General features: G+C 45.4%; 84 protein-coding genes and 1 riboswitch (1 of these 85 cut by a window edge). Of the genes, 48 read left to right on the top strand and 36 right to left on the bottom strand.

Annotated features, from left to right (window positions below; genetic code table 11):
* Nucleotides 1-483 precede the first annotated feature (483 nt).
* Entirely contained in the window at nucleotides 484-1,017 is a 534-nt protein-coding gene (locus ORJ01_RS07605) for a gamma carbonic anhydrase family protein (RefSeq protein WP_306177505.1), read from the top strand.
* Here ORJ01_RS07605 and ORJ01_RS07600 read toward each other — a convergent pair.
* Together ORJ01_RS07600 and aroE are read right to left on the bottom strand one after the other, a co-directional pair.
* A complete protein-coding gene (locus ORJ01_RS07600; protein ID WP_229588393.1) occupies nucleotides 1,014-1,250 on the bottom strand; it encodes a DUF1488 family protein in 237 nt (78 codons plus the stop codon). The genes ORJ01_RS07605 and ORJ01_RS07600 overlap by 4 nt on opposite strands.
* On the bottom strand, nucleotides 1,247-2,062 hold the full coding sequence (gene aroE / locus ORJ01_RS07595; protein WP_306177504.1) for a shikimate dehydrogenase: 816 nt from the start codon (nucleotides 2,060-2,062) through the stop codon (nucleotides 1,247-1,249). Before aroE ends, ORJ01_RS07600 begins: the two co-directional genes overlap by 4 nt.
* A 28-nt stretch (nucleotides 2,063-2,090) precedes the next feature.
* Here aroE and ORJ01_RS07590 point away from each other — a divergent pair, with 28 nt between their 5' ends.
* Nucleotides 2,091-2,513 carry a group II truncated hemoglobin gene (locus tag ORJ01_RS07590; RefSeq protein WP_306177503.1) on the top strand — a complete coding sequence of 141 codons (423 nt, stop codon included), beginning with the start codon at nucleotides 2,091-2,093 and terminating at the stop codon, nucleotides 2,511-2,513.
* Here ORJ01_RS07590 and hemF read toward each other — a convergent pair.
* Together hemF and ORJ01_RS07580 are read right to left on the bottom strand one after the other, a co-directional pair.
* Nucleotides 2,510-3,442: an oxygen-dependent coproporphyrinogen oxidase gene (gene hemF, locus ORJ01_RS07585; RefSeq protein WP_306177502.1), complete on the bottom strand. Its 933-nt coding sequence runs from the start codon at nucleotides 3,440-3,442 to the stop codon at nucleotides 2,510-2,512. The genes ORJ01_RS07590 and hemF overlap by 4 nt on opposite strands.
* 1 nt (nucleotide 3,443) lies before the next feature.
* Complete coding sequence (locus ORJ01_RS07580; RefSeq protein ID WP_306177501.1) at nucleotides 3,444-3,998, bottom strand: Sua5/YciO/YrdC/YwlC family protein; 555 nt, start codon at nucleotides 3,996-3,998, stop codon at nucleotides 3,444-3,446.
* 121 nt (nucleotides 3,999-4,119) lie between these two features.
* Between ORJ01_RS07580 and purE the strand changes: the two genes are divergently transcribed.
* Together purE and ORJ01_RS07570 are read left to right on the top strand one after the other, a co-directional pair.
* Nucleotides 4,120-4,611: a 5-(carboxyamino)imidazole ribonucleotide mutase gene (gene purE / locus ORJ01_RS07575; protein ID WP_226750704.1), complete on the top strand. Its 492-nt coding sequence runs from the start codon at nucleotides 4,120-4,122 to the stop codon at nucleotides 4,609-4,611.
* Nucleotides 4,608-5,738 (top strand): 5-(carboxyamino)imidazole ribonucleotide synthase, encoded by a 1,131-nt coding sequence (locus ORJ01_RS07570; RefSeq protein ID WP_306177500.1) that lies wholly within the window; start codon nucleotides 4,608-4,610, stop codon nucleotides 5,736-5,738. Before purE ends, ORJ01_RS07570 begins: the two co-directional genes overlap by 4 nt.
* Here ORJ01_RS07570 and ORJ01_RS07565 read toward each other — a convergent pair.
* The 4 genes from ORJ01_RS07565 to ORJ01_RS07550 all read right to left on the bottom strand — a co-directional run bounded on the left by ORJ01_RS07565 (nucleotide 5,735) and on the right by ORJ01_RS07550 (nucleotide 9,045).
* Nucleotides 5,735-6,289, bottom strand: coding sequence for a type I DNA topoisomerase (locus ORJ01_RS07565; RefSeq protein WP_306177499.1), 555 nt, complete (start codon nucleotides 6,287-6,289; stop codon nucleotides 5,735-5,737). The genes ORJ01_RS07570 and ORJ01_RS07565 overlap by 4 nt on opposite strands.
* A 61-nt stretch (nucleotides 6,290-6,350) precedes the next feature.
* The gene (locus ORJ01_RS07560; protein WP_306177498.1) at nucleotides 6,351-6,824 is read right to left on the bottom strand and encodes a DUF494 family protein; all 474 of its coding nucleotides are present in this window, start codon (nucleotides 6,822-6,824) and stop codon (nucleotides 6,351-6,353) included.
* A gap of 2 nt (nucleotides 6,825-6,826) precedes the next feature.
* Nucleotides 6,827-7,912 (bottom strand): DNA-processing protein DprA, encoded by a 1,086-nt coding sequence (gene dprA, locus ORJ01_RS07555; protein ID WP_306177497.1) that lies wholly within the window; start codon nucleotides 7,910-7,912, stop codon nucleotides 6,827-6,829.
* A gap of 26 nt (nucleotides 7,913-7,938) precedes the next feature.
* Nucleotides 7,939-9,045, bottom strand: a complete 1,107-nt coding sequence (locus ORJ01_RS07550; protein WP_306177496.1) for a LysM peptidoglycan-binding domain-containing protein — start codon at nucleotides 9,043-9,045, stop codon at nucleotides 7,939-7,941.
* Between the two features lie 125 nt (nucleotides 9,046-9,170).
* On the opposite strand from ORJ01_RS07550, the gene def reads away from it, so the two are divergent.
* From def to trkA, 4 genes are read left to right on the top strand one after another with little or no spacing between them, the layout of a single operon-like run.
* Complete coding sequence (def, locus tag ORJ01_RS07545; protein ID WP_226750698.1) at nucleotides 9,171-9,686, top strand: peptide deformylase; 516 nt, start codon at nucleotides 9,171-9,173, stop codon at nucleotides 9,684-9,686.
* Nucleotides 9,687-9,698: 12 nt separating this feature from the next.
* Nucleotides 9,699-10,640 carry a methionyl-tRNA formyltransferase gene (fmt, locus tag ORJ01_RS07540; RefSeq protein ID WP_306177495.1) on the top strand — a complete coding sequence of 314 codons (942 nt, stop codon included), beginning with the start codon at nucleotides 9,699-9,701 and terminating at the stop codon, nucleotides 10,638-10,640.
* Nucleotides 10,637-11,938: a 16S rRNA (cytosine(967)-C(5))-methyltransferase RsmB gene (rsmB, locus tag ORJ01_RS07535; RefSeq protein ID WP_306177494.1), complete on the top strand. Its 1,302-nt coding sequence runs from the start codon at nucleotides 10,637-10,639 to the stop codon at nucleotides 11,936-11,938. Before fmt ends, rsmB begins: the two co-directional genes overlap by 4 nt.
* An 8-nt stretch (nucleotides 11,939-11,946) precedes the next feature.
* Nucleotides 11,947-13,323, top strand: a complete 1,377-nt coding sequence (gene trkA / locus ORJ01_RS07530; RefSeq protein ID WP_226750695.1) for a Trk system potassium transporter TrkA — start codon at nucleotides 11,947-11,949, stop codon at nucleotides 13,321-13,323.
* Nucleotides 13,324-13,333: 10 nt separating this feature from the next.
* On the opposite strand, the gene ORJ01_RS07525 is transcribed toward trkA, so the two are convergent.
* Genes ORJ01_RS07525 through ORJ01_RS07515 form a run of 3 tightly spaced genes read right to left on the bottom strand, consistent with a single transcriptional unit; the run spans nucleotide 13,334 to nucleotide 18,088 of the window.
* Complete coding sequence (locus ORJ01_RS07525; protein WP_306177493.1) at nucleotides 13,334-14,785, bottom strand: TrkH family potassium uptake protein; 1,452 nt, start codon at nucleotides 14,783-14,785, stop codon at nucleotides 13,334-13,336.
* Nucleotides 14,786-14,806: 21 nt separating this feature from the next.
* Nucleotides 14,807-16,132 carry a Xaa-Pro dipeptidase gene (pepQ, locus tag ORJ01_RS07520; RefSeq protein ID WP_306177492.1) on the bottom strand — a complete coding sequence of 442 codons (1,326 nt, stop codon included), beginning with the start codon at nucleotides 16,130-16,132 and terminating at the stop codon, nucleotides 14,807-14,809.
* 42 nt (nucleotides 16,133-16,174) lie between these two features.
* Nucleotides 16,175-18,088 carry a transglycosylase SLT domain-containing protein gene (locus ORJ01_RS07515; protein ID WP_306177491.1) on the bottom strand — a complete coding sequence of 638 codons (1,914 nt, stop codon included), beginning with the start codon at nucleotides 18,086-18,088 and terminating at the stop codon, nucleotides 16,175-16,177.
* Nucleotides 18,089-18,281: 193 nt separating this feature from the next.
* Here ORJ01_RS07515 and fadB point away from each other — a divergent pair, with 193 nt between their 5' ends.
* From fadB to ORJ01_RS07490, 5 genes are all read left to right on the top strand, one after another.
* Nucleotides 18,282-20,435 carry a fatty acid oxidation complex subunit alpha FadB gene (gene fadB, locus ORJ01_RS07510; protein WP_306177490.1) on the top strand — a complete coding sequence of 718 codons (2,154 nt, stop codon included), beginning with the start codon at nucleotides 18,282-18,284 and terminating at the stop codon, nucleotides 20,433-20,435.
* A gap of 18 nt (nucleotides 20,436-20,453) precedes the next feature.
* On the top strand, nucleotides 20,454-21,617 hold the full coding sequence (fadA, locus tag ORJ01_RS07505) for an acetyl-CoA C-acyltransferase FadA (RefSeq protein WP_306177489.1): 1,164 nt from the start codon (nucleotides 20,454-20,456) through the stop codon (nucleotides 21,615-21,617).
* A 100-nt stretch (nucleotides 21,618-21,717) separates the two neighbouring features.
* Nucleotides 21,718-21,966: a sulfurtransferase TusA gene (gene tusA, locus ORJ01_RS07500; protein ID WP_229588425.1), complete on the top strand. Its 249-nt coding sequence runs from the start codon at nucleotides 21,718-21,720 to the stop codon at nucleotides 21,964-21,966.
* A gap of 132 nt (nucleotides 21,967-22,098) precedes the next feature.
* Nucleotides 22,099-23,682 (top strand): amidohydrolase family protein, encoded by a 1,584-nt coding sequence (locus tag ORJ01_RS07495; protein ID WP_306177488.1) that lies wholly within the window; start codon nucleotides 22,099-22,101, stop codon nucleotides 23,680-23,682.
* 319 nt (nucleotides 23,683-24,001) lie between these two features.
* Nucleotides 24,002-24,196, top strand: coding sequence for a hypothetical protein (locus ORJ01_RS07490; protein WP_306177487.1), 195 nt, complete (start codon nucleotides 24,002-24,004; stop codon nucleotides 24,194-24,196).
* An 8-nt stretch (nucleotides 24,197-24,204) separates the two neighbouring features.
* Here ORJ01_RS07490 and ORJ01_RS07485 read toward each other — a convergent pair whose 3' ends face one another.
* Nucleotides 24,205-24,603, bottom strand: coding sequence for a VOC family protein (locus tag ORJ01_RS07485; RefSeq protein WP_306177486.1), 399 nt, complete (start codon nucleotides 24,601-24,603; stop codon nucleotides 24,205-24,207).
* A gap of 128 nt (nucleotides 24,604-24,731) precedes the next feature.
* Between ORJ01_RS07485 and rlmF the strand changes: the two genes are divergently transcribed.
* A complete protein-coding gene (gene rlmF, locus ORJ01_RS07480) occupies nucleotides 24,732-25,631 on the top strand; it encodes a 23S rRNA (adenine(1618)-N(6))-methyltransferase RlmF (protein WP_226750685.1) in 900 nt (299 codons plus the stop codon).
* A 575-nt stretch (nucleotides 25,632-26,206) separates the two neighbouring features.
* A complete protein-coding gene (locus tag ORJ01_RS07475; protein WP_306177485.1) occupies nucleotides 26,207-27,262 on the top strand; it encodes a GGDEF domain-containing protein in 1,056 nt (351 codons plus the stop codon).
* A 102-nt stretch (nucleotides 27,263-27,364) separates the two neighbouring features.
* Here ORJ01_RS07475 and glyS read toward each other — a convergent pair whose 3' ends face one another.
* From glyS to dnaA, 6 genes are read right to left on the bottom strand one after another with little or no spacing between them, the layout of a single operon-like run.
* Nucleotides 27,365-29,422, bottom strand: a complete 2,058-nt coding sequence (gene glyS, locus ORJ01_RS07470; RefSeq protein WP_306177484.1) for a glycine--tRNA ligase subunit beta — start codon at nucleotides 29,420-29,422, stop codon at nucleotides 27,365-27,367.
* On the bottom strand, nucleotides 29,422-30,348 hold the full coding sequence (glyQ, locus tag ORJ01_RS07465; RefSeq protein ID WP_226750682.1) for a glycine--tRNA ligase subunit alpha: 927 nt from the start codon (nucleotides 30,346-30,348) through the stop codon (nucleotides 29,422-29,424). Before glyQ ends, glyS begins: the two co-directional genes overlap by 1 nt.
* Nucleotides 30,349-30,408: 60 nt before the next feature.
* A complete protein-coding gene (gene gyrB, locus ORJ01_RS07460) occupies nucleotides 30,409-32,826 on the bottom strand; it encodes a DNA topoisomerase (ATP-hydrolyzing) subunit B (RefSeq protein WP_306177483.1) in 2,418 nt (805 codons plus the stop codon).
* Nucleotides 32,827-32,828: 2 nt separating this feature from the next.
* Nucleotides 32,829-33,929 (bottom strand): DNA replication/repair protein RecF, encoded by a 1,101-nt coding sequence (gene recF / locus ORJ01_RS07455; protein ID WP_226750680.1) that lies wholly within the window; start codon nucleotides 33,927-33,929, stop codon nucleotides 32,829-32,831.
* A gap of 19 nt (nucleotides 33,930-33,948) precedes the next feature.
* Complete coding sequence (gene dnaN, locus ORJ01_RS07450) at nucleotides 33,949-35,052, bottom strand: DNA polymerase III subunit beta (RefSeq protein WP_226750679.1); 1,104 nt, start codon at nucleotides 35,050-35,052, stop codon at nucleotides 33,949-33,951.
* Between the two features lie 12 nt (nucleotides 35,053-35,064).
* Entirely contained in the window at nucleotides 35,065-36,432 is a 1,368-nt protein-coding gene (gene dnaA / locus ORJ01_RS07445; RefSeq protein ID WP_306177482.1) for a chromosomal replication initiator protein DnaA, read from the bottom strand.
* 440 nt (nucleotides 36,433-36,872) lie between these two features.
* Between dnaA and rpmH the strand changes: the two genes are divergently transcribed.
* The 5 genes from rpmH (at nucleotide 36,873) to mnmE (ending at nucleotide 40,726) form a co-directional block, all read left to right on the top strand.
* Nucleotides 36,873-37,010 carry a 50S ribosomal protein L34 gene (gene rpmH / locus ORJ01_RS07440; protein ID WP_226750677.1) on the top strand — a complete coding sequence of 46 codons (138 nt, stop codon included), beginning with the start codon at nucleotides 36,873-36,875 and terminating at the stop codon, nucleotides 37,008-37,010.
* A gap of 19 nt (nucleotides 37,011-37,029) precedes the next feature.
* Nucleotides 37,030-37,398: a ribonuclease P protein component gene (gene rnpA, locus ORJ01_RS07435; protein ID WP_226750676.1), complete on the top strand. Its 369-nt coding sequence runs from the start codon at nucleotides 37,030-37,032 to the stop codon at nucleotides 37,396-37,398.
* The gene (gene yidD / locus ORJ01_RS07430) at nucleotides 37,353-37,616 is read left to right on the top strand and encodes a membrane protein insertion efficiency factor YidD (protein WP_226750675.1); all 264 of its coding nucleotides are present in this window, start codon (nucleotides 37,353-37,355) and stop codon (nucleotides 37,614-37,616) included. The genes rnpA and yidD overlap by 46 nt, the downstream gene beginning before the upstream one ends.
* A gap of 3 nt (nucleotides 37,617-37,619) precedes the next feature.
* Entirely contained in the window at nucleotides 37,620-39,272 is a 1,653-nt protein-coding gene (yidC, locus tag ORJ01_RS07425; RefSeq protein WP_306177481.1) for a membrane protein insertase YidC, read from the top strand.
* 89 nt (nucleotides 39,273-39,361) lie between these two features.
* Entirely contained in the window at nucleotides 39,362-40,726 is a 1,365-nt protein-coding gene (gene mnmE, locus ORJ01_RS07420; protein ID WP_226750673.1) for a tRNA uridine-5-carboxymethylaminomethyl(34) synthesis GTPase MnmE, read from the top strand.
* 2 nt (nucleotides 40,727-40,728) lie between these two features.
* Here mnmE and ORJ01_RS07415 read toward each other — a convergent pair whose 3' ends face one another.
* The 12 genes from ORJ01_RS07415 to ORJ01_RS07360 all read right to left on the bottom strand — a co-directional run bounded on the left by ORJ01_RS07415 (nucleotide 40,729) and on the right by ORJ01_RS07360 (nucleotide 52,936).
* Nucleotides 40,729-41,238 carry a hypothetical protein gene (locus ORJ01_RS07415; protein WP_306177480.1) on the bottom strand — a complete coding sequence of 170 codons (510 nt, stop codon included), beginning with the start codon at nucleotides 41,236-41,238 and terminating at the stop codon, nucleotides 40,729-40,731.
* On the bottom strand, nucleotides 41,235-42,224 hold the full coding sequence (locus ORJ01_RS07410; protein WP_306177479.1) for a hypothetical protein: 990 nt from the start codon (nucleotides 42,222-42,224) through the stop codon (nucleotides 41,235-41,237). Before ORJ01_RS07410 ends, ORJ01_RS07415 begins: the two co-directional genes overlap by 4 nt.
* Nucleotides 42,217-42,741: an Ig-like domain-containing protein gene (locus ORJ01_RS07405; RefSeq protein WP_306177478.1), complete on the bottom strand. Its 525-nt coding sequence runs from the start codon at nucleotides 42,739-42,741 to the stop codon at nucleotides 42,217-42,219. Before ORJ01_RS07405 ends, ORJ01_RS07410 begins: the two co-directional genes overlap by 8 nt.
* Nucleotides 42,742-42,753: 12 nt before the next feature.
* Nucleotides 42,754-44,331, bottom strand: coding sequence for a DUF4331 domain-containing protein (locus ORJ01_RS07400; RefSeq protein WP_226750669.1), 1,578 nt, complete (start codon nucleotides 44,329-44,331; stop codon nucleotides 42,754-42,756).
* 99 nt (nucleotides 44,332-44,430) lie between these two features.
* Nucleotides 44,431-45,108, bottom strand: coding sequence for an anti-sigma factor domain-containing protein (locus ORJ01_RS07395; RefSeq protein WP_306177477.1), 678 nt, complete (start codon nucleotides 45,106-45,108; stop codon nucleotides 44,431-44,433).
* Complete coding sequence (locus tag ORJ01_RS07390; RefSeq protein ID WP_306177476.1) at nucleotides 45,105-45,644, bottom strand: sigma-70 family RNA polymerase sigma factor; 540 nt, start codon at nucleotides 45,642-45,644, stop codon at nucleotides 45,105-45,107. The genes ORJ01_RS07395 and ORJ01_RS07390 overlap by 4 nt, the downstream gene beginning before the upstream one ends.
* Nucleotides 45,645-45,787: 143 nt before the next feature.
* The gene (locus tag ORJ01_RS07385; protein WP_306177475.1) at nucleotides 45,788-46,972 is read right to left on the bottom strand and encodes a YbfB/YjiJ family MFS transporter; all 1,185 of its coding nucleotides are present in this window, start codon (nucleotides 46,970-46,972) and stop codon (nucleotides 45,788-45,790) included.
* Nucleotides 46,973-47,040: 68 nt separating this feature from the next.
* Nucleotides 47,041-47,535 carry a YbhB/YbcL family Raf kinase inhibitor-like protein gene (locus ORJ01_RS07380; protein WP_306177474.1) on the bottom strand — a complete coding sequence of 165 codons (495 nt, stop codon included), beginning with the start codon at nucleotides 47,533-47,535 and terminating at the stop codon, nucleotides 47,041-47,043.
* Between the two features lie 41 nt (nucleotides 47,536-47,576).
* Entirely contained in the window at nucleotides 47,577-47,999 is a 423-nt protein-coding gene (gene trxC, locus ORJ01_RS07375; RefSeq protein ID WP_306177473.1) for a thioredoxin TrxC, read from the bottom strand.
* 39 nt (nucleotides 48,000-48,038) lie between these two features.
* Complete coding sequence (locus ORJ01_RS07370) at nucleotides 48,039-48,527, bottom strand: DUF6702 family protein (protein ID WP_306177472.1); 489 nt, start codon at nucleotides 48,525-48,527, stop codon at nucleotides 48,039-48,041.
* A complete protein-coding gene (locus ORJ01_RS07365; protein ID WP_371930713.1) occupies nucleotides 48,527-51,007 on the bottom strand; it encodes a M1 family metallopeptidase in 2,481 nt (826 codons plus the stop codon). The genes ORJ01_RS07370 and ORJ01_RS07365 overlap by 1 nt, the downstream gene beginning before the upstream one ends.
* Before the next feature lie 153 nt (nucleotides 51,008-51,160).
* Complete coding sequence (locus ORJ01_RS07360) at nucleotides 51,161-52,936, bottom strand: DEAD/DEAH box helicase (protein ID WP_306177471.1); 1,776 nt, start codon at nucleotides 52,934-52,936, stop codon at nucleotides 51,161-51,163.
* Nucleotides 52,937-53,097: 161 nt separating this feature from the next.
* On the opposite strand from ORJ01_RS07360, the gene mioC reads away from it, so the two are divergent.
* The 17 genes from mioC (at nucleotide 53,098) to glmU (ending at nucleotide 71,208) form a co-directional block, all read left to right on the top strand.
* Nucleotides 53,098-53,550, top strand: a complete 453-nt coding sequence (gene mioC, locus ORJ01_RS07355; RefSeq protein WP_306177470.1) for an FMN-binding protein MioC — start codon at nucleotides 53,098-53,100, stop codon at nucleotides 53,548-53,550.
* Between the two features lie 462 nt (nucleotides 53,551-54,012).
* Complete coding sequence (mnmG, locus tag ORJ01_RS07350; RefSeq protein ID WP_306177543.1) at nucleotides 54,013-55,902, top strand: tRNA uridine-5-carboxymethylaminomethyl(34) synthesis enzyme MnmG; 1,890 nt, start codon at nucleotides 54,013-54,015, stop codon at nucleotides 55,900-55,902.
* Between the two features lie 9 nt (nucleotides 55,903-55,911).
* Entirely contained in the window at nucleotides 55,912-56,538 is a 627-nt protein-coding gene (gene rsmG, locus ORJ01_RS07345) for a 16S rRNA (guanine(527)-N(7))-methyltransferase RsmG (RefSeq protein ID WP_229586158.1), read from the top strand.
* 19 nt (nucleotides 56,539-56,557) lie between these two features.
* Complete coding sequence (locus tag ORJ01_RS07340) at nucleotides 56,558-57,355, top strand: ParA family protein (protein WP_236129123.1); 798 nt, start codon at nucleotides 56,558-56,560, stop codon at nucleotides 57,353-57,355.
* 26 nt (nucleotides 57,356-57,381) lie between these two features.
* The gene (locus ORJ01_RS07335; protein WP_229586160.1) at nucleotides 57,382-58,260 is read left to right on the top strand and encodes a ParB/RepB/Spo0J family partition protein; all 879 of its coding nucleotides are present in this window, start codon (nucleotides 57,382-57,384) and stop codon (nucleotides 58,258-58,260) included.
* An 84-nt stretch (nucleotides 58,261-58,344) separates the two neighbouring features.
* A complete protein-coding gene (locus ORJ01_RS07330) occupies nucleotides 58,345-58,770 on the top strand; it encodes an ATP synthase subunit I (protein WP_306177469.1) in 426 nt (141 codons plus the stop codon).
* Nucleotides 58,771-58,784: 14 nt separating this feature from the next.
* Nucleotides 58,785-59,645, top strand: coding sequence for a F0F1 ATP synthase subunit A (atpB, locus tag ORJ01_RS07325; protein ID WP_226750655.1), 861 nt, complete (start codon nucleotides 58,785-58,787; stop codon nucleotides 59,643-59,645).
* Between the two features lie 43 nt (nucleotides 59,646-59,688).
* Nucleotides 59,689-59,922 (top strand): F0F1 ATP synthase subunit C, encoded by a 234-nt coding sequence (atpE, locus tag ORJ01_RS07320; RefSeq protein WP_062483651.1) that lies wholly within the window; start codon nucleotides 59,689-59,691, stop codon nucleotides 59,920-59,922.
* Between the two features lie 44 nt (nucleotides 59,923-59,966).
* Nucleotides 59,967-60,437, top strand: a complete 471-nt coding sequence (gene atpF, locus ORJ01_RS07315; RefSeq protein WP_226750654.1) for a F0F1 ATP synthase subunit B — start codon at nucleotides 59,967-59,969, stop codon at nucleotides 60,435-60,437.
* A gap of 11 nt (nucleotides 60,438-60,448) precedes the next feature.
* Nucleotides 60,449-60,982 carry a F0F1 ATP synthase subunit delta gene (gene atpH / locus ORJ01_RS07310; protein WP_226750653.1) on the top strand — a complete coding sequence of 178 codons (534 nt, stop codon included), beginning with the start codon at nucleotides 60,449-60,451 and terminating at the stop codon, nucleotides 60,980-60,982.
* Between the two features lie 13 nt (nucleotides 60,983-60,995).
* Nucleotides 60,996-62,537 carry a F0F1 ATP synthase subunit alpha gene (atpA, locus tag ORJ01_RS07305; RefSeq protein WP_226750652.1) on the top strand — a complete coding sequence of 514 codons (1,542 nt, stop codon included), beginning with the start codon at nucleotides 60,996-60,998 and terminating at the stop codon, nucleotides 62,535-62,537.
* A 52-nt stretch (nucleotides 62,538-62,589) separates the two neighbouring features.
* Entirely contained in the window at nucleotides 62,590-63,453 is an 864-nt protein-coding gene (atpG, locus tag ORJ01_RS07300; RefSeq protein ID WP_226750651.1) for a F0F1 ATP synthase subunit gamma, read from the top strand.
* Between the two features lie 32 nt (nucleotides 63,454-63,485).
* Nucleotides 63,486-64,871 carry a F0F1 ATP synthase subunit beta gene (gene atpD, locus ORJ01_RS07295; RefSeq protein ID WP_226750650.1) on the top strand — a complete coding sequence of 462 codons (1,386 nt, stop codon included), beginning with the start codon at nucleotides 63,486-63,488 and terminating at the stop codon, nucleotides 64,869-64,871.
* Between the two features lie 22 nt (nucleotides 64,872-64,893).
* The gene (locus tag ORJ01_RS07290) at nucleotides 64,894-65,310 is read left to right on the top strand and encodes a F0F1 ATP synthase subunit epsilon (protein WP_226750649.1); all 417 of its coding nucleotides are present in this window, start codon (nucleotides 64,894-64,896) and stop codon (nucleotides 65,308-65,310) included.
* 250 nt (nucleotides 65,311-65,560) lie between these two features.
* Entirely contained in the window at nucleotides 65,561-67,459 is a 1,899-nt protein-coding gene (locus ORJ01_RS07285; RefSeq protein ID WP_306177468.1) for a S9 family peptidase, read from the top strand.
* A gap of 141 nt (nucleotides 67,460-67,600) precedes the next feature.
* A complete protein-coding gene (locus tag ORJ01_RS07280; protein WP_306177467.1) occupies nucleotides 67,601-69,544 on the top strand; it encodes a S9 family peptidase in 1,944 nt (647 codons plus the stop codon).
* Between the two features lie 299 nt (nucleotides 69,545-69,843).
* Nucleotides 69,844-71,208, top strand: coding sequence for a bifunctional UDP-N-acetylglucosamine diphosphorylase/glucosamine-1-phosphate N-acetyltransferase GlmU (gene glmU, locus ORJ01_RS07275; protein ID WP_306177466.1), 1,365 nt, complete (start codon nucleotides 69,844-69,846; stop codon nucleotides 71,206-71,208).
* Nucleotides 71,209-71,325: 117 nt separating this feature from the next.
* Here glmU and ORJ01_RS07270 read toward each other — a convergent pair whose 3' ends face one another.
* The 4 genes from ORJ01_RS07270 to ORJ01_RS07255 form a co-directional block, all read right to left on the bottom strand.
* Nucleotides 71,326-72,693: a M28 family metallopeptidase gene (locus ORJ01_RS07270; RefSeq protein ID WP_306177465.1), complete on the bottom strand. Its 1,368-nt coding sequence runs from the start codon at nucleotides 72,691-72,693 to the stop codon at nucleotides 71,326-71,328.
* Between the two features lie 142 nt (nucleotides 72,694-72,835).
* On the bottom strand, nucleotides 72,836-73,078 hold the full coding sequence (locus ORJ01_RS07265) for a DUF1289 domain-containing protein (RefSeq protein WP_226750644.1): 243 nt from the start codon (nucleotides 73,076-73,078) through the stop codon (nucleotides 72,836-72,838).
* Nucleotides 73,079-73,151: 73 nt separating this feature from the next.
* Nucleotides 73,152-74,291, bottom strand: a complete 1,140-nt coding sequence (locus ORJ01_RS07260; protein WP_226750643.1) for a dicarboxylate/amino acid:cation symporter — start codon at nucleotides 74,289-74,291, stop codon at nucleotides 73,152-73,154.
* A gap of 87 nt (nucleotides 74,292-74,378) precedes the next feature.
* Nucleotides 74,379-77,231: an EAL domain-containing protein gene (locus tag ORJ01_RS07255; protein ID WP_306177464.1), complete on the bottom strand. Its 2,853-nt coding sequence runs from the start codon at nucleotides 77,229-77,231 to the stop codon at nucleotides 74,379-74,381.
* A gap of 589 nt (nucleotides 77,232-77,820) precedes the next feature.
* On the opposite strand from ORJ01_RS07255, the gene ORJ01_RS07250 reads away from it, so the two are divergent.
* The 3 genes from ORJ01_RS07250 to glmS all read left to right on the top strand — a co-directional run bounded on the left by ORJ01_RS07250 (nucleotide 77,821) and on the right by glmS (nucleotide 81,306).
* Nucleotides 77,821-78,387 (top strand): DUF1439 domain-containing protein, encoded by a 567-nt coding sequence (locus ORJ01_RS07250; RefSeq protein WP_226750641.1) that lies wholly within the window; start codon nucleotides 77,821-77,823, stop codon nucleotides 78,385-78,387.
* Nucleotides 78,388-78,662: 275 nt separating this feature from the next.
* Nucleotides 78,663-79,430: a DeoR/GlpR family DNA-binding transcription regulator gene (locus ORJ01_RS07245; RefSeq protein ID WP_229586173.1), complete on the top strand. Its 768-nt coding sequence runs from the start codon at nucleotides 78,663-78,665 to the stop codon at nucleotides 79,428-79,430.
* Between the two features lie 46 nt (nucleotides 79,431-79,476).
* Nucleotides 79,477-81,306: a glutamine--fructose-6-phosphate transaminase (isomerizing) gene (gene glmS, locus ORJ01_RS07240; protein ID WP_306177463.1), complete on the top strand. Its 1,830-nt coding sequence runs from the start codon at nucleotides 79,477-79,479 to the stop codon at nucleotides 81,304-81,306.
* Nucleotides 81,307-81,602: 296 nt separating this feature from the next.
* On the opposite strand, the gene ORJ01_RS07235 is transcribed toward glmS, so the two are convergent.
* The gene (locus ORJ01_RS07235) at nucleotides 81,603-82,160 is read right to left on the bottom strand and encodes a manganese efflux pump MntP family protein (RefSeq protein ID WP_306177462.1); all 558 of its coding nucleotides are present in this window, start codon (nucleotides 82,158-82,160) and stop codon (nucleotides 81,603-81,605) included.
* An 8-nt stretch (nucleotides 82,161-82,168) separates the two neighbouring features.
* Nucleotides 82,169-82,337: riboswitch (yybP-ykoY riboswitch) on the bottom strand.
* 584 nt (nucleotides 82,338-82,921) lie between these two features.
* On the opposite strand from ORJ01_RS07235, the gene ORJ01_RS07230 reads away from it, so the two are divergent.
* The 5 genes from ORJ01_RS07230 to ORJ01_RS07210 all read left to right on the top strand — a co-directional run bounded on the left by ORJ01_RS07230 (nucleotide 82,922) and on the right by ORJ01_RS07210 (nucleotide 90,770).
* Nucleotides 82,922-85,879 (top strand): TonB-dependent receptor, encoded by a 2,958-nt coding sequence (locus ORJ01_RS07230; RefSeq protein WP_306177461.1) that lies wholly within the window; start codon nucleotides 82,922-82,924, stop codon nucleotides 85,877-85,879.
* 61 nt (nucleotides 85,880-85,940) lie between these two features.
* Nucleotides 85,941-87,548, top strand: coding sequence for a tryptophan halogenase family protein (locus ORJ01_RS07225; protein WP_306177460.1), 1,608 nt, complete (start codon nucleotides 85,941-85,943; stop codon nucleotides 87,546-87,548).
* 10 nt (nucleotides 87,549-87,558) lie between these two features.
* The gene (locus ORJ01_RS07220) at nucleotides 87,559-88,266 is read left to right on the top strand and encodes a SapC family protein (protein WP_306177459.1); all 708 of its coding nucleotides are present in this window, start codon (nucleotides 87,559-87,561) and stop codon (nucleotides 88,264-88,266) included.
* A gap of 1 nt (nucleotide 88,267) precedes the next feature.
* Nucleotides 88,268-89,266 (top strand): cupin-like domain-containing protein, encoded by a 999-nt coding sequence (locus tag ORJ01_RS07215; protein WP_306177458.1) that lies wholly within the window; start codon nucleotides 88,268-88,270, stop codon nucleotides 89,264-89,266.
* A gap of 13 nt (nucleotides 89,267-89,279) precedes the next feature.
* The gene (locus ORJ01_RS07210; protein ID WP_306177457.1) at nucleotides 89,280-90,770 is read left to right on the top strand and encodes a tryptophan halogenase family protein; all 1,491 of its coding nucleotides are present in this window, start codon (nucleotides 89,280-89,282) and stop codon (nucleotides 90,768-90,770) included.
* Nucleotides 90,771-90,826: 56 nt separating this feature from the next.
* Here ORJ01_RS07210 and ORJ01_RS07205 read toward each other — a convergent pair whose 3' ends face one another.
* The gene (locus ORJ01_RS07205) at nucleotides 90,827-91,792 is read right to left on the bottom strand and encodes a glycoside hydrolase family 16 protein (protein WP_306177456.1); all 966 of its coding nucleotides are present in this window, start codon (nucleotides 91,790-91,792) and stop codon (nucleotides 90,827-90,829) included.
* A 264-nt stretch (nucleotides 91,793-92,056) separates the two neighbouring features.
* Between ORJ01_RS07205 and ORJ01_RS07200 the strand changes: the two genes are divergently transcribed.
* The 3 genes in view from ORJ01_RS07200 to ORJ01_RS07190 are tightly spaced (at most 45 nt apart) and all read left to right on the top strand, a layout consistent with a single transcriptional unit that may run on beyond the window.
* Nucleotides 92,057-93,388, top strand: coding sequence for a GH1 family beta-glucosidase (locus ORJ01_RS07200; RefSeq protein WP_306177455.1), 1,332 nt, complete (start codon nucleotides 92,057-92,059; stop codon nucleotides 93,386-93,388).
* A 25-nt stretch (nucleotides 93,389-93,413) separates the two neighbouring features.
* Nucleotides 93,414-94,739 (top strand): glycoside-pentoside-hexuronide (GPH):cation symporter, encoded by a 1,326-nt coding sequence (locus tag ORJ01_RS07195; RefSeq protein WP_306177454.1) that lies wholly within the window; start codon nucleotides 93,414-93,416, stop codon nucleotides 94,737-94,739.
* A 45-nt stretch (nucleotides 94,740-94,784) separates the two neighbouring features.
* On the top strand, nucleotides 94,785-94,923 hold the start of the coding sequence (locus ORJ01_RS07190) for a LacI family DNA-binding transcriptional regulator (RefSeq protein ID WP_306177453.1). 863 nt of this gene lie beyond the right edge of the window; 139 of the gene's 1,002 nt are visible here — the first part of the coding sequence; it begins with the start codon at nucleotides 94,785-94,787; its stop codon lies beyond the right edge, outside the window.

Below are 94,923 nucleotides of genomic sequence, written 5' to 3'. Positions count from 1 at the left end.
CTGATTATTTCGTTTTAACGAACATCATCATAAGTGCCCACACAGATAATTGATTGCGAATTGTTAAAGAGCGTGCTTTGAACTTCAAAGCGGGAGGCGAATTTTACACCTACCAGATTTTAAGTCAAGCGTGAGGATAATTCTTTTTTAAAACTTATCATCACACCAGACTCTTGTTACTTCACTTCGCTTTTTGAGGCTTTCATCAGCACCCTGAAGCGAGGCGGCCATTTTAGTGATTTAAACTCTGCTGTCAAGCGTCTTTTTTAAAGATTTTTGCAACTTCGTTTTATCACCTCAGGTTTTGCTGAACTCTCGTTCGCCGCATCCCCCGTGGCATGGCGCGCATTATAGGACCTTTTAAATATCCTGCAAGCGTTATAATTAAAAAACTTTGTTATTTTCGATCGTTAGCAGAAAATTTCAACGAAATGCAGATTTTTACAACATTTACTGCATAATAAGTCTTCACAGGAGGGTTTTATGACTTTAAGAAAATATAAAGGTATTGCACCGAAACTAGCTGAAGGTGTTTATGTAGACGCATCGAGTGTTTTAGTTGGTGATATAGAATTAGCTAAGGATGTCAGTATTTGGCCATTAGTTGCAGCAAGGGGCGATGTTAACTTCATTAAGATTGGTGCTAGAAGCAATATTCAAGATGGTTCCGTTTTACATTTATCACGCCCAAGCAAAGGCAAGCCTGCTGGCTCACCCTTGATTATTGGTGAAGATGTCACGGTGGGACATAAAGTCATGCTACATGGTTGCACCCTAGGCAACCGCATACTTGTTGGCATGGGTGCCATTGTTATGGATGATGTGATGGTAGAAGATGATGTAATTATCGGGGCGGGAAGTTTAGTGCCGCCAGGTAAAACACTACAAAGCGGCTATTTATATGTGGGTAGCCCCGCTAAAGCGGCTCGGCCATTAAATGATCATGAGAAAAGCTTTCTAACTGAGTCGGCTTTAAATTATGTCCAATTAAAGAATGAGTATTTGGCGGAAGGTTAAAGCCAAATTTCACCACTCTCTATATAGGTATCTTCGGCAATAGCGGTTTCAGTCAGATCTTCCCAAGTAAACGCATCAGCGATTACTTGGGAGAGGAAGTCTTGTGCATCTTGCTTTGCCGGTATAGCGATATAACACTGCACTTTTAAACCACTTACTAAGCAACTAAAGGCTATGGCTTGTTTGGGCGCTGCATAGTGAAAGTCGTTATTAAAAATTAATTGCTGGTTCATAACGCTAATTGTGCCTTTAACTGCGCCAGTACCGGCGCCATATCCGGTTGCTTGCCACGGAATAAAGCGAACGCGGCGGCCGCTTGCCCCACTAACATTCCTAAACCATCTGCAGTATTTTGCACACCTTGTTGCTGGCACCATATCAGAAAAGCAGTGGGTGAAGCACCGTACAACATGTCATAAGCTAATTGACAATGCGCTAAATGCACGCTGTCAAATTCAGGTCGCTGCCCAGTTAAACCTGATGAAGTTGCATTAATAACGAATTGATAAGGTAACATCGGTATATCGGTTAACGCTGCTGCACTTACCTTGGCATTAAAATTTGCCGCAATTGCTTCAGCTTTGGCTTGGGTACGATTAGCAATAACAATTTGCCCTACGCCTGCTTTTAATAAAGGCCCCACTATACCGCGAGTTGCGCCGCCCGCGCCGATGATTAACACTTTAGCTTCAGCTAGTACCACGCCTAATCGCTGCAAGTCGTGCAGTAGGCCCACACCATCCGTATTATCCCCAACAATTTGGCCAGCATCGTTAAAATATAAGGTGTTTACCGCCCCAGCTTGTAACGCCCCCTCTGAACGCACTTGCGCTAAGGCAAACGCTTGCTCTTTAAACGGCATAGTGACATTTGCGCCCTTGCCACCGGCATTGATGAAGTGCTGCCAGCTGTCGGCAAAACCCTCTACCGGTGCTAGAATAGCCTCATAACTGATGGGTTCAGCCGTTTGCAATGCAAATTGCTGGTGAATAAAAGGGGATTTAGAGTGCCCTATTGGATTTCCAAATACTGCGTAACGGTCCACAATGATGCCTTTTAAGAAGTTAATACAGATGATTTTTAGTAAAAGTAACACAAATAGCAATACGCATCCCACTCCTACGCAAACACCTTATCAATTAATGGGCGGCGAAACGGCAGTGCGTCACTTGGCCAACCGTTTTTACGACATTATGGAAACGGCACCTGAAGCGAAAGCCCTCTATGCCATGCATCCTTTACCTTTAGATGGTATTCGGCAGAAGTTTTTTGAGTTTTTGTCTGGTTGGTTAGGCGGCCCAGCTTTATTCGAACAAAAATATGGGCACCCTCGGCTTCGTGCCAGGCATTTACCCTTTGAAGTCAATGAGCAAATGCGTGAAGAATGGATGTTTTGTATGAATCAGGCATTAAATGAAGTGGTCAGCGATAAAGTGTTACGCGAAGGGATCCGCCAGTCGATTGGTCAACTGGCGTCACATATGATCAACTGTTAGTTAGCGGCTAACAAACCCAACCAATCTTGCGGCTTTAAATAACGCTCATATAACAACGCTTCTGGGCTAGCCGCTTCAGGTTGATAAGCATACTGCCAACGAACTAAAGGCGGCATCGACATTAAGATTGACTCGGTACGCCCGCCACTTTGCAAACCAAATAAAGTGCCGCGATCATAAACCAAATTAAACTCTACATAGCGGCCACGCCGATAGAGTTGAAATTGGCGCTCACGCTCGGTATATGCCAAGGCTTTACGTTTTGCCACAATGGGCAGATATGCCGGAATAAAGGCTTCTCCTACCGCACGCATTAACGCAAAGCTTTGCTCAAAACCTAAAACATTTAAATCATCAAAAAATAAGCCACCTACACCGCGGGTTTCGCCACGATGTTTTAAATAGAAGTAATCATCACACCACTTCTTATAAGCAGGGTAATAATCTGCACCAAAAGGATCGACAGAATCCTTAGCTGTTTGATGCCAATGAACAACATCTTCTTCAAATGGATAGTAAGGCGTTAAATCAAACCCGCCGCCAAACCACCATACCGGTTCCTCGCCGTCTTTTTCTGCAATAAAAAATCGGACATTGGCATGTGTAGTTGGCACATAAGGATTATTAGGATGCAACACCAAAGATACACCGCAAGCGTTAAAGTTGCGTCCCGCTAACTCAGGGCGATGCGCAGTCGCAGAGGCTGGCATCTGTGCACCAAACACATGTGAATAATTTACACCTGCTTGCTCAAAGACTTGACCACCCGTTAATACCCGACTGCGACCACCACCGCCTTCTGGTCGCTGCCAAGCATCTTCAACAAACTGCGCGCCACCATCGGCATCAGCGAGTTGCTGGCACAGTTGATCTTGTAACGCCATTAAAAAGGCTTGTACTTGAGCAAGTTGCTCAGAATGATGAGGCATATTAACTCCTGATGATTTCGCCGGTCATGGCATCACGTATTTGGCTAGGTTGCGTCGCCCCCCCTAAAGGCCCATCAACCACCGCAGCGACTTGTAAGCCAATACTGGCTAATAATTGCTGATAATCATTGATGGCCGCTTCACCTGCAAGATTAGCGCTGGTGGAAACAATAGGTTTACCATAAGCCTGACATAACTGTTGTACTATAGGATGTGCACTGACACGCACCGCAATACTATTAAAATTGCCTGTTATCCAACGCGGCGCCTTAGCACTGGCGGGAAGAACCCAGCTCACATGACCTGGCCAAGATGAAAATATTTGAAAACGCCGCTCTATCGGAATAGCGTTGTCGTGGATGTAAGGCAGTAACTGGGAGTAGTTCGCGGCAATCAGAATCAAGCCCTTTGCAACGGGACGCTGCTTAATCGCGAGCAGTTTTAACACCGCATCTTCATTATCCGGATCACATCCAAGGCCATAAACCGCTTCGGTAGGATATGCAATCACCTCGCCTGCCATTAATTGTTCTACTGCAGTATCAATTGTTGCCATTTTTCACCTAATTCATGCCGCAGACAGACGACCTAGCCACTAAACATTTTATTCGTAACACGATGGGCGGTATAATAACCGTTTCAAACTTCGACTTCATCAAGTTCACAAGGAAACCACTATGCAGGTTGGTATTATCATGGGTTCAACGTCAGATTGGCCTACCATGAAACATGCGGCAGATATGCTTGACCGTTTTGGCATTGCCTATGAGACCAAGGTGGTTTCGGCTCATCGCACCCCACAATTACTGGCTGATTATGCCACTGGCGCGGCTGCAAGGGGTTTGAAAGTGATCATTGCCGGTGCTGGTGGTGCTGCGCACTTACCGGGTATGGCCGCCGCTTTTACGAGTTTGCCGGTTTTAGGTGTTCCTGTGCAGTCAAAAGCTTTAAAGGGTATCGACTCTTTATTATCTATTGTACAAATGCCAAAAGGTGTTGCTGTAGGCACACTGGCGATTGGTGATGCGGGTGCCGCCAATGCAGGTTTGTTAGCCGCGCAAATTTTAGCCACCAGCGATGCAAGTTTATTGGCCCAAATTGATACTTTCCGCGCGGCTCAAACCGAGTCGGTATTAAGCCAACCGGATCCATCACAGGTCGCACTATGAAAGTATTAGTGTTAGGTGCCGGCCAATTGGCACGGATGATGGCGCTTGCTGGAGCACCGTTAAACATCACCATCAGTGCTTATGATGTCAATACAGACACGCTAGTGCACCCGTTAACCCAGCAACAATTAGGCAGCGGCTTAGCGCAAGCACTTGAAGCTGCTGACGTGGTGACTGCTGAGTTTGAACATATTCCCTTGGCTATCTTAGAGCAATGCCAAGCTAGTGGTAAATTTTTACCGGGCGCCAGCGCTATTCGTGCAGGGGGGGATCGTCGGGTAGAGAAAGCCTTACTGGCCAGCGCGGGTGTTGCCAATGCCGCTTATCAGGTGATCAACAACCAGGCCGATTTTGAAAAGGCGGTGAGTCGCTTAGGCTTACCGCTTATCTTTAAAAGCGCCCTGGCGGGCTATGATGGCAAAGGCCAGTGGCGTTTAAAAGAGGCCGCGCAAACTGCCACCGTATGGCAGAAAATGGCCGATTTTTTAGCGGCAGATAGCAGCCAAGCTATCGTTGCGGAGCAATTCATTGGCTTTCAACGTGAAGTATCGCTGGTCGGTGCTCGCAGTAGAACAGGTGAAGTGAAAGTTTATCCACTAACTGAAAACCATCATGTTAACGGTGTACTCAGTGTGTCGTTAGCACGTCCAGTGGATCACGCACTGCAACACCAAGCAGAACAGATGTTTGCTGCCGTTGCCGAACAACTCGATTACGTTGGTGTATTAGCAATTGAGTTCTTTGATGTGGCTGGCCAATTGCTGGTGAACGAAATCGCCCCACGCGTGCACAACTCGGGGCACTGGACACAGCAAGGTGCTGATTGCTGTCAGTTTGCCAATCATTTACGTGCAGTCTGTGGTTTGCCGTTAGGCAGTACCGCCTTGGTGCGGCCAACGCTGATGGTCAATATCTTGGGTGAAGATGAAGTGCCCAACGCCATTCTGAATATTCCTGCGCTGGGTTTGCATTGGTATGGCAAAACTAAACGTGCGGGTCGGAAGATGGGTCATATCAATTTATCGGCCAACAGCACAGCCGAACTTAAAGCCCAATTTGCTAAATTGATTGATCAATTACCGGCAAGTACTTTTCCTGAACTCGAGCAGATGTTACATCAACTTTAATCCAAGCTAGGATCCGGGGCAGTTTGTTTCTGTTGGCAAGCTTTACTGGCACAGACCTGCCCCGATTTCTTCTGCAATAATAATGGAAAGGCACAGTATTGACAGATCCCAACCACTGGCTGGTCATTAACAATAAACTTGCATTGCGGATATCGATCACAACCCCAAAAGGTTTTACCAAACTTACTTAACCGCTCGGATAAACTCCCCTTCTGGCATTTAGGACAACTGACATTTGGCTGCTCAGTAGTTACCGGTTCTTCATGGACAATAAAATGACACGCAGGATAATTGGTGCAGCCTATAAACATACCATAACGACCATTTTTCACCGCCAAAGTACTTGAACATTCTGGACAATGCTCTTGCTCTAGTACCTTAACTACGCTGGTTTCATGCTGATGTAGTGCTTTAATATAATGGCAGCTTGGGTAACCGGTGCAACCTAAAAAAGCCCCATTTTTACCTGAGCGGATCTGTAAGGGCTGTTGGCACAGCGGGCAGTGTTCGGTTTGTTGCGGCAGAGAAAATAACGGTGAAGGATCGGTCATAACAGCCTAAGTTGAATAATGCTGACGAACCACTCGCCAGCATTAATGTGCATTCTACGCGCTAGTGTAGCGGCCCATCAACTTCGTCAAAAATTAAATCTTCCATTTGGGCATAAGCACTTTCTCGACCAGGTACATTGAACAGCACCATTAAGACAACCCACTTAAGATCATCCAAACTGATACTAGCACTGTCTAAATCCATAACCCGATCAATTACCATTTCGCGGGTTGTGGCATCAAGCACGTTAACTTGCTCAAGAAACATCAAGAAACCTTGGCCTGGGGTATCAATTTTACGATACTCGTCTGCAGTAAAAATCCGCGTCGAGTTGCTCGCTACTTTGGAAAGATAAGGTTTAGTTTGATTCTCTTGCAAAGCAGATAATCGATCTAACCATTTTAAGGCACGAAATATATCATCATCATGAAAACCGGCTTTACTGAGCTCTTTGGTCAGATCGGCATGATTTACATAAATATCAGCTTCGCTATGTATATAATTTTCAAACAGATAAACGAGGATATCAAACATAATCAGGTACTCCTCAATCTAATGTAACCACCGGGAACTGCTGCAACCTTACCGGCTAATTCAAGCTCAAGTAAGGTAATGGATACGTCTGCCACTGACATGTTGGCCCGCTCTGCCAGCACATCGGCTGGTATGGGACTATCTCCTACGTTATCGAACAACTGCTGACTGCACAAGTCTAGCGTGACATTTATTTCTGGGGCAGCAGCTAAACCGTTATCAGCAAAAGCCGTTCGCTCTTCTAGTATATCGGCCACACAACTGACAAGTTTAGCGCCTTGTTGGATCAGGTAATGACAGCCTGCTGCTTGCGCATTATGAAAACTGCCCGGTACAGCAAACACTTCACGATTATAATCCGCAGCAAGATTCGCACTAATTAACGAACCACTCTTTAATGCGGCTTCAACAACAACAGTACCCGTACTTAGACCAACAACAATGCGATTTCGTTGCGGGAAAAATTCAGCTCGGGCACGCACATCTGGAAAATATTCAGAAATAAGAGCACCCGCTTGAACAATACGTGTAGCTAAATGACGATTACAACTAGGATAAACTTGTCGCAGCCCGTGCCCTAATACGGCTACTGTTTTCCCACCAGCGTTTAAAGCACCTACATGACTTTCACTATCAATCCCTTTCGCCATTCCTGAAGTAATGACCATACCTTGTTCAGTCAACTCAGCCGCCAGTTGTCGAGCAACCGCTCTGCCGGTAGGAGTAGGCGCACGGCTGCCTACCATGGCAATTTGTGCCGACGCTAATAACTCTACTTGGCCTTTAACAAATAATACGGCGGGTGGATGTGGAGTTTCTTTTAATAACGGAGGATAAAACGGATGGTCAAAAGGAATAATATGCTGATCAGGCGTTTCGGCCTGCCAATTCAGCGCTTGCTCAACCCAAGACGCACTCTCATAACAAAGCAGTTGGGCCTGTTTTTTAGTCAGGCCCAGCTGTTGTAAGGTGCTGGCCGGCAAAGCCAATAACTCTGCCAAACCAATATGCTCGTTTAGCTGGCGACAGCGCTGGCCGTCTAAACCATGCACACTCGCTAACGCAAGCCATGTATGTAATGCTTCCATAACATCACAGCTCCCGACAGTTTACCTTATAAGTTGCCGATACTATCTCCAACGCGAACCGGAGCAATGGTTTGCGTGACAATTGCAAAACTGACTTTTTCTGAGGTTTTAAAGACCATCATTTCACCGACTTTCTCTTTCGGCATTTCAATGGCTTCACCACCAACATCACGCATCAGTTTTTGCAGCTTGGTTGCATCTTCTAAATACACAGGACCATTACGGCCGTCAACCACGGTTGGTGATTGCCGATAAATACCCAGCATGTGACCAGCTTTTAATTCCTGCTCACCGCGGTTAAGAATAACCACATCCATCTTAGCGACTTCTCGTAAATCAGACGACGCCGAAATGATGCGCCCTTCGATAGGTATACTTGGCTGTGTCATTAAAAAATGGACGGGCAAAGATTGCGAATCGTAGGCCTGGATCACCTTGTCGCCTTGGCGAATTTCTCGAGTAATATTCAGTACCTGCATGGCGGCGGGCTCAAAAGCACTACTTTCTGTTGCTGCACTGCCACCCCGAATAACTCGGGTGGTGGCAACTAAGCGCGTTTCATAACCCAGTGTTTCACCGGTATCCGGATCAACATAAGCACGGCCTTGTCGATATACTGCATAAGCGGCACCTTGCAGTAGCTCATTATTCACATATAACGTCTGTGTTTCAGCCGCACTTTTAGAGGCGCGATTGCTTCCTAAGATGTAAGGTAAAGCATCGATCTCAACTTGCGATAAGGCCTGATCATAGGTTAAGAAAGGACGTATGATACCCAAGGGTAAGGTGGCTATTGCATCCGGATTTTTATGCGTAGTGCGAGTTTGTGGTGTTAAACGCACCGCCCGCTTATTCACGGCCAATACTGGGCGACCTTCACTATCAAAGGTTAACGTTAAAATATCACCAGGATAAATTAAGTGTGGGTTATCAACTTGTGGGTTCATTTGCCATAATTGCGGCCACAACCAAGGCTCATTCAGATATAAACCAGAAATATCCCATAATGTGTCCCCCGCTTTAACCACGTAGGTCATCGGTGCATTGTCGCGCAACTTTAATACATCTGCTAACACACTAGCTGAAAACCAACATATTGAGGCCGCTATTATCAATGTTATTTTTTTCAGCATGCCAGCTTCCTTTAAAACTATACTGTTTTGTAATTATTACATACTAAGCTGTTATTGCAGCGCAATAATGGCTAAAATTAAAACATACCACAGTGATTTAATTAAAGCATATTTTTGTAGGTGTTATGGCTGTTTTAAAAGTATTACATTACCCAGACGATCGTTTGCGCACTATTGCCAAACCGGTCACCACTATTACGCCGGAAATTCGGCAGTTAGTCACCGATATGCTCGACACCATGTATGATGAAAATGGTATCGGCTTAGCGGCGACTCAAGTTAATCAGCATTTACGCATCGTCGTGTTAGATCACTCAGAAGATCGCAGTGAACCCATGGTTTTTATTAACCCTGAGATTATCGCACACGATGGCGAAACCAGCTATGAAGAAGGCTGCTTATCTGTGCCGCAAAACTACGCGTCAGTGAAGCGAGCCAAAAATATTACCTTGAAAGCTCAGGATATTGATGGCAACAGTTTTGAACTGCACGCCGATGGCCTACTCGCCATTTGCTTACAGCATGAACTAGACCATTTAATTGGCAAGCTGTTTATTGATTATCTGTCGCCTTTAAAACGCGAGCGTATCCGCAAAAAGCTAGAAAAAGAAGCCAAACTGGCTGAACGCCACGCGCTGTAAACAGGAAAAACTGTGACCCAACCTCTTCGAATTATTTTTGCCGGTACACCGGATTTCGCCGCCTGCCACTTACAGGCGTTGTTAGCGAGCGAACATCAGATTGTAGCGGTTTACACCCAGCCCGACCGACCGGCTGGGCGTGGTCAAAAACTGCAACCAAGCCCAGTAAAACAATTAGCTGAGCGCCAGCAGATCCCGGTATATCAACCTAAATCACTCAAAAAAGCGGCTGCGCAGCAAGAGTTAGCCGCCTTGAACGCCGATTTGATGATTGTCGTTGCCTATGGCTTAATTTTACCCAAGATAGTGTTAGACACCCCGCGCTTGGGTTGTATCAATGTGCACGGTTCGTTGTTACCGCGCTGGCGTGGCGCAGCACCTATTCAACGCGCGCTCTGGGCTGGCGATCAACAAACGGGCGTCACCATTATGCAAATGGACGAAGGGTTAGACACCGGAGCGATGCTCAGTAAAGCCGCGATATCAATCACTTCAACCGACACCAGTGCCACTTTGTATGGCAAATTGGCAGAGTTGGGGCCACAAGCGTTGCTCACTGCACTGACTCAACTACCTCAGTTGCAACAACAAGCCGAAGCCCAACAAGACGCTGCAGCCAGTTATGCACAAAAACTATCTAAAGAAGAGGCTGGTCTTGATTTTAATAAGAACGCCGATGCGCTAGAGCGTGAAGTGCGAGCTTTTAACCCGTGGCCAGTCAGCTATCTTGAGCTACCCCAAGGTGCGGTCAAAGTATGGCAAGCACATGTTGTACCGAGTGACGAACAAATTGTTGGCGTCATTATTAGGGCAGATAAAACCGGTATTTATATCAGCTGCCAGCAAGGGACTTTGGTGATTACGCAACTGCAGCCTCCCGGTAAAAAACCTATGTCAGCGGCTGATTTTTTAAATGGCCGCAGTGACTGGTTATCAGTGGGTCAGCAATTATGAGTGCACAACTTCGCGCACTCGCTGCCGATACCTGTTATCAAGTGATTGACCAAGGTAAATCTTTATCGGATGCCTTACCTAGGGCACAACTTAAATTAGATTTGCCCGCAGACAAAGCTTTGCTTCAAGAAATTTGCTTTGGGATCATGCGTTACTTACCGCAACTGGAAACCGTTTGCCAACAACTGATGAGCAAACCGTTGGTGAAACAACTGCGGCCGTTGCAGTTCTTGTTGTATGTGGGCATTTATCAGTTAAAGTTTATGCGCATTCCTGATCATGCCGCCATCAGCGAAACGGTTGAAGCCGCTCGAAGTTTAAAAGGCCAAAGCCTAACAAAACTGATTAACGCGGTGTTACGCAGTGTGCAACGTCAACCGGCATTATTTGATTTTAGTCATGCGCCTGATGCCGTGAAATTTAACCACCCCGGCTGGCTAATCAGCGCGTTGCAACAAGCCTACCCTGCAGATTGGACTGATATCCTGTTAGCCAACCAACAAAAAGCGCCGTTATGGCTGCGCATTAATCAGCAACAAATCAGCCCAACGCAATTTTGTGCTGCACTAACGGCTGAAGATATTGCTTATACCCAACCCTTTAGCTATTTACCGGTTGCGATCAAACTACAACAAGCTTGCGATGTCACCAGCTTACCGGGCTATCAGCAAGGCTGGTTCTCTGTGCAAGATGCCGCAGCGCAACATGCCGCTTTATTGCTGAATGCACAACCCGGCGAGCAAGTACTGGATGCATGCTGCGCGCCCGGTGGCAAAACGTGCCATATTTTGGAACAGACCACTGACCTGCATTTAACCGCACTGGACCGTGATGAAAAGCGATTAGAGCGTGTGCATGCAAACTTAGCACGGCTACAATTAGAGGCTCGCGTCGTTACTGCCGATGTGCTGGATACTGCACGCTGGTGGCAAGGCAACCTGTTTGATCGCATTTTATTAGATGTGCCCTGCTCGGCCACCGGTGTGATCCGGCGCCATCCTGATATTCGCTGGTTACGTAAAAAAGCCGATATCGCTAATTTAGCCAGCTTACAAACCGACATTTTGCAACAAGCCTGGCAGCTATTAAAACCAGGCGGTACCTTACTTTATGCAACCTGTAGTGTGTTACCGGCCGAAAACCAGCTACAAATCACGCAATTTTTGGCACACCAAGCCGATGCAAGCCTAGTGCCTATCACTCAGGCCGGTACCGAAGCTTGTTGGCAAATCTTACCAGGTGCAGCCGACATGGATGGCTTCTTCTTTGCCTTGTTGCACAAAGCAACGCCGAACTGAGACAGACTATGAAAATCATCATCCTAGGGGCAGGACAAGTTGGCGCAACACTGGCAGAGAACCTGGTCGGTGAACAGAATGATATTACGATTGTTGATACCAATCTGGATAAACTGCGCTCATTGCAAGATCGTTTTGACCTGCAGGTGGTGTTTGGTCATGGCTCACATCCTGATATTTTGCGCAAAGCCGGCGCCGAAGATGCCGACATGGTTGTTGCCGTGACCAACTCGGATGAAGTTAACATTGTGGCCTGTCAGGTGGCCTACAGTATGTTTAATACGCCGCTGAAAATTGCCCGTATTCGCACCAATCAGTATTTAAAGTACCGCGATGAACTCTTTCATAAAGACGATATGCCCGTTGACCACTTTATTGCACCGGAAGCGTTGGTGACCAATTATATTCGCCGGCTAATTGATTACCCCGGCGCACTACAGGTTGTTGAATTTGCTGAAGGTAAAGTCAGTTTAGTCGCGGTGAAAGCCTATTACGGTGGCTTATTAGTGGGCCATGCATTATCGGCACTTAAAGAACACATGCCACATATCGAAACCCGTGTGGCCGCCATTTATCGACGTGGTAATGCAATAAAACCGCTGGGCACAACCATTATCGAAGCCGACGACGAAGTGTTCTTTGTCGCCGCCACTAAACACATCCGCGCGGTAATGAGCGAACTGCAAAAGTTAGAACGTAGCTATCGACGGATCATGATTGCCGGTGGTGGTAACGTCGGATTTGGTTTAGCCCGCGCATTAGAAAAAACTCATAGTGTAAAATTAATTGAGCGTAGTAAAGAACGGGCTGAATTCTTATCTAGTGGCTTAGATAACACTGTTGTCTATGTCGGCGATGCTTCAGATCCTGAATTGTTAGAAGAAGAAAACATTGAGCAAATCGATGTTTTTATTGCAGTAACAAACGATGACGAAGCCAACATTATGTCGGCCATGCTGGCAAAGCGTATGGGGGCACAAAAGACCATGGTGCTGATTAAACGCAGTGCCTATGTTGATTTATTGCAAGGTGGTGAAGTGGATATTGCAGTGTCGCCGCAACAAGCCACTATCTCAGCATTATTGACGCATATTCGCCGCGGTGACATTGTAAATGTGTATTCACTGCGCCGTGGCGCGGCTGAAGCCATTGAAGCCATCGCGCATGGTGACAGCAGCACCAGCAAGGTGGTCGGTAAAACCATTGGCGAAATTAAGCTGCCGCCAGGCACCACTATCGGCGCCATTGTCAGAGGCGATGAAGTCATGATTGCCCATGATAATACGCGCATCAATACTGATGATCACGTTATCTTATTTATGGTCGATAAAAAACACATTGTAGAAGTCGAAAAGTTGTTCCAAGTGAGTGCGATTTTTATCTAACACGCTAAGCTTAGTCTTTCCAAAAGGCAGGGGTAAATAGCACCAGCAAAGTGAAAATCTCCAAGCGACCGAACACCATAGCTACAATCAAAATCCATTTACTGGCATCGGGGATATTACCGAAGTGAGCGGCCACTTCGCCCAGACCGGGCCCCAAGTTATTTAAACAAGCCGCCGTTGCCGAAAACGCCGTAATATTATCTAAACCAGTAAAAATCAACGCCAGCATAATCACCACAAACACTAACGCATAAGCCGCAAAGAAGCCCCATACCGCTTGCACAATGCGATCTTCTACAGCACGACGACCTAACTTAATGGCATATACCGCGCGTGGATGCACCAAGCGATTGAGCTCACGCGCACCCTGCTTAAACAACAACAGCACTCGCACAACTTTCATGCCGCCACCGGTCGAGCCGGCACAACCGCCAATAAAACTCGAAAATATTAGCAAAATAGGCAAAAACAATGGCCAAGCTGAAAAGCTATCCGTAGCAAAACCGGCGGTAGTGGAGATAGACACGGCTTGAAATACGGCATGATTTAGCGCAGTGAGCTTATCGGGATAGACACTGGTGTGCAGCAACACTAAGAAACAGATGACAATCAACGCCACTTGAATACCCAAAAAGGTATTAAATTCTGGATCGCCAAAATAGGTTTTTAAATTTTTGCCGCGCACGACAGCAAAATGTAAGGTGAAATTTACCGCGCTAATAAACAAAAAGAACACACAAATCAGATTGATCAACGGACTGTTAAAATGGCCCATACTGGCGTCATAAGTAGAAAAACCACCAATGGCGACTGTTGAAAACGCATGACAGATGGCGTCGAACGCCGACATACCGGCTAAATAAAAAGCTAACGCACAAGTAATGGTTAAGGCTAAATAGATATACCAGAGGTGCTTTGCGGTATCAGCAATACGCGGTGTCATTTTGTTATCTTTAACCGGCCCGGGTGTTTCAGCACGAAACAACTGCATCCCACCCACACCGAGCAGTGGCAAAATGGCCACCGCTAAAACGATAATCCCCATACCGCCTAGCCATTGTAATTGCTGACGATAATAGAGAATGGCCTTGGGTAACAACTCAATGCCGGTTAGCACCGTGGCGCCGGTCGTAGTTAAGCCAGAAAAAGCTTCAAACATCGCGGAAGCGAGATTCAAATTCGGATATTCAGCCAGAACTAACGGGATGCCGCCCACCGCACCGAGCACAATCCAAAACAGCACTACAATTAAAAAACCGTCACGCACTTTAAGTTCGCGACGGTATTTACGATTGGGATACCAGGTGATAAAACCGATAGCAACACACATTAAAAAGGACAAAATAAAGGGTAAACCCGCACCATCTTTATACCAGAACGCCACCATCGCCGGCGGCACCATGGTGATACTGAAGATAGCAATCAGCATCCCCAAGATACGGATAATCGAACGATATTGCATAATGTCCTTTTCAGCGACCGCTTATGGCAGTTGCAACTCGCGAGTCATATTCTCATTGCGCTCACGGTGCACAATAATGTTATCTTCGATACGAATACCACCAAACTGGCGGAAAGCATCAATTTTTTGCCAGTTAAACAGCTTATTCTCGGTTTTTTCTTGCCAGTCGGCTAACAGACTATCGATAAAATATAAGCCTGGCTCAATAGTAAATACCATTGACGGTTCAATCAGCCGTGTACAGCGTAAGAACGGATGTTGTTCTGGTGAAGCCACATGAGTGCCACGCTCATCGGCCATAAAACCACCGACATCATGCACTTGCAAACCTAGGTGATGGCCCACGCCGTGCGGGAAAAAAGTGCTACTAATACCGGTATCAACAATAGTATCGACACTGCTGCGGACAAAATCAAAATCAATCAGCACTTGTGCTAACAAGCGATGAGTTAAAAACTGTAAATCCGTGTATTTGTTACCCGGTTTAATCGCATCCACTACCTGCAAATGCACGTTTTGCACCGCTTGGATCAGTGCAGAGAATTCATCTTTCGGATCGAAGCTGTAAGTACGAGTAATGTCTGCCGCATAACCATGAAACTCGGCACCCGCGTCAATTAAAAAGGAATGATGCTGCGCAGGTTTTTTACGCTCTAAAGCAGTGTAGTGCAAAATAGCGGCATGTTCATTTAAACCAATGATATTGCCATAAGGCACTTCATTTTCAGTTTGACCAACAGCCGCTAAGTAAGCGAGCTGAATATCAAACTCACTGCCACCGGCATAAAAGGTCGCGGCTGCCGCACGATGCCCGGTCACAGCCATACGGTTGGCATTGCGCATACAGGCATGCTCATAAGCGGTTTTATACGCCCGGTAAAAATGCAGGTAATTCATCACGGGCTCAGGGTTGATGTGGGTAAAGCCTAAGGCTTTAGCGACTTCAAGATACTCACCTAAATACGCCACACGTGCTTTATCATAAGGCAACAGCTTTTCAACCGTATTAGCTTTTTCAAGCAACTGAATATCAAAGTGCTCAGCCCAAAAATCACTTGGTGCGTCAGGCACTTTGTGCCAAAAATCTTTTGGCCGATAAAAAATCAGTTTGGGTTTATTTACACCATCAACTATTAACCAGCAATGCGGATTATCGACTACCGGTAACCACGCTTTAAAATGTGGATTGGCTTTAAACGGATAATCCATATCATCCAAGAACTTGCGCTTTGCTTGACCTGAATGAATAACGAGCGCGTCGAGATTCTCACGAGCCAACACATTGCGGGTACGCAACTGCAGTTCTGCTAGATGCTCTGGATAAAGTTGCTGATATGTTGAGTTCATAAACACCTTACTGGTTGCTGTTAAGGGCTTTGGATAATAACATCATTTACTCTTCGCCCCAATCTGCATCGCAACCAGCGGTTGAAACACATCAATGGGTTCATTTAAGCGAATATTGTAAATCTGATAATACGCCATCACTGCTTTTACATATTCTCGCGTTTCGCGATAAGGGATCGTTTCTACCCATACATCAACGGGCAAAGCGTGGTCTGTCGGGATCCATTGCCGAACACGACTGTAACCTGCATTGTAAGCTGCGGTGGCCATAATTAAATTACCGTCGTTACGCTTCATCAAATAATTAAGGTAATCGGTACCATAATCGATATTGGTGGTGGGGTTATAAAGTTGCGCTATTGGCACGCGTTTTTTTGCAATATCATTGGCGGTAGCTGGCATAATTTGCATTAAACCTCGCGCACCCACCGGAGAATTAGCATCAGCCATAAAAGAGCTTTCGCGCCGAGCTATTGCCATAGCCCAACCAGAATCTACTTTTGCGCCTTTCGCCGAGCGTTGAATTTCATCTTTATAAGCCAGCGGAAAACGTAATTCTACATCGTCCCAATAACCGGCATCCGCCAGCGTAAAAATGGCGCGCTCATGCCACTCCATTTGACCGGCTAGCTTAGCTGCGGCTAACTTTTGCGATTCAGTCACTGAGCGTTGTAAGAAATTCCATTCCCGTCGCGCTTCGGTCATTCGGCCAAGCGCCAGCCATTCAATGGCGCGTTGCACCGCAGGGTGTTGCTGCACTAATAACAACTCTTCAGCAGATACCATCACCGGATTGTGCGCTAAACTCGGTGGCAGCCCCAACTTAGCTGCCGACATAAAGCCATAAAAGTGTCTACGCAAAGCCAGCTCACGAAAAATGGGATCGGCCTTTGCTTGCTGACCCTGCTCTTCAAAAGCTCGAGCTAACCAATAGCGCCAATTGATATCTGCCGCGAGATCTGCAGGAAACTGCTCAATGACTTTTTGCACTTTCGGCCAGTTTAGCTCTCGTAACGCATGGCCTACTTGCCATTGTGCCAAGCTGCTATCCAATAACTCGGGGGGTAACTGCGCCATCCACTCATCGGCGCGACTATCCCCTTTACTGGCTAAGGCAATAGCAAATTGACGCTGCACATCAACGCGCTGAGCAGCGGTAAAATAAGGATCATTAACAAAACGCTGCCACATTTTTAAGGCCTGATCGGGTGAGCGCCAGATTAGACGCTTTAAACCGTAAGCCAAAATGTCGCGTTCAACCACATGTTTGCCAGCAAAGAAGCGACCTTTCGTCATGACACTAGGGTCCTTTCTTACTTGTAGCCACATGTCCGCTAAATATTGCTGATTAGTCGGTAGCAAGGTTTTTAAATAACGAATTAAACTCGCATCACCGCCTTCTGCAGACAATTGAATACGCCGCAACACTGTATCGGCTTGCAGCGGATTAACCTGGCGCCATTGTTTAAACAGGTCATCGCAGTCTTTAGGTTGTGATTTCCCTACGGTCCATAACGCTTGTACCTCCTGCCAGACTTGCTGCTTATCAACCGGACTAACCAGCAAACGCTGCTCCAACGCCGTACAATTTAGCTCAGCGTCTGAACTACCCGGAAAGTTCATTAAAAACCGTTCAGATTGCTTTGCTTTAGCTAAACTTTGTAAAAAGGACCGGCGCAACGGCCAATCCAGCGGAGAGCCTTTATGTTGCTGTAAAAAGCTTTCAATATCAGTGTGAGCATTCAAACGCCGCTGTAAGTAGCGTTGTTGCAGATAGGGATGTAACGGATAATCTTTTAATTCTTCCAGCCAAGCTTCAACTTGCCTAAGAGGTGCAGAGCCAATCTGGCGCTCGGCTTGCACAAATAACTCACGTTGCTGTTCAATCTGTTCAGCATTACTGACAGCCATTGTAGAAAAAAAAGTACAACTTAATATAAAGATCAGGCGTTTCACTGTACAACTCCAGATGAAAACTTAGTCAGTCAATACTGTCTATAGTTAAGTATGTTTGTGCTTAGCACGATTTAAAACACCCGTTTAAATAACTATTGATATTTTTCTAAAAGCACGAGACACTGGATCAGATAACCTCATCGTACCAGTTGCGAATAATGATATATAGCTAACGCGACCAAGGAGCATTTTTATGATTTACCAGAGTAACAGCATTCAGGTTGAGTATGTGCAACCTGGTATTGCCCAGTTTACCTTTAACGCACAAGGTTCGGTCAACAAATTTGATCAACAGACGCTGACTGATTGTAAGGCAGCCCTAAGTAAGCTGCACGCGGATCCCGCTTTAAAAGGTGTTCTTTTTGTTAGTGGCAAAGATAACTTTGTGGTCGGTGCTGACATTACTGAGTTTTTACCTATTTTTGAACGGCCTGAAGCCGATTTAGTTCCGTGGATTAAACAAGCTTCTGATGTGTTTGACGCTTGTGAAGACCTGCCTGTTCCTACCGTGGTGGCCATTAAAGGCTTCGCCTTAGGTGGCGGCTGTGAATGGACACTCGCTTGTGACTACCGTGTAGCTGACACGACCACGCGCATCGGCTTACCTGAAGTTAAACTCGGTTTAATGCCTGGTTTTGGGGGCACCGTTCGCTTACCACGGATTATTGGCGCTGACAATGCCATGGAGTGGATCACCACCGGTAAAGATCGCAGTGCAGAGCAAGCACAAAAAGAAGGTTTAATAGATGCCGTTGTTGCCCCTGAAAAATTAGCGGCAGCCGGTTTAAGCATGCTGCAAGACGCTATCGCGGGTCAGCTAAACTGGCAGAAAAAACGCGCCGTAAAATTACAGCCACTAAAACTGAATAAAATTGAAGCCACCATGAGCTTTAATACAGCCAAGGGTATGGTGTTCGCCACTGCGGGTAAACATTATCCGGCACCGATGATGGCGGTACAAACGATAGAAGCCGCTAGCATGTTAGATCGGGCTGGTGCCGTTGCTTTAGAAAACGCCGGGTTTGCCAAATTAGCCAAGACCGACGCGGCGACGGCGCAAATAGGGCTATTTTTAAATGACCAAGTCATTAAAAGTAAAGCGAAAAAAGCCGCGAAGACCGCGACTAAAGCCGTGAATAAAGCCGCTGTATTAGGCGCGGGTATTATGGGCGGGGGAATTGCCTATCAGTCTGCACTGAAAGGTGTACCGGTGGTCATGAAAGACATTGCCGACAACGCACTCGCTTTAGGCATGTCAGAAGCAACCAAGTTGCTCTCAAAACAAGTCGATCGTAAAAAATTAGATGCCGTCGGCATGGCTAAAGTGATTTCGGCTATTACTCCCACGTTAAGCAATGATTTAGTGGCCGGCGTGGATATTGTTGTCGAAGCGGTTGTCGAGAATCCAAAAATTAAAGGCGCGGTGTTAAAAGAAACTGAAGCCTTATTAAGCGACGATGCCATTTTAACCTCGAACACCTCTACTATTTCTATTAATCAATTAGCGGCAAACCTAAGTCGGCCACAAAACTTCTGCGGTATGCATTTCTTTAACCCCGTACACAGAATGCCGTTAGTTGAAGTCATCCGCGGTAAAGATACCAGTGATGAAACCGTTGCTGCAGTCGTGGCTTATGCTGCCAAAATGGGGAAATCCCCCATTGTTGTAAACGACTGTCCTGGTTTTTTCGTTAACCGTGTACTGTTCCCCTACTTTGCTGGCTTCAGTAAATTAGTGCTGGATGGCGCAGATTTTGCGCAAGTGGATAAAGTGATGGAGAAACAATTCGGTTGGCCAATGGGCCCCGCCTATTTACTGGACGTAGTGGGCTTAGACACCGCTTATCACTGTACCGATGTGATGGCGGATGGCTTCCCAACTCGGATGGCGAAACTGGCAAAGGACCCGGTAGCCGCGATGTATAACGCGAAACGTTACGGCCAGAAAAATGGTGTAGGTTTCTATACTTACAGTAAAGATGCCAAAGGCAAACCGAAGAAAGATATCGATGCAACAAGCTTAGGTTTACTGTCTGAACTTACGACTGAGAAACACGAGTTTAGTGCTGACGAGATTATTGCTCGCGTTATGGTACCGATGATTAACGAAACCATTCGCTGCTTAGAAGAAGGTATCGTTGCCAGTGCCGCTGAAGCCGATATGGGCCTTGTTTACGGCTTAGGTTTCCCTCCGTTCCGCGGTGGTCCACTGCGTTACGCCGACACCTTAGGTTTAGCTAACTTTGTTGCCCTAGCCGATAAATACGCCCATTTAGGTGAAATTTATCAGGTTACAGATCATACGCGCGCCATGGCTGCCAACGGCCAGCGTTTCTTCCCGGTTTAAGCGCAGGAGCACAGCATAATGAAAAACGCAGTAATAGTAGATTGTATTCGCACCCCGATGGGTCGCTCTAAAGGTGGCATGTATCGTAATGTGCGTGCCGAACAACTTTCAGCGCATGTTATGGCATCGTTGTTATCTCGTAATCCCGCATTAGATGCTGCCGATATTGATGATGTGATCTGGGGTTGTGTGCAACAAACGCTAGAACAAGGCTTTAACATTGCTCGAAACGCCTCGTTATTAGCCGGTATCCCGCATTCTGTGCCCGCGGTGACCATTAACCGTCTTTGTGGTTCATCCATGCAAGCCTTGCATGACGCCGTACGTGCTATTCAAACGGGTATGGGCGATGTCTATCTAATTGGTGGTGTTGAGCACATGGGTCATGTGCCAATGAATCACGGTGTTGATTTTCATCCAGGCTTGGCAACATCTGTTGCCAAAGCAGCAGGCATGATGGGTTTAACCGCAGAACTGCTTGGTAAAATGCACGGTATCAGTCGTCAGCAACAAGATGAATTTGGTGCTCGCTCACACCGCTTGGCACAAGAAGCGTCAGAGCAGGGTCGGTTCAAAAACGAAATTGTTCCTACTGAGGGCCACGATGCCGACGGCGTGTTAAAACTAATGGATTATGATGAAGTCATCCGTCCTGAAACCACGGTTGAAGCGTTATCAGCTTTACGCCCGGTGTTTGACCCAGCAAACGGCACTGTAACGGCCGGTACGTCTTCAGCCTTATCTGACGGTGCATCGGGCATGTTAGTGATGAGCGAAGAGAAAGCTAAAGCCTTAGGCTTACCCATTCGAGCTTATGTACGCGGTATGGGTGTCGCAGGTTGTGATCCGTCCATCATGGGTTATGGTCCGGTACCGGCCAGTATGAAAGCGTTAAAAATGGCTGGCTTAACCATTAACGACATTGACTATGCAGAACTGAACGAAGCCTTTGCTGCACAAGCCTTGCCTGTAATGAAAGATCTTGGCTTACTTGAAGTGGCCAACCAAAAAGTGAATCTTAATGGTGGTGCCATTGCGCTAGGTCACCCATTAGGTTGTTCGGGCTCACGTATCGCCACTACCTTACTAAATGTAATGGAAGAAAAAGGCGGTAAATTTGGTTTAGCGACTATGTGTATTGGGTTAGGCCAAGGCATTGCCACGGTGTTTGAGCGGCCTTAAACTGGCAGCTTGTAACACAATCGCTTAGAATAAGGCCGTTGATACGGCCTTTTTTAATGGCTTGTCGTTAAATTTGCGTCTTATATTATTGGAGTTATCAATGGCAGATGAATTTCAGCATGCCGATCACACCTTAGATGCCCTAGGTCTACGCTGCCCAGAGCCAGTGATGATGGTAAGACTACAGATCCGAAAAATGCAAAATGGTGAAACATTGTTGATTATCGCCGACGATCCAGCCAGTACGCGTGATATTCCCGCTTTTTGTCGCTTTATGGATCACGAGTTAATGCAATACAGCACCAGCGAAACTCCCTACCGTTACTTAATCAAAAAAGGGGCTCATTAACACTCACTGTTAAACCCAGAAACCTTTTAACGCATCCTAGCGACGAGCTAACGTAATCGCTTGCGACATGTCGAAACTTTATCCACACTGATACCATAATAAATAACTATTGGAAATGTTATGGTCCGTTTTATGCGACTTCCCTTCACGTTATTGATATTAGCTACCTTAATAACACCGATTACCTTCGCCCAAACCACTGAGCGCACGCCCTCAGCGCCAGAGCGCGGCAACCAAGGTGATGGCCCTTATAAGCGGTTAATTCTTCGAGGAGGGATTTTAATTAGTGGTGAAGGCGCGCCACCGGTAGGGCCTGTCGATATCGTTATCGAGCAAGATCGGATTAAACAAGTGAGTATTGTCGGTTATCCTGATGTGCCCGTATTGCCAGCCAGTCGACCACAAGCGGCGCCTGGCGATCAAGAAATGGATATCAGCGGTATGTATATCCTGCCTGGCTTTATTGACATGCACGGCCATATTGGCGGCTCAGCCAATGGCATCCCTGCAGAATATGTATTTAAGCTTTGGCTCGCGCATGGCATTACCACCGTAAGAGAACCTGGCAGTTTTAATGGCCTAGCATGGACGTTAAAGCACGTAAAAGCGGCCGCCGCGAATACTATAGTTGCCCCAAGGATCGTGCCTTATGTTGGCTTTGGTCAAGGCTTAGCGCAACCGGTATTTAATCCGGATCAGGCACGTAAATGGGTTAAAGACATCAAAAAAGCCGGAGCAGCGGGCATTAAATTTTTTGGTGCTACGCCCAGCATTATGGCTGCAGCCTTAGATGAAGCTGAAAAACAAAATCTTGGCAGCATGATGCATCATGCGCAACTTAATGTGATGCGCACCAATGTCGTCGACAGTGCCCGCATGGGGCTGGGTTCGATGGAACATTGGTATGGTTTGCCTGAAGCATTGTTTGATGGACAAACTGTTCAAAACTATCCGACAAACTATAACTATCAAAATGAACAAGATCGCTTCGCGGCTGCCGGTGAATTATGGGCGCAAGCAGCTAAACCTGGCTCAGATAAATGGATTGCGGTACGAGATGAGCTTATTAAACTCGATTTTACTATTAACCCCACCCTAACTATCTATGAAGCTAGCCGTGATGCCTCCGCGCAGCGTAACGCTGAATGGCATCAAGAGTATACCCTACCGACCCTAACGCGTTTCTTTACGCCAAACCGTTACGCACATGGCTCCTACTGGTTTGATTGGACCACTGAGCATGAAGTACGTTGGCGCGAAAATTACCGGTTGTGGATGCAATTTCTACAAGACTTTAAAAACCATGGTGGTCGTATTACCACCGGTTCAGATGCGGGTTATATCTATAAAATCTATGGTTTTGGCTTTATTCAAGAGTTAGAACTATTACGTGAAGCCGGCTTTAATGCACTGGAAGTTATTCAAGCGGCAACGCTTAATGGCGCTATTGCACTGGGTTTAGACGAAGACATTGGCAGTATCGTACCGGGCAAAAAAGCCGACATGTTCATTGTAGCTGAAAACCCGTTAGCCAATTTTAAAGTGCTATATGGCACCGGGCATTATCGATTAAACGACAATAATGAAGCAGAACGCACTAAAGGTGTGCGCTATACCATTAAAGATGGCATTGTCTATGACGCACAGCAACTGCTACAGGATGTACGTAACTTAGTACAACAAGCTAAAACAGCAGAATTAGCACCAAGCAATTAATCGTGACGCTAACAGACGGTCTCTAGCTTGACGAGCCTAGCGAGGTTATTTAAGGTAACTAAATGTTAACTTATTCAGCTTTTATCTATGTTTTGGCCACTGATTAAAGACTCTATTACTGCAAAAGCGCTAATATTGCTGGGTATTGCGCTTTTATTTTGGCTATTTGGTTATCAAAGTTTGTTTTTCACGGCTTTACTATTTAGCTTAGAGCTATTTTTTTTCAGCAAAAGTAAGCCACTGAGTGATGACGAGTATATTTTATAGCAAAGACATCCTGAGACTTTTTGCTGTTCAGGAACAAAAACTGCGTGTCGGCATGGACAGCGCCCTGCTTCGCAGCATTAAACAAATCACACTGTGGCAAGAAGATAAACTGGGTTTTATCGATTTTGACTTAAATGGCCAGCTTCGCGTGCAGTACAAATTTCGGCTAGAACAAATGCAACCGTTACAGCAATTGCTGCAACAAGCCTTGCCAGATGCTGAGTTTGTGAACGGTTTTAAAAGTTAATACTGTTGCTAGTCAGGTTGTTTAGGCTGTAGTAAATCCCATTTATTACCATACAAATCTTGAAACACCACTACGGTAGCATACGTTTCCTCACGAGGTGCTTCCAAAAACACGACACCTTGCTGGCACATTTTCTCGTAGTCTTGCCAAAAATTGTCTGTTTGTAAAAACAGTCCTACCCGATCTGCGGTTTGACAGCCGACCAAGGCAAGTTGCTGTGCATTACTTGCTTTAGCCAGCAAGATCGCGGTTTGTGCGCCTGGTGGGCCGACTTTTACCCAGCGTTTATCGGCGGATAGCATGGTATCTTCTATTAAGTTAAAACCTAAACACTGCGTGTAAAATTGAATCGCCGCATCATAATCCGTTACTAATAAACTGATACAACTGATAAATTTATGCGCCATGGCAAGCTCCTTTTAAATGAGTCATATTGCATCCGCTAGCCGAAGCTTGTGCCTATTGTGGCGAGTTTAACTCGCAGCCCAAGCGGCATTCTATTACACTTAGCGCAAAGTGCTTACTATTAAAGATTATGACCAGCGAACCTTCAAAACTTCACCCCAGAAATCCGCATCATGGCCGTTATGATTTGCCAACACTTTGTGCCAAATATCCTGCATTAACACCATTTTTAACCCGCACGCCAACCGGTGCTGCCACTATAGATTTCAGTAACAGTCAGGCGGTACAACATCTGAATGCGGCCATCTTAGCAAGCTATTACCAAATTGATTTTTGGCAATTACCCTCAGGCTATCTCTGCCCACCGATCCCAGGCCGTGCTGATTATTTACATTATGCTGCAGATTTGCTTGGTCAACTGCCACAACATCAGGGGCAAGTGCCACAGGGTAAACAAGTACGAATGCTAGATATTGGTTGTGGCGCGAATTGCATTTACCCCATTTTGGCGACACGCAGTTTCGGTTGGCAGGTTGTCGGTAGCGATATTGATCAGCAAGCTCTGAACATCGCCAACACTATTATTAACGCCAACGATCGCTTAAAAGGGATGATTAGTTTGCGCTTACAAGCCAAACCTTTGCAGATTTTTCAAAGTATTATCCACGCGCAGGAGTATTTTGATTTAGTGGTGTGTAATCCCCCTTTTTATCGTTCTGCTGCTGAAGCACAAGCGGTTAACCAACAAAAATGGCAAAAGCTCGGTAAAGCCAAGCAAGGTCGCAATTTTTCGGGCAATAACAATGAGCTATGGTGTGACGGCGGCGAGCTCGCTTTTATTAGCAATATGATTAAAGAGAGCGCATTATTTGCTAAACAAGTTGGCTGGTTTACCACTCTGGTCTCACAACAAAAACACCACAACCTGTTGCTCGCGTTGTTAACACAATATCAAACGGTTGAAGTGAAACAATTGAAGATGCAGCAAGGCCAAAAGAGCAGCTTATTATTAACTTGGCGATTTCACTAATCCATTTGACGAACAGCAGCTAATAACTCTCTTAATATTGCCATAGAGTGGTTCTCATCCGCTGAATTTGTTCTTTACCTAGTTGATTCATACAATTTACGAGTCGTATTCTTAGTAGCCGATGCTGATTAGCTCTGACTTCTTACCGTTAACTTAAAAACCACCTTGGTATTCGTATACCACTGATGGAAAAATGGCAAACAAGCTATAACGCTGTTGCTTAAACAGATGTTTAATTTATTAGTAACGGACTAAAATATGTAGCAAGTAATTGGCCGCGAACTTACTGGGTTTATTCGTCAATATAACTAGGCTCTTATATACCTATGTTGATGAAACCTCGCCAAGCCAACGATATCCACCTATTTTATACTGTATAGAGTGCTGTTAATGCTTTGGACGATTAACCTTATGAACGAGAATCTCTAATTCTGAAACTTAGTCTATTTTTGATAGCTAATACTAAATGCCGCTATGTTTGGCTTTTTTATATAGGCAAATTAAAATTAACCCTTGGCTTTAAAAAATAGCAGACTAACATTAGTATGATGAAATAATTTGAAGGATTAAAAACATTGCATCAGCCTTTTAATAAGCAAAGTACGGAACAAGCTCAGAAAATTGATGCTCGACGGCGTTTATATATTCTGAGGTTTGTTAGTTACATCACCACTGCCGTTATGTTTATTTACGGTGTAAAAAATCTCAGTGCTGAACAAATATTATTACCTATTATCTTGTTTACTACGGGCAGTTTGTTCTTATTAAACATAATTGTTTTTAATATTACTCGCAATCTTGATCGAGCATGTGTTATTGAAACGCTACTTGTTGCAAGTTTTGTTCTTAGCCTAGTTTATCAAGGGGGCTTTAATAACACAGCACTGTTTTGGGTATTTCCATTTCCCGCAATTTTGTTTGGCTTACTTGGTGTGCGCAATGCGCTAATCTCGAATGCTGTTTTACTTATTATTCTAAGTATAATGCTTTTTATCCCCGACCTTATTACGGCAAACTATAAAGAAGCTGAAGCTAGTCGTTTTATTGCCTCGTTGCTCATTGTTATTATTGTCTGTTGGATTAACGATCATTACCGTGAACGTAGTCACGAAGCAATGGATAAGCTACAACAAATTAAAGACCAACAAGCAAACACTGATCAGTTAACCAATTTAGCGAATCGTCGCTTTATTGATGCTTGTTTAGTACCAAGCTTCGAAAAACAACCGGATCTTTTTTTTCCGCTTTCTCTTATTATGTGTGACATAGATTACTTTAAACGCCTTAATGATAATTTTGGTCACGATGTTGGAGATAACGTACTTAAATCAGTCGCTTATATGTTCAAACAAAATATTCGCCAACAAGACTTCGCATGTCGCATCGGCGGTGAAGAGTTTTTATTAATTCTGCCACGTACTTCTGTTCAAGATGCGTTGAATGTAGCTGATAAAATTCGCAAACAGTTTCACCAACAACAATTGGTCCCTTCTGCACCGCAATATAAGGTAACAGCAAGTTTTGGAGTTGCGTTATGCAATGAGTCTGAAGAGTTTAGTGAAAGTATAAAGTTGGCAGATATGATGTTATACAAAGCAAAAAACAATGGCCGAGATCAAACAAGAGGCTAACTTATCATTTTAATATATTATTAAATTGCGCGTTCATCGTTCGACATTTATTAAATAAACTAAAGAGCCAGCAATTCAGCTGGCTCTTTAGTTATTCATGTTCTATTGCAATACTGAGATATCAGCAACCTGCAAAAATAATTCGCGTAGCTGTTTTAATAACGCTAAACGATTTGCTCTGACGGCGGCATCATCTGCATTGACCATTACTTGATCAAAGAAATGATCAATCACCTCACGTAAAGCGGCAAGATGGCTTAACGCGCTGGTATAATCACTGACACTCGCCTGATACACTTGCTCTGCGTTTATCGCACTAAACAAGGCTTGTTCCGCGTTTTCCTGCAGTAAGTTTTCATGCACAGTATCCGCAATGGCAGTGTCCACCTTAGCAAGAATATTTGCAACGCGTTTATTCGCTGCTGCCAGCGCTAAAGCGGCCTCAAGTTTACGGAACGCGGCTACCGCCTTCACCCTACGGTCAAAGTCTGCAGGGTTGGTTGGACGGCGTGCCAGTACGGCTTGGATCACATCAATGCTGTAACCTTCGTCTTGATACCAAGCACGGAAGCGGCCTAGCATAAAGTCGACGACGTCATTAGCCACCTCTGAATGCGTCAATTTACTGCCAAAAGTCTGCTGGCTAAAGCGAATTAAATCGACTAAATCCAATGGCAGTTGCTTTTCGACCATAATACGCAAAGCACCAATAGCTGCACGACGCAATGCAAAAGGATCTTTATCGCCTTTCGGCACTTGGCCAATGCCAAAAATACCGACTAAGGTATCTAATTTATCGGCAATGGCTACTGCCGCACCTTCTAAACGGCTTGGTAATTGATCACCTGCAAAACGCGGCATGTATTGCTCATTGAGCGCTAATGCCACTGCTTCCGCTTCACCATCTAAGCGTGCATAGTGCATTCCCATAATACCTTGTACCTCTGGGAACTCTCCGACCATGTTGGTCATTAAATCGGTTTTAGATAATAAACCGGCGCGTGCTGCCGCCGTTTCATCAGCACCAATTTGCTTAGCAATATAGGCAGCAACCTGACTGATCCGCTCCGATTTTTCCGCTAAGGTACCTAATCGCTGTTGGAATAACACGGTGCTTAAGCTTTCTAAGCGATCCACTAACTTAGTTTTGCGATCGGTATTAAAGAAAAACTGTGCATCTGATAGACGCGGCCGCACGACTTTCTCGTTACCTGAGATAATTTGCTGCGGATCTTTACTGGCGATGTTCGCGACAAACACAAATTTGTTTAATAACTTGCCTTGCTGATCACGCAATGGGAAGTATTTTTGGTTGTCTTTCATGGTTGAAATAAGTGGTTCGGCTGGCACTTGCAAGAAACTTTCTTCAAAGCTTCCCATTAACACAACCGGCCATTCTACTAAGGCGGTCACTTCTTCGAGCAGGGCATCATCCCATTGCACTTGTGCATCAAGCTTTTTAGCTGCAGCAGTTACATGCTCGGCAATAAACGCTTTACGACGACTAAAGTCAGCAATGACATAAGCTTGTTCTAACACGGGTAAGTAAGCATCAGCATCTTTTACGGTAACTTTAGCCGGCGCATGGAAACGATGGCCATGCGTTTGATTGCCGCTTTGTCGACCTAAGATGGTTGCAGGAACAACAGCATCACCGTACAGCATAATAATGGTATGCACAGGTCGAATAAATTCAGCATCGGAATTGCCCCAGCGCATCGGTTTGGCGATCGGCAGCTTCGCTAAAGCGCTAGTCACTATCTCAGGTAATAATGCTGTGGTGCTTTGGCCTTTTTGTAACTGCTTACACAACAACCATGCGCCTTTATCCGTCTCTAAACGTTCGGCTTCGGCCACGCTAATACCACAACCTGCAGCCCAGCCTTGAGCTGCCTTGGTGGGCTCACCCGCTTTATCAAAGGCGGCTGCAATAGCAGGGCCACGCTTTTCTACTACTTTATCAGCTTGTTGTGCCGCTAATTGATTAACGCGCACAGCTAAGCGACGTGGTGCAGCGTACCATTGCACCGTACCATGTTGTAATTCTAACTTGGCTAATTCCGCCGTAATGTTGTCTGCAAAAGCCGTGGCTAAGGTTGTCAGTGCTTTTGGTGGTAACTCTTCAGTACCAATCTCAACCAGAAAATCCTGAGCACTCATTATTTGGCCTCCTTTTGAACTGCAGGCTGCGTTTTGCAAAGCGGAAAACCTAATTTTTCACGTGCGGCAAAATAGGCTTCAGCACAGGCTTTCGCTAAAGCCCGCACTCGTAATATATAACGTTGACGCTCAGTTACCGAAATGGCATGTCGTGCATCTAATAAGTTAAAGGCATGTGAAGCCTTCATAACTTTTTCGTAGGCTGGCAATGCCAAGCCTTTTTCAATCAGATATTGGCTTTCTTTTTCACACTGGTCAAAGTAGCTAAACAAGGCAGGTACATCGGCATGTTCAAAGTTGTAAGTTGATTGTTCAACTTCATTCTGATGGAATACGTCTCCGTAAGTCACACGACCTAAGGGGCCATCAGCCCAAACGAGATCATAGATTGAATCAACACCTTGGATATACATGGCCAGACGCTCTAGGCCGTAGGTAATCTCACCGGTCACCGGACGACACTCCAAGCCACCGACTTGCTGGAAATAAGTGAACTGTGTGACTTCCATGCCGTTTAACCACACTTCCCATCCTAAGCCCCAAGCACCTAACGTTGGCGATTCCCAGTTGTCTTCGACAAAGCGAATATCATGTACCAGGGTATCTAATCCTAACTCTTCTAAAGAGCCTAAGTACAGTTCCTGAATATTATCAGGTGATGGTTTAAGGATAACTTGGAACTGATAGTAATGTTGTAAACGGTTTGGATTTTCGCCATAACGACCATCCGTTGGCCGACGACAAGGTTGCACATAGGCAACGTTGGTTGGCTCAGGGCCTAACGAACGCAGGAAGGTCATAGGATGAAAAGTACCTGCGCCCACTTCTAAGTCTAACGGCTGAACAATAACGCAGCCTTGACGCGCCCAGTAATCCTGCAAGGCTAAGATTAGCCCCTGAAAGGTTTTCGTATCGTATTTATGCATGCGCTACTAACTCACTAAAATAACTGAGGGGCTGAAAAGCCCCTACTTGGTATTGTGCGGTTATACGTCTAAGTTTGCGACGTATAAAGCATTCTCTTCTATAAAGGCTCGCCGTGGTTCAACGTGATCCCCCATCAGGGTTGAAAACAGTTGATCAGCACCGATAGCGTCCTCGATCCTTACCTGCAGCATCCGGCGATTTTGTGGGTCCATGGTGGTTTCCCAAAGCTGATCGGGGTTCATTTCCCCTAGCCCTTTATAACGCTGAATATACAAACCGCGCTTCGACTCAGACATTAACCAGTCTAAGGCTTCACGGAATGTGGCTACTGGTTTCACTTTCTCGCCACGACGGATATACCCGCCTTCTTCGATTAAGTCACGGATCTCATCACCTAAGGCTGCTAGGCTTAAATAGTCACGAGAGGTAATAAAATCGTGATGTAACAAGTATTCGTTATCGATACCATGCTGACGAATAATCACTTTTGGCTGGAATAACTGCCGCTCGCGATCTTCTACCACATCGTATTTATAAATTGACCCGTCACCTTCTTTCTCATCTAAACGCTTCGCTAAGGTTTTTACCCATTCTTCTACCGCCGTTTGATTTTTCATTGTCTCAGTGGTTAAACCGGCAATATAAATCAGTTCGGTTAGTAAGTTCTGTGGGATCTTACGGCTTAAACGTTGGATTATGCTGGTAGCTTTATGATATTGACGAACCAGCTTTTCCAGTGCTTCACCACCAATGCCAGGGGCATTTTCATTAACATGCAAATAAGCTTCATCTAAAGCCAGTGTCGTTAAGTATTCAACTAATGAGGGCTCATCTTTAATATACTGCTCTTGCTTGCCTTTTTTCACTTTAAACAGCGGTGGCTGGGCAATATAGATGTAACCACGTTCGATCAATTCAGGCATTTGCCGATAGAAGAACGTCAGTAATAAGGTACGAATATGCGAACCGTCGACGTCAGCATCCGTCATTAATACGATGCTGTGATAACGTGTTTTGTCTGGGTTATATTCTTCGCGACCAATACCACAACCTAAAGCCGTGATTAAGGTGCCCACTTCTTGTGAAGATAGCATCTTATCAAAACGCGCTTTTTCAACGTTTAAGATTTTACCTTTTAACGGCAGAATAGCTTGGTTTTTACGGTTACGGCCTTGCTTGGCTGAACCACCCGCAGAGTCACCCTCTACAATGTACAGTTCAGATAAAGCAGGATCTTTTTCTTGGCAGTCGGCTAATTTACCCGGTAAACCAGCAATGTCCAGCGCTCCTTTACGGCGTGTCATTTCACGCGCTTTACGCGCGGCATCACGCGCACGTGCTGCATCAACAATCTTACCCACGATAATTTTGGCATCACCTGGGTTTTCTAACAAATACTCGTTGAGCTTTTCACCCATGACGCTTTCAACAGCAGAACGGACTTCTGAAGAAACCAATTTGTCTTTAGTTTGCGAACTGAATTTTGGATCAGGCACTTTAACACTGATCACCGCAGTCAAACCTTCTCGGGCATCATCACCAGAAGCTTGTACCTTCATTTTTTTCGCATAACCTTCATGCTCAATGTAGGTATTTAGCACGCGGGTTAAGGCACCACGGAAGCCCGCTAAGTGAGTACCACCATCACGTTGCGGAATGTTGTTAGTAAAACAAAATACGTTTTCTTGATAGCTGTCGTTCCACTGCATCGCCACTTCAACTGAAATACCGTCTTCGCGCTGATCAGAAAAATAGAACGCTTTTGGATGCACGCTGGTTTTACTACGATTCAAATACTGTACAAAAGCTTCGATACCACCTTCATACTTAAAATGGTCGCTTTTATCGTTACGCTCGTCGGTTAAGATAATACTTACGCCCGAGTTTAAGAACGACAGTTCGCGTAAACGTTTCGCTAAAATATCGTAGTGATAATTGATGTCAGAGAAAATAGTTGGGCTTGGCCAAAAACGAATGGCCGTACCTGAACCTTCTGTTTCACCGATTACCGCTAAAGGTGCTTGTGGTACACCCAGATGATAAATTTGGTTATGCACTTTGCCTTTACGGCGAATGGTCAGTTCTAATTTGTCAGATAAGGCATTTACAACAGATACGCCCACACCGTGCAAACCACCTGATACTTTATAAGAGTTATCGTCAAATTTACCGCCGGCATGCAGCACGGTCATGATAACTTCAGCGGCTGAGACGCCTTCTTCGTGCATATCAGTAGGTACGCCACGACCGTTATCACGAACAGAGACCGAACCATCACTGTGAATGGTGACCCAGATGTCAGTACAGTAGCCTGCTAAGGTTTCATCGATGGAATTGTCGACCACCTCGAATACCATATGGTGTAAACCCGTACCGTCATCGGTATCACCGATATACATACCGGGTCTTTTACGTACTGCATCCAGACCTTTTAATACTTTAATACTTGAGGAATCGTAATTATGCTCTTCGGCCATCTCTATCTGTCCGTGCTTGTTATCTGACCGTGTTCCACGTGAAACATTTGCCGGCGCGAAGCCGGTATAAAAGGTGAAACCTGATCAGCATTAATTGCTGTTATAAAAACCTGCGAATTAATATTGTTTAAATAATTAAAAACCGTTTGGGTGGAACTGGCATCCAACTCGGATGCTAAATCATCAATCAATAACAAGGGCTGTTTCTTGCCGCTGCTACCTATCACATTGTTTTGTGCGATTTTAAGCGCAAATAATAACACTTTTAGCTGTCCACGGGATAATACTTCTTCAACCACTAACTGCTTTCTTCGAAGTTTTAAATCCGCTTTTTGTGGGCCATATTGAGTAAAACCCTGCCGCATATCTTGTTGAAAATTTTGTTCTAACAGTTGCTTCAAATCGGCTGGACTTTGCACCCGCTCAGGCCAACCCGCTTGTAATTGCAAACTCACTTCAGCTAACAGTGAATTACCCTCTACTAGCTTCAAATATTCATGTTGCAGCAGACCGATATAATGCTCTCGCAACGATTGTAACTGCCAAGCCAGACTGACTAATTGCTGGTCCCAATAATCAAATTGCTGATCATAAGCCCGGCTTTGCTTTAACAAGGCATTACGTTGTTTCAGAACCCGACTAAACTGCAACCACACGGTATAGAAGGTAGGTTCCACGTGGAACACACCCATATCAAAATATTGACGACGCTCTTTCGGGCCACCAAAAAATAATTTAAAACTGTCAGGCGTAATTAATTGCACCGGCAACAAAGCCGCAAAATCGGCTAACTTGCAGTTACTGGCCGCATTTAACCGCAATAGCAATTCGGCTTGCTTGTCGCGTTGCAAGCCTAAACTAAAGGTTTGCTCAGCATCGGCAACCTTGGCATGCAGTACAAAATGCTCTTGCTCGTATTGAATTAAACGTTGATGCCGACTACTTCTAAAGGAACGACCATGCGCCAGATAGTAAATTGCTTCTAATAAGCTGGTCTTACCGCTGCCATTCTCACCGCAAATCAGATTGCACTGCGCATGTGCGTTAAATTGCAGTTCCGAAAAATTACGGAACTGCTTAAGCTGCAGCGAGATTAACGACATGCTTTAGACAACAACAGAATTATAAGCGCATCGGCATGACAACGTAGGCAGCACCAACGTTACCCACACCTTCTATTAAGGCACTAGAATTGGAATCATTTAAATTCAGGATCACCAGATCGGTATTCAAGCTATTTAATACATCTAGCAAATAACCGACATTAAAACCAATTTCGAGGTTATCCCCTTCGTACTCCACTTCGATCACTTCTTCTGCTTGCTCGTGCTCAGGGTTGTTCGCCACAATCTGCAGTTCAGAGGAACTTAAGGTAAAACGCACACCGCGGTATTTTTCATTCGATAAGATAGAGGCGCGAGTACAGGCATCTTTTAATACGGTACGATGCGCGGTCACTTGCTTGGTACTGTTGCGCGGCAACACACGGCGGTAATCGGGGAAACGGCCATCAATTAATTTACTGCTAAAACTAAAACTGCTGTCACTTAAACGAATGTGATTTTGGCCAAGGCTCAAGGTGACCAACTGCTCATCATTCGCCAACAAGCGCATAATTTCTAAAACACCTTTGCGTGGAATAATAATCTGCTTTTGTTGGCCAGCATAAGACGGCAACGCTAAGGTACTCATGGCTAAACGATGACCATCAGTAGCCACTGCAGATAAGTTGCCGTTATCCACTTCAAACAACAAACCATTTAAGTAATAGCGTACGTCCTGATTGGCCATCGAAAAGGCCGTATCATCTAATAACTTGCGCAACTGTTGGCGAGTCAGTGATAACTCAACCTCACCTTGCCATGTTTCTAAATTGGGGTATTCAGCAGCATTGAGCGTGGATAACGTAAATTTGGTTTTGCCACTGCTTAAAATACAATTTTCACCTTGCACCTGCACGGCAATATCGCTGTTTTCCGGTAAGCTGCGGCAAATATCTAACAGCTTTTTTGCCGGCACAGTAATCCGCCCTGCACTGTGTACTTGCAATTGTACCGTGCTAGCAACCAACTCCACTTCTAAATCGGTACCGGTCAGTGACAGTGTATCGGCGCTAACATCCAATAACACATTTGATAAAATTGGCAAATTATGGCGGCGTTCAATAGCACCCGATACCATTTGTAGCGGCTTCAGTAAGGCGTCACGGTTAATCACAAATTGCATAACAAAACCCTGTTAAGACGATAATGTTCGAATAAGATTTTGGAAATCTTCTTTAATTTCATGTGTTTCTTCTTTTAGCGATTCAATCTTACGACAGGCATGAAGCACAGTTGTATGATCGCGACCACCAAAAGCATCCCCAATTTCTGGCAAACTATGGTTGGTGAGTTCTTTCGCTAATGCCATCGCCATTTGCCGCGGTCGCGCTACCGAACGAGAACGCCGTTTCGACAGTAAATCCGCTATACGGATTTTGTAGTATTCGGCTACGGTCTTTTGAATATTTTCAATGGTCACCAACTTATCTTGTAGGGCTAATAAATCGCGTAAAGCTTCCCGCACAAAATCAATGGTAATGAGCCGGCCGGTGAAATTAGCATTAGCAATCACCCGATTCAAGGCGCCTTCGAGTTCGCGAACATTTGAGCGCAAACGCTTGGCCACAAAAAAAGCCACTTCTTCCGGTAGGCGGATCTGATTTTCTTGCGCTTTTCGCATTAAGATCGCCACCCGGGTTTCAAGCTCAGGTGGCTCGATAGCGATAGTCAAACCCCAACCAAAGCGTGATTTTAAGCGATCTTCGACACCATCAATTTCTTTGGGGTAACGATCGCTGGTTAAAATGATCTGTTGATTGCCTTCTAACAAGGCATTAAAGGTATGAAAGAATTCTTCTTGGGAACGTTCTTTGTTGGCAAAGAATTGAATATCGTCAATAAGTAACGCATCAACTGAACGATAATAGCGCTTAAACTCTTCTATAGCATTGTTTTGTAAAGCTTTTACCATATCCTGCACAAAGCGCTCTGAATGCATGTATATCACTTTTGCATCCGGTTTCTTCGCTAAAATGCCATTACCAACCGCATGTAATAAATGCGTCTTACCTAAACCTGTACCGCCATAGATAAATAATGGGTTATAAGCCGTGCCAGGGTTGTCAGCCACCTGTGAGGCTGCAGCCCGAGCCAATTGGTTCGACTTACCCTCAACAAAGTTAGTAAAGGTGTAATTTGCGCGCATATTGGAGCGCACTATGGTTTTAGGAACCGGTTCTGCAATTTCTCGCGAAGCGACAGCCACCTCAGACGGCATCAGATGAGGTTGTGGCGCGGGCGTAGCTTTAACGTTATTTTGGCTAGTACCCACATCAAAGCGTAAACGCGGTGCATTGTCACCACAGTAATCGCGGATCAGTTCAAGGATCCGGTTTAGGTATTTTTCACGCACCCAATCCAGTACAAAACGATTCGGTGCATACAACGTCAAAGCGTCAGCCGAGCTGTCAGCCTGCAAAGGACGGATCCACATACTAAAGTGTTGCGCGGGGAGTTCTGCTTGCAAAGCTTGCAGACAATTTTGCCAAACGGACTGATACACCTGATCTCCTGAAGCCTGAATTATAATGATCGATAAGGCTGGTGTAGAAATGCCAAACGGCATTATCGTATGATCTTATCCACAACTTCAAGATTGACTTTTTAAAAAAGCCTAACAACACCCCCACTAACACGCTATACCATTGTATTAATTGGTTATTATACTGTTATTCTATTTAAGAATACTCAAGCTAAAACTGGGTTAAATCTGGCTTAAACAATAAATAACTCACACTTTATTCGTAAAAGATCGCCTAGGCTGTGGAAAACTTTAGTAAAACTGGGATCGCGACTGGCTAGGATCGTAATTAAAGCAAGGATCGCATTGACTTTAGGGCGCAGAGTACTTAAAATTCGCGCTCATTTTTGTCAGCTGCGTTTTGGTGTATTTGCTAAAACACAGGTAACCTTAGTAAATATTTCGACCGGACGGATGAAATTATGAGTAAAAGAACCTTTCAACCAAGCGTATTAAAGCGCAAGCGTAACCACGGTTTCCGCGCCCGCATGGCCACTAAAAATGGTCGTGAGGTGTTAGCACGTCGTCGTGCTAAAGGCCGTAAACGTTTAACAGCCTAAACTGGTCGTTAAACGCTGCGTGCCCAGCTTCAGATTCGGCCGGGAGTTACGTCTGTTAACTCCCAGTCAGTTTGATAATGTTTTTCAAAACCCGTTTCGGGTCGCATCTCCCCTATTTACCATTCTAGCAAAGCCCAATCAGTTAGCTCATCCACGAATTGGCCTTACTATCGCCAAAAAACGTGTTAAATTAGCCGTGCACCGCAATCGTATTAAACGATGTGTGCGCGACAGCTTTCGTTTGCATCAGCATCAGCTTCCCGGTGTGGATCTGGTACTCATGGTAAAAGGGGATATTAGCAACACCCCTAATGATGAATTACTGAAACAACTGGAACGGCTATGGCAGAAGATCGCTCGCCAATACACCGCTTTATCGTTTGGTTGATGCTCGGCCTAGTCCGAGGTTATCAATTATTGATAAGCCCGCTATTGGGGCCACGCTGCCGATTCCACCCAACTTGCTCAAATTATGCTATTGAGGCCATTGGTCGCTTTGGTGCAGCAAAAGGGGCTTGGTTAGCCAGCAAACGCATATTAAAATGTCATCCGTTTCACCAAGGTGGTGAAGATCCCGTTCCTGATAAGCATAATGAGAAAAGCTAACCCATGGATTCACAACGCAGTTTTCTAGTAATTGCCCTGGCAATCGTCAGTTTTTTCCTCTGGCAGGAATGGCAAAAAGATTATGGTCCGCAACCGGCGGTAGCCACTCAACAGGTCAGCAGCACGGTAAGTAGCAGTGCTAACAATGGCAGCTCGGCATCAATGTTAATGGATAGCCCTGACACGCCGGCGGTAGCCAACAGCACGCCCAACATTGATCAAAACCGTCGCATTAAAGTTAACACTGATGTGTTTGAACTTGAAATTGATAGCCGCGGTGGTGATATTGTTAGTGTTAAATTGCCTGAACATAACTTAACCAAAGACAGCAACACTCCTTATGTATTGATGCGTCAGCTACCTGGTTTTGAATATGTTGCGCAATCTGGTTTGATTGCCCGTGACGGCCCAGACCGCACTGAACGGCCATTGTATCAAGTTGAAAAAACTCAATATCAAGCTCAGGGTACTGAACCCTTAGTGGTGCCACTGCGCTTAACGCACAATGGCATGCAAATCGAAAAACGCTTTACCTTTACCCCAGGACAATATGATGTCCGGGTAGAATATTTTATCGTCAACAACAGCGATGAAATCAAAACGGTTCAGCCTTATCAGCATTTATTACAAAACATTGATAGTGGCGAAAGCGCCAGCATGTTTATGCCGATATACCGCGGCGCCGCTTTTGGTAGCGGCGAAGAACGCTATAAAAAGTATAACTTTGAAGACATGCAGAAAACTAACCTGAGCGTCAGCACTCAAGCAGGTTGGGTTGCCATGTTAGAGCATTACTTTGTTGCTGCCTGGATCCCAGACTCAGCAGCCACTAACCAGTTATACAGCCGCATCCACGGCACGAACAAAGGCGTTATTGGCGCGCTGGGTACCGCCATTGATATTGATCCGGGCCAAAGCGCCAGCATCACAGCCACTTTTTATGCTGGCCCTAAAGTCCAGGACGAATTAGCCAAATTAGCCAATGGCTTAGACCTTACCGTTGATTACGGTTTCCTGTGGTTTATCTCACAATTACTGTTCTGGCTACTGACTAAAATTCAGTTATTTGTTAGCAACTGGGGTTTAGCGATTATCTGTATTACGTTAATTGTTAAAGGCGCAATGTTCCCGCTGACGAAGATCCAATATGAGTCGATGGCGAAAATGCGTAACTTGAAGCCAAAAATTGAAGAGCTACAAGCACGTTACAAAGACGATAAGCAGAAAATGGGCCCAGCGATGATGGAATTATATCGCAAAGAGAAAGTAAACCCGATGGGTGGCTGTTTACCCATGCTCATCCAAATGCCTATTTTCTTAGCACTGTACTGGGTATTTGTTGAAAGTATTGAACTACGCCATGCGCCATTTATGCTGTGGATCACCGACTTATCAACTAAAGACCCATACTATGTGTTACCGGTATTGTTTGGTTTGAGTATGTTTATGATGCAGAAACTCACGCCAATGCAGGTCACCGATCCTTTACAACAGAAGCTGATGATGTGGATGCCTGTCGCGTTCTCCGTATTCTTCTTCTGGTTCCCAAGTGGCTTAGTATTATACTGGTTAGTTAGTAACTTAATCTCACTTGGCCAGATGCTGTATATTTATCGCGGCATGGAGAAAAAAGGTCTGCATACCCGTAAAACCTAATACCGCGCAACTTATCCCTTGCGGATAAGATGTTCTACACTAAGCCTGTTAGCATTATGCAGCAGGCTTTTTTTATCCCAGAGGATGTTATGTTTAGCACTGATACTATTGCCGCTTTAGCCACTGCCCCAGGTCGAGCCGGAGTAGGCATTATTCGTATTTCTGGCCCCGATAGCAAAGCGGTGGCTCAAGCCATTCTGCATAAAATCCCTAAACCCCGTGCGGCCGAATATTTAGGCTTTTATGCTAAAGACCAGCAATTACTGGATCAAGGTATAGCGTTGTTCTTCCCAGGACCAAACTCGTTTACCGGCGAAGATGTGCTGGAATTACAAGGGCATGGCGGGCCAGTACTACTAGACATGTTACTTAAACAAGTGCTGCAATTACCTAATGTACGCATTGCTCGCCCTGGCGAATTTTCAGAGCGCGCGTTTTTAAACGATAAACTCGACTTGGCTCAAGCCGAAGCCATTGCCGATTTAATTGATGCCAGTAGTGAACAAGCCGCTCGCTGCGCCATGCAATCCTTACAGGGTGAGTTTTCACGACGTATTCATGAATTAGTTGAAAAAGTGATTTATCTGCGAATGTATGTTGAAGCGGCTATCGACTTTCCAGATGAAGAAATTGATTTTCTATCAGACGGCAAAGTCGCCACAGACTTAGCTGACATTATCGACTTTTTAGCCACCGTGAAGAAACAAGCGGCACAAGGCAGTATTCTTCGTGAAGGCATGAAAGTGGTAATTGCTGGCCGGCCAAATGCCGGAAAATCTAGCTTATTAAATGCCTTAGCCGGGCGTGAAGCAGCAATTGTTACCGACATTGCCGGTACGACCCGTGATGTTTTACGCGAACATATTCATATCGACGGCATGCCGCTGCATATTATCGATACCGCTGGTCTGCGCGAAGCCAACGACCAAGTTGAACAAATTGGTATTGAGCGAGCATGGAATGAAATCGCCCAAGCCGACAGAGTACTGTTTATGGTGGATGGCACAACCACTACTGCCACCGACCCCCGCGAAATTTGGCCAGACTTTATTGATCGCTTACCCGCTAATTTAGGCGTAACGGTGATCCGCAACAAAGCCGATCTTACCGGCGAGCCCATGACACCGGACCAACAAGCAGCAGCTCCGGTTTATCGTTTATCGGCTAAAACCGGTGATGGTATTGATGCGCTGCGCGAACACTTAAAACAATGCATTGGCTTTGATGCCAGCACTGAGGGCAGCTTTCTGGCTCGACGTCGCCATTTAGATGCACTGGATCGCGCGGCGGAGCATCTGAGTACTGGCCAAGAACAACTGCACAGTTATATTGCAGGTGAAATCCTGGCCGAAGAATTAAGGCTAACTCAACAACATCTGAATGAAATCACTGGCGAATTTAGTAGTGATGACTTACTCGGACGCATTTTTAGCTCATTTTGTATCGGTAAATAAGCTTACTTTGCTAACTGCCACTGTGCTTTGCTCTGGCTTAATACGCTACGCTCAGCCGTGTCAGTTAGCTCGACAATCACTTTGTGATTTTTTAACTTATCAAACAACTGCGCTACCCTAACCTGCTGTAATGATGCTAAGGGGCAACCTGCATGACCATAAATACGCACCGACTGCTGGCCGGCATACACCTCGCGTTCTAAATGCACTACCGGTAACACTTCTAATGGGCAATCAGTATTAAATTGCAGCATGTTATTAATCACATTGTTAAAGGAAACTTGTTGGGCTAACAACGCATCCGCATCGAGTAAGCGCCCAGTATTATCCATCATAAAAGGCGTTAATACGGCCAAGTCATGTTCGGCTAGCAACCAACTCCAATCAAATTCTGCGGGGTGATCGGCACCACTGCTCATTTGCACCCAACTGGTGCTAAATTTGTGTGCCTGCGAGGGCCAAGCAAACAAAAGGCTAATGATTAAACCAGAATAAAGTAAGGCCTGTTTCATAATGCAAGCTCCTGTGCTGCTGCAAGTAATTGTTTATCGAATGGCTCTTGTGCCACAGCCATATTTTGTTTAGCCCAATATCGAGCCTTTTCGCCATCTGGCGCAACATAACTAAAGTAATAGGCAATATCTGCGGTATGTAAGGCATCGGCGCGTAACTCTCGCAAATGCATACGCTGCGCAGTCACCTCGCGCCAGCATTGCTGCTCGCCAAGTTGAGCTTCAGCATAGGCAACCCGCACTAACAGGCTATCAGAGGGTAAGGCATCCACTTTTGGACAAACGCCCGAAAGCGCTAACACTTCAGCAGCTCGACCGGTTTGCAGCAAAATATCCAGTATTTGCCGTTGCATCACTTCCGGTTGCTGAAAATAGTTTGGGTAATCCAACCACTCTAACGCTTCGTTATAACGCCCTAACAAATGCGCTTGCTCAGCTAAGATTTGTAGTCGCCATTGCTGTAATGCCTCAGTTGAATTGCCATTACGCCAATGCAACTGTTGTAAACGGGTATAACTGCTCTCTAATTGCCCAGCTCGACCCTTTACTTCGAGTAAACAGGTTGCCACAACATCAATTTGACTATAACCGGTTAAAGCACGACAAGCCTGTGTTGCTCGCGCTAAATCATCGCGCGTTAACGCAATACGCGCTTGCATCAAATACACCGGCTCGTGTAACTGCTGCAACGCCAATACCTGCTCTAAAGCCGTTAACGCTTCAGCAAAACGATGTTCGAACTGTAATAAATCGGCTTGTGCCAACCACCACTGTGCTTGCTCTATTGCCGGTAATGAAGCTAACCGCGGCGCCACCAACTGCCATAGTATTTCGGCATCTTCATGCAACTGATGCTGCGCAGCTTGCTTGCCCTGAATTACTAACTCAGCATAATGCTCAGCTTTAACAGCCGTGGCGGCGGCAGAGCCGCACACCACGCTAAACATCACGCCTATGGCAAAACGCCAGTAGGTGCTTTTACTCATTGTTCGCCACCACGCCCGCAGCCACCAGATCGGCAAACTCTGCGGTATCTAACACGTCTTGGTTAAAATCGCGGCCATTGACCGACAACGGCTTACTTTGCGCATCTTGCGCATACGCATCCCGCACTGCGCTTCTTAACGACACTTGTAAAGTCGTGACTTGCACACTAACGGTTGCCGTTGTGCTCAACTTGCCATCCGACACCGTAAATTTGAAACTGTCGCTACCGACAAACTCAGCATTGGGTGTGTAGGTAAAGGCACCATCGATAGCAATCAACACCTGACCATTTGCTGGTTCAGTATTACTGCTATAACGAAGATTATCCCCTTCGGCATCCACCGCAGTTAATCGCGCTGTAACCGCGGTATCTGTCCGAGTGGTTATCGACGAAGCGGCCGCTTGTGGCGCCGTATTAACCTGGGGTGTCACCGCTTTATCAGCGGAGTCATTACAGGCGCTCACCAACAATACTGTGCTTAAGGCCAGACACAGCTTAGATTTTTTACTTAACATGCTGCGAACTCCTTATTGTGGTGAACCGGCTAATGGCGCGATCAAATACGGAAAACTCGTGTTCATAAAGCTGGCATCTATTGGTGCGCCATCAGTAAAGGGCGCAGTACCCACATTGGCATCTTCTGGCTGACATAAGCCCAGATTAGTCGGTGTACCGGCTACCGGAATATCATGACATAACGCCCCCATCACCACGCGCAGTGCAATATCTACCACATCATCACCAGGACGACGGCCATTTGGGAAACCGGCTAAATCATTACCCGCCACGCCAAAATTAGATTGCTGTTCAGCAGGGGTAGCTGGGATCATCGTGTTTAAGCGCAACATTTCTGACGCTGTCACCATCGATTGCTGATTGACACCAGCAAAACCGGTTAAGAAGGCGGCAACCAAGTCAGTACGTGGGTAATGTGTTGGCGCGATAGTGTCAAATGACGTACCTAAAGTGGCGTTAACGGCATCTTTAAACAATAAATCCAGAATAATCGGTAAGGTTGGATTGGTTACATAGGTCGCAAATTGGCCATCAGCCGACGGATGTGCGCTTGAAAAACGATCTTTATCGTCAATACCAATGACTAACTCATTCACCAGTGGTGAGCCTAAACGTGACACTTGTACTAAAGCACCACCGTTTACTTCCGGTTTTTCCAAGGTAGCATTCGGGTTTAAAATACGTGCTTGCGGTAAGCTGGCCGTCGTCCATGCCCCAATAACACCGTTACCAGAACCCGTAATACACGACTTAGGTACTTCTAAAGCAATGGTATTAACGTTTTTATCGTTTAAATCATCATTAGCGGTTGATTGGGTAATACCGCCAGGGAAACCATTACCATCACCCGCACCTGGCGTACTGTCACCTTCCACGGGAACATAATTCACTAAATCAAAGGTTTCGCCTAAGTTAACGGTGAAGGGATCTTTACGCTGACCAACAAACACCCGGCCCATTGCATTACAATTTGGAATGGAGACATCATAAATATACTGATCGGCATACGCAGAGTATTCTGCTGTGTTACCAAAGGTTTTTTCACCCACATAAGCATAAGGCTTCACAAACTCTGTTTGGCCATTAGCGCCTGTAATCGCACTACGAGCGCCGGTTCTTTGTGAGCCCGTCACTAAGCTCATGCTGTAGGTTTCACTGTAATTTAACGCACCGTTATTACCTGCGCTGATTGGGCCAACATGTTTCAACGGTACACTGACCATCACACCATTTGGGCCAACCGGTAACTTAATACCGCCATTGGGCAGTTTATTATTAAAGCGAAATTCAAAGGTAAAATCTTCCATCGCATCGCCGTTGGCATCGATATGCAAGGCATACACTGCTGCTGGATCCATCGCGAAATAATTCGGGCCACCGTAGCTATCTTGCAACGGAATATAATTGGCAATAATGGTGACATAATCACTGCGACCCGATTCATAACTATTAAAAATATAAAAATCGGTGGAATCAATCGTAGGTAAGCGTGTCACATTGGGCGCTTCACGGTGGCTAGAAGCAAAAGCAGTGGTGGTGGTTGCCAAGGCAGCTAATAGTGCAGTAGCAATAACGGTTTTCCTATTCATCTTGTTGTCCTCTCAATCGTTTTTTGATTATGACACCCAACAATTTTTGTTAGGTCTACTAAAGCAACGATTGAGTGGACGTATTAGATGCAACTATTTTTAAATTATTAATAAATCCGTCGTAAATAATACCGGACCGGTTGGGAATGGCTCAGGTGAACCGCCTAAAGGTTCACGACTGACCGCCAATGCGCCCACTAAAGCCAAATCAATTTCAACGGTTAATGCTAATAACACTTCACCCTGTTGCGGCAATAACCCTAATGACACCGGTGCCGTTCCATCCGCCGGTAACATCCATAACTGATAATCTTCATTAGCCAGTGGTGCAATCGCGCCGACAGCCGCAACTTTAAGTTGCTGATCGCGCTGCTCAATCAACCACAGCGTACGAGCATCCGCGTTTTGAATCACGGCTATACGTTGTGGGCTAGGCGTGATGCTCGGACCGGGACTTACTAGCATGAACACATTCACCAGTAAAACGATACTGGCCATTGCGCCTAGCAGCCAAGACCAATTAAAACGATTCACCGGGCGCGCTTGCACCCAGCCTAAACGTTCTTGAATGCGTTGCCATACCTGAGCAGGGGGTTGCCGCAAAGGGATCACATCCGTTAACTCGTGTAGATGCTCTTCCCAAAACGCCACTTCATCACGTAAAGCCGGAATATCCATCAGTAGCCGCTGAAATCGTTGCCGCGCTAAACCACGCATACTACCAAGCACATAGCGGGCGGCCAATTGGTGTTGTAGTTCTGTCGACTGATACTTCATCGTTGTAAGCACCTTTTTAAGCTATCTAGGCCGCGGCGGATCCAGCTTTTCACCGAACCTAATGCCTCACTAATATGCTCACTGACTTCTTGATGACTTAACCCACATACAAACGCTAATTGAATACACTGGCGCGTAGTAGGTTGTAATTCGTCCATGCACATCCGCAGGTTCTTCGACTGACCTAACGACTCAATAGTTGACTCAAGCATATCGGCAGCAGGTAACTCATCAAAATCATCAGCTGACAATTCTTGATTAGCGCGATTACGCAGTAAATCAATGGAGCGATAACGCACAATACTGATCAACCAACTCATTACCGAGCCTTTTGAAACCGAATAATCTGCGGCACGATGCCATACTTTAATAAAGGTATCTTGCAGCGCTTCTTCTGCCCAATCTGTCCGGCGCAGCATGGTGTAACTGACCGAAAACAGCTTAGCAGAGGTGGCTTCGTATAAACGACGAAATGCCGCGGTATCGCCCAAAGCAATTTGTTGCAAATCGCGTTCGAGCAGTTGGGGGGTAGACATAACAAAAACTCCTTATGGCCTAATAGCATACTAAAATCCGAATAAGCCGAGTTTTTGGATGCAATTATTTTAATTATTATCGCCAGCAGGCAAACTGAACATTCAGGGCAACGCTAATTCACTGTATTGGGTATAGCATTTTTTTACGTATTATCAAGTTGTTGTGCCGTACGATCCGTAAACTTGAGTAGCGTAATCAGCAAAGCACCAAAAGCAACAAAACCCGCGGCTAAATATAAACCGATCGAAAAGTAACCGGTCAACTGGGCTAAATAACCGGTTAGCGCCGGTGCAATAACTTGCGCACCGCCATAAGCTAAAGTCATTTTCCCCATCAATTTTGCCGGTTTACTCGGGTATAAGCGCCCTGCCATGGTTAACACCAAACTGACCACCGCAACAAAGGTCGCTCCAAATAAAGCCGCACTGGCTAATACCACTGCCAAGTTGTTAAACCATAACGGAAGTAAAATGGCGAGAGCTTGCAGCCATAACGCGAAAATAATCGCCGTTAAATAGCCCGTTTTACGGGCGACCCGATCCCAAAGTAATACGGCGGGCGCACCCGCCAAACCTAAGATGATAAAACTGATGTTGCCACTACCGGCTAGCCCTGGCATCCGCTCGACAATAGTCACAATAAAGGTCGCACTAATCACATAGCCGTAACCCGCACAAAAATAACTCAGCAACAATAAACGTAAAAATCGTTTAGTCGGTGGCCGATCCGCACTGGCTGAGGTATTGCTGACAGGGCTAAACACGGGTTTCGGCAGCCAACGCCATGCTGGTATCGCCAGCAATAGCCCTAACAGCGCAAATAACTGCCATTGTAGCTGCCAATCCAGCTGTAACCAGGCCATGCTTTCCACTAAAAAAGCGGCCAGGGCGATACCTAAACCCAAACCAGCAAAATGCACTCCCAGCTCGGCACGATGCTGATGGCTAATTAACCAATGCATAATCAGCGCTGAAGCGATTAACATAGAACCGGCACTGCTCAGCCCAGCGAGAAACCGCCAAAATGACCACAGATATAGGTTTTCCGTGAACGCCATGCCTACCGTACTTAGCACGGCTATCAATAAACCGGCTCGGTATAAGCGATCTTTTACGGTCAAATTAGATAAACGGGCCGCGAGTAACGCACCTGTCATATACCCTAGGTAATTCACCGCAGCTAGATATCCACCACTGGCATCATCTAAAACGGTATGTTGCTGCATTAATGGTAATAAAGGCGTGTAAGCAAAACGAGCAATACCTAAGCAAAGTAGCTGGCTAAAAAAGCCAGCTAGCAACACTTTAATCCGCAGGGGTAACATCATAAAGCTGCGTTCCTATAGGCTTAGGAGAAATAAATCGCCGCTGCTATGCGGCTATAGTAGTAACTCGCCTAATCGCGCGCGTAAGTTGCCGTTAACGTAGCCTTTGCTAAGGCCATCGCATTTAGCATAAACCCCACTACTGCGGCGCTGGCGCCCTCTGGTGCAGGTAATGCTTCTTCTGGTAAAGCCCAGATCGTAAATTGATAACGATGCATGCCATGGCCTTCTGGTGGACAAGCACCACCAAAGGCTTTCATACCATAATCATTGGTAAAACTACGACAACCCGGCGGTAAACTGCCCGTCCCTGCTCCTTTGGCTAAACAGGTTGCGGCCACAGGGATATCGGTGACAATCCAATGCCAAAAACCTGAGCCGGTCGGCGCATCAGGATCAAACACCGTCAATGCAAAACTTTTGGTCTCTGCTGGCGCATTACGCCAACGTAATTCAGGTGAAATATTTTGGCCGTTACAACCAAAGCCATCAAATTCATGCTGCTTTGCCATAAAATGCCCTTCGGCAATATCTGGGCTGCTTAAGGTAAAGGTGTTTTTACTCATACTTCACTCCTAACAAAGGCAACTTTATGATCTAACTAAGGTTAACTGAGTTTTTGTAAAAATTGATAAAAGGCACTTTTCGGTAAAGCACCGGCTTGCTGCGCCAATGTTTGACCTTGGCGTATCACTAAAATAGTGGGAATAGAACGAATAGCAAAGCGTGCTGCTAAGGTTTGTTGCTGTTCTGTATCAATTTTACCAAAACGAAATTGTGGTTCTAACTCAGCAGCGGCTTGGCTGAATATCGGCGCAAAACTTTGACAAGGGCCACACCAACTGGCCCAAAAATCAATGACTAGAGGTAATTCCGATTTTTCAGCATGGGCAGCAAAGTTGGCACTTGTTAGGGTTAATGGCTGGCCAGTGAATAAGGCTTGCTTACATTTACCACAACGGGCAGTGTTGGCTGCTTTGTCCGCCGGAACACGGTTTAAACCATGACAAAATGGGCAAGCTATAATCATGTGTCACTCCAACTTTGCTAATGTAACATCGCTTTAATATCAAAATTTAACGTCAAGCCAATCCATGTTTTTATCAAAACTGAGGGTTTTAACGCCATTCATGCTTTCAATATTAACCGTGTTAATCTGCTTGGGCCAAATCTCTTGTAAAGAGCGGTGGCGTACCCGCAATCCTGGCAAGTCATCTGGCATCACAGCCTCTTGGTATACCCAAAAGAAGCGACCGTCTAACTGGCCGCCAATCAGGGTTAACGCTATCGGTTCACCGTTTAAATGCGTTAAAGCAAATTGCTCTGTCACATACTGACTGAATGTTTGCTGGGTTTGTTCGTTATTTAACAAGTCAGCTTGTTTATCAAACAATTGTTTTACCGCATGTTCTGCATCATGCACATAAAAACGGTGCATCACTTCAATATTACCGCTTCGCGCGTTAAACAATACTGTACTGACCGCCGCGTTCATTTCATGTGCAAAACTTGGGCTAACTAAGCCTGCCAGTATCAGCAGGCTAAGCAGATAACGCATTAGTTACCTTCCTTAAGCTTTTCATCGGTTTTTTCAGCCGGATCTTTTAGCTTAGTTTTACTGTCTTGCATAATATCGCGGCTTACTTTGGCTTTACTCTTATCAGATTTGTAAGCCTCTACGCGTGACGGAATAATACGACGTGGGTAATAGTTGTTTTCAATGTCGACATCGGCAGTTTCCCACTTCGGATCAACGACCACTTCTTTTAACACTTTGTCTTTTGCCGTCACAATCATCTTATTCACCGCTTTCGGGCTACGACGCCAAATCTCAGCAGGGATCATCTGATCTTCAATGCTGCCATCGGTATAATGCAGTTGCAGTAAGATGGGCATCACTAACCCACCTAAATTACTGAATTGCAGTACATAGTAGTTTTTATCTTCTTTTACTGCACGTTCAAACGCGGTGCGCTCCCACGGCTCTAAATCGGCTAAGAACTTGTTATAGGCATTACGTTCTTTATTGGTTACGGTAAAACGGTCGTTTTCATCATAAAAATCGGTGATATCTTTGTTTTTATCAATCCACAGTACTTTACCAGCCGCTTTGTTGCGCTCAACAAACAATGAGGTGGGTTTGTCTAACTCTTGCTGGCGCTCACGTGCAAAATCAATATCAGGATCTTTGGTATCCATGCGTAACTGATAGACACGGTCTAACGAAATATCCACATGATCAGTGCTATAAAACCAGCCACGCCAGAACCAATCTAAATCGACACCGCTGGCTTCTTCCATGGTACGGAAAAAATCAGATGGCGTTGGGCGTTTAAATTTCCAGCGCTGGGCATATTCTTTAAAGGCAAAATCGAATAACTCACGACCCAGGATTACTTCACGTAGAATATTTAATGCTGCAGCAGGTTTGGTGTAAGCATTTGGGCCTAAACGTAATACGCTATCGGATTGCGTCATGATCGGCACTTGAACATCCGATTTCATATAATCGACAATATCACGAGGCTCTACGCCCCAAGGAATAGTAGGGTCCCACTCACGACCGGCAACGCCGTCTAAAAAGCTGTTTAAGCCTTCATCCATCCAAGTCCACTGCCGCTCGTCCGAGTTAACAACCATCGGGAAATAAATATGACCAATCTCATGGATCACCACGCCAATTAAAAAGCGTTTTTCGGCTTGAGAATAGGTGCGGCTGCCATCGTCTTGTAACTTAGTGCGAGGGCCGTTAAACGTGATCATCGGGTATTCCATACCGCCGACAGGGCCGTTTACCGACTGTGCCACTGGGTACGGATAATCAAACGAAAAACGTGAATACACTTCCATGGTATGCACCACAGATTCCGTAGAATACTTTTTCCACAGATCGCCGCCTTCTTTAGGATAAAACGACATCGCCATGACCAACGGCTGCTCTTTGCCGCCTTGTTGATAACCTTTAGCATCCCACATAAATTTACGTGATGACGCCCAAGCAAAATCACGCACATTATTAGCTTTAAAATGCCAGGTTTTGCTGTCATTAGTACCGGCTTTTTCGTTTTCTAAGGCTTCTTCTTCAGTAACAACAAACACCGGCCGCTTCGCTGTTTTCGCTTGCTCTAACCGTGCAATCTGCTGTTTAGTCAGCACTTTACTGCTGTTTTGTAACTCACCAGTCGCAGACACTATGTGATCGGCTGGTACCGTTAATTTCACATCATAATCACCAAACTCTAAGGTGAATTCGCCGCGACCTAAAAATTCTTTATTGGTCCACGCTTCGTAATCGGTGTAAGCCACTAACCGCGGGAACCACTGAGCTAATAAGAAAATATCATTGCCACCTTCATTCGCATCATCCGGAAAATGCTCATAACCTGAACGGGCTGACACCGCATCTTCTTCTACGATGTTAAAAGCAAAATCTAAACTAAACTCCATCGACTGGCCGGGTTTTAATGGCGTGTCTAAATCGATGCGCATTAAGGTACCCACTACCGTGGCGGCTAAGGTTTTACCCTTGCTGTTTTTCACATTATTAATTTGAAAGCCCAGCTCGTTATCGGCCATAAATTGTTGGCGACGTAACTCTTCTAGGCTCAAACGAGCAGTAATGTCACCTTCACCTATCGAAGTAGCAGGACCGCGACGGCCAACACCACCAAAATCGGTGCTCATTTCAGCCATTGAATCGTTTTTGAAAATATTTTGGTCTAAATGCAGCCATAAATATTTCAACGTATAAGGTGAATTGTTTTTGTATTGAATTTGTTGTTTTGCACTTAAACGGCGCTTGGCTTCGTCTAAGGTTACATCCATCTGATAATTGACTTGTTGTTGCCAATATTGCTGGCCTGGCTCACCGGCAGCATTACGATAGATATTCGGTGTTGGAAGCACTTCGTCTAATTGACGAAATTTATCTTCAAAATCACCTTTTGTCTGGCGCACAGCACTGGCAGTAGCAAATTGGCTACACAACAATACAGTGACCAGGCTTATGACTGAAATACGGGACAAAATGGCAGACATCAGCAGGTCTCTCTGGTTATTTATTAGTAAAATGGCAAGTATCTACTCTAGGTAAATTTACCTGAACAAACAAGGCCTATCTATCACGAAAAGCCGGGGTTCTGTCTCCAAAAAAAAGCCCCGCAAAAGCGAGGCAATTTAGTCAAATAAAGATTAATCTCTTGGCTTGCGTGGTGCACGTGGTGCCGCACCAGGACGCGGACCAGGGCCTGTGCCAGTGCTTGGACGACGCTCACCGCCAGAAGCCGCAGCACCCGTATCCACACTGATATTCAGTTTCTGCTTACGCACATAAACCTTTTTCAGGTGTTGGAAGATCTCATTTGGGATCGTAGCCGGTAATTCTACCGTACTAAAATGGTCAAATAATTTGATATTACCAATGAATTGGCTATCAATGTTCGCTTCATTAGCGATAGCGCCAACGATATCACCGGCTCTTACACCATGCTCTTTACCCACTTCAATGCGATAAGTGTTGTAATCGCCTTTCATTTCACGACGCACACGTGGACCGCGTTCTGGACGATCACCCGTTGGGCGATCGCTACGCTCACGACGTGGCCGCTCTTCACGTTCACCACGAGCATGCGGCTGGCGTAATTCAGGGAATTGCTTCGCTACGTTTAATGGCTGATCTTTTTGCGCTAGATACAACAAGGCTGCCGCTAAATCAACATCGGTCGTTTCTAACTTTTCACGCCAATCTGTCACTAACTCTTGGAAGAAGCTCAGATTTTGCGTTTCAATTGTTTGTGCTAATTGCTCACGGAAAGACTCGATACGACGCTGCTCAATCACTTGACCGGTTGGTAAGCTCATTTGCTCAATCGGCTGCTTAGTTGCATGTTCAATCGTACGCAGCAAACGGCGTTCACGGGGTGATACGAATAAAATGGCTTTACCTTCACGACCAGCGCGGCCCGTACGACCAATCCGGTGTACATAAGCTTCACTATCGTAAGGAATATCGTAGTTAACTACTAAGCTAATACGCTCAACGTCTAAACCACGCGCAGCTACGTCAGTTGCCACAATGATATCCAGCTGACTGGCTTTCATCCGACGAATTGTTTGCTCACGGTGTGCTTGGTTCATGTCACCGTTTAAACAGGCAACGGCATAACCACGGGCGCCCAATTTCTCAGCAATTTCTTCGGTAGCACTTTTCGTACGCACGAACACGATGCTGGCATCGTACTCTTCGCCTTCTAATAGGCGGGTTAACGCATCTAACTTTTGATTAGAATCCAGCATCACATAACGCTGAGTAATGCGCTCAACGGTACTGGTTTTTGACGCAATTTTAATTTCTTCAGCATTTTTTAAGTGCTTTTGCGCAATAGCGCGAATTTGCGCGGGCATGGTAGCGGAGAACATCGCCACCTGACGACCGGCGGGTGTTGCATCCATGATAGTTTGTACATCATCGATAAAACCCATCCGTAACATTTCATCGGCTTCATCCAACACGATAGCGCGCAGTTTGTCGAGTTTCAACGTACCGCGATCTAAGTGATCTAAGATACGACCCGGCGTACCGACGATAACTTGTGAACCACGCTTCAGTGATTTAAGTTGGTTGGTATAGCTTTGACCGCCGTATAAAGGCAAGACATGAAATGCCGGCATGTAGCGAGCATAAGCTTGAAAGGCTTCAGCAACCTGGATCGCTAATTCGCGAGTGGGTGCTAATACCAGAATTTGTGGATCATTTTGCGCAGGATCTAGCCGTGCCAATAAAGGCAGAGCGAAAGCACCGGTTTTACCAGTACCCGTTTGAGCCTGACCTAATACGTCTTCGCCAGCCAATAATTTTGGAATAGCCGCTGCCTGGATAGGCGAAGGCGTTTCATAACCAAGTTCAGTAACCGCACGAACAAGCGGTTCCGGCAGCATTAGCTGGGAAAAAGACAATGTTTCAGACATACGTTGTTATAACCTCAAATCACACGCAGGCTTGTTGGAGTGCTATTGTTGTTTTTACTTGGCCTGCAATGCAGTAAAAACACGAAAACGAGCAAAAACCGTAGCTTTTCTCGATTTTATTCCATTAGTATAGCCAGTCATTTACCACCTGGAAGAGATCCATGATAGAAATCCTCGTTGGCAGCCAAATGGGCGCAGCGGAATATGTGGCAGAACAAGTTGCTGAAACACTGGTACAAGCGGGATATGAAACTAAACTTCATCTTCAACCCGATTTGGATCAGCTAAACCCGACTCACATCTGGTTAGTGATCACATCCACCTATGGCGCAGGAGATCTGCCTGATAATATTCAACCCTTTGCGGATCAATTAGCACAAGATCGCAGTGATCTTAACACACTTTCTTACGCCGTGATCACTTTAGGTGACTCCAGTTATGATACTTTTTGCTTAGCAGGGCAAAAAATTGCCACTTTATTAGAAAGTCGCGGTGCAAAACGCCTTATCGACGGTTTAGATATTGACGCACAAACAGACGCCTTGCCAGAGGATATTGCCAAAGCTTGGCTACCTTTGTTTATCCACAGCTTATCCGGATCTGATCTGGGATAACTTTGCAGCGGGATCCAAACAAGGGATCCCTGAATGCTAACAATGCTATGGCCGCCACGATCTTATGATCCGCTTCCCCACACCTTATACACATATTGACACTTCTAATATAACTAATGTTGATAACTAGTCTTTTATACGGTTATTAAGCTGTATTTATCCCAATAATAAAATTATTTTCTGCGCCCAGTGTGGATAAGTAACGATCTTACACACGGCTTCACCTGACGTAGATCCAAGCTTGATCACAGGATCTGATCTTATCTAATCCATTGATCCTTCGTATATAAAAAGGCTTATCCACTGCAAATGGCTTGCTTAATAGAAGTAATAATAAAAAAGATCTAAAAAGATCTTATATATATTAAGCACGATCCTGATCCTATTTTGCCCATTTCACTCAACCCAAGATCAGGCTACAATATGCACCCTGTTTTTAATCTGTATGTGATCGAGGCAAGTATGCTGTTTCAAGAAAGTTTTGACGTTATCGTTGTAGGTGGTGGACATGCAGGTACTGAAGCCGCCTTAGCTGCAGCTCGTGCTGGTCAAAATACTTTATTGCTAACGCATAACATTGAAACCCTCGGTCAAATGTCGTGTAACCCAGCTATTGGTGGTATTGGCAAAGGCCATCTAGTTAAAGAAATCGATGCATTGGGTGGCGCCATGGCTATGGCAGCAGACCGAGGTGGTATTCAATTTAGAACTTTAAACAGTTCAAAAGGCCCTGCCGTTCGTGCTACTCGTGCCCAAGCTGATCGGCAACTCTATCGTGCCGCTATTCGTAGCATATTAGAAAACCAACCAAATCTTAAAATCTTCCAACAAGCCTGTGATGATCTGATTGTTGAACAAGATCAAGTCAAAGGCGTTGTTACGCAAATGGGTTTAAAGTTTCATAGTAAAACTGTGGTGCTAACAGTAGGCACCTTTTTGGGTGGTCAAATCCATATTGGCCTAGAGCAATTTTCGGGTGGTCGAGCAGGCGATCCGCCGTCTATCGCCTTGGCTAAACGCTTACGCAATTTACCCTTTAGAGTAGATCGTTTAAAAACCGGCACACCGCCGCGTATCGATGCACGCACCGTTGATTTTTCAGTTATGCAAGCTCAGCCAGGCGATAATCCTACGCCAGTATTTTCATTCTTAGGCAAACATAGCGATCAGCCACCGCAAATCCCGTGTTACATCACCTACACCAATGAAAAAACACACGATGTAATACGTAACAACCTGGATCGTTCACCGATGTATACCGGCGTGATCGAAGGTATTGGCCCACGTTATTGCCCATCAATTGAAGACAAAGTGATGCGTTTTGCTGATAAGGATCAACATCAGATTTTTATTGAACCAGAAGGTTTAACCACGCATGAACTATACCCTAACGGTATTTCAACCAGTTTACCGTTTGATGTACAACTCAGTATTGTAAGATCGATCAAAGGCATGGAAAACGCCTATATCACACGCCCAGGCTATGCTATTGAATATGACTTCTTCGATCCACGCGATCTTAAGGCCACTTTAGAAACAAAATTTATCAAAGGCTTATTTTTTGCCGGCCAAATTAACGGTACCACCGGTTATGAAGAAGCCGGTGCACAAGGCTTACTAGCCGGGATAAATGCCGCATTGTATGCCCAAGAAAAAGACGGTTGGTCACCAAGCCGTAATCAGGCGTATTTAGGTGTACTGGTGGATGATCTCACAACACTGGGTACTAAAGAACCTTACCGCATGTTTACCAGCCGAGCTGAATACCGGCTAATGTTACGTGAAGATAATGCCGATGCTCGTTTAACCAGTAAAGGTCGTGAATTAGGTTTAGTAAACGATATCCGTTGGGCTGCATTTAATAAAAAAATGGAGCAAATTGAACTTGAACGGCAACGTTTACGTCAAGGCTGGATCCATCAGCAACACCCAGCTTTAAACGAAGTTAATCAATTACTTAAAACGCCTTTAACCCGCGAAGCCAGCTTAGAAGAATTGATCCGCCGTCCTGAAGTTTCTTATCAGCAATTAATTAGCATTGCTGAATTAGGCCCCTGTTTAGCTGATCCGATAGCAGCTGAACAAGTTGAAATTCAGATCAAATACGAAGGCTATATTAACCGTCAACAAGAAGAAATTACTAAGCAGCAACGCAACGAAGCAACAAAATTGCCTGCAGGCTTCGACTATGCCTCGGTTAAAGGTTTATCGAATGAAGTTATCGTTAAACTAAACCAAACCCAACCAGAAACGGTTGGCCAAGCATCACGTATTTCAGGCATTACGCCCGCAGCGATTTCTTTATTGTTGGTGTACTTAAAAAAACAAGGTTTACTGCGTAAAAGCGCTTAAAGGAAAAGCATGACTGATTTATTAAGCCCTTTACGCCGGCTAGTTGCACAAACAGATCTGCAATTAACTGAACAACAATTACAACAATGCGTGGATTATGTAAGGTTATTGGATAAATGGAATAGCGCTTACAACCTCACTTCAGTACGTGATCCACAAGAAATGCTCATCAAGCACGTATTGGATAGCCTGGTTGTTGCCCCCTATTTAACCGGCGAACGTTTTATTGATGTTGGCACCGGTCCTGGTTTACCTGGTGTGTTATTGGCCATTTACTATCCACAGAAGCAATTTTTCTTGTTAGACAGCTTAGGAAAACGTATCCGTTTTTTAAATCAGGTGAAATTACAGTTAGGCTTAAACAATATTTTCCCACTACAAAGCCGAGTTGAAGATCATCAACCCCAACCCGGTTATGATGGTGTAATAAGCCGCGCATTTGCCTCACTTAATGATATGCTGAACTGGTGTCAGCATTTACCTGGGCTAAACGGCCAGTTTTTCGCCATGAAGGGCGCTGCAGTGCAAGAAGAAATTGCAGCTTTGCCGGATTTTGTTAAAGTAACAGCTATTCAAAACTTACAAGTACCAGAGCTGGATGCGCAGCGTCATTTGGTTATTCTAAAAAAAGTCTAATCGTCAAAGAGGGATCCTTGTGGGCAAGATCATCGCAATAGCTAACCAAAAAGGCGGCGTGGGTAAAACAACCACAGCGGTGAATTTGGCTGCCTCTATGGCAGCAACAAAACGTAAAGTTCTGCTTATTGACCTTGATCCTCAAGGTAATGCCACTATGGGGAGCGGCGTCGATAAATATGAATTAGCCGCCAGTGCTTACGAATTATTAGTCGATGAAAAACCCTTATCAGAAGTGGTCGTAAAAGAAACGACCGGCGGTTATCATCTGATCGGTGCCAATTCTGATGTGACGGCGGCCGAAGTACGCCTGATGGATGTTTTTGCTCGTGAACTTCGTTTGAAGAACGCATTGAAAGCTTACAAAAGCAGTTACGATTTTATTTTTATCGATTGCCCACCTTCTTTGAATATGTTGACGGTTAACGCAATGGCCGCAGCTGACAGCGTATTAGTGCCGATGCAATGTGAATATTTTGCGCTAGAAGGTTTAACCGCTTTAGTTGAAACCATTAATAAATTAGCCGCGGTAATCAATGGCGATCTGAAAATCGAAGGCATATTACGGACCATGTATGATCCCCGTAATCGTTTAGCCAACGATGTGTCTGAGCAATTAAAACAACATTTTGGTGATAAAGTGTATCGTGCGGTGATCCCGCGTAATGTTCGGCTTGCCGAAGCGCCAAGTTTTGGTACACCGGTAATGTATTACGATAAAAGCTCGACAGGCGCTAAAGCTTATCTCGCTTTAGCAGGTGAAATATTACGGCGATCTGAAAAGAAAAGTAGCACAGCAGCTAACCTAACCAGCTAACAGCCTCTAAAGGAATTACACTTCGCATGTCTTTAAAAAAACGCGGTTTAGGCCGAGGGCTTGATGCATTACTTACAGCAAGTAAACCTACTAACACAGTAGATGTCGCACCGATTAAATCGGAACTGCAAACTATTCCAGTAGAGTTTCTACGCCCTGGTAAATATCAACCGCGTAAAGACATGTCACAAGAAGCTTTAGACGATCTGGCCAGTTCAATCAAGGCGCAAGGGGTTATTCAACCTATCGTTGTTCGTACCTTAGCCGAAAACAGCTATGAAATTATCGCGGGTGAACGCCGTTGGCGAGCAGCGCAATTGGCACAACTTGCCGAAGTGCCTTGTCTAATCAAAAATGTGCCTGACGAAGCTGCCGTGGCTATCGCGCTGATTGAAAATATTCAGCGCGAAGATCTTAATGCTATGGAAGAAGCCATAGCACTGCAACGCTTGTTATCTGAATTTGAATTAACCCATCAACAAGTGGCTGATGCGGTCGGTAAATCACGCACCACTGTCACCAATCTTTTACGCTTAAACCAATTAAACGATGATGTGAAATTGTTGTTAGAGCATGGCGATATTGAAATGGGGCATGCACGGGCTTTATTAGCTTTATCAGATGCGGACCAGTCTGATGCTGCCCGTTTAGTGGCGGCTAAACAAATGACGGTACGTGATACTGAAAATTTGGTGCGGAAAATACTTGAACCAGCACCTGTACCCGAGCCAAAAGTAAAGGATCCCGATGTGATTGCACTTGAACAACGCTTAAGTGATCGCTTTGCTGCGCCTGTGCAAATTCAGTACAACAAAAAAGGCAAAGGCAGTTTAATGATTGCCTATAATAGTTTAGATGAATTAGATGGCATTTTAGGTAAGTTAGGCCAAGAACAATCAGAATAGCTAAAATTTTCTCCAAGATCGCTACATGACTAACGTCTAAGCCGCTTTTAGTTGCAAATCAGGGGCAAATAAGTATACTTTCGCATGTTTTTTGTAACCCCTTCTCGGGCGTTTTCAGAGGGAATTACAGTGGCTGAGCCAAATAGCCAGCAAAGTCGTAAAGCTGCATATTTGTTAGTTTTGTTTCAAGCAGTGTTTGCAACCTTGGTGGCGTTATTCTTTCTGATTGCGGCAGATGCCGCAGCGGCTAAATCGGCTTTTAAAGGCGGTTTAGTGGCAGTAATAGCGAATTTTGTATTCGCTTTTTTTGCGTTTCGTCACAGCGGCGCAGATAAAGCAGAATTGGTGGCGGCTTCAATGATGCGCGGCCAATCAATGAAAGTATTGTTAACAGTAGTGTTGTGTGCAGTGGTTTTTCAACAAGAGCAAACGGTAGCGGGACCTTTTCTTACCGGATTTTTGCTTACCCTGCTCACACAATGGACAGCACCTTTTTTCTTTAAACATTAACATTGGGATGAAACATGGCTGCAGGTGAAGAGTTAACGCTATCCAGTCATATTCAGCACCACCTTACTAACGCCAAAATGTGTACCGTTGACGGTAGTGTCGCATTTAACAAAGCGTGTAGCGAGGCCGGGTTCTGGACATGGCACATTGATACGCTCGCTTGGTCTATTGGCTTAGGCCTCTTATTTATATTATTGTTCCGTAGCGCCGCTAAAAAAGCGACAACCGGCGTACCGGGTAAATTTCAATGCTTTGTGGAAATGGTTATCGAATTCGTTGCTGCCAACGTTAAAGATACCTACCACGGTAAAAGTAAACTTATTGCCCCGCTGGCACTGACCATCTTCGTTTGGATTTTCCTAATGAACTTGATGGACTTAGTACCTGTTGACTTCTTGCCAGCCTTTGCTGGTTGGGTCGGAGCCACCTTCTTTGGTATGGACTCGCATGATGTTTACATGAAGATCGTACCCACAACTGATATCAACATGACCGCCGCTTTAGCATTGGGCGTATTCATATTGATGATCGGTTATTCAATCCGTATTAAAGGTGTTGTTGGCTTTATTAAAGAGTTAACGCTGCATCCTTTCAGCACCAAAAACGTACCGCTGCAAATTGTACTGATCCCATTTAACCTATTACTTGAACTGATTGCCTTAGTAGCCAAGCCATTCTCGCTGGCACTACGTTTATTCGGTAACCTGTATGCGGGCGAAATGATCTTTATCCTGATTGGTGCCATTGGCTTGTTGCAGTTACCACTGCACTTTGTTTGGGCGGTATTCCACATCCTGGTAATTGTATTGCAGGCGTTCGTGTTTATGATGCTGACCATTGTTTACCTGAGCATGGCCAGTTCGGACAATCATTAATTTTTTTAAACTTTAACTTAAACTTGAAATATCGGAGATAAAAATGGAAATTGCAGTAGCTATCAAATTAATCGCAGTTGCGCTGTTAATCGGTTTCGGTGCTATCGGCACTGCGCTAGGTTTCGGTAACATGGGCGGTAAGTTCTTAGAAGCTTGTGCTCGTCAACCAGAACTAGCCCCTTCACTACAGGTTAAAATGTTCATCCTTGCTGGTCTTATCGACGCCGTAGCTATGATCGGTGTAGGTATCGCCATGTACATGTTGTTCGCAATGTAATTTAAGGTTTTTAAACTCGAACAACTAAATAAGGAGGAGCGGACGTGAATTTAAACGCCACTCTTATCGGAGAATTAATCGCTTTTGTCGTCTTTGTACTGTTTTGTATGAAGTTCGTCTGGCCACCGCTGAGTAATGCAATTGAAGCGCGCCAGAAGAAAATCGCAGACGGACTGACGGCTTCTGATCGTGCTGAAAAAGACTTGGCTTTAGCCCAAGACAAAGCAAAAGATCAGTTAAAAGATGCCAAAGCACAAGCGGCTGAAATCATCGAGCAAGCGAAAAAACGTGAAGCGAAAATGCTGGACGAAGCGGTAGCGAAAGCTTCTGCTGAGCGCGACAATATCCTGGCACAAGCCAAGACTGAAATTGAAGCTGAACGCAATCGTTTACGTGAAGATTTACGCAAGCAGGTAGCAGCCTTAGCGGTAGCCGGCGCAGAGAAAATTCTGCAACGCTCTATTGACGAAGCGGCTCACGCTGACATCCTGGAAAAACTGGTACAAGAACTGTAAGAGGGTGAGCTATGTCTGATTTGACGAATATTGCTCGTCCTTACGCAAAAGCGGCCTTTGACTTTGCTGTTGAGCAAAAAGCATTGGACGCATGGTTAGAAATGCTGGTGTTCGCTGCGGAAGTAGCAAAACACGAACAGGTTGCTGCCATATTGCGTACTAACGGCACTGCCGAAACGCAGGCCGACCTGTTTATCCAGGTATGTGGTGAGCAACTCAATGAGCAAGGTCGCAACTTTATTAAAGTTATGGCTGAAAATCACCGCTTGTTGGCGTTGCCTGAAGTATTAGCAACTTTTATTGAGCATAAAGCAGCGTATGAAAAAGAAATTACTGTTGAAGTAACTTCTGCCACCACGCTGAATACTGCACAACAAGACAAGCTAATAGCTGCATTATCGCAACGTTTGGCACGCAAGGTTAAATTGCACTGTAGCGTCAATCCTGACGTAGTCGGCGGAATGCTGATTAAAGCAGGTGACATGGTAATTGATGGCTCGGTCCGCGGTAAGCTGGATCGTTTAGCAACTGCGCTGCAGTCTTAATGGGGAACAGAGAATGCAACTGAATTCCACAGAAATATCTGAACTGATCAAGAGTCGTATTGCTCAGTTCGACGTGGTCAGTGAAGCTCGTAACGAAGGTACTATCGTTCAGGTAACTGACGGTATTATCCGTATCAATGGCCTTGCAGACTGTATGCAAGGTGAGATGATAGAGCTTCCTGGCAGCCGTTATGCAATCGCACTGAACTTAGAACGTAATTCAGTAGGTGCGGTAGTCATGGGTCCGTATGCGGACTTAACGGAAGGCACAAAAGTTAAAAGTACTGGCCGTATCTTAGAAGTACCTGTAGGCCCAGGCTTATTAGGTCGTGTAGTTAACACACTCGGTGCGCCAATTGATGGTAAAGGTCCAATTGAAGCTGCAGGTTTTGAGCCAGTAGAAAAAATTGCACCTGGCGTAATCGAGCGTCAATCAGTTGATCAGCCAATGCAAACCGGTTACAAATCGGTTGATGCGATGATCCCGATCGGTCGTGGTCAGCGTGAATTGCTGATCGGTGACCGTCAGACCGGTAAAACGGCCCTGGCAATCGATGCTATCATCAACCAAAAAGCCACTGGCGTTAAATGCGTTTATGTGGCAATTGGTCAAAAAGCCTCTACTATCGCTAACGTAGTACGTAAATTAGAAGAGCACGGTGCTTTAGCTCACACTATCGTGGTTGTGGCCTCTGCTTCTGAAGCCGCTGCGTTACAATACTTAGCGCCATACTCTGGCTGTACTATGGGTGAATACTTCCGTGACAATGGTGAAGATGCGCTAATCGTATATGATGATTTATCTAAGCAAGCAGTTGCTTACCGTCAAATCTCATTGCTGTTACGTCGTCCACCAGGTCGTGAAGCTTACCCAGGTGACGTATTCTATTTACACTCTCGTCTACTTGAGCGTGCATCGCGTGTTAATGCCGATTATGTTGAAAAATACACTAAAGGTGCAGTGAAAGGTAAAACCGGTTCATTAACCGCCTTACCTATCATTGAAACGCAAGCGGGTGACGTTTCTGCATTCGTACCCACTAACGTAATCTCAATTACCGATGGTCAGATCTTCTTAGAAACTGACTTATTTAACGCGGGTATTCGCCCTGCCGTTAACGCGGGTATTTCAGTATCGCGGGTAGGTGGTGCAGCGCAAACTAAAATCATCAAAAAGCTGGGTGGCGGTATCCGTTTAGCCTTAGCTCAGTATTCAGAATTAGCCGCGTTCGCGCAGTTTGCTTCTGACCTAGATGATGCAACCCGTGCTCAGTTAGAGCATGGTCAAAAGGTGACTGAGCTGATGAAACAGTTACAGTACAGCCCGATGTCAGTTGCTGAGATGGGTGTGTCTATTTTCGCTATCGAAAAAGGCTTTATGAAAGATGTTGATGTTGCCAAAATCCTTGATTTTGAAGCAGGATTAATCGCCTTTATGAAAGCTGAACACGCTGAGCTGATGGCTGAAATCGATAAAACCGGTAACTACAACGACCAAATCGAGTCTACGTTCAAAGCCGCTATTGATAAATTCAAAGCGACGCAGACCTGGTAAGCAATGTGGGTGGCTTAGCCACCCCATTCGTTGAAAAAACGGAGATACAGTCATGGCCGGTGGTAAAGAGATAAAAAGTAAGATTGGGAGTATTAATAATACTCGCAAGATCACCAGTGCTATGGAAAAAGTTGCGGTCAGCAAAATGCGCAAAGCGCAAGACCGCGTGGCTGCAACTCGCCCATACGCTGAAGGTATGCGCAAAGTGATTGGTAATGTGGCGAATGGTTCGCTCGAATATCGTCATCCGTATTTAGCGGATCGTGACGTGAAACGAGTGGGTTACATCGTCATTGCTACTGACCGTGGTCTTTGCGGTGGCCTGAATACCAACGAGTTTAAACGAGTCGCTATCGAACTGAAGAACTGGAAACAGCAAGGTGTTGATGCTCAATTTGCCGTAATCGGTAATAAAGCCGCCGCCTTCTTCAAGCGCTTCGGTGGTAAAGTGGTCGCTGCACAATCGGGTTCAGGTGACGTACCACGTTTGGCTGATGTGATTGGTTCGGTGCAAGTAATGCTGCAAGCATTTAACGAAGGCCGGATCGACCGCTTATTCCTGGTATACAACAAGTTTGTTAATACCATGAAGCAAGAGCCAGTGATCGATCAACTGTTACCTCTGCCAAAAGCAGACATCGCACAAAAAGAGCATAATTGGGACTATCTATACGAGCCAGATCCAAAACCTATTTTGGATATGTTGTTGTCTCGTTATATTGAATCTCAGGTTTATCAAGGTGTTGTTGAAAACGCTGCCAGTGAACATGCAGCGCGGATGGTGGCAATGAAAGCCGCAACCGACAACGCCGGTAACCTGATGGACGACCTGAAACTCGTGTACAACAAAGCACGTCAGGCCGCGATTACCCAAGAGCTCAGCGAGATCGTCGCAGGTGCGGCAGCTGTAGGCTAAGGTTAAGAGTTTTGCAAATTTGAGGAAACATCATGAGTCAAGGTAAGGTCGTCCAAATCATTGGCGCCGTTGTGGATATCGACTTTCCACAAGATGCGGTACCTGGTATCTATGACGCGTTAAACGTGACCGACGGTGATCTAGCTGGTTTAGTGCTGGAAGTTCAGCAGCAGCTGGGTGGCGGTACGGTACGGACTATCGCGCTGGGTACTACAGACGGTTTACGTCGCGGTTCAGCGGTAAGTAATACCGGTAAAGCAATTCAGGTTCCAGTCGGCACAGCGACTCTGGGCCGTATTATGAACGTATTGGGTGAGCCGATCGATGAAGCGGGCCCAATCGGTGAAGAAGAGCGTTGGTCAATTCACCGCGCTGCGCCTTCATATGAAGATCAAGCGGCGTCAAATGCCTTGTTGGAAACCGGTATCAAGGTTATCGACTTGGTTTGTCCGTTTGCAAAAGGTGGTAAAGTGGGTCTGTTCGGTGGTGCCGGTGTAGGTAAAACCGTAAACATGATGGAACTGATCCGTAACATCGCCATCGAGCACAGCGGTTACTCAGTATTCGCCGGTGTAGGTGAGCGTACACGGGAAGGTAACGACTTCTATCACGAAATGAAAGACTCTAACGTACTAGATAAAGTATCGTTGGTATACGGTCAGATGAACGAGCCACCAGGTAACCGTTTACGCGTTGCGTTAACCGGCTTAACCATGGCTGAGAAATTCCGTGATGAAGGCCGTGACGTACTGTTTTTCGTCGATAACATCTATCGTTATACCCTAGCGGGTACTGAAGTATCTGCGTTGTTAGGTCGTATGCCTTCAGCAGTAGGTTACCAGCCAACGCTAGCGGAAGAGATGGGTGTACTACAAGAGCGTATCACGTCGACTAAGACCGGTTCTATCACGTCTATTCAAGCCGTTTACGTACCTGCGGATGACTTAACTGACCCATCACCAGCAACAACGTTCTCGCACTTAGATGCAACGGTAGTATTAAGCCGTAACATCGCTTCACTGGGTATTTACCCAGCCATCGACCCATTGGATTCAACTTCTCGTCAGTTAGATCCATTGGTTATCGGTAAAGAGCACTATGAAGTGGCACGTGGCGTACAAACGGTATTGCAACGTTACAAAGAGCTAAAAGATATTATTGCCATCTTAGGTATGGACGAACTGTCTGATGAAGACCGTACAACTGTATACCGTGCGCGTAAAATCCAACGCTTCTTGTCTCAGCCATTCTTCGTTGCTGAAGTATTCACTGGTTCGCCAGGTAAATACGTTCCGCTGAAAGAAACTATCCGTGGCTTTAAAGGTATCCTGGCCGGTGAATACGACCATATGCCAGAACAGGCGTTTTACATGGTTGGTTCAATCGACGAAGCGATCGAAAAAGCGAAGAAACTTTAAGTTCAGGCTTTAGGAGAGCGAGATGGCGATGACAGTGCAACTGGATGTAGTAAGTGCCGAAGAAAAGATTTTCTCAGGCCTTGTCGAATCCGTGCAGGTCACAGGCAGTGAGGGCGAGTTAGGTGTGTTACCTTTCCACGCCCCGTTACTGACCACCCTGAAACCTGGCATGGTCCGTATCGTAAAGCAGTTTGGCGAAGAACACCTGATTTATGTTGCCGGTGGCGTACTTGAAGTACAACCCGATATGATCACGGTGCTCGCAGACATAGCGGTACGTGGTGAAGACTTAGATGAGCAAGCGGCTTTAGACGCACAGAAACGTGCAGAAGAAGCAATGCAGCATGCCAGCGCTGACTTTAATTACGCCGAAGCAGCCGCGCAATTGGCCGAAGCCATTGCTCAGCTGCGCGTGATACAAAAACTGCGTAAGAAATAAGTTTCCATTGATAAATGATAAAAAACCACCTAAGGGTGGTTTTTTTTTGCCTACAATTTGTGCAAAGACTAAAAATAGCGTGATAAACCAAAATTGGCAGACTAACAGCTCAGATAAATTCGTTTAAAACTTGTTTCAATTCTGAAAGGTATTTATATTAATTTTTTGGCAAAAATAAAAAATAACAGGACATCGTTTTATGCGCTCGTTGTATAGTTTTCTACTATTGATAGCATCATGCCTTATCGTTGTGCAGGCACAAAATCTTACTTTAGAAGACTATGCACGCCCTGCACAGTTTTTGGATATTAAAATATCACCTACCGGAAAATACCTCGCTGCAACTTCACGCAGTGATGAGGGTAATATTTATTTGCAAATTATTGATATAAAAACCAATCAAATTATTAGTGTTCGTCATTTTACGGGGCGAGATTCGATTGGTTCAATTAATTGGGCTAATGCTGAGCGGATCTTAATTACCTTAGTGCGTGATATTGGTGCTTTAGAGTCTCCGGTGGGCACGGGTGAAATTTTTGCCGTAAATGCCGATGGCTCTAATGCGCGTATGTTAACGGGCTACCGTGCGGATAATGAAAAAACGCCCGCTTCCGTCATTAACTATTTACCCGAAGATGAAAATTACGTGTTAATCGTCACATCAACACCCAACCGCAAAGGGTCTTTTAGTTTAATTAAACGTCTGAACATCGAAAATGGCCGTGCTCGGCAAGTGGCGCGCGCGCCGATGCGTTCTTCCGGCATGATGACCGATCGCACAGGTGTTGCACGGATCGCTATTGGTATCGATCAAGAAAACGATAATGAAATGATCATGATGTACCGCAAAAATGAAAAAGCGGATTGGGAGACTTTGCGTCGTTATGGTCAACGTGATGGCTCTTTCACGCCATTGTCATTTATGCCTGACAATTTACATGTGCTTGGCGTTAGCGATACGCAAACCGATACGCAAGCCATTAGTATTCTTAATCCTGAAACCGGCAAAGAGGAAATCATTGCCCATCATCCTAAAGTGGATGTTTCGGCAATCTACAGTATTAAAAACGGCTTTATAAATGAAGTCATCGGTGCTTCGTATGAACATGATATCTACGAAGAAGTTTACTTTGAAGATATTCAAGACAAAACGTTTAGTGGTTATTTACAAGGTTTACGTGCCGCTTTTGCAGACAAAAAAGTTAATTTTACCTCGATTACTAAAGATAACAGCTTGGCTGTGTTAACTGTTCATTCGGCCAATCACCCGCGTGAGTTTTATCTGTTTGACACGCGCAATATGCAATTAAGTTATCTTTTGAACGGTCAGCCTTGGATGAAAGCTGAACAGTTGGCACAAACATCGTCGATATTTTACACCTCGCGTGATGGCTTAGATATTCATGCTGTACTGACCTTACCTAAAGACAAAGCCGCTAAAAATTTACCATTAATCTTATTACCGCATGGTGGCCCGCATGGTATTCGGGATTATTTAGAAATTGATACTGATGCCAAAGTGTTAGCTCAACATGGTTATGCGGTGTTACAGCCAAACTTTCGCGGATCAGGTGGTTTTGGCCGTTCCTTCTTGCAGCAGGGCTATTTAAACTGGGGCACCACTATGATCGATGATATGACCGATGGCGTGAAACATCTGATCGATAAAGGCATGGTTGATGCTAATCGCGTTTGTGTTTACGGTGCGTCTTACGGTGGTTATGCTTCATTAATGAGCGTGGTGCGTGAACCTGATTTATATAAGTGTGCGGTGAGCTTTGTCGGTATGTCAGATTTGAATTTAATGTATGAACATGGTGATACCACAGAATCAAAAGGCGGCTTAAATACGTTAGAAATGTATATCGGCCGTGATAAAACGCGCTTAGATGCACAATCGGCCATCAAAAATCTTGATAAGCTAAAAGCCCCTATCTTTATTATTCATGGCACCGAAGATCAGCGCGTGCCGCTGATCCAAGCCGAAGTACTGCGTGATGAATTGAAAAAACGTAAGCACCCTTATGAGTGGTTAGTGAAAGAAAAAGAAGGCCATGGCTTTTATAAACCAGAGAATAACGTTGAGCGCTGGCAAAAGATGTTAGCCTTTTTTGATAAATATATCGGTGATAAGCAAGCGGCCAATTAACAGATAAATTATTATCTTAAACATGGGCTGATACCTTATATGACAGCCCTTTTTTATTTTGATATTTTACGCGTTGTTGCGAATTTAAATAATAATAAAGCGATTTAGCCTTACGCTTTGATAAAAATTGAGGTAAATAAAATGAGAGCACTACTAATAAGTTGCCTATTTTTTGCGGTCGTTTCTGTGCAGGCAGCAGAGTTAACCTTGGAAGATTTTGCACGCCCTTCCCAGTTTCTTGAAATTGAAATATCGCCATCGGGTAAATACTTAGCGGCGACTAGCCGCAGTGAAGAAGGCAACGTTTACCTCAACGTTATTGATATTAAATCAAACAAAATTATCAGCGTTCGTCACTTTACTGGCCGAGATTCTATCGGCTCTATCGACTGGGCTAATAATGAGCGTTTATTGATCACCTTAGTGCGTGATATCGGTGCTTTAGAGCAACCGGTTGGCACCGGTGAAATCTTTGCGGTAAATGCGGATGGTTCTAATGCCCGAATGCTAACGGGTTATCGTTCTGAAACAGAAAAAGATCCCGCACAAGTGATTAACTATTTACCAGATGATGACAAGTATGTGCTTATTACAACCAGCACACCAAACCGTAAAGGGTCATTTAGTTTAGTTAAGCGGTTAAATATTGAAAATGGTCGTACTAGGCAGGTGGCCAGAGCACCAATGCGCTCTTCAGGCATGATTACTGACAATAACGGTGTAGCACGGATGGCGGTGGGTGAAGACCAAGATAATGACAACGAAATGGTCATGATGTACCGCAAGGATGAAAAATCAGATTGGGTTACTTTACGCCGTTATGGCCAGCGTGATGGTAGTTTTTTACCCATCGCGTTTTTAGCGGATAATAAAAGAGTAGTGGGAATAAGTGATACTCAAACGGATACCAAAGCGTTAAGTGTTATGGATCCAGAAACGGGTAAAGAAGAAATACTAGCTCATCATCCTAAAGTAGATGTTACACCGAGTTTCAGTATCGAAGACGGGTTTTTAAAAGAAGTGATAGGCGCTTCTTATGAATATGACACGCATGAGGATGTGTTTTTTGCTGACGTTAAAGATAAAACCTTCAGTGGTTACTTACAAAGCTTAAAAGCGGCCTTTCCAGGAAAGAAAATTGCTATTAACTCAGCAACTCGAGACAACAGTATTTTGGTCCTTACCACGCGTTCGGCTAACCATCCGCCAGAGTTTTATCTGTTTGACACCAAAAACAATCAGTTAAGCTTTTTGTTAAATGGCCGTCCTTGGATGAAGTCAGAATTATTGGCTGAAACTAAGGCAATTATTTATAAAAGTCGAGACGGTTTAGACATTCATGCCATCTTAACCTTACCTCGTGGCGTTGAAGCGAAAAACTTACCCTTAATTATGAATCCGCATGGAGGCCCGCATGGTCCAAGGGATTTTTTAGAAATTAATCCAGATGCCAAAGTGTTAGCGCAACACGGTTATGCGGTGTTACAGCCAAACTTTCGCGGCTCAGGCGGTTTTGGACGGAGCTTTTTACAAGCCGGTTATCAGAATTGGGGCACAACAATGATTAATGACATGACAGATGGTGTCATGCATTTGGTTGAGCAGGGTATTGTTAATCAAGATCGGGTGTGCGCTTACGGTGGTTCTTATGGTGGCTATGCCGCCTTAATGAGTGCAGTGCGCGAACCGGATTTGTATAAATGTACCGTCGGTTTTGTCGGTGTTTTTGACTTAAACTTAATGTATACCGATGGTGATATTCAAGAACGTAAAAGCGGTATTAATTATTTAGAAATGGCAATTGGCCGTAACCAAGAGCAACTGGATGCGCAATCACCGATTAAACATTTGGATAAATTAAAAGCACCGGTATTTATCATTCATGGTGAAGAGGATAGACGCGTGCCGATTATTCACGCGAACCGCTTACGGGAAGAACTGGATAAACGTAATCATCCTTATGAGTGGTTAGTGAAAGAAAAAGAAGGCCATGGCTTTTATAAACCAGAGAATAACGTTGAGCGCTGGCAAAAGATGTTAGCTTTCTTTGATAAATATATTGGCGATAAACAAGCTGCGAATTAAATCGCTTTTTAATGAGCAACTAAAAGGGTTAGCACCGTTGGTGTTAGCCCTTTTTATTTGTTAATAGCCCGTTTACTAGTCTGTAGACTTGTTAGTCGACATCGCTATAGCTTAGCACTGAGCACAGGCCACAGCTGCGGCCATGGCTATTTATTACGATTTACCCATCGCAAAAGGCGTACTTACCTGTGTCTGCTTATTAAGCAGCGCCAGATGAACAAAATCTAAACCGCAAACGTCCACAAGCCATGGTGTTTTCAGGTAGAATAGCCGCATTAAAACGTTAAGGATAATTGGTTATGGCATTAAATGTAGTGATCTTGGCTGCCGGTAAAGGCACCCGTATGAAATCAGACTTACCTAAGGTATTGCACAAGGTGGCTGAGCGGCCAATGGTACAACACGTTATTGATACTGCGCGTGCGCTTGGTGCAGCTAAACCGCAACTGGTTTATGGCTATGGTGCTGACGCATTAAAAGCGGCCATGGGTGAACAGCCACTGCATTGGGTGTTGCAAGCCGAACAGTTGGGTACTGGCCATGCGGTGGCGCAAGCCATCCCCAATATCGCCGATGACGATACGGTACTTGTGTTATACGGCGATGTGCCGTTAACCCGTATTGAAACCTTGCAGCAATTGTTAGCCGTTAAACCCGCTGACGGTTTGGCTATCTTAACGGTGAACTTAGTTAACCCAACCGGTTATGGCCGTATCGTGCGGGAAAACGGCAAAGTAACAGGCATTGTTGAACAAAAAGATGCCACAGCCGAGCAGCTTAAGATCACTGAAGTCAACAGCGGCATTATGGCGCTGCCAGGCAAACAGCTTAAAGGCTGGTTAGGCCGCTTATCGAATAGCAATGCGCAAGGCGAATATTACCTCACCGACATTATTGCCATGGCGCACAGCGAAGGTGTCGCCATTACGACGGCACATCCGCAAAATCCGATGGAAGTAGAAGGGGCTAATAACCGCGTGCAATTAGCGGCATTAGAGCGGGCCTATCAGCAGCGTAAAGCAGAAGAACTGATGCTAGCTGGCGCTAACCTGCGGGATCCTGCACGTATTGATGTGCGCGGCAGTGTTGAAGTAGGCAATGACGTAATGATTGATATCAACGTTATTTTTGAAGGCAAGGTGGTATTGGGTAAAGGCGTAACCATTGGCGCTAACTGTATTTTAAAAGACTGTGTTATCGGCGATAACACCGAGATAAAAGCTAACTCGATGATTGAAAAAGCCCGCGTAGGCAGTGGTTGCTCGGTTGGCCCTTTCGCTCGTTTACGACCAGACACGGTTATGCTAGATGACAGCCATGTTGGTAACTTTGTTGAAATGAAAAAAACCACCTTAGGCCAAGGCTCTAAGGCGAATCACTTAACATATTTAGGTGATGCGGTCATTGGTGACAAAGTGAATGTTGGCGCCGGAACCATTACCTGTAACTACGATGGTGCCAATAAGTTTGTCACAACTATCGAAGATGGGGCCTTTATTGGTTCAAATAGTGCGCTGGTTGCACCGGTAACCGTAGGTAAAAATGCGACTGTGGGTGCCGGAACCGTATTAACCCGTGATGCCGAAGCGGGTGAGTTAGTCGTCGCTCGTGCTAAACAGCGGCATATTACTGACTGGCAGCGCCCAGTTAAAATTAAAAAATAAACGCGCGTCTTAAGCGCTAATAAAAAGCCGGTCATGAAAAGACCGGCTTTTTTGTTTTAGTTTAGCCTGGGGTACTTACTGTAAAAGCTTACCGTAAATGCTTAGGCTCATTGATGTTTAATTACCAAAGGAACCCGCTGCGCCTGGAAAGACCACAGGGCTTTCAATGCCATCTTGGCTAACACTGGCTACACCAAAAAAGTAGTTATCAATGACTACGTTTTCCAAGGTAAATTCGGTTACCTTGCCCACTTCACGGCTAAATTGCCAAGCTGAAGCGTCGGTATAACGCCAGTAAATCTTATAACCTTTTACCAGTTTGTCTTCTTGCGGCAAGGGAGCGGCCCATGACAAAGTGGTATTGGCACTTACTGCGCCTTTAATCGTTACGTCGGCAGGTGGATTAGGTGCCCAAGATAAACTGGCTAAGCTAACGGCATTCAGGGCCGTTAGTTTTGCGGCATACGCAAAATCAACGCCATCAATGGTGTCGCCATAAACGATGCCATTTTCGGTGCGTAAATCTTGATGCTGGCGATCATAGTGCTCATTGGTTTCCATAATACGTACGGCTGGGTAGCCTAAATCGTTAAAAGGCCGATGATGACCACCACGGGCAAAACGATCTAACCGATAGACTGGCATCACATCTAAGTTAGTCATGTAGTTATCTGCGATCAAATCAATATAACGGGCAAGGTTACGCGTCGGTGAGTCGTTTTCACCGCCAGTAAAGCGGCGACTGCGCGCTTCGGCTTCGGTTTCGTTGGCCCGAGTGCCTTCAGCAAACACGCGCGCCGTGGTGTTGTCGACCACACCGTTAATTCCGGCGGTATTGCCAATCATATCGTTGTTTAATACCGCTTTAATGCGCCAGCCTGCGTCTTTGGCTTGTTGTGCTAAGATTTTGCCGCCAAATAAGCCTTGTTCTTCACCAGCTAAAGCCGCATAAACAATGCTACCGTTAAATTGATATTGGCTTAATACGCGGGCGGCTTCTAACGTGCCGGCAACACCCGAAGCGTTATCGTTCGCACCTGGCGCATCACTGGTAAAATCCATCACATCGGATACCCGAGAATCAATATCACCTGACATAATGACGAAACGATTAGGGTCGGTTTTACCGCGTTGGATGGCAATAACACTGACTACTTCCGTGGCATTGGGGATGCGTGCTTCACCGCTGATCACCCCTGTAGAATAAGATACTTCTAAACAGCCTCCACATTCAGCGGAGATTTTTTCAAATTCAGCTTTGATCCAGCGTCGTGCTGCGCCAATACCACGCGTATCCGATTCGGTTTCAGACAAAGTATGGCGAGTACCAAAACTCACTAGCTTCTCAATATCGCGTTTAATATTGTCGGCAGAAGGGGCTTCGGCAATCGCATGCAACATTTGTTGTTTATTATCATTTTGTTGAGCTTGTGCGGGTAAGGCTGCGAGTAATAAGGCAGCCAGATAAGTACGGGCAGTAAACATAATCGATCCTAGTTTGAGTCAACTCAGGTTTACTATACAGCTTAGCTGAATACTTGGTTGTGATGCTTGCGGTCAGTTGCAGTATATCTGTGATGGTTTTTTTGTTGTTGCACGTATGGCAACACAACACGGTGTTTTACGCTTATTTACGCTGCGCTTTTGCCGCTTGCCATTCAGCTTGGGTGATCGGTGAGGTGGCGATGCTGTTGGCATCTTGTTGCTGATAGTGTTCGCGGCGTAAGGCGACTTTTTGCATAATTAATACTAGGTCGGCTTCACTTTGCCGATTCCAGTCGACAATTTCATTGATATGTCGGTAACAACCAACACACACTTTGTGCTCATCTAATTTGCAGCATGCCACACAGGGCGAAGAAATGGTCATTAACAGCTCTTTTATTAAAAAATTATTGTGTGTTTGATACCGGCACATCGCTTGGCGATATGCCGGTTTACGGTTAGTCGGCTTGATCTACTAACACGGCAATGGCACCGTCGCCGGTGACATTACAGGCGGTACCAAAGCTATCTTGCGCCATATAGAGGGCAATCATCAGGGCAATAGCGCCTTCGCCAAAACCGAGCATTGAACCAAGTAAGCCCACGGCCGACATCACTGCGCCACCAGGAACACCTGGCGCCGCCAACATCACCACACCTAAGGTAAGGATAAACGGCAGCATGGTAAATAAAGATGGGATCTCCAGATTGCTCTTCATCATGATCACTGCCACAGCGCAACTGACGATAGTAATGGTCGAGCCTGATAAATGCACCGTGGCGCATAAGGGTACTGCAAAATTGGCAACGTCTTCTTTCACGCCATTATTTTTGGTGGCCTGCAGTGATACCGGGATCGTGGCTGCACTCGACATAGTACCCAGCGCAGTAAAGTAGGCGGGCAACATGGTTTTGATTAAGCTCAGTGGTGATTTACCCGCTTTTAAACCTGCAACAGTAAATAGTAGTACAATCCATAACCAATGGAGAACCAAGGCTAAAACTAACACAATGCCAAAGGTTTTTAAGGTAACAAACACCGTACCTGCCGCCGCCATTTGCGCGAAAACGCCTGCAATATAAAGCGGTAAAAAGGGAATGATAATTTTGCTCAATAACAGCTGAATAATATCGCGGCCTTGATCAGATAATTGCTTTAACGAAGTGGCTTGCGTACTAGCAATACCTAAACCAAATACAAAGGCGAGTGCAAGAGCGGTCATTACATTAAACACCGGTGGAATATTCATCTCGATATAAGGTGTTAAATTTACGCCATCAATACTGGCTAAATCGGCAGTTGCAGGCGCCAGCATCGGCACAACTAACGCCGCAACGATAAAGGCTAAGGTACCTGCGCAAATCGTCGATAAATAGGCAATACCCAGCGTGCGGCCCAGTAATTTACCTGAATTGCGAGGCAAGGCCGCAATACCACTGGTAATAAAAAATAAGATTAATAATGGGATGGTGAAAAATAGCAGTTGGCCAAATAGGCCTTTAAAGGTTAGCAGTAGTTGCGTTAGCCAGTGCGGTGCAAACAGACCACACAACATGCCCAGCACAATGCCGGCAATCAATTTTAGTATTAGTGCCATAGTATTCTCGTTCTAATTATTAGGTATCCCTTGAAGTAGCGACCTGAGCATAACATAACTTAATATGTGCTCGCGAGCCGACCAAACTTATTCTATCGGCTCTGGCGGTGTAAGTGGCTCGGGTTTACCAAATAAGTAGCCTTGAAACAAATCGCAACCTAAACTCATTAACATTTCATATTGGTCTTGTTGCTCAACACCTTCAGCAACCACATGCAATGACAACGACTTCGCCATGGCGATAATGGTTTTAACAATCGCTAAATCGGTTTCTTGGGTTAAAAACTCATGCACAAAAGATCGGTCAATTTTAAGAACGTTGATCGGTAGATTTTTTAAATAAATCAGCGAGGAATAACCCGTACCAAAATCGTCAAGTGAAAATGTGATGCCCAGCTTGCTTAACGCCAGTAGTTTTATTCGTGTATTTTCCAAATCTTCATTAAGCATGCTTTCGGTTATTTCGAGCTCTAAAAGATGGGGATCAATACCACTGTTTTGCACAATACTGCTGACAATTTCAACAAAGTTTTTCTGCACTAATTGTCGCTCGCTGACATTAACGGCAATGGGCAAAGGAGTACCTTGTTGTTGGAATACTCGTATTTGCTGACAAGCCGTTGTTAACACCCATTCGCCTATTTCATTAATAAGATATGAGTTTTCCGCTAAGGGGATAAAGTCGTTAGGTGTAATCAAACCAAATTCTGGATGAAACCAGCGGATCAGTGCTTCGTAGCTGACGATCTGACCTTGGCTATTAACTTTAGGTTGATAAAACAATTTTAGTTGTTGTTTACTGATTGCTTGTTTTAATGATTGTTCTAATCGTTGTTTTTTTCGTAGTGTTTTGTGCATTCCCGGTTCGAAAAAGTACAGTTGATTACGCCCCATTTCTTTCGAGTGATACATCGCAAGATCAGCTGAAGACATTAAATCATCAATATTTTTCTTATTATCGTTAAACAACGCTATCCCAATACTGGCTGAAATTTGATAGTGATGTTGTTTCAATTCAAAAGGGTTGTTGATGATCTCTAATAACTTGTGGCCCAACTGATGGGCATCCTCCGTGGCTATTGTTAGTTCACTGCTGTTGAATTGCGCTAACAAAATGAACTCATCGCCGCCTGGTCTTGCTAAAGTATCTTGCTCGCGAATCGCATGCTGTAAACGCTCACTGAGTTGCCGCAATAGTTCATCACCATATGAATGGCCAAGGCTATCATTCAGTTGTTTAAAGTGGTCGAGATCAATAAAAAACAAGGCAGCGTAATGCCCGCTGCGATCACTATGCGTTTGTGCTTGCGCAGTGCGCTCGATTAATAAACGTCGATTGGGTAATTTGGTCAGCGGGTCATAAAACGCCAATTGATGAATATATTGCTGGTCTGCTTTCGCTTTGCTAATGTCATTAAAGCTGGCGATATAATGAGTAACAGTGCCTTGCTGATCGGTTAAAGCATTGATAACGACTTGCTCAGGAAATATCTCACCATTTTTGCGTTTATTGTAGATCTCACCTTGCCATAAACCGTTTTCACTTAGCGCTAGCCACATTTTTTTGTAAAAGGCGGCATCATGTTGCCCAGAGCTTAATATTGACGGTGATTTGCCAACGACCTCATGGGCTTCATAGCCGGTAATAAAAGAAAAAGCTGGGTTAACTTTAATAATATGATTATTGGCATCGGTAATCATAATGCCTTCACGGGTATAAAACGCCAACGCGTTTACCTTAAGTTCGGCTTCCGCTAACATTTGCTGGGTGATATCTCGTACCGCTAAGACAAAGCGAGGCTTATTTGACTTGGCTTGCCGGCGTGCGGCTATCACTTGAAACCAGAATACTTTGCCTTCGATAAGTAAAGGATAACTACAAGGTTCAGAGCGGCCTGACTGGCGCGCTTGAGCAATAGCCTTTTGACCCGCAATATAAGCCTCTTTCGGCATGCATTGCACTAAGGTCTTCCCTAAAAAATGCTCGGGTGGCAGGTACATGGAGACTTTATCGGTATTTTTAACCTGACAAAAGCGTTCTTCATCATCCACTTCAAATAACACATCGGGGATCGCCGCCAAAGTGGCAGAGATATCGGCTTCGCGTTCTATCAGCGTTAAATAAGGTTTGCTTAGCACTTCATGCAGCAGTGCACGGTACAAAAATAAATAAGCGGCGATTTTAAAAACATGGCCAACAGCATTATAGGCGTCATGCATATCAAGATATAAAGTGAAGTAAAAGCCGCTACAGACTAAGCACCACATGGCGGTATATAAAGCTGGCGCATAATAGTGAGTGTTTTGAGCATAGCCAAAGCGCATCCATAAGATGGTCAGAATATTCAAACTAATAAACAGATATTCCGCAGCAATTTTGGTTAAGGTTAGGCCTTGCTGTGGCACATAGACCGTGGGTAATGCGTTGGCGTGATAAAAAATAACCATATGTACTAGCGCAATTATCGCTACGGTTATGACCAGCATACTTACAAAGACGGCTCGTTTAATGGGCCGATTGGCCAGTGGCAGTACTACTAAGAATAATGCTACAGCGGCGGTGAAGCGGGCTGCAAGCCAGAAATAAATGGTTTTTTGTGGGCCGCTAGGGGTGACATAGTCAGGCATGCCAGTAAAAGACAATAAATGCGATAAATCAAAACAGACTACCGCCAAAAAAGCACATGCCAAGATGGCTGTACGAATATTCATGCTAATCAGAATGCGCTCAGCACTGACGGCAAAAATCATAAAGGCAAAACTAACCGAAATAATTTCTAAAATAGAGTGCAGCGGTAGGTAATTTATGTCGCTAATACCAGGGATCAGCCTACTGACAAAAGGTGAACAAATTAAAATAATCAACGCGATTATTGCGGGGATCGCAAAAATATTTGCATGTGAAACGCGATTAAATACCTTTTGCAGTAATGCAGTCATATCCACCTAATTCTTATAGCTTAGCTTCAAGGCTAGCATAAGGTAACAAAATACGTTTGATCTACTTTTGAAAACAGGCAAAAAAACTAAAACATCATGGAGTTTACCGTGGATTACTCGTGCTAAAGCAAAGAAAAAGGCCTTTACAGGTAAGCGTTGCTCACATTCAGCCTATACTAAGTTTAGCTAAGGTATGGTTAATTAGGGCTTGTTGACGTTTTCTGGTTGCTTTTGCAGCTGAGTGGCTGGTATTTATACAAGGCAGAGCTTGTGCCGTGTAGTTATTCTACATAAACAAGCGACCCGTTTGTCTGGAACAAACGGGAACAGCTCTGCTGGCCGAAGGCGAAATATAGGATATATTTCGTAAAACGCAGTAGAAATGCCAGCCACTCGCTGCCCGAAGGGTTCGTCTGGCGATGCTTTGCTCTTTGTCTCTCGTCGTTTATTTAGAATAACTAAATTACACTCCTCGTTTCGCGATCAAAACATCGCCAAACGAACAAAATCTAAACAGCAAACGTCAACAAGCCCTAGAACAAAGCCTATTAGCAAGGCTGCAACTTAACTCAATAAATAGGACAAGATAATGCGAAAAATAGGGTTATTTATTTTAACGATTTTGCTGGTCGGTTGCAGTCAATTGGGCCAAATGCCGGTTTACTCTGTTTCTGAAACACAATTAGAGCAGATGATTAGCCAGCAAATCCCTGAGTTAACGCGACAAGCCAATGTTGCCGGGATCCCTTTAAAGCTGGCGGTCGACAGTATGGCAGTTAAAATTGGCCCGGATAATAGCGATCTGGTGCAAATTAACACGGCTGCTTCGGCAACCTTAAGCCTGTTCGGTTTAACGTATCCTGCCAGTATGCAACTGCAGGTTGAAGGGGCTCCTTATTATGATGCGGAACAAAAAGCGGTATTTGTGCGCTCAGTAAAATTACTCGACTCTTCGATTGAAGCTGCAGGCTACCGCGGTAACCTTACGCCGGTTACCAATGAGTTATTACAGATAGTGAATCAATTTTTGGCGACTAACCCAGTTTATAAATTGGATACCAGCGATCCAACGGTAAAATTATTAACCGCACTACCGATAAATATGACCGTGCAACAAGGGAGAATTGCCTTTTTACCGGCGGGGAAAAGTCGTTAACAGCCATATTTTCTTGGCTAAGACAGAACAAGGTGGCAGATGGTCGTAAAAAAGTGGGGAGCCTAAGCTCCCCCTAAATGCAGGACAACATTAACAACGACCAGAACATCCGTATCAGAGCAAAAGCTCACCTCCATCCGTTGATAGCGCAGACTATAAAACAACCTAAACGCAAATGCAAATAATTATCATTAATACGTTTGGTTTTTTGCTATTGCTTGCAAAAGCAGCAGAAATCGCTAAAATACCTTTCGTTTCGAAACTAAGTGAAAGAAATGAATAAACGTAATACACAACAGCGTCGGCATTTAATTGTCGCCCAATTGCAAAAACAAGGCGAAGTGACCGTTGAGCAGCTGGCGGAGCAATTTAACACGTCCGAAGTGACCATCCGTAAAGATTTAACTGCCCTAGAGGCTGCCGGCTTATTATTACGTCGTTACGGTGGTGCTGTGCCGGTACCACAAGATTTTATTTCTGATAGTAGTTTAGCGAAAGTTTCAGAACGAAAGTTAGCAATTGCTAAAGCGGCTGCGACGCTGATTAAAGATCATTACCGAATTATTATCGACAGTGGCCGCACAACGGCGGCGCTATTGCCAGAACTAGTGCAAAAACGTGGCCTTGTGGTCATGACTAATTCATTAGCTATTGCCAATGCCTTGCGAGAGTTGGAAAACGAGCCGACGCTACTTTTAACCGGCGGTACTTGGGATCCGCAGTCTGAAGCGTTTCAAGGGCAATTAGCCGAGCAAATGTTACGTAATTACGACTTCGACCAACTTTTTATTGGCGCCGATGGCATCGATTTAGCTCGCGGTACAACTACTTACAATGAGTTATACAGCTTAAGCAGAGTTATGGCTGAGGTCTCGCGCGAAGTCATCGTGATGCTGGAATCAGACAAGCTGGGGCGAAAAATACACAATTTAGAATTACCCTGGTCAATGATCAAAGTATTGGTGACCGACACCGGTTTATCCGCTGCTCAGGCTGCGGAAATAGAACAGCAAGGCGTTAGCGTGATCCGCGCAGCGTATTAAATAGCAATTTTGCGAACCCTTTTAGTTAATTTAACGGAGTAAGAATATGTGTGGCATTGTTGGCGCAGTTGCGCAGCGTGATGTGGTTGATATTTTAGTTGAAGGTTTGCGCCGTTTAGAATATCGCGGTTATGACTCGGCCGGCGTGGCGGTTGTTAACCAGCAAGGTGAGTTACAGCGTTTACGCCGTTTAGGTAAAGTAAAAGAGCTAGCCGATGCGGTGGCATTAGCGCCGGTGCTTGGCGGTACGGGTATTGCGCATACGCGCTGGGCAACGCATGGTGAGCCAAGTGAACGCAATGCGCACCCTCATATTTCTAGCAATATCATCGTGGTACACAACGGTATTATTGAAAATCATAACCCGCTGCGCGAAGCGCTTAAAACGAAAGGTTATGTGTTTACCTCAGACACCGATACCGAAGTAATTGCCCACCTAGTAGAAGAAGAATTAAAGCAAGCTAGTTCACTGTTAGCAGCCGTGCAAGCAACGGTAAAACAACTGCATGGCGCTTACGGTACCGTGTTATTAGATAAAACCGATCCTAGCCGTGTAGTGGTGGCCCGTTCAGGTAGCCCCTTGGTGATTGGTTTAGGTATCGGTGAGAATTTTATTGCCTCTGATCAGCTGGCCTTATTGCCGGTAACCCGTCGCTTTATGTTTTTAGAAGAAGGCGATGTAGCAGAAATTACCCGACAAAGCGTCAGTATTTTCGATAAAGACGGTAACGCGGTAGAGCGTGAAGTGCATGAATCCAACGTCAGTTACGATGCCGGTGATAAAGGCCAATATCGTCACTTTATGCTCAAAGAAACTTATGAGCAGCCACAAGCGATCAACAACACCTTAGAAGGCCGTTTAAGCAATGATAGCGTGCTAGACGAAACCTTTGGTAATGGCGCAGCTGAGCTATTCAAAAAAGTTAAGCATATTCAAATTGTTGCCTGTGGCACCAGTTATCACTCTGGTATGGTGGCGCGTTATTGGTTGGAGTCATTAGGCGGTGTATCTTGTAATGTCGAGATCGCTTCAGAATTCCGTTACCGCAAATCTTTTGTGCAGCCTAACAGCTTATTGGTCAGTATCTCGCAATCAGGTGAAACCGCCGATACCCTAGCCGCGCTGCGCTTAGCGAAAGAAGCCGGTTACTTAGGCAGTTTAACCATTTGTAACGTGGCGGGTTCATCACTGGTTCGTGAATCTGACTTAGCCTTTATGACCCGTGCTGGCGCAGAAATTGGTGTTGCCTCTACTAAGGCATTTACCACGCAGTTAGTGGGTTTAGCCATGTTGACCATGGCGGTAGGTAAATACAACGGCTTAAGCCTTGAAAAGCAGCGTGAATTAACTCATGCCCTGAAAAGTTTACCGGCCAAGTTAGAAGAAACCTTAGCGCTGGCGCCACAAATTGAAGCTTTAGCCGAAGAGTTTGCCGACAAGCACCATGCGTTATTCTTAGGCCGCGGTGATCAGTACCCCATTGCGATGGAAGGCGCATTAAAGCTGAAAGAAATCTCTTACATTCATGCTGAAGCTTATGCGGCGGGTGAGCTTAAGCACGGCCCACTGGCATTAATTGATGCCGATATGCCGATTATCGTGGTAGCGCCAAACAATGACTTGTTAGAAAAGCTAAAGTCGAACGTGGAAGAAGTACGCGCCCGTGGCGGTATCTTGTATGTGTTCGCCGATGCCGATGCGCAGTTTAAGTCTGACGCGACCATGCGAGTGATCAATGTGCCACATACTCACGAATGGTTGGCACCAGTGGTGTATACCTTGCCATTGCAGCTGCTGAGCTATTATGTGGCAATCATAAAGGGTACCGACGTAGATCAGCCAAGAAATTTAGCCAAAAGTGTAACAGTTGAGTAAGTAATTGATTTTGTTTTCTTTTTAGTTTGGGGCGTAGTTGAAAGGCAACAAACAAAGTTGAAAAGCAGGAGGGGCTCAATGAGCCCCTTTTTAATTATTATCGAATAAGCATCATGTGATGCTGAATGCTAAGTAGTGGTGCTATTTAAGCGCTTGAGTTTGGTGGTATCGACTTATTGCATAAACTCATCAATGCAGCGAGTGCCCAAGCTCGTGTGAAACCCCATTTAAAGCATGGAGGCCGCACCGAGTAACAAGATTGCTGGCCTCCACAACGATTGGCGCCTCAAAAAAACTTACAAATGACTGTATAGTGTTAATAACCCTACCGCAATTAGCGTAAGGCCGCCAAAAATCTCAGCTCTGTGCCCTATAACCGAGCCTATTGCACGCCCTAGCATTATGCCAATAGTCACCATCAGTGTCGTCGCAAATCCAATCAAAGCTGCTGCTATCCAAATGTTGACGTTGATGAACGCAAGACTCACACCAACCACCATTGCGTCAATGCTTGTACTAAATGCCGTTAGGCAGATTCGAAATAAAGACTTTCCAGTTTCTTGTTCTTCATCATTTCCAGCCGGCTTTGTACCTTCATAAATCATATGCAGACCCAGAATCGTCAAGAGTGAAAAGGCAATCCAGTGATCCCAAGCTTCTACATATTCTGAGGCTGACTTTCCTATTAACCAGCCTACAAGCGGCGTGATTGCTTCGATAAAACCAAAGATGAGTCCGATTTTGAAAGCTTCTATCAATCGTGGTTTTTTAAGGGTTGCACCTTTACCAATCGCAGCAGCGAAAGCATCTGTGGACATAGCAAAGGCAAGTAAAATAAGCGGAATTGGGTTCATTTAGTTGGCTCCGGTCGGGCATATCAAGTCCACGATATATCCACACGCCCGACCTTGGGCATGGATATATCGATGGTCTCGCCAACCAAGAGGTATTCGCACCATGGCATGTGGCCAATTATGTTGATACGAATTCTTCCAAATTTCGAAAGCAGGCTACTCCCCAACAAGGGCTTATGTTAGCAATTATCCTAAATAATGACAAATTTAGCGTGTTGGTGTGGAGCGGCATACTGAACTGGGTCAACAAACGAGGCGTGTGATGGTGAACTTCATTCTTGAAAAGAGAGTGTCTTGAACTGAGGGAAAGTAAATCTTTTTAGAAAGAGCCTTTTCTGAATTTTTGCCATTTGTGCAAAACAGCTAATAGTTGAAGTGAGTTAATTGTTGGTGCGTTCGCAGGATGAAAGTTTTTATGCGTAAAGATTGCATCAAGTGGTAAGTGCGTAGAAAACAGTGGTAGCTAAGTACCCTAAAAATTGTAGTGCACCAAAATAAGGCAATTTAGCGTGATTTGGTAATTAAAGCCTTTTTTCAGCAGTTTTTTAGCCAGAAACCTTTATTTTCATTGTTCTCAGCGCACTAAAAGTGAACTTTTAGTGCCACACATTTGTGCATCTTTTTACTGGTCTGTCTTGACGTAGAAATATTAATCAACTAAGTTGTGTAAGCGCTTACATTTTTGTGCCTGCAAATGTCATTAAAATGTAAGCGAAGCATATAATAAAATAGCAAAAATACAGGAAACACGGGAGAAAGGTATGAATCAAACACGTTTCAAGCTGTCGCGCATAGCGATGAGTTTGTCACTGATTACAGGCGCCGGCATGATGGCGCCTGGTTTCGCGCAAGAAGCCGCTGCGGACGAAAACAGTGATATTGAAATAATTCAAGTTTCGGGCATTCGTGGCAGTTTAATTAAGTCGATGGATGTGAAACGCAGCTCTGTCGGCGTGGTTGATGCCATCTCTGCAGAAGATATTGGTAAATTTCCAGACACTAACCTTGCAGAATCCTTGCAACGGATCACGGGTGTGGCTATCGACCGTTCAAACGGTGAAGGTAGCCGCGTTACGGTGCGAGGTTTTGGCCCAGATTTTAACTTAGTGATGTTAAATGGCCGGCAAATGCCCGCTTCGTCACTGGAAGCGACCTCAGCCTCATCTTCTCGTTCGTATGATTTTGCAAACATCGCTTCTGAGGGTATTTCAGGAGTTGAAGTGTATAAAACGGGTCGTGCCACTATCGCTACCGGTGGTATGGGCTCAACCATTAACATTTTAACGACTAAACCATTGAATGCTCCCGGCGAGAAAGCCAGCTTTGGTATCAAAGGTGTAATGGACCAGTCAACTGACGAAGGCGCCAGCATCACGCCAGAGCTATCAGGCTTATACAGCAATACTTTTAATGACGACAAATTTGGTGTCGCCATTAGCGGCTCATACCAGCAGCGTGATAGCGGCAACAAGCAAGCCAATAGCGGCGGCTGGCGAACTTTTCCTGGCACCGTAAATGGTTTTGACTGGGATGGTGGTAATGCAGATTGGGGTGGTTTAATCCCTGATGGTGCCAATGCTCATCAAAATTACCCAGCTGCTGACTCAATCTACTCCGTACCACAAAGCTTAGGTTATGCGTTTCATGAAGTAGAAAGAACCCGTACTAATGGTCAGTTAGTACTGCAGTATCAACCGGTTGACTCAGTAAGAACAACCTTAGATTACACTTATGCAAAAAATGAAGTGTCAGATCGTTACAATGATGTTTCTGCCTGGTTTAACTTCGGCCCTTCTTCAGGTGTGTGGAGCGATGGCTCAGTAGCAGCACCCATTGTCTATTCTGAAGCTTTTGGTGCTCCTGGCGATTTAGCCATGGGGGGTGGGCAGTTCTCAACCGTAAACGAGAATAAGTCTTTAGGTTTCAATGTTAACTGGCAAGCAAGTGACAACTTAAAGTTAGAGTTGGACTATCATAGCTCGTCAGCTGATTCTAGCCCAAACAGCCCCTTTGGTAGCAACAACGTTATTGGTATGGCGACGTTCGTGCGTACTCTAACCTCCGCACGTTTTGACACCGACTTGCCTACATTGGTTATTGGTTACCCTGCTGGCTTTACGGGTATTCGCGGTGAAGACATGCGGGTAACGGGTAGTTCATTCCGCAATAGCCAAATGCGCAGTGACATCGACCAACTGCAACTTCGCGGTAACTATTCGTTTGACGATGGCATCTTAAACAGTATCGATTTTGGTGTAACAAGTTCAGAAACCAAAAACCGTTCAGCGTTCTCTAACGTGCAACAGGATAACTGGGGTGGTTTAGGCGCGGCGGGTGATATCGACCCGTCAGTGTTCAAGCTTGACCAGTTAGGCGATAACTTCAACGCTTCTACCAGCAGCGATATGTTAAAAGAGTTCTTCCGTTGGGACTTTAATACTATTCGTCAAATAGCCAATGATACCTACGGCGCTTTAGGTGCGGTGGGCGATTGCGGTACGTCATTCTGTGCGTCGTCTAACATGACCACGGACCGCCGTACTACGGAAGAACAAAAAGCTGCTTATGTGCAGTTAAATTTCTCCGGTGAAATTGGTGAGCGTTTTTATGGCTTAACCGCGGGTGTGCGTTACGAGAAAACCGACGTTACATCAAACGCCTTAGTACCGGTCTACAGTGGTATTGCTTGGGCAGGTGATAACGAATTCAACTTGATCAGCACTGGTGAAAGTGACTTTACTGAGCTAACCGGTGATTACACTAACGTACTGCCCAATGTCGATTTCAACATTGAAGTGGTTGAAGATGTAATTTTCCGTACCTCGGTCAGTAAAACATTGGCTCGTCCAAGCTATGCCGATATCCAAGGTGGACAAACGCTGAATGCCTTAGTGCGGATTGACGGTGGTACCGGTGGACGTGGTAACCCTGATCTAGACCCGTTTGAATCAACCAACCTAGACTTGTCTTTAGAGTGGTATTACGACGAAGGCAGTTACATGGCCGTGGGTTACTTCACCAAAAAAGCCAAGAACTTTATCGGTCGTACTACCGTTGAAGAGCAAACCTTTAATTTACCGCATCCGGCACAAGGCCCTCGTTATGCTGAAGCCGTTGCTGCCGTCGGCAATAATGCTACAGCGATTCGTAACTACATCAGAACCAATTACCCTGATACGGTTGACGCAAACGGTTTTATCTTAGGTGTACCTGGCGATACTGCTGCAACATTTGATATCACTATTCCGGTTAACCAAGATGATGCGAATTTAGACGGCTGGGAATTAGCCTTACAACATTTATTTGGCGAAACAGGCTTTGGTGTGATTGCCAACGCAACTTTTGTTGATGGTGACTTTGAATACGACAACTTCAGTCGTGGCGAGCAATTTGCGTTATTAGGTATGAGTGATACCTACAACGTCGTCGGTTTCTACGATAAAGACGGTTTCCAAGCGCGTTTGGCCTATAACTGGCGTGACAAGTTCCTTGCCTCCACAGTGAATACTTTAGGTTTGCAAAACCCTATTTACGTTGAAGCTTATGGTCAATGGGACGCTAGTGCCAGCTACGATTATACCGAGAACTTAACGTTCTTTATTGAAGCCATTAACTTAACTGACGAGTCAGTACGTTCTCATGAACGTAATACACTACAATTAGTGAATTATACTGAAACAGGTCGTCGTTTTGCCATCGGTGCGCGTTATTCGTTCTAAGATGTCGTTGTCCTGAAATAAGTAGCCATCGTAAGATGGCTACTTTTTACAAGAAGTAGTTATGATGCAAGCAAACGAGTCACTCGCAACAGATAATCCCGCAAACACTGAAAATAAAAAGCCTTTTTTTAAAAGGCAGGTGGATATTGTGGTTGTCGGTGGTGGTAGTGCGGGTTGGCTTACTGCAGCTATCTTAGCTGCAGATCATCAAACAGACCCACATGTAAATATCAGTTTGATCGAGTCTGCCTCTGTGCCCACCATTGGTGTTGGCGAGGGGACTTGGCCTTCAATGCGCGCGACATTAGCGCGAATTGGAATTTCTGAAACAGAATTTATTCTCAGCTGCGATGCCAGCTTTAAACAAGGTAGTGTGTTTCGCCAATGGCGTAGCTCATCACCACAAGATTGTTATTACCATCCTTTTACGCCACCAGTAGCTGCCAATGAGTTAGATATTGCTGACTTTTGGTTTGGTCATCATCAGCAAGTCGAGTTTGCTGCTGCTGTATCAAGCCAGCCTGCCGTGATTGCTGCGGGTTTAGCACCCAAACGCATCGCGACTCCAGAATATGCCTTTTTACAAAATTATGGCTATCACCTTAATGCAGCAAAGTTTGTTGCCTTACTAAGCCGGCATGCCAAACGGCTTGGGGTGAAGCATATTGTGGATGATGTTGTTGCCGTGCATAACCACATAGATGGTCGTGTTGCCGCCTTGCAAACGGCTGAGCATGGTGCTTTAACCGGTGATCTATTTGTGGACTGCTCGGGGTTACAGAGTTTACTTATCGGCCAGCATTATCAAACACCCCTGGTCAGTGTGCAAAACTGTTTGTTAAACGACAGTGCCTTGGCAGTGCAGGTGCCTTATGAGGATGAACGTACGCCAATTGCCTCTGCAACCTTGGCCACTGCCCAATCACAAGGTTGGGTATGGGATATCGGCTTACCAACCCGTCGCGGTGTCGGTTTTGTGCATCACAGTGGCCATACCGGCGAGGATCAGGCGGTCAGCACGCTTGCGCACTACCTGCAACTATCAGAGCAGGCATTTACAGCCCGCTACCAGCCGAGGCTTATTCGGTTTACGCCGGGCTATCGCCAACAGTTTTGGCGGCACAATTGTGTGGCAGTCGGCATGGCGGCAGGCTTTATTGAACCGCTGGAAGCGTCTGCCTTGGTGATGGTTGAATTATCAGCCAAGTTTATTAGCGAGCAATTGCCAAGAAGTTTGGCACAACAGGCCGTGATCGGTGAGCGCTTTAATCAAACCTTTAGCTATCGTTGGCAACAAATCGTCGAGTTTTTAAAGTTGCATTACGTGTTGTCGACACGTGATGATAGCGACTATTGGTTGGCCCAGCGTGCCGACAGCTCGATACCTTCGTCACTGCAAGAAAAGTTGATGATGTGGCAACAATTTGTGCCAAGTCGTTATGATTTACCCATGGCTGAAGAATTATTTCCGGCTGCCAGTTATCAGTATATTTTGTATGGCATGCGACATTTACCTAGTAGTGAGCGGCCAATAAAGGCAAGCTTAGGATTACGTGCTAACCAAGCGTTTGCCGAAGTACAACAAAAAACACAACAACTCAGAGCGGGCTTGGTCAGTAATCGCGAATTATTAAACCAAATTAAAGCTCATGGCTTACAAAAGATTTAAAGGGGAGCCGATGGCTACTATCGAATTACTGAATAACGTTGACCATCTTGGTGTGAAAATCCTTACTGAGCGCAGCCTAGAGCTTGGCGATAACAAAATGTTTTGTTTGAGTTTTCCAGCTGAATTCCGCGCTGCCCAAGCCTATTACCCCGTCTTATTTTATAAAGACGGCCAAAGCGGCCAATTTATGCCGGTGTTACTGCTCGGTTTTCAATCGGGTGAAAACCTATTTTTGCAGCAGCAAGGATGGCAAGCGGGTTATGTGCCGCTAGATATCCTTCGTGAGCCTTTTACCATTGGCCTGCAACAGGGTGAGCGCGTGATCAATATCGATACCTCGCATCCGAGAGTCAATAGCGCTTCGGGTGAGCCGTTGTTTTTAGAGTTTGGTGGTCAAACGTCTTATTTGCAGCAAGTGGCGGCACAATTAGAGACTTTGCATCATGGCATTACCGACGCTAAGGTCTTTACGCAGCAACTATTGGCACTGGAGTTGATTGAGTCTTTTGTACTGGATGTTACGTTAAATAATGGCCAACAGCACAGTTTGCATTGTTTCTATACGATTAACGAGCCACGGTTAGCGCAACTGAGCGGCGAGCAATTGTTGCAGTTAAAGCAGGCGGGTTATTTAGAGGCCATTTACATGATGCTAGCTTCGCAAGCACAGTTTGCGCGGTTGATTGGTTTTAAGAATCAGCTGTTGGCAAGCAACTAAGATGTGGCCTGCAGCGCAACCGGTAGCAAGCTTAACCGGCGTAACCGCGGATAGCATCAGCAGTGATGTACTGAATAGTTCGATACCGCTGCACTTGCCTGATTTTGCTGCGCACTGGCCTGCAGTTTGTGCGGCTAAGCAAGGCCAGCCTGCCATTAATGATTATTTGCTTAGCCACTATAGTGGTGAACCACTTACCGCTTATATCAGTGAGGCGGGTAGTGGTGGCCGAGTATTTTACAATACTAACTTTAGTGGTTTTAACTTTCAGCCGGTAAATGCCAAACTTGGGCAATTGTTAGCGGCATCACAGGATAAAGCGCACTGGTATGTTGGTGCTACTTTGGTACCGCGTTGGTTTCCGCAGTGGTTGCAACAACAACACGTGCCGGCGTTGGCGCAACAGGGCAAAGATCCGCTGGTTAGCTTATGGATTGGCAATCAAAGTCGTGTAGCAGCACACTCTGATCTGCCGCAAAATTTGGCGGTGGTAGTGGCTGGGCGTCGACGTTTCACCTTGTTTCCACCTGAACAATTAGCCAATTTGTACATTGGCCCGCTGGATGTTTCGCCTGCAGGCCGAGCGATTAGTTTGGTCGATTTTACCAACCCCGATCTGACACAATTTCCAAAATTCGCCGAAGCGATGAAACATGCGCAAGTGGTAGAACTTGGTCCTGGTGATGCGCTCATTATTCCCAGTATGTGGTGGCATCATGTAGAAGCGCTAAGCTCGCTCAATGTACTAATGAATTTTTGGTGGCGCGACTGCCCTAGTTATTTGCCCAGCCCACAGCTGGCATTGCAGCTGGCGATGCTGAGTATTAACACTTTACCGGCAGAGCAAAAGGCGGCATGGCGTGCACACTTTGAGCATTATGTGTTTGGTGAAGGAGAAATTGCGCATATTCCTGAACATTTACGTGGTTTGCAAGGTTCGTTAACTGAGCCTGTGGCATGGCAAGTGCGTGCTGAACTGTTAAATAAACTTAACCGATAACAACGAGGTCCAAATGCAGTCGCAAGCAATTAAACGCGTGGTGATTGCCGGTGGTGGAACCGCTGGTTGGATGGCGGCTGCCGCTATCGCCAAGTTAATGGGTAAACATTTTGAAATTTGTCTAGTCGAGAGTGAAGATATTGGTACTGTGGGGGTGGGAGAAGCGACCATACCCCCGTTATTGACGCTGCATAAGCTACTGGGTATCAACGAAGCAGAATTTATGGCTGCCACCCAAGCCACTTTTAAACTGGGTATTCAATTTGAAAACTGGCGCGATCAAGGCCAAGACTACATTCACTCCTTTGGAACCACTGGCCAAGATTGCTGGGCGGCGGGCTTTCAGCATTTCTGGTTAAAAGGTCAGCAAATCGGCTTAGCCAGTGATTACGGCGATTATTGTCCGGAGTTATTGGCGTCAAAAGCGGCAAAGTTTGCGCATTTACCGAATCGTTCCCTAAATTACGCTTTTCATTTCGATGCCGGTTTATATGCAAAGTTTTTACGGACTATGGCTGAGAAACATGGTGCAACGCGGATTGAAGGTAAAATTGCCAAGGTTGAAACCTGTGAGCAAAGCGGCAATATTACAGCGTTACAGATGACGAGCGGTGAGCGCATTGCTGGCGATTTATTTATTGATTGTACGGGCTTTCGCGCACTGTTAATTGAGCAAACTTTACATACGGGCTTTGATGATTGGAGCCACTGGTTGCCTTGCGACTCAGCGATTGCGGTACAAACTCGCGCTACGCGTGAGCCGGTGCCTTATACTCGTTCTATCGCTCACGGTGCTGGCTGGCAGTGGCAAATACCACTGCAACATCGTGTCGGTAATGGTTTAGTGTATTGCAGTAAGTATTATTCAGATGATGAGGCAAAAGCGTTGTTGCTGGCCAATGTCAGTGGTGAGTTACTGACCGAACCTCGACTGATCAAATTCAAAACCGGCATGCGCCGTAAGCACTGGAACAAAAACTGTATCGCCTTGGGTTTGGCCAGTGGCTTTCTTGAGCCGCTAGAGTCGACCAGTATTCACTTGGTTCAACGCAGTATCGTGCGTTTGTTACAAATGTTCCCAGTTAATGGTGTCAGCCAAGCAGATGTTGATGAGTTTAATCAGCAAACTGAACATGAAGTGCTGAATATTCGTGATTTTATTATTTTGCACTACAATGTGACGGCGCGGCGCGACACGGCATTTTGGCGACACTGTCAAAGCATGCCTATTCCTGAATCACTTGCCCATCGTATTCGTTTGTTTAAAGAAACGGGCCGAGTATTTAAAGTGCCGAATGAGTTATTTGGTGAGAACTCATGGACGCAAGTGATGTTGGGCCAAGGTTTGCTGCCAGAACACTATCATCCGATAGTGGATCAAATGAGTGAAGAGGAACTGAGTCATTTCCTCAACCAAATCAAAGTGCAAAATCAGCGGTTAGTGGCGCAATTACCCAGTCATCAGACGTTTTTACAAAGCTATTGCCCCGCGATGAGCAAATAACGTTAATCTTAAAATAAGCCGCTACAGTCGTCTGTAGCGGCTTTTTGTTTTGTTAATCAAAGTTTTTGATAAACCCTGACAAAATCAACCTGCATGCGTTGTGGGAATATGCCAGCGTCGATACCTTTTTCATTAACGTTGCCAGCCCAATTGCCGCCCACCGCTAAATTTAACAGAAGATGAAAACGCTGATCAAAGGGCGCATGCTCACCTATGCCGGGCATAATTTGTGCGGCATCGGTAAACCAATCGGCACTGGTGCGGGTGGCATAATGCACACCATTTATGTACCAGCGGATTTCACCCTCTTCCCATTCAATGCTGTAGGTATTAAAGCCGTCAGTGGGGCTGGCGCCTGCTGGTAATTTGTAGCTTTCTCCAGAATAAGTATTGTTCGGCGCGCGTTTGCCATAATGTAAAGTGCCGTGGATGCGTCGCTCTGGCTCACCCATTGCCGCATTTTCTTCATCTGATTGGGTGCCGAGATTGACCGCTTCCATAATGTCAATTTCGCCTGATAACGGCCAGGCACCATAAACGTTATCGGTGGGTAGCATCCAAATCGCCGGCCAACTGCCTTGACCGCCGGGTAATTTGGCGCTGACGTCGATGCGGCCATAACGCCAGTCACCTTGGCCTTTGCTGCGAATGCGGCCAGATGTGTAAGGTAAGGTGCGTTGTCGCTTGGGATCAAAGCTCGCGGCATCTTCAACAATATCTGGGCCGGAGAAGTTTTCTGCTCGCGCGATGAGGTGTAACAGGCCATCTTTTACCATGATGTTTTCTGGTCGGTCGGTATAGCATTGTTGCTCATCATTACCGCCGCCCCAGCAATTTTGCTCTGGGGTCCATTTGCTTCGATCGAGCTGTTTACCCTCAAATTCATCATGCCAAACTAATTGCCAACCCGCTGGGGCTGCAAAAGCGATGTTGGCCGACGGCGTGCTGAGTTCGGGTAGCTGATTGCAAGCGACTAACGCCAACGTGCTACTAATAGCCAGTAAAGGTAAATTAAAACGCATTATTGCCTCTTAGGTATCCAGTGTTCACCTGGGGTTATTTTTAAAAGAAAAGTCTAACTAAAAAGCTTGCTGTACTGATATGCGGTACAATCCGTGATGTGACTCTTTATGCCGTTAAGCGCTTATGCGTATTATATTTGACGACAGTGTCTAGGCCGTCTAGTATTATGTAAGCGCTTTCATATATAGCATAATACCGTGCTGCAAGTAACTACTTTGTATTGTTGCAGCGACTTTCGGCTTTAGCGAACCTTGGCAGAACTGATGAAGATAACTCTAGCAAAAACCTCTCCTTTATTGCAGCCTAACTTTGTTTTTGGCGTAGCAACCTCTTCTTTTCAGATAGAAGGTGCGGCTGATAGTCGTGAGCCGTGCATCTGGGATACCTTCTGTGATACGCCGGGTCGGATCAAAGATAATTCCGACGGCAAAGTTGCTTGTGATCATGTTGCTCGTTGGCGTGATGATATTGAGCTGATTGCCGGTTTAGGTGTTGATGCCTATCGGTTCTCGATTGCTTGGGGGCGGGTGATTAACCGTGATGGCAGTATTAACGAGGCTGGCTTAGCTTTTTATCAGCAGTTACTTGATGCGCTGCAAGCCAAGAAAATTAAGGCTTTCGTGACACTTTATCATTGGGATTTACCGCAATATCTTGAAGATCACGGAGGTTGGTTAAACCGGAACACCGCTTATAAATTTGCCGAGTATACCGATATCGTAACAAAGGCTTTTGGGGATAAGGTGTACTCTTATGCCACGCTAAATGAGCCGTTTTGTAGTGCTTATCTCAGTTATGAAGCGGGGATCCACGCACCAGGGTTTCAAAATCGGCAACAAGGTCGACAAGCCGCCCATCATTTGTTGTTAGCGCATGGGTTAGCCATGCGCGTGCTGCGGAAAAATGCTCCACATGCTAAAAATGGCATTGTGCTTAATTTTAGCCCGTGTCACCCGGCTTCTAACAGTGCAGCCGATGTGCGTGCGGCCGAGATGGCGGATCAGTATCATAATCAGTGGTATCTGCAACCGCTACTCGAAGGCAGCTACCCTCCTTTGTTAGCTGAATTAGCTACTGATGAACAACCTTTAAGGGTTGACGGTGATATGGCGATTATTGCTGAACCAATAGATTTCCTCGGCGTAAACTACTACACCCGCACTGTCTATCGGGCCAATGAAAAAGGCTGGTTCAGTGATGTACCACCAACAACACAGCCATTAACGGATATGGGCTGGGAAATATATCCAAAAGGCTTAACTGAAATTCTGCTGGCGTTGCACCAGCGTTATACGTTGCCGCCCATTTATATTACTGAAAATGGGGCCGCCATGCCGGATAGTTTGCTGCAAGATAAAGTCGCCGATCAGCATCGGGTAGATTATTTTCAGCAACACTTACAAGCTACGGAGAATGCTATCAAGGCTGGTGTTGATATACAGGGTTATTTCGCCTGGAGCTTGATGGACAATTTTGAATGGGCTGAAGGCTATGCGAAACGCTTTGGTATTGTTTATGTTGATTATGTTACGCAACAACGTACCTTAAAGAATAGTGCCATAGCGTTACGTGACGTGTTCGCTAACCGGCGTTAACTCGGGTCTGTTTGCAGGAGCGGTTATGCTGAGTAAAAAAGAAAAAATAGCCTACGGCCTAGGTGACACGGCCAGTAACATCATTTTTCAAACAGTGATGTTGTTTCTAACGTTTTTTTACACCGATATTTTTGGTATTTCGCCCGCTATCGTCGGCAGTATGTTTTTGTTAGTGCGGATCATTGATGCCGTGACCGATCCGTTAATGGGCGCACTGGCCGATAACACTAAAAGTCGACATGGTAAATATCGGCCTTACTTACTTTGGCTGGCGTTGCCTTTCGCCTTCTGTAGTGTTTTAGCTTTTACCACCCCAGATTTTTCTGAAAACGGTAAAGTCTGGTATGCCTTTGCCACATATACCCTGCTGATGCTGGCCTATACCGCGATTAACATTCCATACTCAGCACTGGGTGGCGTATTAACGGCCGATCCGAATGAGCGCGTTTCGGTGCAAACGTATCGTTTTATCTTTGGTATGTTAGGGGGCTTGTTAGTAACCGCCTGTACCTTGCCCTTGGTAGAATACTTTGGTCAGGGCGATCAGGCGCGGGGTTATCAATGGACCATCGCCGCCATGAGCCTATTAGGCATGATACTGTTTTTGCTCTGTTTTGCCGGTACTCGTGAACGAGTTCACGCGCCAGCGAATCAAAAAATCACATTACGCAGTGGCATGTCGACTTTATGGCAAAACGATCAGTGGCGTATTTTATGTGTTGCTGCGCTATTTTTGTTAACCGGTATGGTGTTGCGAAATACTCTGGCGATTTATTACGTAAAATATTTTTTAGGTCGAGACGATCTGGTCACCTCCTTTGTTACGCTGGGTATGATTGGTAATATCGCCGGTGTGGCGATGGCGCAATGGTTGTCCACTAAAGTGGATAAAGTAAAAGCTTATATTGGCTTGCAACTTATTTCAGCCGTGATCTGTGTGCTGGGTTTCTTTATCAGCCCCGAGCAAATCAAAATGGCGTTTGCTCTGCACTTTTTCTGGAGTTTCTTCCTGCAAATGGCTACGCCGTTATTATGGGCAAAAATGGCCGATACGGTTGATTATGGTCATTACAAAACAGGTATTCGAGTGACCGGCTTGGTGTATTCCTCTATCGTATTTTTTATTAAATTAGGTTTAGCGGTCGGTGGTGCTTTAGCGGGGTGGTTGTTAGCAGTTTACGGTTATCAAGCCAATCAGGCACAATCTGCCGAAACGCTGAACGGCTTACTACTTAGCTTTACTTTCTGGCCAGCCGTCTGTTCGGTGTTAGTTGCCATCGTGATGACGCGCTATACCTTGTATAATGCCCGTGTACAGCAAATCGCCACTGATCTTGCTGCTCGACACTAGCGAGTGCTAAGCTAACGAGGTTAAATTTTGGCTAATAGGACGCAAATGGCAACCATTTATGAAGTGGCAAAAGTGGCGGGTGTGTCGCTGGCGACGGTATCGCGTGTGATGAACAATAATACGCCGGTGCGGCAAGCCACACGGACAAAAGTATTGGCGGCAATGGCAGAGCTAGGTTATCGGC

The organism is Alishewanella sp. SMS8 (genome assembly GCF_030737935.1).
Taxonomy (GTDB): domain Bacteria; phylum Pseudomonadota; class Gammaproteobacteria; order Enterobacterales; family Alteromonadaceae; genus Alishewanella; species Alishewanella maricola.
Note: the sequence above shows the minus strand (reverse complement) of the source record. Positions and strands in the feature narration are given on the sequence as shown.

What these genes read in the sequence shown, in the direction of transcription:
- ORJ01_RS07330 (WP_306177469.1), top strand. Translation starts at nt 58,345, where the DNA reads ATGTTTTTTGTAACCCCTTCTCGGGCGTTTTCAGAGGGAATTACAGTG.
- dprA (WP_306177497.1), bottom strand. Translation starts at nt 7,912, where the DNA reads ATGGAAGCATTACATACATGGCTTGCGTTAGCGAGTGTGCATGGTTTA.
- ORJ01_RS07590 (WP_306177503.1), top strand. Translation starts at nt 2,091, where the DNA reads ATGATTTTTAGTAAAAGTAACACAAATAGCAATACGCATCCCACTCCT.
- ORJ01_RS07270 (WP_306177465.1), bottom strand. Translation starts at nt 72,693, where the DNA reads ATGTTTACTGCCCGTACTTATCTGGCTGCCTTATTACTCGCAGCCTTA.
- ORJ01_RS07560 (WP_306177498.1), bottom strand. Translation starts at nt 6,824, where the DNA reads ATGTTTGATATCCTCGTTTATCTGTTTGAAAATTATATACATAGCGAA.
- ORJ01_RS07335 (WP_229586160.1), top strand. Translation starts at nt 57,382, where the DNA reads ATGTCTTTAAAAAAACGCGGTTTAGGCCGAGGGCTTGATGCATTACTT.
- ORJ01_RS07225 (WP_306177460.1), top strand. Translation starts at nt 85,941, where the DNA reads ATGATGCAAGCAAACGAGTCACTCGCAACAGATAATCCCGCAAACACT.
- rsmG (WP_229586158.1), top strand. Translation starts at nt 55,912, where the DNA reads ATGACTGATTTATTAAGCCCTTTACGCCGGCTAGTTGCACAAACAGAT.
- ORJ01_RS07290 (WP_226750649.1), top strand. Translation starts at nt 64,894, where the DNA reads ATGGCGATGACAGTGCAACTGGATGTAGTAAGTGCCGAAGAAAAGATT.
- ORJ01_RS07360 (WP_306177471.1), bottom strand. Translation starts at nt 52,936, where the DNA reads ATGTCTGAAACATTGTCTTTTTCCCAGCTAATGCTGCCGGAACCGCTT.
- ORJ01_RS07230 (WP_306177461.1), top strand. Translation starts at nt 82,922, where the DNA reads ATGAATCAAACACGTTTCAAGCTGTCGCGCATAGCGATGAGTTTGTCA.
- trkA (WP_226750695.1), top strand. Translation starts at nt 11,947, where the DNA reads ATGAAAATCATCATCCTAGGGGCAGGACAAGTTGGCGCAACACTGGCA.
- ORJ01_RS07600 (WP_229588393.1), bottom strand. Translation starts at nt 1,250, where the DNA reads ATGAACCAGCAATTAATTTTTAATAACGACTTTCACTATGCAGCGCCC.
- ORJ01_RS07265 (WP_226750644.1), bottom strand. Translation starts at nt 73,078, where the DNA reads ATGACCATTTCTTCGCCCTGTGTGGCATGCTGCAAATTAGATGAGCAC.
- ORJ01_RS07495 (WP_306177488.1), top strand. Translation starts at nt 22,099, where the DNA reads ATGCGACTTCCCTTCACGTTATTGATATTAGCTACCTTAATAACACCG.
- glmS (WP_306177463.1), top strand. Translation starts at nt 79,477, where the DNA reads ATGTGTGGCATTGTTGGCGCAGTTGCGCAGCGTGATGTGGTTGATATT.
- ORJ01_RS07370 (WP_306177472.1), bottom strand. Translation starts at nt 48,527, where the DNA reads ATGCGTTATCTGCTTAGCCTGCTGATACTGGCAGGCTTAGTTAGCCCA.
- ORJ01_RS07550 (WP_306177496.1), bottom strand. Translation starts at nt 9,045, where the DNA reads ATGCTGAAAAAAATAACATTGATAATAGCGGCCTCAATATGTTGGTTT.
- atpE (WP_062483651.1), top strand. Translation starts at nt 59,689, where the DNA reads ATGGAAATTGCAGTAGCTATCAAATTAATCGCAGTTGCGCTGTTAATC.
- glyS (WP_306177484.1), bottom strand. Translation starts at nt 29,422, where the DNA reads ATGAGTGCTCAGGATTTTCTGGTTGAGATTGGTACTGAAGAGTTACCA.
- ORJ01_RS07380 (WP_306177474.1), bottom strand. Translation starts at nt 47,535, where the DNA reads ATGAGTAAAAACACCTTTACCTTAAGCAGCCCAGATATTGCCGAAGGG.
- ORJ01_RS07485 (WP_306177486.1), bottom strand. Translation starts at nt 24,603, where the DNA reads ATGGCGCATAAATTTATCAGTTGTATCAGTTTATTAGTAACGGATTAT.
- atpG (WP_226750651.1), top strand. Translation starts at nt 62,590, where the DNA reads ATGGCCGGTGGTAAAGAGATAAAAAGTAAGATTGGGAGTATTAATAAT.
- yidC (WP_306177481.1), top strand. Translation starts at nt 37,620, where the DNA reads ATGGATTCACAACGCAGTTTTCTAGTAATTGCCCTGGCAATCGTCAGT.
- pepQ (WP_306177492.1), bottom strand. Translation starts at nt 16,132, where the DNA reads ATGAACTCAACATATCAGCAACTTTATCCAGAGCATCTAGCAGAACTG.
- ORJ01_RS07365 (WP_371930713.1), bottom strand. Translation starts at nt 51,007, where the DNA reads ATGTCTGCCATTTTGTCCCGTATTTCAGTCATAAGCCTGGTCACTGTA.
- hemF (WP_306177502.1), bottom strand. Translation starts at nt 3,442, where the DNA reads ATGCCTCATCATTCTGAGCAACTTGCTCAAGTACAAGCCTTTTTAATG.
- trxC (WP_306177473.1), bottom strand. Translation starts at nt 47,999, where the DNA reads ATGATTATAGCTTGCCCATTTTGTCATGGTTTAAACCGTGTTCCGGCG.
- atpD (WP_226750650.1), top strand. Translation starts at nt 63,486, where the DNA reads ATGAGTCAAGGTAAGGTCGTCCAAATCATTGGCGCCGTTGTGGATATC.
- ORJ01_RS07580 (WP_306177501.1), bottom strand. Translation starts at nt 3,998, where the DNA reads ATGGCAACAATTGATACTGCAGTAGAACAATTAATGGCAGGCGAGGTG.
- glmU (WP_306177466.1), top strand. Translation starts at nt 69,844, where the DNA reads ATGGCATTAAATGTAGTGATCTTGGCTGCCGGTAAAGGCACCCGTATG.
- recF (WP_226750680.1), bottom strand. Translation starts at nt 33,929, where the DNA reads ATGTCGTTAATCTCGCTGCAGCTTAAGCAGTTCCGTAATTTTTCGGAA.
- atpH (WP_226750653.1), top strand. Translation starts at nt 60,449, where the DNA reads ATGTCTGATTTGACGAATATTGCTCGTCCTTACGCAAAAGCGGCCTTT.
- ORJ01_RS07390 (WP_306177476.1), bottom strand. Translation starts at nt 45,644, where the DNA reads ATGTCTACCCCCCAACTGCTCGAACGCGATTTGCAACAAATTGCTTTG.
- ORJ01_RS07570 (WP_306177500.1), top strand. Translation starts at nt 4,608, where the DNA reads ATGAAAGTATTAGTGTTAGGTGCCGGCCAATTGGCACGGATGATGGCG.
- mioC (WP_306177470.1), top strand. Translation starts at nt 53,098, where the DNA reads ATGATAGAAATCCTCGTTGGCAGCCAAATGGGCGCAGCGGAATATGTG.
- glyQ (WP_226750682.1), bottom strand. Translation starts at nt 30,348, where the DNA reads ATGCATAAATACGATACGAAAACCTTTCAGGGGCTAATCTTAGCCTTG.
- ORJ01_RS07400 (WP_226750669.1), bottom strand. Translation starts at nt 44,331, where the DNA reads ATGAATAGGAAAACCGTTATTGCTACTGCACTATTAGCTGCCTTGGCA.
- def (WP_226750698.1), top strand. Translation starts at nt 9,171, where the DNA reads ATGGCTGTTTTAAAAGTATTACATTACCCAGACGATCGTTTGCGCACT.
- ORJ01_RS07415 (WP_306177480.1), bottom strand. Translation starts at nt 41,238, where the DNA reads ATGAAACAGGCCTTACTTTATTCTGGTTTAATCATTAGCCTTTTGTTT.
- ORJ01_RS07195 (WP_306177454.1), top strand. Translation starts at nt 93,414, where the DNA reads ATGCTGAGTAAAAAAGAAAAAATAGCCTACGGCCTAGGTGACACGGCC.
- ORJ01_RS07280 (WP_306177467.1), top strand. Translation starts at nt 67,601, where the DNA reads ATGAGAGCACTACTAATAAGTTGCCTATTTTTTGCGGTCGTTTCTGTG.
- ORJ01_RS07245 (WP_229586173.1), top strand. Translation starts at nt 78,663, where the DNA reads ATGAATAAACGTAATACACAACAGCGTCGGCATTTAATTGTCGCCCAA.
- atpB (WP_226750655.1), top strand. Translation starts at nt 58,785, where the DNA reads ATGGCTGCAGGTGAAGAGTTAACGCTATCCAGTCATATTCAGCACCAC.
- ORJ01_RS07210 (WP_306177457.1), top strand. Translation starts at nt 89,280, where the DNA reads ATGCAGTCGCAAGCAATTAAACGCGTGGTGATTGCCGGTGGTGGAACC.
- rsmB (WP_306177494.1), top strand. Translation starts at nt 10,637, where the DNA reads ATGAGTGCACAACTTCGCGCACTCGCTGCCGATACCTGTTATCAAGTG.
- ORJ01_RS07250 (WP_226750641.1), top strand. Translation starts at nt 77,821, where the DNA reads ATGCGAAAAATAGGGTTATTTATTTTAACGATTTTGCTGGTCGGTTGC.
- rlmF (WP_226750685.1), top strand. Translation starts at nt 24,732, where the DNA reads ATGACCAGCGAACCTTCAAAACTTCACCCCAGAAATCCGCATCATGGC.
- mnmG (WP_306177543.1), top strand. Translation starts at nt 54,013, where the DNA reads ATGCTGTTTCAAGAAAGTTTTGACGTTATCGTTGTAGGTGGTGGACAT.
- ORJ01_RS07395 (WP_306177477.1), bottom strand. Translation starts at nt 45,108, where the DNA reads ATGAAGTATCAGTCGACAGAACTACAACACCAATTGGCCGCCCGCTAT.
- purE (WP_226750704.1), top strand. Translation starts at nt 4,120, where the DNA reads ATGCAGGTTGGTATTATCATGGGTTCAACGTCAGATTGGCCTACCATG.
- mnmE (WP_226750673.1), top strand. Translation starts at nt 39,362, where the DNA reads ATGTTTAGCACTGATACTATTGCCGCTTTAGCCACTGCCCCAGGTCGA.
- tusA (WP_229588425.1), top strand. Translation starts at nt 21,718, where the DNA reads ATGGCAGATGAATTTCAGCATGCCGATCACACCTTAGATGCCCTAGGT.
- ORJ01_RS07200 (WP_306177455.1), top strand. Translation starts at nt 92,057, where the DNA reads ATGAAGATAACTCTAGCAAAAACCTCTCCTTTATTGCAGCCTAACTTT.
- ORJ01_RS07525 (WP_306177493.1), bottom strand. Translation starts at nt 14,785, where the DNA reads ATGCAATATCGTTCGATTATCCGTATCTTGGGGATGCTGATTGCTATC.
- fadA (WP_306177489.1), top strand. Translation starts at nt 20,454, where the DNA reads ATGAAAAACGCAGTAATAGTAGATTGTATTCGCACCCCGATGGGTCGC.
- fadB (WP_306177490.1), top strand. Translation starts at nt 18,282, where the DNA reads ATGATTTACCAGAGTAACAGCATTCAGGTTGAGTATGTGCAACCTGGT.
- ORJ01_RS07410 (WP_306177479.1), bottom strand. Translation starts at nt 42,224, where the DNA reads ATGAGTAAAAGCACCTACTGGCGTTTTGCCATAGGCGTGATGTTTAGC.
- ORJ01_RS07260 (WP_226750643.1), bottom strand. Translation starts at nt 74,291, where the DNA reads ATGGCACTAATACTAAAATTGATTGCCGGCATTGTGCTGGGCATGTTG.
- ORJ01_RS07215 (WP_306177458.1), top strand. Translation starts at nt 88,268, where the DNA reads ATGTGGCCTGCAGCGCAACCGGTAGCAAGCTTAACCGGCGTAACCGCG.
- ORJ01_RS07220 (WP_306177459.1), top strand. Translation starts at nt 87,559, where the DNA reads ATGGCTACTATCGAATTACTGAATAACGTTGACCATCTTGGTGTGAAA.
- ORJ01_RS07405 (WP_306177478.1), bottom strand. Translation starts at nt 42,741, where the DNA reads ATGTTAAGTAAAAAATCTAAGCTGTGTCTGGCCTTAAGCACAGTATTG.
- rpmH (WP_226750677.1), top strand. Translation starts at nt 36,873, where the DNA reads ATGAGTAAAAGAACCTTTCAACCAAGCGTATTAAAGCGCAAGCGTAAC.
- gyrB (WP_306177483.1), bottom strand. Translation starts at nt 32,826, where the DNA reads ATGGCCGAAGAGCATAATTACGATTCCTCAAGTATTAAAGTATTAAAA.
- dnaN (WP_226750679.1), bottom strand. Translation starts at nt 35,052, where the DNA reads ATGCAATTTGTGATTAACCGTGACGCCTTACTGAAGCCGCTACAAATG.
- ORJ01_RS07205 (WP_306177456.1), bottom strand. Translation starts at nt 91,792, where the DNA reads ATGCGTTTTAATTTACCTTTACTGGCTATTAGTAGCACGTTGGCGTTA.
- ORJ01_RS07605 (WP_306177505.1), top strand. Translation starts at nt 484, where the DNA reads ATGACTTTAAGAAAATATAAAGGTATTGCACCGAAACTAGCTGAAGGT.
- ORJ01_RS07565 (WP_306177499.1), bottom strand. Translation starts at nt 6,289, where the DNA reads ATGACCGATCCTTCACCGTTATTTTCTCTGCCGCAACAAACCGAACAC.
- ORJ01_RS07490 (WP_306177487.1), top strand. Translation starts at nt 24,002, where the DNA reads ATGGACAGCGCCCTGCTTCGCAGCATTAAACAAATCACACTGTGGCAA.
- atpA (WP_226750652.1), top strand. Translation starts at nt 60,996, where the DNA reads ATGCAACTGAATTCCACAGAAATATCTGAACTGATCAAGAGTCGTATT.
- yidD (WP_226750675.1), top strand. Translation starts at nt 37,353, where the DNA reads ATGGCAGAAGATCGCTCGCCAATACACCGCTTTATCGTTTGGTTGATG.
- ORJ01_RS07255 (WP_306177464.1), bottom strand. Translation starts at nt 77,231, where the DNA reads ATGACTGCATTACTGCAAAAGGTATTTAATCGCGTTTCACATGCAAAT.
- ORJ01_RS07385 (WP_306177475.1), bottom strand. Translation starts at nt 46,972, where the DNA reads ATGATGTTACCCCTGCGGATTAAAGTGTTGCTAGCTGGCTTTTTTAGC.
- ORJ01_RS07235 (WP_306177462.1), bottom strand. Translation starts at nt 82,160, where the DNA reads ATGAACCCAATTCCGCTTATTTTACTTGCCTTTGCTATGTCCACAGAT.